Source organism: Nocardiopsis sp. NPDC006139, assembly GCF_040614155.1.
GTDB classification, from domain to species: domain Bacteria; phylum Actinomycetota; class Actinomycetes; order Streptosporangiales; family Streptosporangiaceae; genus Nocardiopsis; species Nocardiopsis changdeensis.
Map to the genome: position 1 here is coordinate 1 of NZ_JBEXTT010000022.1, position 105,594 is coordinate 105,594.

Annotated in this window: 130 protein-coding genes and 1 tRNA gene (1 of these 131 only partly in view); 41 read left to right on the top strand and 90 right to left on the bottom strand. The window is 73.3% G+C overall.

Features of this window, described 5'->3' with window-relative positions:
* The first annotated feature begins 123 nt into the window (after positions 1 to 123).
* From ABZ249_RS25050 to ABZ249_RS25070, 5 genes are all read left to right on the top strand, one after another.
* Positions 124 to 2,022, top strand: coding sequence for an alpha/beta fold hydrolase (locus ABZ249_RS25050; protein WP_355267393.1), 1,899 nt, complete (start codon positions 124 to 126; stop codon positions 2,020 to 2,022).
* The gene (locus ABZ249_RS25055; RefSeq protein ID WP_355267396.1) at positions 2,019 to 2,609 is read left to right on the top strand and encodes a hypothetical protein; all 591 of its coding nucleotides are present in this window, start codon (positions 2,019 to 2,021) and stop codon (positions 2,607 to 2,609) included. Before ABZ249_RS25050 ends, ABZ249_RS25055 begins: the two co-directional genes overlap by 4 nt.
* Positions 2,606 to 3,418 carry a class I SAM-dependent methyltransferase gene (locus ABZ249_RS25060; RefSeq protein ID WP_355267399.1) on the top strand — a complete coding sequence of 271 codons (813 nt, stop codon included), beginning with the start codon at positions 2,606 to 2,608 and terminating at the stop codon, positions 3,416 to 3,418. Before ABZ249_RS25055 ends, ABZ249_RS25060 begins: the two co-directional genes overlap by 4 nt.
* Complete coding sequence (locus ABZ249_RS25065; protein WP_355267402.1) at positions 3,415 to 5,217, top strand: ABC transporter ATP-binding protein; 1,803 nt, start codon at positions 3,415 to 3,417, stop codon at positions 5,215 to 5,217. The genes ABZ249_RS25060 and ABZ249_RS25065 overlap by 4 nt, the downstream gene beginning before the upstream one ends.
* Before the next feature lie 98 nt (positions 5,218 to 5,315).
* Positions 5,316 to 6,785 carry an NAD(P)/FAD-dependent oxidoreductase gene (locus ABZ249_RS25070; protein WP_355267405.1) on the top strand — a complete coding sequence of 490 codons (1,470 nt, stop codon included), beginning with the start codon at positions 5,316 to 5,318 and terminating at the stop codon, positions 6,783 to 6,785.
* A 75-nt stretch (positions 6,786 to 6,860) separates the two neighbouring features.
* Here the strand turns inward: ABZ249_RS25070 and ABZ249_RS25075 are convergent, their stop codons facing one another.
* Complete coding sequence (locus ABZ249_RS25075) at positions 6,861 to 7,868, bottom strand: phospholipase D family protein (protein ID WP_220564613.1); 1,008 nt, start codon at positions 7,866 to 7,868, stop codon at positions 6,861 to 6,863.
* 191 nt (positions 7,869 to 8,059) lie between these two features.
* Here ABZ249_RS25075 and ABZ249_RS25080 point away from each other — a divergent pair, with 191 nt between their 5' ends.
* Positions 8,060 to 9,898, top strand: a complete 1,839-nt coding sequence (locus ABZ249_RS25080) for a hypothetical protein (RefSeq protein ID WP_355267408.1) — start codon at positions 8,060 to 8,062, stop codon at positions 9,896 to 9,898.
* Here ABZ249_RS25080 and ABZ249_RS25085 read toward each other — a convergent pair.
* A complete protein-coding gene (locus ABZ249_RS25085; RefSeq protein WP_355267411.1) occupies positions 9,870 to 10,124 on the bottom strand; it encodes a hypothetical protein in 255 nt (84 codons plus the stop codon). The genes ABZ249_RS25080 and ABZ249_RS25085 overlap by 29 nt on opposite strands.
* A 251-nt stretch (positions 10,125 to 10,375) precedes the next feature.
* Complete coding sequence (locus ABZ249_RS25090; protein WP_355267414.1) at positions 10,376 to 11,056, bottom strand: TetR/AcrR family transcriptional regulator C-terminal domain-containing protein; 681 nt, start codon at positions 11,054 to 11,056, stop codon at positions 10,376 to 10,378.
* Between the two features lie 63 nt (positions 11,057 to 11,119).
* Here ABZ249_RS25090 and ABZ249_RS25095 point away from each other — a divergent pair, with 63 nt between their 5' ends.
* The gene (locus ABZ249_RS25095; protein WP_355267417.1) at positions 11,120 to 12,001 is read left to right on the top strand and encodes a type II CAAX endopeptidase family protein; all 882 of its coding nucleotides are present in this window, start codon (positions 11,120 to 11,122) and stop codon (positions 11,999 to 12,001) included.
* A gap of 209 nt (positions 12,002 to 12,210) precedes the next feature.
* Here the strand turns inward: ABZ249_RS25095 and ABZ249_RS25100 are convergent.
* The 3 genes from ABZ249_RS25100 to cysS form a co-directional block, all read right to left on the bottom strand.
* Positions 12,211 to 12,283: transfer RNA gene (locus tag ABZ249_RS25100), tRNA-Thr, on the bottom strand.
* 118 nt (positions 12,284 to 12,401) lie between these two features.
* Positions 12,402 to 13,382, bottom strand: coding sequence for a 23S rRNA (guanosine(2251)-2'-O)-methyltransferase RlmB (gene rlmB, locus ABZ249_RS25105; protein ID WP_220564608.1), 981 nt, complete (start codon positions 13,380 to 13,382; stop codon positions 12,402 to 12,404).
* Positions 13,383 to 13,600: 218 nt separating this feature from the next.
* Positions 13,601 to 15,001 (bottom strand): cysteine--tRNA ligase, encoded by a 1,401-nt coding sequence (cysS, locus tag ABZ249_RS25110; protein ID WP_220564607.1) that lies wholly within the window; start codon positions 14,999 to 15,001, stop codon positions 13,601 to 13,603.
* Between the two features lie 327 nt (positions 15,002 to 15,328).
* On the opposite strand from cysS, the gene ABZ249_RS25115 reads away from it, so the two are divergent.
* Positions 15,329 to 17,209: a DUF2637 domain-containing protein gene (locus tag ABZ249_RS25115; RefSeq protein ID WP_355267421.1), complete on the top strand. Its 1,881-nt coding sequence runs from the start codon at positions 15,329 to 15,331 to the stop codon at positions 17,207 to 17,209.
* A 220-nt stretch (positions 17,210 to 17,429) separates the two neighbouring features.
* On the opposite strand, the gene ispF is transcribed toward ABZ249_RS25115, so the two are convergent.
* The 3 genes from ispF to phoU all read right to left on the bottom strand — a co-directional run bounded on the left by ispF (position 17,430) and on the right by phoU (position 19,423).
* Positions 17,430 to 17,909: a 2-C-methyl-D-erythritol 2,4-cyclodiphosphate synthase gene (ispF, locus tag ABZ249_RS25120; protein WP_220564605.1), complete on the bottom strand. Its 480-nt coding sequence runs from the start codon at positions 17,907 to 17,909 to the stop codon at positions 17,430 to 17,432.
* A gap of 26 nt (positions 17,910 to 17,935) precedes the next feature.
* Positions 17,936 to 18,418: a CarD family transcriptional regulator gene (locus tag ABZ249_RS25125; RefSeq protein ID WP_026129182.1), complete on the bottom strand. Its 483-nt coding sequence runs from the start codon at positions 18,416 to 18,418 to the stop codon at positions 17,936 to 17,938.
* Positions 18,419 to 18,760: 342 nt separating this feature from the next.
* Complete coding sequence (gene phoU, locus ABZ249_RS25130) at positions 18,761 to 19,423, bottom strand: phosphate signaling complex protein PhoU (RefSeq protein WP_220564604.1); 663 nt, start codon at positions 19,421 to 19,423, stop codon at positions 18,761 to 18,763.
* 124 nt (positions 19,424 to 19,547) lie between these two features.
* Here phoU and ABZ249_RS25135 point away from each other — a divergent pair, with 124 nt between their 5' ends.
* From ABZ249_RS25135 to ABZ249_RS25145, 3 genes are all read left to right on the top strand, one after another.
* Entirely contained in the window at positions 19,548 to 20,741 is a 1,194-nt protein-coding gene (locus tag ABZ249_RS25135) for an ATP-binding protein (RefSeq protein WP_255647007.1), read from the top strand.
* The gene (locus ABZ249_RS25140; protein WP_220564603.1) at positions 20,738 to 21,442 is read left to right on the top strand and encodes a response regulator transcription factor; all 705 of its coding nucleotides are present in this window, start codon (positions 20,738 to 20,740) and stop codon (positions 21,440 to 21,442) included. The genes ABZ249_RS25135 and ABZ249_RS25140 overlap by 4 nt, the downstream gene beginning before the upstream one ends.
* A gap of 296 nt (positions 21,443 to 21,738) precedes the next feature.
* Positions 21,739 to 22,554: a class I SAM-dependent methyltransferase gene (locus tag ABZ249_RS25145; protein ID WP_220564602.1), complete on the top strand. Its 816-nt coding sequence runs from the start codon at positions 21,739 to 21,741 to the stop codon at positions 22,552 to 22,554.
* 15 nt (positions 22,555 to 22,569) lie between these two features.
* On the opposite strand, the gene dtd is transcribed toward ABZ249_RS25145, so the two are convergent.
* Together dtd and ABZ249_RS25155 are read right to left on the bottom strand one after the other, a co-directional pair.
* Positions 22,570 to 22,995, bottom strand: a complete 426-nt coding sequence (gene dtd / locus ABZ249_RS25150; protein ID WP_355267428.1) for a D-aminoacyl-tRNA deacylase — start codon at positions 22,993 to 22,995, stop codon at positions 22,570 to 22,572.
* Between the two features lie 22 nt (positions 22,996 to 23,017).
* On the bottom strand, positions 23,018 to 24,868 hold the full coding sequence (locus ABZ249_RS25155; protein WP_355267430.1) for a DUF2207 domain-containing protein: 1,851 nt from the start codon (positions 24,866 to 24,868) through the stop codon (positions 23,018 to 23,020).
* Between the two features lie 159 nt (positions 24,869 to 25,027).
* On the opposite strand from ABZ249_RS25155, the gene ABZ249_RS25160 reads away from it, so the two are divergent.
* From ABZ249_RS25160 to ABZ249_RS25170, 3 genes are all read left to right on the top strand, one after another.
* Positions 25,028 to 25,897, top strand: a complete 870-nt coding sequence (locus ABZ249_RS25160; RefSeq protein WP_355267789.1) for a neutral zinc metallopeptidase — start codon at positions 25,028 to 25,030, stop codon at positions 25,895 to 25,897.
* A 55-nt stretch (positions 25,898 to 25,952) separates the two neighbouring features.
* On the top strand, positions 25,953 to 26,936 hold the full coding sequence (locus ABZ249_RS25165; protein WP_355267433.1) for a neutral zinc metallopeptidase: 984 nt from the start codon (positions 25,953 to 25,955) through the stop codon (positions 26,934 to 26,936).
* Positions 26,937 to 27,044: 108 nt separating this feature from the next.
* Complete coding sequence (locus ABZ249_RS25170; protein ID WP_355267436.1) at positions 27,045 to 29,468, top strand: hypothetical protein; 2,424 nt, start codon at positions 27,045 to 27,047, stop codon at positions 29,466 to 29,468.
* Here the strand turns inward: ABZ249_RS25170 and ABZ249_RS25175 are convergent.
* The 3 genes from ABZ249_RS25175 to ABZ249_RS25185 form a co-directional block, all read right to left on the bottom strand.
* A complete protein-coding gene (locus ABZ249_RS25175) occupies positions 29,453 to 29,743 on the bottom strand; it encodes a DUF2516 family protein (RefSeq protein WP_220565485.1) in 291 nt (96 codons plus the stop codon). The two genes, ABZ249_RS25170 and ABZ249_RS25175, sit on opposite strands and share 16 nt — an antisense overlap.
* Before the next feature lie 151 nt (positions 29,744 to 29,894).
* Positions 29,895 to 30,839 (bottom strand): M56 family metallopeptidase, encoded by a 945-nt coding sequence (locus ABZ249_RS25180; protein ID WP_355267439.1) that lies wholly within the window; start codon positions 30,837 to 30,839, stop codon positions 29,895 to 29,897.
* A 5-nt stretch (positions 30,840 to 30,844) separates the two neighbouring features.
* The gene (locus tag ABZ249_RS25185) at positions 30,845 to 31,207 is read right to left on the bottom strand and encodes a BlaI/MecI/CopY family transcriptional regulator (RefSeq protein ID WP_220564598.1); all 363 of its coding nucleotides are present in this window, start codon (positions 31,205 to 31,207) and stop codon (positions 30,845 to 30,847) included.
* A gap of 242 nt (positions 31,208 to 31,449) precedes the next feature.
* Between ABZ249_RS25185 and ABZ249_RS25190 the strand changes: the two genes are divergently transcribed.
* Together ABZ249_RS25190 and ABZ249_RS25195 are read left to right on the top strand one after the other, a co-directional pair.
* Complete coding sequence (locus tag ABZ249_RS25190; protein ID WP_355267443.1) at positions 31,450 to 31,644, top strand: hypothetical protein; 195 nt, start codon at positions 31,450 to 31,452, stop codon at positions 31,642 to 31,644.
* A complete protein-coding gene (locus ABZ249_RS25195; protein WP_355267446.1) occupies positions 31,637 to 32,695 on the top strand; it encodes a DUF2637 domain-containing protein in 1,059 nt (352 codons plus the stop codon). Before ABZ249_RS25190 ends, ABZ249_RS25195 begins: the two co-directional genes overlap by 8 nt.
* 106 nt (positions 32,696 to 32,801) lie before the next feature.
* On the opposite strand, the gene ABZ249_RS25200 is transcribed toward ABZ249_RS25195, so the two are convergent.
* Together ABZ249_RS25200 and ABZ249_RS25205 are read right to left on the bottom strand one after the other, a co-directional pair.
* Positions 32,802 to 32,990 (bottom strand): DUF397 domain-containing protein, encoded by a 189-nt coding sequence (locus ABZ249_RS25200; protein WP_355267449.1) that lies wholly within the window; start codon positions 32,988 to 32,990, stop codon positions 32,802 to 32,804.
* A 1-nt stretch (position 32,991) separates the two neighbouring features.
* Positions 32,992 to 33,831, bottom strand: a complete 840-nt coding sequence (locus tag ABZ249_RS25205) for a helix-turn-helix transcriptional regulator (RefSeq protein WP_355267452.1) — start codon at positions 33,829 to 33,831, stop codon at positions 32,992 to 32,994.
* A gap of 184 nt (positions 33,832 to 34,015) precedes the next feature.
* Between ABZ249_RS25205 and ABZ249_RS25210 the strand changes: the two genes are divergently transcribed.
* From ABZ249_RS25210 to ABZ249_RS25255, 10 genes are all read left to right on the top strand, one after another.
* Positions 34,016 to 34,201, top strand: coding sequence for a hypothetical protein (locus tag ABZ249_RS25210; RefSeq protein WP_355267455.1), 186 nt, complete (start codon positions 34,016 to 34,018; stop codon positions 34,199 to 34,201).
* Positions 34,198 to 34,416 carry a hypothetical protein gene (locus ABZ249_RS25215; protein ID WP_355267458.1) on the top strand — a complete coding sequence of 73 codons (219 nt, stop codon included), beginning with the start codon at positions 34,198 to 34,200 and terminating at the stop codon, positions 34,414 to 34,416. The genes ABZ249_RS25210 and ABZ249_RS25215 overlap by 4 nt, the downstream gene beginning before the upstream one ends.
* Positions 34,413 to 34,637, top strand: coding sequence for a hypothetical protein (locus ABZ249_RS25220; RefSeq protein ID WP_355267460.1), 225 nt, complete (start codon positions 34,413 to 34,415; stop codon positions 34,635 to 34,637). Before ABZ249_RS25215 ends, ABZ249_RS25220 begins: the two co-directional genes overlap by 4 nt.
* A complete protein-coding gene (locus ABZ249_RS25225) occupies positions 34,630 to 34,818 on the top strand; it encodes a hypothetical protein (protein WP_355267463.1) in 189 nt (62 codons plus the stop codon). The genes ABZ249_RS25220 and ABZ249_RS25225 overlap by 8 nt, the downstream gene beginning before the upstream one ends.
* 183 nt (positions 34,819 to 35,001) lie before the next feature.
* Positions 35,002 to 35,208, top strand: a complete 207-nt coding sequence (locus ABZ249_RS25230; protein ID WP_355267466.1) for a hypothetical protein — start codon at positions 35,002 to 35,004, stop codon at positions 35,206 to 35,208.
* On the top strand, positions 35,208 to 36,368 hold the full coding sequence (locus ABZ249_RS25235; RefSeq protein WP_355267469.1) for an rRNA adenine N-6-methyltransferase family protein: 1,161 nt from the start codon (positions 35,208 to 35,210) through the stop codon (positions 36,366 to 36,368). Before ABZ249_RS25230 ends, ABZ249_RS25235 begins: the two co-directional genes overlap by 1 nt.
* Positions 36,369 to 36,536: 168 nt before the next feature.
* Positions 36,537 to 36,755 (top strand): hypothetical protein, encoded by a 219-nt coding sequence (locus ABZ249_RS25240; RefSeq protein ID WP_355267472.1) that lies wholly within the window; start codon positions 36,537 to 36,539, stop codon positions 36,753 to 36,755.
* A gap of 18 nt (positions 36,756 to 36,773) precedes the next feature.
* Positions 36,774 to 36,905 carry a hypothetical protein gene (locus ABZ249_RS25245; protein WP_355267475.1) on the top strand — a complete coding sequence of 44 codons (132 nt, stop codon included), beginning with the start codon at positions 36,774 to 36,776 and terminating at the stop codon, positions 36,903 to 36,905.
* 84 nt (positions 36,906 to 36,989) lie between these two features.
* Positions 36,990 to 37,679: a hypothetical protein gene (locus ABZ249_RS25250; RefSeq protein WP_355267477.1), complete on the top strand. Its 690-nt coding sequence runs from the start codon at positions 36,990 to 36,992 to the stop codon at positions 37,677 to 37,679.
* An 88-nt stretch (positions 37,680 to 37,767) separates the two neighbouring features.
* Positions 37,768 to 38,301, top strand: a complete 534-nt coding sequence (locus ABZ249_RS25255) for a hypothetical protein (RefSeq protein WP_355267480.1) — start codon at positions 37,768 to 37,770, stop codon at positions 38,299 to 38,301.
* A gap of 354 nt (positions 38,302 to 38,655) precedes the next feature.
* Here the strand turns inward: ABZ249_RS25255 and ABZ249_RS25260 are convergent, their stop codons facing one another.
* The 29 genes from ABZ249_RS25260 to ABZ249_RS25400 all read right to left on the bottom strand — a co-directional run bounded on the left by ABZ249_RS25260 (position 38,656) and on the right by ABZ249_RS25400 (position 62,742).
* Positions 38,656 to 41,271, bottom strand: coding sequence for a glycerophosphodiester phosphodiesterase family protein (locus ABZ249_RS25260; RefSeq protein ID WP_355267483.1), 2,616 nt, complete (start codon positions 41,269 to 41,271; stop codon positions 38,656 to 38,658).
* Positions 41,264 to 41,662 (bottom strand): hypothetical protein, encoded by a 399-nt coding sequence (locus ABZ249_RS25265; protein ID WP_355267486.1) that lies wholly within the window; start codon positions 41,660 to 41,662, stop codon positions 41,264 to 41,266. Before ABZ249_RS25265 ends, ABZ249_RS25260 begins: the two co-directional genes overlap by 8 nt.
* The gene (locus ABZ249_RS25270) at positions 41,662 to 42,540 is read right to left on the bottom strand and encodes a peptidoglycan-binding domain-containing protein (protein ID WP_355267489.1); all 879 of its coding nucleotides are present in this window, start codon (positions 42,538 to 42,540) and stop codon (positions 41,662 to 41,664) included. Before ABZ249_RS25270 ends, ABZ249_RS25265 begins: the two co-directional genes overlap by 1 nt.
* A 64-nt stretch (positions 42,541 to 42,604) precedes the next feature.
* Positions 42,605 to 42,784, bottom strand: a complete 180-nt coding sequence (locus ABZ249_RS25275; protein WP_355267492.1) for a hypothetical protein — start codon at positions 42,782 to 42,784, stop codon at positions 42,605 to 42,607.
* A 521-nt stretch (positions 42,785 to 43,305) separates the two neighbouring features.
* On the bottom strand, positions 43,306 to 43,644 hold the full coding sequence (locus tag ABZ249_RS25280) for a hypothetical protein (protein ID WP_355267495.1): 339 nt from the start codon (positions 43,642 to 43,644) through the stop codon (positions 43,306 to 43,308).
* Between the two features lie 2 nt (positions 43,645 to 43,646).
* Complete coding sequence (locus ABZ249_RS25285; protein WP_355267498.1) at positions 43,647 to 43,781, bottom strand: hypothetical protein; 135 nt, start codon at positions 43,779 to 43,781, stop codon at positions 43,647 to 43,649.
* A 12-nt stretch (positions 43,782 to 43,793) separates the two neighbouring features.
* The gene (locus ABZ249_RS25290; protein ID WP_355267501.1) at positions 43,794 to 46,049 is read right to left on the bottom strand and encodes a hypothetical protein; all 2,256 of its coding nucleotides are present in this window, start codon (positions 46,047 to 46,049) and stop codon (positions 43,794 to 43,796) included.
* Positions 46,036 to 47,694: a hypothetical protein gene (locus ABZ249_RS25295; RefSeq protein WP_355267504.1), complete on the bottom strand. Its 1,659-nt coding sequence runs from the start codon at positions 47,692 to 47,694 to the stop codon at positions 46,036 to 46,038. The genes ABZ249_RS25290 and ABZ249_RS25295 overlap by 14 nt, the downstream gene beginning before the upstream one ends.
* Positions 47,695 to 47,709: 15 nt before the next feature.
* Positions 47,710 to 48,063: a hypothetical protein gene (locus tag ABZ249_RS25300; protein ID WP_355267507.1), complete on the bottom strand. Its 354-nt coding sequence runs from the start codon at positions 48,061 to 48,063 to the stop codon at positions 47,710 to 47,712.
* Positions 48,064 to 48,078: 15 nt separating this feature from the next.
* Positions 48,079 to 50,745 (bottom strand): hypothetical protein, encoded by a 2,667-nt coding sequence (locus ABZ249_RS25305; protein WP_355267510.1) that lies wholly within the window; start codon positions 50,743 to 50,745, stop codon positions 48,079 to 48,081.
* Between the two features lie 23 nt (positions 50,746 to 50,768).
* Positions 50,769 to 51,107, bottom strand: coding sequence for a hypothetical protein (locus tag ABZ249_RS25310; RefSeq protein WP_355267513.1), 339 nt, complete (start codon positions 51,105 to 51,107; stop codon positions 50,769 to 50,771).
* Between the two features lie 50 nt (positions 51,108 to 51,157).
* Positions 51,158 to 51,589 (bottom strand): hypothetical protein, encoded by a 432-nt coding sequence (locus ABZ249_RS25315; RefSeq protein WP_355267516.1) that lies wholly within the window; start codon positions 51,587 to 51,589, stop codon positions 51,158 to 51,160.
* Between the two features lie 93 nt (positions 51,590 to 51,682).
* Positions 51,683 to 52,240, bottom strand: a complete 558-nt coding sequence (locus ABZ249_RS25320; protein WP_355267519.1) for a hypothetical protein — start codon at positions 52,238 to 52,240, stop codon at positions 51,683 to 51,685.
* A 76-nt stretch (positions 52,241 to 52,316) separates the two neighbouring features.
* Positions 52,317 to 52,727, bottom strand: coding sequence for a hypothetical protein (locus ABZ249_RS25325; RefSeq protein ID WP_355267522.1), 411 nt, complete (start codon positions 52,725 to 52,727; stop codon positions 52,317 to 52,319).
* On the bottom strand, positions 52,720 to 53,022 hold the full coding sequence (locus tag ABZ249_RS25330) for a hypothetical protein (RefSeq protein ID WP_355267525.1): 303 nt from the start codon (positions 53,020 to 53,022) through the stop codon (positions 52,720 to 52,722). Before ABZ249_RS25330 ends, ABZ249_RS25325 begins: the two co-directional genes overlap by 8 nt.
* A 17-nt stretch (positions 53,023 to 53,039) precedes the next feature.
* The gene (locus ABZ249_RS25335) at positions 53,040 to 53,243 is read right to left on the bottom strand and encodes a hypothetical protein (protein ID WP_355267528.1); all 204 of its coding nucleotides are present in this window, start codon (positions 53,241 to 53,243) and stop codon (positions 53,040 to 53,042) included.
* Positions 53,240 to 53,650 carry a hypothetical protein gene (locus ABZ249_RS25340; RefSeq protein WP_355267531.1) on the bottom strand — a complete coding sequence of 137 codons (411 nt, stop codon included), beginning with the start codon at positions 53,648 to 53,650 and terminating at the stop codon, positions 53,240 to 53,242. The genes ABZ249_RS25335 and ABZ249_RS25340 overlap by 4 nt, the downstream gene beginning before the upstream one ends.
* A 4-nt stretch (positions 53,651 to 53,654) precedes the next feature.
* The gene (locus ABZ249_RS25345; protein WP_355267534.1) at positions 53,655 to 54,056 is read right to left on the bottom strand and encodes a Gp19/Gp15/Gp42 family protein; all 402 of its coding nucleotides are present in this window, start codon (positions 54,054 to 54,056) and stop codon (positions 53,655 to 53,657) included.
* Positions 54,057 to 54,065: 9 nt separating this feature from the next.
* Positions 54,066 to 54,500, bottom strand: a complete 435-nt coding sequence (locus tag ABZ249_RS25350; protein ID WP_355267537.1) for a hypothetical protein — start codon at positions 54,498 to 54,500, stop codon at positions 54,066 to 54,068.
* A gap of 9 nt (positions 54,501 to 54,509) precedes the next feature.
* Positions 54,510 to 55,532, bottom strand: a complete 1,023-nt coding sequence (locus ABZ249_RS25355; RefSeq protein WP_355267539.1) for a major capsid protein — start codon at positions 55,530 to 55,532, stop codon at positions 54,510 to 54,512.
* 2 nt (positions 55,533 to 55,534) lie between these two features.
* Positions 55,535 to 55,939 carry a head decoration protein gene (locus ABZ249_RS25360; protein ID WP_355267542.1) on the bottom strand — a complete coding sequence of 135 codons (405 nt, stop codon included), beginning with the start codon at positions 55,937 to 55,939 and terminating at the stop codon, positions 55,535 to 55,537.
* Between the two features lie 16 nt (positions 55,940 to 55,955).
* Complete coding sequence (locus ABZ249_RS25365) at positions 55,956 to 56,612, bottom strand: DUF4355 domain-containing protein (protein ID WP_355267545.1); 657 nt, start codon at positions 56,610 to 56,612, stop codon at positions 55,956 to 55,958.
* An 88-nt stretch (positions 56,613 to 56,700) separates the two neighbouring features.
* Positions 56,701 to 57,423, bottom strand: a complete 723-nt coding sequence (locus ABZ249_RS25370; protein WP_355267548.1) for a hypothetical protein — start codon at positions 57,421 to 57,423, stop codon at positions 56,701 to 56,703.
* Positions 57,420 to 58,787 carry a phage portal protein gene (locus ABZ249_RS25375; RefSeq protein ID WP_355267551.1) on the bottom strand — a complete coding sequence of 456 codons (1,368 nt, stop codon included), beginning with the start codon at positions 58,785 to 58,787 and terminating at the stop codon, positions 57,420 to 57,422. Before ABZ249_RS25375 ends, ABZ249_RS25370 begins: the two co-directional genes overlap by 4 nt.
* Positions 58,738 to 60,486: a hypothetical protein gene (locus tag ABZ249_RS25380; protein ID WP_355267554.1), complete on the bottom strand. Its 1,749-nt coding sequence runs from the start codon at positions 60,484 to 60,486 to the stop codon at positions 58,738 to 58,740. The genes ABZ249_RS25375 and ABZ249_RS25380 overlap by 50 nt, the downstream gene beginning before the upstream one ends.
* The gene (locus ABZ249_RS25385) at positions 60,437 to 60,952 is read right to left on the bottom strand and encodes a hypothetical protein (RefSeq protein ID WP_355267557.1); all 516 of its coding nucleotides are present in this window, start codon (positions 60,950 to 60,952) and stop codon (positions 60,437 to 60,439) included. Before ABZ249_RS25385 ends, ABZ249_RS25380 begins: the two co-directional genes overlap by 50 nt.
* Before the next feature lie 31 nt (positions 60,953 to 60,983).
* Positions 60,984 to 61,364 (bottom strand): hypothetical protein, encoded by a 381-nt coding sequence (locus tag ABZ249_RS25390; RefSeq protein ID WP_355267560.1) that lies wholly within the window; start codon positions 61,362 to 61,364, stop codon positions 60,984 to 60,986.
* Entirely contained in the window at positions 61,361 to 61,864 is a 504-nt protein-coding gene (locus tag ABZ249_RS25395) for a hypothetical protein (RefSeq protein ID WP_355267563.1), read from the bottom strand. The genes ABZ249_RS25390 and ABZ249_RS25395 overlap by 4 nt, the downstream gene beginning before the upstream one ends.
* Positions 61,865 to 62,547: 683 nt before the next feature.
* On the bottom strand, positions 62,548 to 62,742 hold the full coding sequence (locus ABZ249_RS25400; RefSeq protein ID WP_355267566.1) for a hypothetical protein: 195 nt from the start codon (positions 62,740 to 62,742) through the stop codon (positions 62,548 to 62,550).
* Between the two features lie 261 nt (positions 62,743 to 63,003).
* Here ABZ249_RS25400 and ABZ249_RS25405 point away from each other — a divergent pair, with 261 nt between their 5' ends.
* Positions 63,004 to 63,180, top strand: a complete 177-nt coding sequence (locus ABZ249_RS25405) for a hypothetical protein (RefSeq protein WP_355267569.1) — start codon at positions 63,004 to 63,006, stop codon at positions 63,178 to 63,180.
* A 183-nt stretch (positions 63,181 to 63,363) separates the two neighbouring features.
* Here the strand turns inward: ABZ249_RS25405 and ABZ249_RS25410 are convergent, their stop codons facing one another.
* The 12 genes from ABZ249_RS25410 to ABZ249_RS25465 form a co-directional block, all read right to left on the bottom strand.
* A complete protein-coding gene (locus tag ABZ249_RS25410; protein ID WP_355267572.1) occupies positions 63,364 to 63,843 on the bottom strand; it encodes a hypothetical protein in 480 nt (159 codons plus the stop codon).
* 29 nt (positions 63,844 to 63,872) lie between these two features.
* A complete protein-coding gene (locus ABZ249_RS25415; RefSeq protein WP_355267575.1) occupies positions 63,873 to 64,091 on the bottom strand; it encodes a hypothetical protein in 219 nt (72 codons plus the stop codon).
* The gene (locus ABZ249_RS25420; protein ID WP_355267578.1) at positions 64,061 to 64,354 is read right to left on the bottom strand and encodes a hypothetical protein; all 294 of its coding nucleotides are present in this window, start codon (positions 64,352 to 64,354) and stop codon (positions 64,061 to 64,063) included. The genes ABZ249_RS25415 and ABZ249_RS25420 overlap by 31 nt, the downstream gene beginning before the upstream one ends.
* Before the next feature lie 135 nt (positions 64,355 to 64,489).
* Positions 64,490 to 64,687 carry a hypothetical protein gene (locus ABZ249_RS25425; RefSeq protein ID WP_355267580.1) on the bottom strand — a complete coding sequence of 66 codons (198 nt, stop codon included), beginning with the start codon at positions 64,685 to 64,687 and terminating at the stop codon, positions 64,490 to 64,492.
* Positions 64,684 to 65,346 carry a hypothetical protein gene (locus tag ABZ249_RS25430; RefSeq protein WP_355267583.1) on the bottom strand — a complete coding sequence of 221 codons (663 nt, stop codon included), beginning with the start codon at positions 65,344 to 65,346 and terminating at the stop codon, positions 64,684 to 64,686. Before ABZ249_RS25430 ends, ABZ249_RS25425 begins: the two co-directional genes overlap by 4 nt.
* A gap of 154 nt (positions 65,347 to 65,500) precedes the next feature.
* A complete protein-coding gene (locus ABZ249_RS25435; RefSeq protein ID WP_355267586.1) occupies positions 65,501 to 66,130 on the bottom strand; it encodes a DUF6248 family natural product biosynthesis protein in 630 nt (209 codons plus the stop codon).
* Complete coding sequence (locus tag ABZ249_RS25440) at positions 66,127 to 66,951, bottom strand: phosphoadenosine phosphosulfate reductase family protein (protein ID WP_355267589.1); 825 nt, start codon at positions 66,949 to 66,951, stop codon at positions 66,127 to 66,129. The genes ABZ249_RS25435 and ABZ249_RS25440 overlap by 4 nt, the downstream gene beginning before the upstream one ends.
* A complete protein-coding gene (locus ABZ249_RS25445) occupies positions 66,948 to 67,394 on the bottom strand; it encodes a hypothetical protein (protein WP_355267592.1) in 447 nt (148 codons plus the stop codon). Before ABZ249_RS25445 ends, ABZ249_RS25440 begins: the two co-directional genes overlap by 4 nt.
* Positions 67,387 to 68,346 (bottom strand): hypothetical protein, encoded by a 960-nt coding sequence (locus tag ABZ249_RS25450; RefSeq protein WP_355267594.1) that lies wholly within the window; start codon positions 68,344 to 68,346, stop codon positions 67,387 to 67,389. The genes ABZ249_RS25445 and ABZ249_RS25450 overlap by 8 nt, the downstream gene beginning before the upstream one ends.
* 8 nt (positions 68,347 to 68,354) lie before the next feature.
* Positions 68,355 to 68,573 (bottom strand): hypothetical protein, encoded by a 219-nt coding sequence (locus ABZ249_RS25455; RefSeq protein ID WP_355267597.1) that lies wholly within the window; start codon positions 68,571 to 68,573, stop codon positions 68,355 to 68,357.
* Positions 68,563 to 68,844 (bottom strand): hypothetical protein, encoded by a 282-nt coding sequence (locus tag ABZ249_RS25460; protein ID WP_355267600.1) that lies wholly within the window; start codon positions 68,842 to 68,844, stop codon positions 68,563 to 68,565. Before ABZ249_RS25460 ends, ABZ249_RS25455 begins: the two co-directional genes overlap by 11 nt.
* Positions 68,841 to 70,130 (bottom strand): helix-turn-helix domain-containing protein, encoded by a 1,290-nt coding sequence (locus ABZ249_RS25465; RefSeq protein WP_355267603.1) that lies wholly within the window; start codon positions 70,128 to 70,130, stop codon positions 68,841 to 68,843. Before ABZ249_RS25465 ends, ABZ249_RS25460 begins: the two co-directional genes overlap by 4 nt.
* A gap of 105 nt (positions 70,131 to 70,235) precedes the next feature.
* Between ABZ249_RS25465 and ABZ249_RS25470 the strand changes: the two genes are divergently transcribed.
* Positions 70,236 to 70,424, top strand: coding sequence for a type II toxin-antitoxin system Phd/YefM family antitoxin (locus ABZ249_RS25470; protein WP_355267606.1), 189 nt, complete (start codon positions 70,236 to 70,238; stop codon positions 70,422 to 70,424).
* Positions 70,425 to 70,484: 60 nt separating this feature from the next.
* Here the strand turns inward: ABZ249_RS25470 and ABZ249_RS25475 are convergent, their stop codons facing one another.
* The 13 genes from ABZ249_RS25475 to ABZ249_RS25535 form a co-directional block, all read right to left on the bottom strand.
* Positions 70,485 to 70,811 carry a hypothetical protein gene (locus tag ABZ249_RS25475; protein ID WP_355267609.1) on the bottom strand — a complete coding sequence of 109 codons (327 nt, stop codon included), beginning with the start codon at positions 70,809 to 70,811 and terminating at the stop codon, positions 70,485 to 70,487.
* Positions 70,811 to 71,098, bottom strand: a complete 288-nt coding sequence (locus tag ABZ249_RS25480) for a hypothetical protein (RefSeq protein WP_355267612.1) — start codon at positions 71,096 to 71,098, stop codon at positions 70,811 to 70,813. The genes ABZ249_RS25475 and ABZ249_RS25480 overlap by 1 nt, the downstream gene beginning before the upstream one ends.
* On the bottom strand, positions 71,095 to 71,514 hold the full coding sequence (locus ABZ249_RS25485) for a hypothetical protein (protein WP_355267615.1): 420 nt from the start codon (positions 71,512 to 71,514) through the stop codon (positions 71,095 to 71,097). Before ABZ249_RS25485 ends, ABZ249_RS25480 begins: the two co-directional genes overlap by 4 nt.
* A complete protein-coding gene (locus tag ABZ249_RS25490) occupies positions 71,511 to 71,927 on the bottom strand; it encodes a hypothetical protein (protein WP_355267618.1) in 417 nt (138 codons plus the stop codon). Before ABZ249_RS25490 ends, ABZ249_RS25485 begins: the two co-directional genes overlap by 4 nt.
* Before the next feature lie 2 nt (positions 71,928 to 71,929).
* Positions 71,930 to 72,310 carry a hypothetical protein gene (locus ABZ249_RS25495; protein WP_355267621.1) on the bottom strand — a complete coding sequence of 127 codons (381 nt, stop codon included), beginning with the start codon at positions 72,308 to 72,310 and terminating at the stop codon, positions 71,930 to 71,932.
* Positions 72,307 to 73,107 (bottom strand): phage antirepressor KilAC domain-containing protein, encoded by an 801-nt coding sequence (locus tag ABZ249_RS25500; RefSeq protein ID WP_355267624.1) that lies wholly within the window; start codon positions 73,105 to 73,107, stop codon positions 72,307 to 72,309. Before ABZ249_RS25500 ends, ABZ249_RS25495 begins: the two co-directional genes overlap by 4 nt.
* Before the next feature lie 67 nt (positions 73,108 to 73,174).
* A complete protein-coding gene (locus tag ABZ249_RS25505) occupies positions 73,175 to 73,561 on the bottom strand; it encodes a hypothetical protein (protein ID WP_355267627.1) in 387 nt (128 codons plus the stop codon).
* The gene (locus tag ABZ249_RS25510) at positions 73,558 to 74,457 is read right to left on the bottom strand and encodes a hypothetical protein (protein WP_355267630.1); all 900 of its coding nucleotides are present in this window, start codon (positions 74,455 to 74,457) and stop codon (positions 73,558 to 73,560) included. The genes ABZ249_RS25505 and ABZ249_RS25510 overlap by 4 nt, the downstream gene beginning before the upstream one ends.
* Entirely contained in the window at positions 74,450 to 74,713 is a 264-nt protein-coding gene (locus ABZ249_RS25515) for a hypothetical protein (protein WP_355267633.1), read from the bottom strand. Before ABZ249_RS25515 ends, ABZ249_RS25510 begins: the two co-directional genes overlap by 8 nt.
* On the bottom strand, positions 74,706 to 75,008 hold the full coding sequence (locus ABZ249_RS25520; RefSeq protein WP_355267636.1) for a hypothetical protein: 303 nt from the start codon (positions 75,006 to 75,008) through the stop codon (positions 74,706 to 74,708). The genes ABZ249_RS25515 and ABZ249_RS25520 overlap by 8 nt, the downstream gene beginning before the upstream one ends.
* Entirely contained in the window at positions 75,005 to 75,406 is a 402-nt protein-coding gene (locus tag ABZ249_RS25525) for a hypothetical protein (protein WP_355267639.1), read from the bottom strand. The genes ABZ249_RS25520 and ABZ249_RS25525 overlap by 4 nt, the downstream gene beginning before the upstream one ends.
* Positions 75,407 to 75,483: 77 nt before the next feature.
* Complete coding sequence (locus ABZ249_RS25530) at positions 75,484 to 75,747, bottom strand: hypothetical protein (RefSeq protein WP_355267642.1); 264 nt, start codon at positions 75,745 to 75,747, stop codon at positions 75,484 to 75,486.
* Entirely contained in the window at positions 75,747 to 75,977 is a 231-nt protein-coding gene (locus tag ABZ249_RS25535) for a hypothetical protein (protein WP_355267645.1), read from the bottom strand. The genes ABZ249_RS25530 and ABZ249_RS25535 overlap by 1 nt, the downstream gene beginning before the upstream one ends.
* A 217-nt stretch (positions 75,978 to 76,194) precedes the next feature.
* Here ABZ249_RS25535 and ABZ249_RS25540 point away from each other — a divergent pair, with 217 nt between their 5' ends.
* Together ABZ249_RS25540 and ABZ249_RS25545 are read left to right on the top strand one after the other, a co-directional pair.
* Entirely contained in the window at positions 76,195 to 76,689 is a 495-nt protein-coding gene (locus ABZ249_RS25540) for a helix-turn-helix transcriptional regulator (RefSeq protein WP_355267648.1), read from the top strand.
* 183 nt (positions 76,690 to 76,872) lie between these two features.
* On the top strand, positions 76,873 to 77,256 hold the full coding sequence (locus ABZ249_RS25545; protein WP_355267651.1) for a hypothetical protein: 384 nt from the start codon (positions 76,873 to 76,875) through the stop codon (positions 77,254 to 77,256).
* A gap of 80 nt (positions 77,257 to 77,336) precedes the next feature.
* Here the strand turns inward: ABZ249_RS25545 and ABZ249_RS25550 are convergent, their stop codons facing one another.
* Positions 77,337 to 78,317, bottom strand: a complete 981-nt coding sequence (locus tag ABZ249_RS25550; protein ID WP_355267654.1) for a tyrosine-type recombinase/integrase — start codon at positions 78,315 to 78,317, stop codon at positions 77,337 to 77,339.
* Positions 78,318 to 78,679: 362 nt separating this feature from the next.
* Between ABZ249_RS25550 and ABZ249_RS25555 the strand changes: the two genes are divergently transcribed.
* Both ABZ249_RS25555 and ABZ249_RS25560 read left to right on the top strand, forming a co-directional pair.
* Entirely contained in the window at positions 78,680 to 79,210 is a 531-nt protein-coding gene (locus ABZ249_RS25555) for an O-acetyl-ADP-ribose deacetylase (RefSeq protein WP_355267657.1), read from the top strand.
* Positions 79,211 to 79,292: 82 nt separating this feature from the next.
* Entirely contained in the window at positions 79,293 to 79,715 is a 423-nt protein-coding gene (locus ABZ249_RS25560; RefSeq protein WP_355267660.1) for a VOC family protein, read from the top strand.
* Positions 79,716 to 79,725: 10 nt separating this feature from the next.
* Here the strand turns inward: ABZ249_RS25560 and ABZ249_RS25565 are convergent, their stop codons facing one another.
* Positions 79,726 to 81,024: a deoxyribodipyrimidine photo-lyase gene (locus tag ABZ249_RS25565; protein ID WP_355267663.1), complete on the bottom strand. Its 1,299-nt coding sequence runs from the start codon at positions 81,022 to 81,024 to the stop codon at positions 79,726 to 79,728.
* 98 nt (positions 81,025 to 81,122) lie between these two features.
* On the opposite strand from ABZ249_RS25565, the gene ABZ249_RS25570 reads away from it, so the two are divergent.
* The 5 genes from ABZ249_RS25570 to ABZ249_RS25590 all read left to right on the top strand — a co-directional run bounded on the left by ABZ249_RS25570 (position 81,123) and on the right by ABZ249_RS25590 (position 85,885).
* Positions 81,123 to 82,106 (top strand): DUF523 and DUF1722 domain-containing protein, encoded by a 984-nt coding sequence (locus ABZ249_RS25570; protein WP_355267666.1) that lies wholly within the window; start codon positions 81,123 to 81,125, stop codon positions 82,104 to 82,106.
* Between the two features lie 149 nt (positions 82,107 to 82,255).
* Positions 82,256 to 83,086 (top strand): esterase, encoded by an 831-nt coding sequence (locus ABZ249_RS25575; RefSeq protein ID WP_355267669.1) that lies wholly within the window; start codon positions 82,256 to 82,258, stop codon positions 83,084 to 83,086.
* Between the two features lie 107 nt (positions 83,087 to 83,193).
* Positions 83,194 to 84,501, top strand: coding sequence for a D-inositol-3-phosphate glycosyltransferase (mshA, locus tag ABZ249_RS25580; RefSeq protein ID WP_355267671.1), 1,308 nt, complete (start codon positions 83,194 to 83,196; stop codon positions 84,499 to 84,501).
* A 33-nt stretch (positions 84,502 to 84,534) separates the two neighbouring features.
* Positions 84,535 to 85,047 carry a YbjN domain-containing protein gene (locus ABZ249_RS25585; RefSeq protein ID WP_355267674.1) on the top strand — a complete coding sequence of 171 codons (513 nt, stop codon included), beginning with the start codon at positions 84,535 to 84,537 and terminating at the stop codon, positions 85,045 to 85,047.
* Between the two features lie 91 nt (positions 85,048 to 85,138).
* On the top strand, positions 85,139 to 85,885 hold the full coding sequence (locus tag ABZ249_RS25590) for a phosphoglyceromutase (RefSeq protein WP_220564590.1): 747 nt from the start codon (positions 85,139 to 85,141) through the stop codon (positions 85,883 to 85,885).
* Positions 85,886 to 85,957: 72 nt separating this feature from the next.
* Here ABZ249_RS25590 and ABZ249_RS25595 read toward each other — a convergent pair whose 3' ends face one another.
* Both ABZ249_RS25595 and ABZ249_RS25600 read right to left on the bottom strand, forming a co-directional pair.
* Complete coding sequence (locus ABZ249_RS25595) at positions 85,958 to 86,320, bottom strand: DsrE family protein (RefSeq protein WP_220564589.1); 363 nt, start codon at positions 86,318 to 86,320, stop codon at positions 85,958 to 85,960.
* A 21-nt stretch (positions 86,321 to 86,341) separates the two neighbouring features.
* Positions 86,342 to 87,109 carry a GIDE domain-containing protein gene (locus ABZ249_RS25600; protein ID WP_355267678.1) on the bottom strand — a complete coding sequence of 256 codons (768 nt, stop codon included), beginning with the start codon at positions 87,107 to 87,109 and terminating at the stop codon, positions 86,342 to 86,344.
* A 188-nt stretch (positions 87,110 to 87,297) separates the two neighbouring features.
* Here ABZ249_RS25600 and ABZ249_RS25605 point away from each other — a divergent pair, with 188 nt between their 5' ends.
* From ABZ249_RS25605 to ABZ249_RS25615, 3 genes are all read left to right on the top strand, one after another.
* A complete protein-coding gene (locus ABZ249_RS25605) occupies positions 87,298 to 87,849 on the top strand; it encodes an FABP family protein (protein ID WP_355267681.1) in 552 nt (183 codons plus the stop codon).
* 333 nt (positions 87,850 to 88,182) lie between these two features.
* The gene (locus ABZ249_RS25610) at positions 88,183 to 89,211 is read left to right on the top strand and encodes a folate-binding protein (protein ID WP_355267684.1); all 1,029 of its coding nucleotides are present in this window, start codon (positions 88,183 to 88,185) and stop codon (positions 89,209 to 89,211) included.
* A 239-nt stretch (positions 89,212 to 89,450) separates the two neighbouring features.
* Positions 89,451 to 89,852 (top strand): DUF2568 domain-containing protein, encoded by a 402-nt coding sequence (locus ABZ249_RS25615; protein WP_355267687.1) that lies wholly within the window; start codon positions 89,451 to 89,453, stop codon positions 89,850 to 89,852.
* On the opposite strand, the gene ABZ249_RS25620 is transcribed toward ABZ249_RS25615, so the two are convergent.
* The 13 genes from ABZ249_RS25620 to ABZ249_RS25680 all read right to left on the bottom strand — a co-directional run bounded on the left by ABZ249_RS25620 (position 89,839) and on the right by ABZ249_RS25680 (position 102,446).
* Positions 89,839 to 90,549, bottom strand: coding sequence for a DUF4352 domain-containing protein (locus ABZ249_RS25620; protein WP_355267690.1), 711 nt, complete (start codon positions 90,547 to 90,549; stop codon positions 89,839 to 89,841). The genes ABZ249_RS25615 and ABZ249_RS25620 overlap by 14 nt on opposite strands.
* A gap of 57 nt (positions 90,550 to 90,606) precedes the next feature.
* A complete protein-coding gene (locus ABZ249_RS25625) occupies positions 90,607 to 91,527 on the bottom strand; it encodes an NADP-dependent oxidoreductase (RefSeq protein ID WP_355267693.1) in 921 nt (306 codons plus the stop codon).
* Between the two features lie 109 nt (positions 91,528 to 91,636).
* Complete coding sequence (locus tag ABZ249_RS25630) at positions 91,637 to 92,347, bottom strand: glutamine amidotransferase (protein WP_355267696.1); 711 nt, start codon at positions 92,345 to 92,347, stop codon at positions 91,637 to 91,639.
* 9 nt (positions 92,348 to 92,356) lie between these two features.
* Complete coding sequence (locus tag ABZ249_RS25635) at positions 92,357 to 93,613, bottom strand: MurT ligase domain-containing protein (protein ID WP_355267699.1); 1,257 nt, start codon at positions 93,611 to 93,613, stop codon at positions 92,357 to 92,359.
* An 83-nt stretch (positions 93,614 to 93,696) separates the two neighbouring features.
* Positions 93,697 to 95,724 carry a hypothetical protein gene (locus tag ABZ249_RS25640; RefSeq protein ID WP_355267792.1) on the bottom strand — a complete coding sequence of 676 codons (2,028 nt, stop codon included), beginning with the start codon at positions 95,722 to 95,724 and terminating at the stop codon, positions 93,697 to 93,699.
* Positions 95,725 to 96,153: 429 nt separating this feature from the next.
* Positions 96,154 to 97,731 (bottom strand): alpha/beta hydrolase, encoded by a 1,578-nt coding sequence (locus tag ABZ249_RS25645; protein WP_355267701.1) that lies wholly within the window; start codon positions 97,729 to 97,731, stop codon positions 96,154 to 96,156.
* Positions 97,732 to 97,932: 201 nt separating this feature from the next.
* The gene (locus tag ABZ249_RS25650; protein WP_220564580.1) at positions 97,933 to 98,238 is read right to left on the bottom strand and encodes a DUF1416 domain-containing protein; all 306 of its coding nucleotides are present in this window, start codon (positions 98,236 to 98,238) and stop codon (positions 97,933 to 97,935) included.
* Positions 98,235 to 99,080, bottom strand: coding sequence for a sulfurtransferase (locus tag ABZ249_RS25655; protein ID WP_355267704.1), 846 nt, complete (start codon positions 99,078 to 99,080; stop codon positions 98,235 to 98,237). The genes ABZ249_RS25650 and ABZ249_RS25655 overlap by 4 nt, the downstream gene beginning before the upstream one ends.
* 83 nt (positions 99,081 to 99,163) lie before the next feature.
* A complete protein-coding gene (locus ABZ249_RS25660; RefSeq protein ID WP_355267707.1) occupies positions 99,164 to 99,586 on the bottom strand; it encodes a DUF4395 domain-containing protein in 423 nt (140 codons plus the stop codon).
* Between the two features lie 74 nt (positions 99,587 to 99,660).
* Entirely contained in the window at positions 99,661 to 99,747 is an 87-nt protein-coding gene (locus ABZ249_RS25665; protein WP_355267795.1) for a putative leader peptide, read from the bottom strand.
* A 177-nt stretch (positions 99,748 to 99,924) separates the two neighbouring features.
* Positions 99,925 to 100,257, bottom strand: coding sequence for a thioredoxin family protein (locus tag ABZ249_RS25670; protein ID WP_355267798.1), 333 nt, complete (start codon positions 100,255 to 100,257; stop codon positions 99,925 to 99,927).
* Positions 100,258 to 100,430: 173 nt separating this feature from the next.
* Entirely contained in the window at positions 100,431 to 101,129 is a 699-nt protein-coding gene (locus ABZ249_RS25675) for a DUF2993 domain-containing protein (RefSeq protein ID WP_355267710.1), read from the bottom strand.
* A gap of 198 nt (positions 101,130 to 101,327) precedes the next feature.
* The gene (locus tag ABZ249_RS25680; protein ID WP_355267713.1) at positions 101,328 to 102,446 is read right to left on the bottom strand and encodes a hypothetical protein; all 1,119 of its coding nucleotides are present in this window, start codon (positions 102,444 to 102,446) and stop codon (positions 101,328 to 101,330) included.
* A gap of 272 nt (positions 102,447 to 102,718) precedes the next feature.
* Between ABZ249_RS25680 and ABZ249_RS25685 the strand changes: the two genes are divergently transcribed.
* Positions 102,719 to 103,519, top strand: a complete 801-nt coding sequence (locus ABZ249_RS25685) for an HAD-IB family hydrolase (RefSeq protein ID WP_220564575.1) — start codon at positions 102,719 to 102,721, stop codon at positions 103,517 to 103,519.
* Positions 103,520 to 104,061: 542 nt separating this feature from the next.
* Here the strand turns inward: ABZ249_RS25685 and ABZ249_RS25690 are convergent.
* From ABZ249_RS25690 to ABZ249_RS25700, 3 genes are all read right to left on the bottom strand, one after another.
* Positions 104,062 to 105,021 carry an NAD-dependent epimerase/dehydratase family protein gene (locus tag ABZ249_RS25690; RefSeq protein ID WP_355267717.1) on the bottom strand — a complete coding sequence of 320 codons (960 nt, stop codon included), beginning with the start codon at positions 105,019 to 105,021 and terminating at the stop codon, positions 104,062 to 104,064.
* Positions 105,022 to 105,239: 218 nt separating this feature from the next.
* Entirely contained in the window at positions 105,240 to 105,338 is a 99-nt protein-coding gene (locus ABZ249_RS25695) for an AURKAIP1/COX24 domain-containing protein (RefSeq protein WP_017621272.1), read from the bottom strand.
* A 205-nt stretch (positions 105,339 to 105,543) separates the two neighbouring features.
* Positions 105,544 to 105,594 carry the end of a histidine phosphatase family protein gene (locus ABZ249_RS25700; protein ID WP_220564573.1) on the bottom strand. 585 nt of this gene lie beyond the right edge of the window, so the window shows 51 of its 636 coding nt (coding positions 586-636); its start codon lies beyond the right edge, outside the window; the stop codon is at positions 105,544 to 105,546.

Below are 105,594 nucleotides of genomic sequence, written 5' to 3' on the forward strand. Positions count from 1 at the left end.
GGCGCTCAGCCCGCCCCCGGTGAGGATCTCCCGGACGCCGTCGTCGCCGATCTTGTGGAGCTTGTCCACGGCCCGGATGACCATGATCGGGTCCACCGCCCCTCCCCCACAGGAAGGTCCCCCATGCCCGCCTCCGGCAGAACCCGGCGAGTCCGCAGGCTCGCGGGCCGCGCCCTGTCCGCCCTCCTGGGCCCCGTCCCCCTCACCCGCGACCAGGCCCTCGGGGCCTCCGAGCGGATCTCCGCCCTCACCTCCCTGGTCTCCAGCGCGGAGTACCTGTTCGACCGGCACCGCCACGGCCCCTCCCGGCTGAACGAGTGGGCCATCTCCCGCGACGGGTACGCCGGCTACGGCCGCCCCCTGCGGGCCGTGCTGGACCTCGCCTCCGACCGGCGCACCGCCACGGCCCTGCACGCCGCCCGCGTCGCGGTCGGCTCGGCGCTGCTGCTCCCCGGCCGCGGCCGCTGGCGCGGGGCGGGCGCCCTCTTCCTCGGGGTGAGCGGGACGCTGCTCTACCCCTCCCTGCGCTACGGCACCGACGGGTCGGACCAGGCGGCGATCGTGGTGCAGACCGCGACCGGCCTGGCCCGGCTCTCCTCCTCGCCCGCGGTCAAGGACGCGCTGATGTGGTACGTGGCCGGGCAGTGCGCCCTCTCGTACCTGTTCTCCGGCTGGGTCAAGCTCCTGGGCCGGGAATGGCGGACGGGCGACGCCCTGTCGGGGGTGATGCGCACGCGCACCTACGGCCACGAGGGCGTCTGGAGGCTGACCCGGAGGTTCCCGCGGGCCTCCCGCCTGGTGGCGCACGGCGTCCTGGCCCTGGAGTGCCTCTTCCCGGTGCTCTACGCCAGGGGCGGCGCGCTGGTCCGGCCGGTGCTCGGGTCCGTCCTCCTCTTCCACGTGGCCAACGGGGTCGTCATGGGCCTGGGGCGGTTCCTGCCCGCCTTCGCCGCCATGTACCCGATGGTGATGTACACCAGCGCCCCGCGCTCCCTGCCCGCCACGGCCGACCGCGACGACCGCCTGCCCGCGGTGGCGGGGCTGCTGGCGCTGGGCACCGCGGCCGCGTCCGCCGCGGTCGCCGCCCACCGCCGCGCCACCGTCCTGGACCACCCGACACCGGGAGGCCGGGTCACCACCCGGCACGGCAACACCATCGCCTACCACGGGACCGCCTCCGCGGACCGGACGGACCCGGTCGTGGTCTTCGTGCACGGCCTCGGCGCGATCCCCCTGCACTTCAGCTGGTACACCCGGGCCCTCAACGAGCAGGGCCGGCAGTGGCTCGTCCCCGGCAGGGCGGGCTACGGCGCCAGCCGCCGGGGGGCGACCGGGCCCTACACCCTCGACGAGTCCGTCGACGACCTGGTGGACCTCGTCGCCGGGGCGGTGCCCGAAGGGCGCCGGGTGGTCCTGGCCGGGCACTCCCTGGGCGGCGAGATCGCACGCCGGGCCGCGGCCGTCCTCGGGGAGCGCGTGCACGGCGTCGTGTACCTCGACAGCTCGCACCCCGACCAGCTGCACCGGTCGAACCAGCAGGCGGAGAACTCCGCCAAGGTCGGCGGGGCGCTGCGCACGGTGGCGGTCAGCCTGCGGCTGGGGATGGGCGTGCTCATGTCCACCCCCTCCTGGGTGCGCAGCCTGCCCGACCAGGTACGGGCCCGGGCGCTGACCGAGACCGTCGACTCCCGGGTGTGGAACGCCGCGCTCCGGGAGTGGGAGGCGGTGGAGCGGGACTTCGGCGACTTCTCCGGCCCGCTGGAGCCCCTGGACGCGCACGCCCTGGTGCTGTCCGCCCAGCACACCGTGGAGCGCGACCCCGACCACCTGGAGCTGCACCGCGAACTCGCCGCCGCGCACTCCGCCGACCGGACCGTCCGCTGCGCCGTCATCCCCGGCAGCGACCACGACGACCTGCTGACCGACCCCTACCACGCGGCCCGGGCGGCCGGGCTCCTGCTGGAGTTCCTGGCCGAGAGCACCGGGACCGCCCCCGCACCGACCACGACGGAGGAGCGATGACCCCCCGCACCACTGCACGCCGCCCCCTCCTGGGGGGCACCGGAGGCCTCGTCCGCCTGGCCGCCGCGGCCCTGCTGGTGGGCACCATGTGCGCCCAGCACCCGCACCCCTCGTTCAACCGCGTGCGGCGCATGGACCCGCTGTCCACGCTCTTCCCCAACTGGTGCTTCTTCGCCCCGACCCCGGCCCGGCACGACTTCCAGTTCTACTACCGAACGCTCTCCGAGGCCGACGAGACGTCGGAGTGGGTCCCGCTGGAGGTCATCGTCGGCCGCCGCCTGCGGCAGTTCGCCTGGTACCCCGAGCGGCGCTCGGAGAAGGCCGTCTTCGACCTGGGGACCGAGGTGCTGCGCCACCTCGACAAGGGGTTCGGCCCGGCCGGGACCCTGCCCTCCTACCGGATCCTGTGCTCCCACCTGGGCGACGTGATCGCCGCCTCCGGGGGCGCCCCCGTCAAGGGCTTCCAGTTCTCCCTGACCCGCAACGCCGGATACGACGACTCCGAGGAGCCCGAGGTCCTCTTCGTCTCGCCCTACACGCCCCTGCGCCGGACCCCGGCGCGCGGGGTGGAAGGAGTCCCCGCATGACCGCCGACACCGGATGGGCGACCGGCACCGAGGAGTCCGGCGCCGTCGCGGACTGCGGCTACGGGCGCGCGTTCGCCCGCTTCTACGACCGGCTCTTCCCCCAGGACGGCTCCGACCGGGTCACCGCCGCGGCACTGGCCGGCCTGCACCCGGGGGGCGCCACCCTGGAACTGGGCGTGGGGACGGGCCGGATCGCGGTGCCGCTCTCCGCGCTCGTCGGCGAGGTGACCGGCGTGGACTCCTCGCCGGAGATGCTCGACCGGCTCCGGAAGGCGGTCGCCTCCACCGGGGCGCGGGTCCGGCCCGTCCACGGGGACATCCGCGTCTACGAGGACGGCGCCGGGTACGGGCTGGTCTACTGCGTCTGCGGGACGCTGTCCCAGATCCTCACCCCCGAGGAGCAGCGGGCGGCCGTGCTCCGCGCGGCCCGGCGGCTCGCCCCCGGCGGCACGCTGGTCGTGGAGACGCACAACCCCGGGTTCGTGGCCGCCCTGCACGAGGGCCGCCTGCGGGCCTCGTTCTACATCCCCTACCCCGAGCCCGGAACCGGGGTGCAGACCTACTCCACCCTCATCCCGGAACGGACGCTGTGGCACACCACGCACCTGTGGCACGAGGGCGGGAACGTGCACCCGGGCACGGAGATCACCCGGCTCACCACCCCCGAGGAGGTGGACCGCTACGCGGAGCAGGCCGGGCTGGTCCCGGTCTCCCGGTGGGGCGACTGGTCGGGCGGGGCGTTCGACGAGGCGTCCAGCCCCGTCCACATCAGCCGCTACACGGCGGCCGGGAACGGGGGCGGCCGGTGACGGCGCCGCGCGGTGAGGGGATCATCGCGGGGCTGGCCCGGGGGCAGCGGCGCCTGCTCGGGGCGGGGATCGCCGTGGGCGCCGCGGGAGTGGTCACCACGCTGGCCCAGCCCGCGCTCCTGGCCGGGCTGATCCAGGCCGCCGGGCAGGGCCGGCCGCTCACCGGACCCATCGTCCTGCTGGTGGCCCTGTTCCTGGCGGACGCGGTGCTGTCGTCGTCCCAGGGCGTGCTCATCGGCCGGGCGGGGGAGAACATCGTCCGCGACACGCGGGTCCTGCTGTCCGGCAGGGTCCTGCGCGCCGACCTCGCCCACCTCGACGGGCAGAGGATGGGCGACGTGCACACCAGGCTGGTCGGGGACACCTCCCTGATGAAGGTGTCCCTGACCCAGAGCCTCGCGCAGATCATCCTCAACGGGATGGTCGTGCTCGGGTGCGTGGCCATGATGGCCTGGACCGACCCGGGCCTGATGCTCTTCACCCTGGCCTGCCTGGGCGTCGCGGCGTTCGGCGGCGTCGGGCTGGCGCGGGCGCTGCGCCGCGCGGCCCTGGCCAACCGGGAGGACACCGGCGCGTTCGGCGCCGACCTCCAGCGCGTGCTCACCGCCCTGCCCACGGTCAAGGGGGCGGGCGCCGAGGACGCCGAGCAGGAGCGGCTGGCCGGCCTGGCCGACCGGGCCCGCGCCTCCGGCAACCGCGTCACCGTGCTCAACGCCCTGTTCACCCCGGTCCTGAACGTCGGGCTCCAGGCGTCGCTGGCGGCCGTGCTGGGCATCGGCATGGTGCGCGTCGCCACGGGGACGGTGGACCCGGCGGCCTTCACCGCGTTCACCATGTACCTCTTCTACCTCGTGTCGCCTCTGGTCGTGGTGTTCATCTCGATCGGCACCCATCTCCAGGGCCGGGCCGCCCTGGAACGGGTGGACGAGCTGAGCCGGCTCCCGCAGGAGGACGCCGGCGTCGGGGCGGTCGCGGCGCCGGCCCCGCCGGACCCGGCCGGCGGCGACCGCCCCGCCGTGGAGCTGCGCGACGTCGTCTTCGCCTACGGGGACCGCCCCGTGCTCGACGGCGTCTCCTTCACCGTCCCGGCCCGCGGCCTCACCGCCCTGGTGGGCCCCTCGGGCGCGGGGAAGACGACGGTGTTCCAGCTCATCGAGCGGTTCTACCGGCCGAGCGGCGGGAGCGTGCTGCTGGACGGCCGCGACATCGCGCACCTGCCCACGTCCCACGTCCGAGACCGGGTCGGCTACGTCCAGCAGGACAGTGTGGCGATGACGGGGACGCTGCGGGAGAACATCGCGTACGGGGCGCCGGACGCCACCGACGACGACGTCCGCGAGGCCGTCGAACTGGCGGGGCTGGCCGAGGTGGTCGCGTCCCTGCCCGACGGGCTGGACACGCTCATCGGCGACCAGGGGAACGGCCTGTCGGGCGGCCAGCGCCAGCGGCTGTGCGTGGCCCGCGCCCTGGTACGGCGGCCCGAGGTCGTCCTGCTCGACGAGGCCACCGCCCACCTGGACGCGGAGGCCGAGGGGGCGCTCCGCGACAGCCTGCGGCGCATCGCGCGCCGGTGCGCCGTGGTCGCCATCGCCCACCGCATCTCGACCGTGGCCGAGGCCGACCGCATCGTCGTCCTGGAGGAGGGCAGGGTCAGGGCCGTCGGCCGCCACGCGGACCTGCTCCGCGAGGACGGCCTGTACCGCCGCCTGGCCACCGCGGCCCTGGTGCACGACCCCTCCGGGGAGGCACCGGGTACACCAGAACCCACCGGTTCCCACAGTTCAGGAGTCTCGGTATGAACCCGCATCCCGCCGCCCCGACCCGGGCCGCGACCGGCCCCGCGCCCCTGCCCCGGGGCAACGGGTGGCAGTGACATGACCGTCCGGGAGGACCGCACGTGAGCGAGTTCGACGCCGCCGTGGTCGGCAGCGGGCCCAACGGCCTGGCCGCGGCGGTCACCCTGGCCCGCGCCGGACTGCGCGTCGTGGTGTACGAGGCCGCCGAACAGCTCGGCGGCGGGCTGCGCGGCGCGGACCTGTTCGGCACCGGCGTGGTCCACGACGTCTGCTCCGCGGTGCACCCCATGGCCGCCGCCTCGCCGTTCTTCCGGGGCTTCGGCCTCGCCGAGCGGGGAGTGCGCCTGCTGCGGCCCGAGGTCAGCTACGCCCACCCCCTGGGCGGGGACCGGGCCGCCCTGGCCTGGCACGACCTCGACGCGACCTGCGCCGGGCTGGGCCCGGACGGGCCGCGCTGGCGCGCGCTGATGGAGCCCCTGCTCGCCCGCGGCCGGGACATGGTGGAGCTGCTGCTCTCCGACATGCGCCTGCCCGGCGGCCTGCGGGCGGCCCCGGCCACCGCGGTGCGCACGCTCCTCATGGGGACCCGGGCGGGCTACGCGCTCTTCCGGGGGGAGGAGGCGCCCGCGCTGCTGGCCGGGACCGCCGCCCACGTCCTGGGGCCGCTGCCCTCGCTGCCCGGGGCCGCCGTCGGCCTGCTGCTGGCCCAGCTCGCCCACGGGCCCGGGTGGCCGCTGCCCGAGGGCGGCGGCCGGAGCATCGTCACGGCGCTGGCCGACGACATCCGGGCGCACGGCGGGACCCTGGTCACCGGAGAGGAGGTCACCGACCTGCGCCGGCTCGGCGGTGTGCGGGCCGTCCTGCTGGACACGGCGCCGACCGCCCTGCCGCGGCTGGCGCCGGGGCGGCTGCCCCCGGGCTACCTGCGCGCTCTGAGCCGCTACCGGTACGGGCCCGCCGCGGGCAAGGCCGACTTCCTGGTGTCGGAGCCGATCCCCTGGGCGGCCCCCGGCGTCGGGCGGGCGGGGACCGTGCACCTGGGGGGGACCGCCGCGCGGATCCTCCGCCAGGAGACGGCGAACGCTCGCGGGATGCGGGGGGAGGAGCCGTTCGTGCTCGTGGTCGACCCCGCCGTCGCGGACCCCGGGCGCGCGGTCGGGGGCCTGCGGCCCGTCTGGGCGTACGCCCACCTGCCCCCGGGCTCCGAAGAGGACCCCCTGCCCGTGGTCAGGGCGGCGATCGAACGGTACGCGCCGGGGTTCACCGACACCGTCGTGGCCGAGCGCGGCATGTCGGGGGCCGACTACGCCCGCTACAACCCCAACTACGTGGGCGGGGACATCGGCACCGGCCTGATCTCGCTGCGGCAGAGCCTGCTGCGGCCGGTCCCCCGGTGGGACCCGTACCGGACGCCGCTACGGGGCGTCTACCTCTGCTCGGCCGCCACTCCGCCGGGGCCGGGCGTGCACGGCATGAGCGGGTTCCTGGCGGCCCGCTCGGCGCTGCGCCGGGAGTTCGGCCTGCGGGTCCCGTCGCTCGCCCCGGAGGGGGCGCGGGGGTCGGCGCGCTGAGCGCGGGCCGCCCCCGGCGGCCGCGTGCCGCGCCCCGGGGGCCGGGGGGCGGGGGCGGGTGCGGGCCGCGGGGCGTCAGACCCAGCCGCGCTCCCGGGCCTCCAGCGCGGCCCGGGCCCGGTTGTTGGCCTGGAGCAGGGTGAGGAGGTCGGAGATGTGCCGCCGGTAGGTGCGCAGCGACATGCCCGCGCGCCGTGCCCCGGTCTCGTCCTTGCTGACCGTGCACATCAGCTCCAGGACCCGCAGCTGGGCCTCGGTCGGTGCGGCGGTCTCGGAGCCCTCTCCCAGGAGTTCGCCCAGGTCGCGGGCGTCGTCCCACAGCCGGTCGAAGTAGCGGACGAGGCTCTCCACCAGGCTCGCCTCCTCGACCCGGAAGGCGCCCCGGCCCGAATCCCGGGGGTCCAGGGGGACCAGGGCCGTCCGCCGGTCGTAGACCAGCATCAGATCCGAGAGCCGGTCGGCCACCCGCACCTGCGCCCCGGCCGCCCGCAGCACCCGCAGGTGCTCCAGCGTCGCCGCGTCCCCGGCCGCGTCGGCGCGGACGAGGTTGCGCAGGACCACGCCCCGGCGCAGGCACCGCAGGTCGAGCGGGCGGGCGTGCCGGATGTTCTCCGGGGACAGGACGTCGTAGGGCTCGCTGGCCAGGATCTCGGTGCGGGCCGTGAACGCGAGCTGGTCGATGTGCGTGCGCACCAGGGGCAGGGTCTCCAGCCTGACCAGCGCTCCCCCCGCTCCGGCGGCGGGCGCCCGCCCCCGCGGCGGATACGGGCCGTCCTGCTGCAACGACCGCATGATGGGGCCGATGTCCGCGATCTCCCGGATGGTCGAGTGGACGCGCTCCAGCCGGTCCTCCGACAGCCGGGCGACCGCCGCGGCGGGGTCGGCGGCCCACACGCCGTCCCCGTCCCCGTGCAGCAGGCCCAGCCCCCGCAGCCTGGCCACCGCGGCGTCCACCTCCGCCCCGCCCCGCGGGACGGCCGGGCGCGCGGTCGCCTCGGGCGAACCGGGGTTGCGGAGGAAATGGCGGTAGACGTCCTCTTCGACACCGTTCAGCCCGAGCACGGACATGGTGCGAGTCTCCATGACGCTCTCCGAGTCCGGTCCCGGCCACGCACCGGAACCACGGGGAAAAGCTAACCGAGGCCCGCTCGGTCGCGGTCTCATGAACGTCTCATCCTCTCTCACGGGGAACAGGGGGGTTCCCGGCGCCGCGGGCCCCTGCTTCAATGGGCCCCTCACCGCGCCCCCTCCCCCGGAAGGCAACGCGAGATCCCATGCACGCCCCACCGGCCGCCGCTCCCCCACGGCAGACCACACCGGAGGATCTGCTGGGCGCCCTGGAGCGCCATCCCCTGGTGAACCTCGTCGGCCCCCTGGGCTGCGGGAAGTCGTCGCTGGCGGCGCGCCTCGCGCCCCTGCCCGTCGTGGACCTGGAGTCGCCCGGCGCCGCCGACGCCCTGCGGAGCGCGCTTGCCGAGGACACCGCGCGCCCCCTGGTCGCGGACGGCGCCGACGGGCCCGCCGGCCTGGCGGCGCTGGACGCGCTGCGGGACCGGGCACCGGGCGGCCGCCCGGTGCTGGTCGTGTCGCGGCGCTCCCTCCTGTCCCGCCCGGGATGGGCGCTGTCCGGGGCCCGGGTGGTCCCGTTCCGCACGCTGCGCGACGAGGAGGTCCGCGGCATCGCCGAGCGCGCCCAGGTGCACGACCCGCGCGCTCTGGGGGTCGTCACCGACCTCGCCGCGGGCAACCCGTTCATCGCCGAGGCCGCCTGCCGCGCGCTGCACGGGGGCGCGGCCGCGGAGCCGGGCGCGGTGGCGGTCCGGGTCGCGCCCGAGATCCTGGACCGGCTGGACCGCGAGGCGCCCGGCCGCGCCTGGGCCGACGCCCTCCAGGACCTGGCCAGCGTGTGGGGCGGCGACCAGGAGACGATCGGCGTCGACGGCGAGGCGTTCGCCGCCCTCGCCGGGCTGAGCGTGGTCTACGGCACCGAGGCGGGCCTGGTCCTGTCCGAGCCCTTCCGCCGGGTGCTGGCGCTGGCCCGCCGGACCCGGCAGCCCTCGGGCCACCGCGAGACCCGCGGCCGCGCGGCCGCCCACCGCCGCAGGATGCTGCTGGAGGAGCCCCCCGGACCGCGGCGCGGCCGGATCCTGGAGGGCATCATCGCCCTCTCCGACGAGGAGGCGGTGCAGGCGACCCTCTTCCCCGGCAGCCCCGAGGACGGGCTCGTCCGGCCCGCCTCGGCGGACGACGCGGACACGGTCGGCGAGCTCATGAATCGGTGGGCCGGGCACAGCGGGCTGGACCCGCGGCGCACGGACCGGCTCGTGGAGGGGTGGATGCGCACCGATCCCGACGGTTTCCTGCTCGTCCACGACGCGCGGGGGGAGCCCGTGGGCGTCAGCGGCCTGCTGCGCGTGGAGGACCGGACGATCGACTCCGTGGAGCCGCTCCTGCAACAGCACACCGACACCCTGCTCACCCGGTACGCGGGCGCCGGCCACAGCCTGCTCCTGGGTGCCGCCTTCTGCCCGGACCGGGGGCTGCACGCCCAGCTGCTGCGGTCCATCCTGCACCGGGTGATGGCGCTCGGCCTGTACCTGACGGTCTCCACGGTGAACCCCGGCTACCAGCGGCTCCTGCACGCGCTGAGGTTCCGGCACCACGGCGGCACCGTCGACGACGTCTACCGCTGCGGCCGAGGCCCGGAGGTCCACGGCCAGGACTTCGGCTCGGACGCGTTCCTGGAGTGGGCCGAACGCCTGGCGGCGCCCGCCGCGGACGCGGGCGGCGCGGGCGCGCTGGGGCGCGAGGTCCGCCACGCGCTGACCCACATCGACTCGCCCGGGCGGCTCCGCGGCACCCCGCTGCTGGCCCTCAGCGGCGCCGCCTCCCCGGCCGACCTGCGGGCGCGGCTGCGCGAGGAGGTGCGCGCCCTGGCCGCGAGCGGTTCGGCGGAGGAGGCCGAGGCCGGCCGGATCCTGGAGCACTACTACCTGGACGGGGTGCGCGGCCACGAACGGCTCGCGATCCGCCTCCACCTGAGCCGGGCCACGTACTTCCGCAGGCTGCGCTACGGCCTCGAACTCATCGGTCTGCGGCTGGTCCGGGAGTGACGGCGGGCGCGCCGGGGCCCCCGGGCGCGCGGGAGCGGTCCGGGCCGCGCCGCAGGCGCCGGGCGACCCGCGCCGCCAGGGCGTCGTCCTCGCCCAGCTCCGCCAGCAGAGCCCGCCACACGGAGGAGTGCGTGAGCGCCGGGCGGTCGGCCGCCTCCCCCAGTTCCAGTACGAGCCGCCGCATGAGCCGGTAGTCGTCCCGGTCCAGGTCCACGCTGATGCGCACGCGGTCCGGGCGCTCCCCGCCGCCGCTCACCCGGTCCGCCCGGGGCGCACGCCGCAGGGCCGCGCCGGCCCCGCCGCGGAGAGTGTGTCCATGGCCGACGACCCTACCCGCGGCCCCGCGCCGCCGGAAGGGTTCCGCCCGGCAGCATCCTGCCACCGCGGTCCCACCGCTCCGGGACGTGCGGCGGCGGTCCGGCGCGACGTGTCCCGGCGGAGGGCCTCCCCGCACTCCGCCGTGCGGGTCCGGCACGCCTAGGACGGGGACGGGCCGCGGCGTGCCCTGATCCCCTCCAGCAGCAGGTCGATCCCCTGGTCGAAGTAGGCGTTCTCCACGGCGAGGGCGTCCGAGCCCGACACCGCGGCGGCGCGCGCCTCCTCGTGCACCTCCGGGGCGCTCGACCGGGTCGCGCGCATCGCGACGGTGGTCGTGGCGGCGCCGAGGATCTGGTTGGCGACCGCCCGGATCGCGACCGCCTGCGCCTCCTCGTCCTCCCCGCTCCTCTCCAGGGCCGCGATGACGCGGCGCGACAGGGCGACCGCGTTCGGGCCGATCAGCGGCCGGGAGCCGGCGAACTCCGCCGCCCAGGTGTGCGCGGTCAGCGCCGAGTAGAACCGGCGGGCGGTCTCCTTGACGGCGGTGTCCCACGGCTCGTCCGGACCCGGCAGCGCCGCGGCGGCCGCGGCCAGGATCTCGTCCACGGCCAGGTCCACCAGGTCCTCGCGGCGCTCGACGTACCAGTACAGGCTCGTCGCGTGCACGCCGAGTTCGGCGGCGACCTTGCGCATGGTCAGCGCCGGGGCGCCCTCGCGGTCCAGCAGGGCGATGGTCGCGGCGACGATGCGCTCGCGGCTGAGCACGGGCTGGGATCTCCGGCGGCGCTCGGGACGGTGGAAGACGCTGTCGAACTGCTGTTCGGGTGCGGTGTCGGTCATGACCTACAGCCTAGCGGGAATCATACGTTGTATGTCGTTCTCAAACAGTGTAGGTTTCCGGCCATGGACACCCACTCCCCTGTCACGCAGACCCGCCCCCGCTCCCCCGCGCCCTCCGCCGACACGGCCCCCGTCGACGCGGCGCGCACGACGGCCGTCGACCCCCGCGGCCTCAGCGCGTTCCTCGTGATCGCCTTCGCCTTCTCCTGGACCGCCTGGTGGGCGGGCGGCCTCCTGCTCCAGGGCGGCGACCCGATGCCGGCGGTGATCGCGGGCGGCTTCGGGCCGATGGTGGCGGCGGTGGTCGTCACGGCCGCCACCCAGGGCCGCGCCGGGGTCGGCGCCCTCTTCCGGCGCTACTCGATCGGGCGCCGCGGCGCGCTCCTGCCCTACGCGATCGCGCTCCTGGCCCTGCTGGCCATCGCGGGCGCCGCCGCGATCCCGGTCCTCCTGGGGAACACCGCCCTGGACCAAGACCTGCTGCGCGCGGCGCTGGTCATGGTGCCCGCGCAGTTCGTGCTCATCGCGCTGGCCGGCGGCGGCAACGAGGAGCTGGGCTGGCGCGGGTTCGCCCTGCCCCGGCTCCAGGGCGTCCTGTCCCCGACGGCCGCCAACGTGATGCTCGGAGCGATCTGGGCCGTGTGGCACGCGCCGCTGTTCGCGATGGCCGGCACCCTCCAGGCGGACATGTACTTCCCCGCCTACGCGCTGCTCTGCGTCGGCCTCACCGTCATCCTGGGCAACGTCTTCAACTCCGCCCGCGGCGGGGTGCTGGCCCCGGTGCTCGCCCACGCCGCGATCAACGTCGTCTCCGGCCTCAAGGCGGTCGTGGCGGGCTCCCCCGCCGGGGCGGTCGAGGTGGCGCTGGTCGGGCTCGTCGCGGTGGCCCTCGTGGTCGTCACCCGCGGCCGCCTGGGCCTGCCCCGGTCCGGCCGCGCCGGCTAGCGCCCGGCCCTGACCGCACGGGCCCGTGGCCGCGAGCGAACGCTCGCGACCGCGGGCCCCGCCGTACCCGGATGCGGCACGGCCCGAGCCGGGAGAAGCGAACGCGAAGCGTCGGACGAAGGCATGGCGCGGGGCGTCGGCCGGGCCGCGCGGGGGCAGTGCACACTGACATGTCCGCCCCGGAAACGTCCCCGGGCGGGAAAGGTGAGAGCCGGCGAGGGGACTTGAACCCCTAACCTGCCGCTTACAAGGCGGCTGCTCTGCCAATTGAGCTACGCCGGCGGGGCGTCGGGCTCCGCGAGGGGAGCCGCGTCCACCCGAATGGTACCGGGTGAGGCGCGTTTCGGCCTACTCGGAAAAGCCCGCCCCGGGTCCGTGGCGGACCCGGGGGCGGCGGGGGTCAGGAGTCCCGCTGCTCGGCGCGCAGGCGGGCGACCTCGTAGAGGGACACCCCGGCGGCGACGGAGGCGTTGAGCGACTCGGCGTTGCGGATCGGGATGCTCGCGATCACGTCGCAGGATTCGCGCACCAGGCGGGACAGGCCCTTGCCCTCGGAGCCCACCACCACGACCAGCGGACCGGTGGCCAGGTCCAGGCCCGGGATGGCGGCGTCACCGTCGGCGTCGAGGCCGACGACGAACACGCCCGCCTTCTTGAAGGCCTCCAGGGCGCGGGTGAGGTTGGTGGCCTGCGCGATCGGGAGCCGGGCCAGGGTGCCCGCCGAGGTCTTCCACACGGTGGTGGTGACGCCGGCGGAGCGGCGCTCGGGGATGAGCAGGCCGTCGGCGCCGAAGGCGGCCGCGGAGCGGGCGATGGCGCCGAGGTTGTGCGGGTCGGTCACGCCGTCGAGGGCGACGATGAGCGCCGGCTCGTCCCCGTCCAGCGCGCGCTCCAGGAGGTCCTCCGGCAGCAGGTAGCGGTAGGGCCGCGCCTGCAGGGCCATGCCCTGGTGGACGGCGCCCGGCTGGCCGTTGCTGTCGCAGCGCCGGTCGAGCTCGGCGCGGGTGACCTCCAGCACCTCCACGCCCTGCTCGCCGGCGAGGCGGGCGGCCTCGTTGACGCGGTCGTCGGCGTCGAGGCTGTTGGAGAGGAAGAGGCGGCTGGCGGGCATGCCCGCGCGCAGCGCCTCCAGCACGGGGTTGCGGCCCACGAGCAGGTCGGAGTCGATCCGGCGGCGCTCGGGCTCGGCCGAACGGGACGACCGCGGAGCGCCCCCGGAGGCCTCCACCTCCTTGGCCCGGCGGATCGCCTTGGAGCGCTGCTTGCCGTCGTACCAGTGCCGCTGCTCGGCGGGCAGGGTGCCCTTCTTGCCCTCCAGGGACCGGCGGCCCTTGCCGCCGCTGCCCTTGGTGGGGCCCTTCTTGCTCTTCTTCGCCGGCATGGTCGCCGTCCCTCCGCTACGTATCGCGAGCATGCCGGAAGCGTTCTCCGGCCGTTGGGGTGCCGCGTCGCCGATGGCGGCGGCAAACCCCCAGGGTACCGCCGAGCCGGTACCGAACGTGTTGTCCACAGGCCCCGGCGCCCCCGTGGCGGCGGACGGCGGGGCGGCCTACCGTGGAAACCGGGGGGCCGCCCCACCCCTGACCATGTGCGCTGCCCTCAGCCCCGCCGCAGGTCCCAGCGCGGACCCTGCGGGGTGTCCTCCACCACCACGCCCGCGTCGGCGAGCCCGTCGCGGATGGCGTCGGCGGCCGCGTAGTCCTTGCGGCCGCGGGCGGCCTGGCGCTGCTGGAGGGCGACGGCCACGAGCGCGTCGACGACCTCGCGCAGCCCCTGGTCGCCGGAGGACCACTGCCCGCTCAGCGGGTCCAGGCCCAGCACGTCGAGCATGGCGCGCAGCTCTCCGGCGAGTTCGGCGGCCCTCTCCTTGGCGCCCCCGGCCAGGGCGGTGTTGCCCTCGCGGACGTGCCCGTGCACGACGGCGAGCCCCTGGGAGACGCCCAGGTCGTCGTCGAGCGCGGCGGCGAACTCGGCGGGCACCCGCTCGGCCGGGACGACCTCGCCCAGCACCTCGACGGCGCGGGTGAGGAAGCCCTCGACGCGCTGGTAGGCGACCGCGGCCTCCTGGAGCGCCTCGTCGGAGTAGTCGATGGTGGAGCGGTAGTGCGCCTGGCCGAGGTAGTAGCGCAGCTCGACGGCGCGCACCTTCTCCAGCATCTGCGGGATGCGCATCGAGTTGCCCAGCGACTTGGCCATCTTCTCGCCGCCGATCTTCAGCAGACCGTTGTGCAGCCAGTACTGGGCGAAGGCGTCCCCGGCGGCGCGGGACTGGGCCATCTCGTTCTCGTGGTGCGGGAAGACCAGGTCCAGGCCTCCGCCGTGGATGTCGAAGGCGGGCCCGAGGTACTTGGTGGCCATCGCCGAGCACTCCAGGTGCCAGCCCGGGCGGCCGCGCCCCCACGGGGTGGGCCAGGTGGGCTCGCCCGGCTTGGCGCCCTTCCACAGGGCGAAGTCGCGGGGGTCGCGCTTGTCCCGGTCGGGGTCGGAGTCGGCGGCGGGCTGCACCTGCTCCAGCCGCTGGTTGGACAGGTCCCCGTAGGGCGGGAAGGAGCGCACGTCGAAGTAGACGTCGCCGGAGCCGTCGTCGGCGGCGTAGGCGTGCCCCGCGTCGATGAGCCGCTGCATGAGCTCGACCATCTCCGGCACGTGGCCGGTGGCGCGCGGCTCGACGGTGGGCGGCAGGCAGCCCAGCACGTCGTAGGCGTGGGTGAAGGCGCGCTGGTTGCGCTCGGTGACCTGCCACCAGGGCACGCCCTCGTCGGCGGCGACCCTGATGATCTTGTCGTCGATGTCGGTGACGTTGCGGCAGAAGGTGACCTCGTAGCCCTTGTAGGTCAGCCAGCGGCGCAGGATGTCGAAGTTCACCCCGGACCGGATGTGTCCGATATGGGGCGGCGCCTGCACCGTGGCACCACACAGGTACAGGGAGGCGTGTCCCTCGCGCAGGGGGACGAAGTCGCGGACCTGTCGGGCACTGGTGTCATAGAAGCGCAGACTCACGTTGTCAAGCGTATCGTCTTTCCCCTCACACCGGCGTCACAAACCGCCTCCCCCGGTCGGGCTGATACGGGGGCGCGAGTGGGGCCCGGTACCCGTGTTTTCCTCATCGGACATCCCGAAGTGCTCATATATGGAGAACCGTATTCGGGCACCTGCCGTGTGAGATAGCCCGGGACAAAGCGTCGTGACCACGGAACGGCAGGTCACGAGATGCTGCATATTCCGACATAACACCACGGAACACCGTCGGCGCATGCAGTCCCGAAGCCACCGGAATCGGACGGAATCTCGTGTTAACGGCATCTCCTCGACTACGCTGCGAAGGCGATGGCCCCTTACAACGATTCCCCCGGCGCAGGAACACGCAACGGCAGCCCCACGGGTCGCGGCACGGGAGTCGGCGCTCTCGCCGGCGGAGCCCTGTTCGTCGGGCTGATCGGTCTGTGCGCCCTTCTGATCTCCTATAACGGTGTCTTCCGGCTCGCCGAGTACGGTCACCCGCGCGGCGGTCTGCTCGTCCACGTGTTCCCGGTGACGTACACGCTGCTGCTGCTCATGGCGTGCTGGACCAGCTACCTGCTGCGCGACGCGCCGCCGCGCCGCCGCGCCTGGGTGGACCTGGTGCTGATCCCGCTGCTGGTGCTCTTCGCCGGTGTGGTCATGGTGCTCAACAACCTGGGGCTGATCGAGTCGATCCCGCAGCGGGTCGCCAACGTGATCGTGGCGGTGGCCCCGCTGGTGGCGCTGCTGGTGGCCCTGCTGCTGTGGATGGCGGCCCGCGCCCACCTGCGGCGCAGGCGCCGCACCGGCGGACGCCGCCCCGAACCGGCGGACGACCGCACGACGGTGCTGCGCGCCCGCGCGGTGGTGCACGACGGGGAGCCGCGGTCCGCCGAGGAGGACGGCCGCTCGCTGGAGGAGCGCCTGATGGGCCTGGGACTGGGCCCCTCGGCGACCCCTGCCGCGGAGCCGGACGGGCCCGAAACGGTGCGGCTCGTCCCCGGGCCCGCCGCCGAGGAAGAGGAAGAAGAGGAAGCGACCCCGGAACCCGTCTCGGGGAAGGCCGACCCGGAGCCCGTCGCCGAGGAGGACCCGGAGCCGGAGGCCTCGGTGCCGACCCTGCCGCTGCCGCGCCGCGGCGGCCGCGGGGGCAACCCCATCAAGGAGGCCGCGGAGAACCCGCCGCTGGCCCCGCTCGCTCCGGTACCGGCCCCCGAGCCCGTACCGGCTCCGAACCCGGAGCCCATGCCCGCCCCGGTTCCGGAGCCCGTGCCCGCGAGCGCCCCGGACGAGGGCTTCGAGCACGACCCGCTTCCCGGCGACCCGGTCACCGACGAGGCCGAGGCGCCCGAGCACGCACCGGCTCTGGAGCCCGCCGCAGCCGAGTCACCCGGGCATGGCGATGCCCCCGAGGTCCCCGAGTCGCCCGAGCAGGACGTTCCGGAGCCGCTGGAGGAGGAGACCCCCGAGACCCCGGAGGAGGACTTCGCGGAGACGCCCGCCTTCGGCGTCAGCTGGGAGCCGCCGGAGGACGACGAGGACACCTGGACCCGCGCCGACTACGTGCCGCCGGTCTGGACGCCCCCGGAGGACGACGCCCCGGAGGTTCCGGAGGAGGTGCCCGCGCCCGCGCTGGACCACGACACCGGCCCCGCCGTGCGCGCCGCCTTCCGCATTCCGGACGACCCGATGGCCGCCTCCCGCTCCGCCCTGTCGGACGACCTCGCCGACGACCGCCCGCTCTGGTCCCCGCCCGCCGCCGACCCGCGCCCGGAGGACGCCTCCGACGACCTGTGGCCCTCCGCGCCCCGGACCGGTGAGCGCTCCGAGGACCGCGAGCCGGACGAGCCCGCCGACACCGACGAGGACGGGACCCTGTGGCCCGCCGCCTCCCGCGCCCACCGCCCGGCGGCCCAACCCGTGACCGACGAGCCCGCCGAGGACCGTGCCCCGGCCTCCCCGCCCGCCCCCGAGCCCGGGCGGGCCCGGAGGAGCGGGTTCGGCGCGCCCGCCGTGCCGCCCGGGGCGGCCCGCCCCCGGGAGGACGCCGACGACGACGCCGAGCGCACGACCGAGCCCCTGCGCCGCCGCCCGGCGCTGGAGAAGCGGCCCATGGTCCTCAAGCCCCCGCGGCCGCCGATGCCCGACTTCGCCTCCGGCCCGCCCTCCCGGCGGGTGCGCAGCGAACCCCTGCGCCCCGACGAGTGACCGGCCTCGGCGCCCGCGGCCGGGCGGCGGCCGGCGCCGTGAGCGCCGCGCTCCGCCCGGGCTCCGGCACCGCGGGCCGGGCGGCCGGAGCGGCCTGACCGGCGGCCGCCACGCGCCTCCCCGGGCCCGGTGCGCCCCTCGGGAGCCGCCCGGCGGCGGTCCCGTAAACGGCGAACGCCCCGCGGCCGGGGCCGCGGGGCGTCGATGTGTCCGGCAGGTGTCAGTCCACGGGGACGCACAGGGCGGTGGCGATGGCCGCGATGCCCTCGCCGCGCCCGGTGAGGCCCAGACCGTCGGTGGTGGTGGCCGACACCGTCACCGGTGCCCCGACGATCTCCGTGAGCGTTTTCTCGGCCTCCGCGCGCCGGGGCGCGAACTTGGGCCGGTTGCTGATGATCTGCACCGCGATGTTGCCGACCTCGAACCCCGCCGCGCGCACGCGGGCGACCGTCTCGGTGAGCAGAGCGGCGCCCGAGGCGCCCCTCCACCGCGGCTCGGCGGTGCCGAAGTTGGACCCCAGGTCGCCCAGGCCGCACGCCGAGAACAATGCGTCGCACGCGGCGTGCGCGGCGACATCGCCATCGGAATGACCGCTGACGCCTTCCTCTCCCGGCCATTCCAAACCGGCCAGAAAAAGGGTCCGTCCAGGAGAAAACGGATGGACGTCGGTGCCGACGCCCACCCGAGGAATTTTCGTCATGAATTATGCGATTCCGCGACCGTGCTTCAGTTCGTGAGAACCTCGTCGAGGAGGGCTTCCGCCTTGTCCTCGTTGGTCTTTTCCGCGAGGGCCAGCTCGCTGACGAGAATCTGGCGCGCCTTGGCGAGCATCCGCTTCTCACCGGCGGAGAGACCGCGCTCCTTGTCGCGCCGCCACAGGTCGCGCACGACCTCGGCGACCTTGTTGACGTCGCCGGAGGCGAGCTTCTCCAGGTTGGCCTTGTAGCGCCTCGACCAGTTGGTGGGCTCTTCGGTGTGCGGTGCCCGGAGCACCTCGAAGACCTTGTCCAGGCCCTCCTGCCCCACCACGTCGCGAACGCCGACGTCCTCGGCGTTCGCGGCCGGCACACGCACCGTCAGATCGCCCTTGTCGACCCTCAGAACGAGGTAGGTTCTGTCCTCGCCCTTAATGGTGCGAGTCTCGATCGCTTCAATACGAGCAGCCCCATGATGGGGGTAGACAACAGTGTCGCCGACCTTGAAAGCCATGTGACAGGTACCCCTTCCGCTACCACAAGGATACCATGAATCTGTGACTTAACGTACCTATTAGGTTTGCGAACACGCAGGTCAAGCACCACTTTTTAGGGCTTGACAAAGTCTACCCGACCGGTCAAGAGAGGCCGATCCGCGCAGGTCCGGGAGGGCCCGCGGCCCTTTAGCGGAAGGGATCGGCGCCGCTCGCGCGGGGGTCGGCGGACACGGTCGCGAACACCGCCGGAGCGCCCCGGAAGAGATTCGTATCACCATCCCGGGGGCCGTGCGCGCCCTCCGGGGCCGGCCCCGGGACCGCCCTCCTGCGGACGGCTCCCGCGGGCGGCGCGCACCCGGTCAGCTCTCCGGCTCGTAGTCCTCCCGCCGCTCCCCCGTCACCATGTAGACGAGGTTGTCCGCGACGTGCACCGCGTGGTCACCGAAACGCTCGTAGAACCGCCCCACCAGGGTGACGTCCATGGTGGCCTCCACCCCGTACTCCCAGCCGGGGGTGAGGATGCGCTGGAGGAGCTTGCGGCGCAGCCGGTCCATCCGGTCGTCGTCCTCGTCCAGCTCCAGCGCGGTGTCGGGGTCGCGGTGCCGGATGACCTCCCCGGCCTTGGTCACCAGCATCTCCGCCTGGTGGCCCATCTCCAGGACGATGGAGCGGACCGGCTCGGGGATCGCCGAGTCGGGGTGCCGGCGGCGGGCGATCTTGGCCAGGTGGACGGCGTGGTCGCCCATCCGCTCCAGGTCTCCGCGCATGTACAGCGAGGTGATGATCGTCCTCAGGTCCGACGCGACCGGCTGCTGCCGGGCCATCAGACTGAACGCGGTCTCCTCGACCTCCTGGTCGAGTCGGTTGATCCTCTCGTCACCGGAGATGACCTCCTGGGCCGCGTCCAGGTCACTGTCCAGCAGTGCCGTGGTGGCCCGGGCGATGGCGTGCCTGGCCAGGCGGGTCATCTCGATGAGGCGCTCGCTCAGGCTGTCGAGGTCCTCGTGGTACGTATCGCGCATGGTGTCAATGCTCCCAGTGGTTTTCTGAAGAGTCGGCCAAGAGTCGGTGAACGCTGGAAGAACCTAGGCCATGACACAGGCCCTGACCGGGTAAAGGTCCAGTCCGCACGTTTACGATCGAAACGTGCAAGGGGAACTTCTCGCCGCTCTGACCGGCATCATCGGACTCGTCGCGGGCGTCGTCGTGGGCGTTCTGGCGGGCTCGTTCTTCCGTGCCGGGGCCACCGAGCGACCGGCGCCCGTCCCGCAGCGGAACGACGGCACCACACTGCCGCCGGGCATCGCCGAGGTCCTCTCCGCCCTCCCTTCCTCCGCCGTGGTCCTGGACTCCGCCGACCGGGTCCTGCGCGCCTCCTCGGCCGCCAGGGCCTTCGGCATCGTCCGGGGCGAGGAGCTGGTCATCGACGAGCTCCTCTCGCTCGCCCGCCGGGTGCGGCGCGACGGCGTCATCCGGGAGACCGAGATCGAGGTGGCCGTGCGCAAGTTCGGCCCCGACGCGACGTCCTTCGCCGTGCGGGTGGCGCCGCTGGGCGGCACCGGGCTGGTGCTGGTGCTGGCCGAGGACCAGACCGAGCACCGGAGGGTGGAGGCGGTGCGCCGCGATTTCGTGGCGAACATCTCCCACGAACTCAAAACGCCGGTCGGTGCGTTGTCGCTCTTGGCCGAAACCGTACAGGACGCGAGCGACGACCCCGAGGCCGTGCGCCGGTTCACCGACCGCATGCAGACGGAGGCGTCGCGGCTGACCGCGCTCATCCAGGACCTCATCACGCTCTCGCGCATCCAGGGCGCCGAGCCGATGGCCGAGCCCACCCGGGTGGACCTGGGCGGCGTGGTGGAGGAGGCCCTGGACGCGGTGCGCATGCCCGCCGACGCCAAGGGCATCGAGCTGGTGGGCAGCGGGGCCGAGGGCATCACCGTCCTGGGCGACGAGGGGCTGCTGGGCACGGCGCTGCGCAACCTGATCGCGAACGCCGTCTCCTACAGCCCCAAGAACACCCGGGTCGCCGTCTCGGTCGCGCTGACGCGTTCCACCGTGGACATCAGCGTCGCCGACCAGGGGATCGGCATCCCCCAGCAGGACCTCGAAAGGATCTTCGAGCGGTTCTACCGTGTGGACGCCGCTCGGAGCCGGGCCACCGGAGGTACCGGACTGGGCCTGGCGATCGTCAAGCACATCATGACCCACCATCGTGGAGAAGTGACCGTGTGGAGCAAGGAGGGGTCCGGGTCGACGTTCACTCTGCGTCTGCCCAGACCCGACGACCGGGGGCTGGACGCCGCCCGGAACACCGACCGTCAGGAGGCGGCACAGTGACTCGTGTACTCGTGGTCGAGGACGAGGAGTCCTACAGCGACGCCCTGTCCTACATGTTGCGCAAGGAGGGCTTCGAGGTCGCCGTGGCGCCCACCGGGACCGTGGCCCTGGAGACCTTCGACCGCACCGGCGCCGACCTGGTCCTGCTGGACCTGATGCTGCCGGGCCTGTCGGGCACCGAGGTGTGCCGGAGCCTGCGGCAGAAGTCCAGCGTCCCGGTGATCATGCTGACCGCCAAGGACTCCGAGATCGACAAGGTCGTCGGTCTGGAGCTGGGCGCCGACGACTACGTGACCAAGCCCTTCTCCTCCCGTGAGCTGGTGGCCCGCATCCGCGCGGTGCTGCGCCGCCGCGGCGGGGAGGTCATCGACGAGCCCGGGCTGCCCACGGCGCTGGAGGCGGGGCCGGTCCGGATGGACGTGGACCGCCACGTGGTGACCGTGCGCGGCGACAACGTGCAGCTGCCCCTCAAGGAGTTCGAGCTCCTGGAGGTGCTGCTGCGCAACGCGGGCCGGGTGCTGACCCGGATGCAGCTCATCGACCGCGTGTGGGGCGCCGACTACGTCGGCGACACCAAGACCCTCGACGTGCACGTCAAGCGGCTGCGCGCCAAGATCGAGGACGACCCCGGCAGCCCCAAGTACATCGTCACCGTGCGCGGGCTGGGCTACAAGTTCGAGCCGGTCACCGCCGACGTCTGATCCCCGTTCCTCTCTCCGGGGGGCCTGTGCCCCTCTCCGGACCGACCGTCCCCCTCCCGGGGACCACCGCCCCCTCGCGTCCCGGTTCCGGGCCTCCCGCCCGGTGGCCGGGACGTGCCCGTTCCCGGGGCCGGGCGGGTGTCGGCCGCGCGGGCGCCGCCGAGGGCGGGAGCACGGGATAAGCCGCGGATAACCGCCGGAAAGGCGGTTCGCCCAGGATCCGAGCACGGGGGGCGTCCGGATCGAGGGCGCCTCCCGGGCCAGCACCGGACCCGCGCAGAAAGGCGTCCCGCCCCATGACCTTCATCGGTATGACCGCCGCCGTGCACAGCCTGGACCTGCCCGGCACCGAGGTGATCCCCATCTACGAGGGCTTCCACGGCTACATCTACGGGAGCCTGGCCGAGGCCAACACCGCCGACCTGGACCTGGTGCGGGCGCGGCTGGGGTCGGGTCCGCTGCGCGTCCTGGACCTGTGCTGCGGGATGGGCCGGTTCGCCCGGGCCCTGGCCGCCGAGGGGCACACCGTCACGGCCGTGGACCTGTCGGCGGACATGATCGCCCAGGCCGAGGAGATGTGGCGGCCGCTGGCCGCCGACGCCCCCGGCGAGGTCGTCTTCGAGGCGGCGGACGCCACCGCGCTGGAACCCGGCGAGCCCTTCGACGCGGTCCTCATCGGCGGGCTGTCCGTCAACACCTTCGACGCCTCCGGCCGCCGGGCGCTGCTGGAGGCGGCGCGCTCGTACCTGCGCCCGGGCGGGACGCTGCTGTTCGACCACTTCCCGGCCCCGGAGAAGGCCGGCGACCCGGCCTACCACACGTTCCCGTTCCCGGGGGAGGACGGCAGCGCCTTCACCGTGCTGTCGGTGTTCCAGACCCCGGAGGAGGGGACCCAGATCACCAACATGTACTCCGAGATCATCGACGCCGAGGGGGCGACCCGCCGGTTCCTGTCCAGCGAGACGGTCACCTACACCGACGCGGAGGAGCTGCGCGCGGAGCTGGAGCGGTCCGGCCTGCGCGTCGTCGAGGAGCTGGACACGACCCCGCCGGCGGAGTCCGGGTCCTCGGTGGCGCCCCGGTCGGTGCTGGTGCGCTGCGAGGCCGTGTGACGGGGCCCGCGGGGGTCAGACCTCCAGGAGGACGGTGAAGGGGCCCTCGTTGGTCAGGCCGACCGACATCCGGGCCCCGAACACCCCGGTGGCGACCGTGGCGCCCAGTTCGCGCAGCTCCTTGACCACCACGTCCACCAGGGGCTCGGCCACCGGGCCGGGCGCCGCCGCCTGCCAGGTGGGGCGGCGGCCCTTGCGGGCGTCGCCGTAGAGGGTGAACTGGCTGACGACCAGCAGCGGCGCGTCGATGTCGGAGCACGACCGCTCGTCCTCCAGGATGCGCAGCGTCCACAGTTTGCGGGCGAGTTTGGCGGCCTCGGCCTCCGTGTCGGTGTGGGTCACCCCCACCAGGGCCATCAGGCCGGGCGAGGTGATCTCCCCGACCACCTCGCCGTCCACCGTCACCGACGCGTGCGACACCCGCTGCACGACCGAGCGCATGGGCCGCTCCCCCTCTTCTCTCCTACCGGCGTTCGGAACGCTGGAGCTGGTTGAGCACCCGCATCCTGCGGGTGTTGGTGATGATGCCGGTCAGGGACACCACGAACGCGCTGATGGAGTCCGAGAAGTCCTCGATCCGCCATTCGCGCGGTCCGGTGTACCAGGCCAGGCCGTCGCCGGTCAGCTCCTCCGGGGTGAGGTCGCTCAGCGCCGCCTCGGCCAGGATGTGCGACCAGCGGTCGACGTCGTCGAAGATGACGGCGTAGGGCAGGTAGCGCGAGTAGAGCTCGACGCGCTGGCCGGAAGGGGCCGTCTGGGCGCGCGGGCTGAGCAGGTACCTCCGGAAGCCCATGGTGTGGGCGTACACCGAGCTGCCCAGCCTGGTCTTGGCGGGCATGTACTGGGCCCCGGCCGTGATGGCGGCGCCGGCGATGACCACCGCCAGGCCGGTGAAGGCGGCGGTGGTGAACACCGCCAGCACCACGGTGAGGACCACGCCGATCGCGGTGACCGCCATCCCGGCGGTGCTCCACAGGGTGCGCACCCGGCTGGGCGAGCGGACGAACCACTTGAGCCGCACCATGTCGCGGTACAGCTCCTCGCGGACCCGGTCGATGCGCGCCGGGAAGTCGGCGGAGGCGCGGGGCGAGCCGAGCTGGGACAGCTTCACCGTGGGGCGGTCGCCGAACAGGGCGTCCAGCAGCAGCCACTCCGAGGCCAGCAGGGTCTCGCCGGGCGGGCCGTCCAGGCGGACGAGCCGCCAGTCCACGGAGGTGAAGTGCTCGTGCGGCTGCTCCTCCAGGCGGATGTAGCCGCGCACGGCCAGGTCCAGGACGGTGGCGGTGAGGTCGGCGATGTCCACCCGCTCGTCGATCAGCGTGCCGATCTGGCCGGGGTGGACGTCGTCGGGCGGGGCGAACCGCACCCGGCCGTCCTCCTCCGTGAGGGGGGCGTGGTCGCCCGCCGCGGCCTCCCTGCGCAGGGCGCGCTCGTCGCGGCCGCGGACCCGGACGAGCACGGCCAGGCCGCCGACCAGGACGACCAGCAGCACCCCGAACACGCTCGCGGTGGCGGGTGTGACCTTGAAGGCCGAGGCCAGCGACCAGCGGCGGGTGAGGATGGGCTCGCCCTCGGCGGTGCCGGGCGGGTAGTTGACGACGATGTCCAGGCGGTCGGCGGGCTCCATGTCGGCCTGGAGGAAGTGCGCGACCGCGGACTCGGGCCCCATGTCGGAGGCGGTGCAGTACATGGCGCTGCGCGGCTCTCCGGCCAGGCAGGACAGCGCCTCGGGCGGCAGCGGGGCGGTGACGGTGACGTCGGTGGCGTCGACGGTGTGGCTGTAGGCGCCGATGGCGCGCCATTCCATCTGCACGCCCTGGGACACCCTGCTGACGGTCCCGCCGACCCGGTAGGTGAGGACGACCTCGTCCAGGCCGCGGGTGGGGATCTCCACCACGAGCGCGCCGTCGCGGTGCTCCACCACGGCGTCGAGCGCCCGCCCGTCGGGGCCGGCGACCTTGACCCCGTTGACCTCGAAGCGGCGGTCGTGCTCGGTGTCGTAGAGCATCGTCTCGGTGAGGCCGCGCACGAACACGTCGGGGGCCCCGCCCTCGAAGGCGATGGTCTCCTCGGCGTGCAGGACGCCCAGCGCGTCCAGTTCGAGCTCCACGGTGTTGGTGATCAGGGGGTCGTCGGCGCTCCGGGGCCCGGTGACGCTCGCACCGGCGGCCGGTACTGTGGTGGCCGGTGTCGCCACCGTCGCGGCGCGGGCCGCGTCCACCGCACCCGCGGCGGGCGCCGCCGGCAACGAGGAGAACACGAACAGGGCCGCCGCAGCCGCGACGGCCTGGCGCCAGGAGCCGACCCACCACATGATGCGAGAGCCTATCCGGTCCCCCCGGCCCGCGACGTCCCCGGGCGGTCCGCGCACGGACCCCGCGCACCGGCGGGGGAGGAGAGCGGGAGGGTCCGGCCGGTGAGGGGCGGACCCCCGGTCGGGGACTGGTCGGAGCGGCCCGGGTTCTTCCAGCGGATGGGGATCGGGGTGTCGCTCACCCTGGGCACCGGGCTGGCGGCGGTCGCCCTGACCGGGTTCCTGGCCATCTCCGCGATGCTGCCGGGCGCGGACACCGCCTGGTCGCACCCGGCGGCCCTGGGGGACGTGACGGCCGAGGCCGACGACGCGGGCCCGTCCACGGGGGCGTCGACGCTCACCGACAACCCGCTCTACCTGGCCGGGGAGCTGGGCGAGGTCACCTGCGAGACCCCCGCGCTGGACGAGGAGGACCCGGAGTCGGTGGAGGGCTTCGTGCACGCCCTGGCGGACTGCCTGGACCGGGCCTGGGGCTCCTACTTCGCGGACGCCGGGATGGAGTTCACCGCGCCCAACCGGGTGTACTGGTACACCGAGGGGCACAGCCCCTGCGGGGCGTTCCCGTCGGGGAACACGGCGGCGTTCTACTGCCAGGCCAACCGGGGCCTCTACCTGGGGGTGGAGGACATCGTGGAGGCGTCGGCGGGCAGCGACCGCCCGGAGGCGTACACGTTCGTCATCAGCCACGAGTACGGGCACCACGTGCAGGGGCAGTCGCGGATCCTTGCGGAGTTCCACTCGGCCCGGGCGGGGGTGCCGCGGGCCGAGGCCGACGAGCTGACCCGCCGCAACGAGCTCCAGGCCAACTGCCTGGGCGGGGTGTTCTTCGGGGCGGCCGAGGACCACCTGGGATTCGGTCCGCGGGGCCGGGAGAATATCCTCGACGACGTCGTCCGGCGCTCGGACCGGGGCCTGGGGCACACGCACGGCAGCGGGGAGAACGGCCGGCTGTGGACCGCGCACGGTATGGACCGGGTGGACCCGGGGGCGTGCAACACGTGGGACGCCCCCGAGGAGCTGGTGCGGTGACGGTGGCGGAGCGCGGACCGGTCCGGTCGGCGCGGTGAGGACGGGACGGTCGGCGGTGCCGGATTCGGGTGAGGCGGCCGCGGCGGAGCGGGCGCGGCGCACCGACCGCCGTGTGTTCACGATGGTCACCGGTCTGCTGGTGGCCCTGCTGGCGCTCACCCTGCTGTCGTGGACGACCGTCGAGGAGACCGGCGGCGGGGGCGCGGCGGACGCGTCCGGTGCCCCGTCCGTCTCCGACGGCGGGAGCGGGTGGCAGCCCTCGGGGGGCGGCCGCTCGGGGCCGCTGCCGGGCGCGGCGGAGGTGCCGGACCGGCCCGCGGGGCACGCGGCGCTGGTGGCCAACCCGCTGTACGGCACGGGGCGGCTGAGCCCGCGCCCGTGTCCGGCCCCGGAGCTGGACGTGGACGAGCCCGAGTCGATGGAGGCGTTCCTGCACTCCGTCGCGGACTGCCTGGACGACGCCTGGGAGACCCAGTTCGCGCGGGCGGGCATCCCGTTCACGCCGCCGCGCCGGGTGTTCTGGGACGAGCCGGGGGTGAGCCCCTGCCGCAGCTACCCGTCGCAGGCGGGGGCGTTCTACTGCCGGGCGAGCGCGAGCATCTACATCGGGGTCGCCGACGTGGTGGACAAGTGGAACGGGGCGCGCAACGGCGTCGTGTACGCCTCGCTGCTGGCCCACGAGTACGGGCACCACGTCCAGGGCGAGTCGGGGCTGCTGGAGTACTACCACGAGCAGCGGGACCTGGAACGGGGCCACGCGGCGCGCAACGGCTGGACGCGGCGCGGCGAGCTGCAGGCGAACTGCCTGGCCGGGGCGTTCCTGGGCTCGGTACGGGTGGGCTACCCGCTGACCGACGACGACCTGGACACCCTGCTCACGGACGCGGAGGCCACCGCCGACCGGGAGGGCGGCCCGGAGAGCGAGCGCACGCACGGCTCGGCGGAGAACAGCGTGCACTGGATGCTCACCGGCTGGGAGGAGCAGACCCCGGGCGCCTGCAACACCTGGGCCGTGGACGACCTCTCCCTGGTCGACTGACGCCGGCCGGGGCGGCCGCGCACCGCCGGAGGGCGGCGGCGGACCTGGTCGTCCACAGGACGGGCGGAGGCGCTGTCACGCGGCCACGGAGCGTGGCAGGATGCTGGCATGACGGATCACGTCGAGCCCCTCCGATCCCTCGACCCCCTCCCCGCCGCCCCTCCCGTCCCCCCGCCTCCCGGCTCCCCCGCCGCTGCGGAGCCGCCGCCCGCGACCGATCCCGGCGCGGACCCCGGCGGCGGACCCGCCTCCGGGCCCGTCCGCGGGCGGGTGGAGCTGCGCGTGCACGGGGTCAGCGGCGGCCAGGCCGAGGAACTGCTGGACGTCGAGCCCGCCATGCGGGTGGGCGGCGACCGGCTCGCCGGGTTCTTCCGCTGGCGCCGGGGCGCGGACACCGAGACCGTGCCCGGGGTGCGGCGGGAGATCTTCGCCTGGGGCAACCTCACCTCGGGCAGCTCCTCCCGCGCCTTCTGGCTGCTGCTGTTGCCGTTCATGCTGGTCAACGTGGCGTACTGGATGCGCCCGGGGCGGGCGACCCGCAACCTGCGCGGGGTGGCGCGGGTCGCCGACAACGTGTACGGGGCCGGGATGCGGCTGCTGGCGCTGTCCCTGACCGTGCTCATCACGGTGGCCGCCGCCGGGATCGGCGTGGACCTGCTCGGGTGGCAGTGCGCCGCCGGGCTGGGCGAGGAGTGCGCGCGGGCGCGGCCGTGGCTGTCCTTCTGGGCGTCGCCCGACTCGGTGCTGTCGGCGACCGGTCCGGCCTTGGCGGTGGGCTCGCTGGTCCCGCTGGCGGTGGTGGCGGTGCTGTGGCGGCTGTCGCGGCGCACCGCGGCCGACTACGAGGTGGTCTCCGCCCCGGCGCCGCCCGTGTACGATCCCGGGGCCCCGCTGAGCCACCCCGACCTGTGGCGCAACAGCGAGATCATGGCGCGGCTGCGGTCGGCGCACATCGCGGTGTCGCTGGGCGTGCTGGCGCTGCTGGTGTCGGTGCCCGCTCTGCTGTACGACGCGGTCGGCGGCCAGGCCCGCGCCTGGGGCGCGGTGCTGGTCGGGGCGCTGGGGGCGGTCGCGCTGGTGAGCGCGGCCAGTGTGCTCGTCCCCGGGGTGGACCCGCGGTGGAACGCACGGGCCGACCGCCTGTGCAGGCTGCTGCGCGACGCCACCCTGGTGCTGCTCGCCGCGACCGCGGTGTACGTGCTGTGGCCGCGCCCGGGGTGGTCCGCCCAGGGGCGGCTGCCCGGGCATGCGGCGGTGCTCAACGCCCTGTTCACCGTCCAGGTGGCCCTGGTGCTGCTGACCCTGGCGGCCGCGGTGGTGCTGTACGCCTCCGCCCGGGCGCACCGGGGGGCGGCGATGCGCGGGATGGCCGGGCCGGCCACGGCGGCGCTGGGCGCGCTGACCGGCGGGGCGTTCTCGGCCGCGGTGGTGTACCAGGGCGCGCAGTGGCTGAGCGGCTGCCGGGCGCTGTCCACCCCCGGGGCGGACTGCCTGCCGATGGAGACGCCCACCGTGTACTCCTGGCTTCAGCTGGCGATCGCGCTGGAGGCGGTGCTGGCGGTGGCCGCGGCGGCGGTGCTCGCGGTGCGGCTGCGGCGGGACACCCGCGCGCACGTGGCCTCGGTCACCGAGGACTACGAGCGCAGCGTGCGCGACCGGCGGACCTGGGACATCGCCCGGGCGCGGGCCCTGGGGCGGATGACCGAGGCGGTGCCCGGGGTGCTGGTGGCGCTGCTGCTCCCGGCTGTGGCGCTGGGCGCCCTGGTGCTGTACTCGATCCTGTCCGGGCACCTGACCCCCGGCGGCCCCGAGCCCGCCGCGGCGGCCGTGGCCGGGCGGGTGCGGGTGGTCGCCCAGGGGGCGGTGTCGGTGCTCATCGGCGCCGGGTCGCTGCTGGGCGGGGCGGCGCTGGTCGCCCTGGTGTGGATCGGCCGCAGCGCCTACCGGGACAGGCCGACCCGGCAGGCGGTGGGCGCCGTGTGGGACGTGGGCACGTTCTGGCCGCGGGTGGCGCACCCGCTGGCCCCGCCGTCCTACGCCGAGCGGGCGGTGCCGCAGCTGGTGGCGCGGGTGGCGCGGATGGCCCGCGAGGGCACCGCGGTGGTGCTGTCGGGCCACTCGCAGGGGTCGGTGCTGGCGGCGGCCACGGTGTGGCAGCTGCCGGACGACTGCCTGGGCCGGGTCGCGCTGATCACGCACGGCTCGCCGCTGGACCGGCTGTACGCGCGGTACTTCCCCGCGTTCTTCGGGCCGGAGCCGTTCGCGGACCTGAACGGCCGGGTGGCGGGGTGGCGCAACCTGTGGCGGACCACCGACGCCATCGCGGGACCGGTGCGGATGCGCTCGGGGACGGGGACCGCGGTGGTGGAGCCGGAGCGGCCGCTGCCCGACCCCCGCTCCTACGACGCGCTGCCGGGAGAGGCCCGGCGCCCGGAGATCCTGGGCCACTCCTGCTACACGGACGACCCGGCCTACTCCCAGGCGCTGCGCCGGATGCTCACGGAGCTGGAGAAGGCCTACCAGGGGCCGTAGGGGCCCTCGTTGCGGCCGCCGCCCACGCCCTTGACGGCGGGGCGCACGTCGAGCAGGAAGATGAGGGTGGCGACCAGGCACAGCAGGATGAAGAGCGAGACGTTGAAGAACACCGCCAGCGCGGAGAGGCCGGTGGCGACTCCGGTGAGGGTGACCCAGAGCTTCTTGGTCTGCTTGTCCATGATCTCGAAAGCCGCGGCCGGTGTCCGGAGTGCCTCGATCAGGGCGTACAGGCTGGCCACGAAGGTGACCAGGTAGATGACGTACCAGATCATTGCCACAACACACTCCCGACGACGCTCGTGAGGAACGGCGGGTCCGCCCGTCCTCCACGGTAAACGGCCCGGAGGCGCGAATCGTGCCCGGAGGCGGCCCCGCCCGGGGAAGGTCACACCGGCGCCGGGGAGGCGCCGTCCGCAGGGCCGCTCAGATGGTGATGTGCCACAGGCAGGTGACCGAGGCCAGCAGGAAGGCCGAGGCGCCCATGATGACGGCGCCCGCGTGGTAGGAGAGCTCGTCGTCGGGCCGCAGCAGGCGGTTGACCCGGCGCACCACCCCGGGCTCGGCCTCCTTGACCGCGGCCATGGCCCCGGCGGGCACCGGGGCGGGCCCGGCGGCGCCGAAGCGCAGCAGCGCCATGGCCAGCTCGCGGGACGAGCTGGTGCGGCGGGCCTGGTCGTCGGCGCACATCTCGATGAGCAGGGCGACGGTCTCGTAGTAGGTGCGCACCAGCCGCACCCGCGGGAAGGCGCGCTTGAGGGAGGAGAACGGCAGCAGCACCAGGTCGTGGCGCTCGCGGAGGTGGGCGTGCTCGTGGGCCAGGACGGCCGCCAGCTCGCGGTTGTCGAGTACGGCGAGGGCGCCCTCGCTGATCACGACCTGGGAGCGGAGCACGCCCGGAAGACAATACGCGGCGGCGGCCGGGTGCTCGATGACCCGTGCGCCGGGGACGTCCGGGTGGTCGCGGGCCACGAGTTCGAGCAGGTCGTGGTGGCGTCGGCGAACCCGCACCACGTGCACGAAGGAGGAGACCAGGCCGTAGAAGAGCACCAGGGTGAGGACGGCGGCGAGCACGACGGCCAGCAGGTGCAGCACGCCCTGGACGCCCTGGGCGAGTTCGGCGAGGACCAGGCGCCCGGTGACGATGTCGGTGGCCAGGGCGAGCAGGCCGCCCGCGGCGCCGAGCCGGTACGAGGAGAGTCCGAAGGCCAGGAGCGCCCCGATGGTGGACACGCCCCAGGCGAGGCCGAGTGCCTGCCAGGTGATCACGGCCGTGTAGGGCCCGCGCGAGGGCCACTTCGCCCGGTGCAGGAGCGCCATGGCGACGAGGCAGCCGACCGCGACGAGTGAGAGGAGGGCGGCACTGACCATACGGACTAGTTCCTTGGCTGATCGATTTCCGCGAGTGCGCGCCGGAGCGCGTCCGCCTCCTTGCCGTCCATCGACTGGACGAAGGCGGCCAGGGCCGCGTCACGATCACCGGTCTGCCCGAGAGCGTCGAACATCAGCTCGGACACGTAGGCCTCCCGGCTGGCTGCCGGGCGGTACCGCCACGCGCGACCTTCGCGTGCCCGGGAGACGACCTTCTTCTTGGCCAGTCGGTCGAGCACGGTCATGACGGTCGTGTGAGCGAGATCCCGTTCGGCGAGCTCTCGACCGACCTCACGAACCGTCATTGGTTCATCTCGTGCCCACAGTACATCCATCACTGCACGTTCAAGTTCGCCGAGCCGATTCATGCCCTCGAGTCTACTTGCGGTCGTACTACGCACTGTAGAGGGTCCCACTTGCACTGTGCGACCTGCGAAAACACCACCTTCCGGCGATGCTCTGTGCGCCCGATAGTACCCCCAAGAGCGCCCCCGGAAAATCCCCCTGCGAGGTACTGTCCCCACAACGCAAAGCGCCCCCGGGCGGTGCAGCCACACCGCGCCGAGGGCTTGGCCCCTACCTGGTCGTACCAAGGACCTCAGGAGGAACCGTGAACACCGTACCGCGCCCCGGCGGCGCCCCCACCGCCCAGCTCCTCGCCGACGTCTTCGACGTCCTGGCCGACCACGGCTACGACCGCGCCCCCGGCCGGGCGCTCGCCTCCGCGCTGCCCTGCCTCGACGCGCTGCTCGCCGACCTCGTCGCCACCTACGAGGGCCGCGCCCTGGAGGTGCCCGGTGCGTAGCCGCGTCCCCCTCCCCGCCCTCGCCGGCCTCGGCATCGCGGCCGGGCTCATCGCCGTCTCCTACGGCCACATCTACGACGTCGCCCGGGACTCCGGCGCGGACCCCTGGGAGGCCGCCATCATCGCGGCCACCGTGGACGGCCTCATCGTGATGGCGCTGTCCACCATCGCCCTCGCCGGACGCCACGGAGTGAAGCCCCCGAAGATCGCGAAGGCCGCCTTGGTCGTCGGGGTGGTGGCCACCGGCGCGGCCAACCTCGTCCACGGGGTGTCCTACGGGTGGACCGGTGTGGCCGTGGCCATCTGGGTGCCGCTCGTCGCCGAGGTCGCTTACCTCCTGGCGATGGCCGCGCTGCGGATCGTCCGGCAGGCGAAGGACACCCGTCCGGTCATCTGCGGTCACCGCGTCCCGGTGTCCGCGGTCATGGTGCGGGTGGCCGCTGACCGTGCGGCGGCCGTGGCCGCTGCGGAGCAGGAGGCGGCGGTCATGACCGCGCGGCCGGTCATCTGTGGCCGGGTCATGTCCGTGGCCGCCCTGTCCGCCACGCTGCCGGTGTCCGCCCCCGATGCCCGGCCGGTCATCTGCGGGGCGGACATCCCCGTGACCGCGCTCGCGGACACGCTTCCTGTCCGCCCGGTGCTGCCGGTGATCTGCGGACACGTGGTGCCGGTGTCCGCCGTGACCGCGCCCCTGGCCGACGACCGGCCGGTCATCTGCGGTGGCCGCCTGGTGTCCGCGGCTGAGGTGCTGGCGCGTCCCCCTGTGTCCGCGCCGACGGAACGCCCGGCCATCCCAGCGGCGCGCCCGGCCAAGAGCGGTCGGCCGACCGGTCACCGGCCGGTGACCGCTGCCGTGGCCGAGGCGAGGGAGACGGCGGTCATGGAGTGGCTAACCGACCCGTCCGCCCCGGACACGCGGATGACCGCGGCCACCGGGGCAGAGGTGGCCGCCCTGCTCGCCGAGCGGAACCTCGGCACGGTGTCCGTCCGGACCGGCCGCCGGATCCTGGCCGCGGTCCGGGAGTCGCTGGGCGAGCTGGCCGCCGTGTAGCGGAGGCCCTTGGTCCTTCCCCGCCATCACCCAGCCGGGGTACAGTGTCCTCGGGAATTGAACGCAGGAGGCCCCGACCACCACGGTCGGGGCCTCTCTGTTTGCCCTACTCGCCCTGTCGCACCGAGGCGACCAGCCCAGCCCACTCCGCAAGAGCGAACATCAGATGCCCGGCCTCACGGTTCTGGGTGTCCCGGACGGCGGACCCGTCGGGCAGATCGGCGACCTCGACGCAGTTCTGGGGCTGCGAGTAGGTGCTCTTGCGGAACAGCTCAGCGGGAATTGAACGGTCCATGTCAGGTGGTCATTTCTTGTAGTCGGGTCAGGGTCTCCTCCGGCAGGAGTGCCGTGAGGCGTAGGTGGTCGAACAGCCGCCGGTACCTGGCAACCTCCGCTGGGTCCTCCAGGTACAGCCCGTCCGTGTCGGTCTCCAGGTACACCACATCGGGGTCGACCGTGCTCGGGAACCCCATGATCACGAAGGGCCCACCCGTACCGGAATGCAGCCGGTCCGCGGGGACCATCTGGATGGTGACGTGGGGATGGTCTGCCACTTCAACGAGATGGGCGATCTGGGCGCGCAGAACGTCAGGGTGGTGGCGCAGCCGGTTGAGCGCGCTCTCGTCGAAGACGAACCACATGTCCTCGGGTGGGCTCCCGAAGATGATCCGCTGGCGCTCAATGCGAGCATCCACGACACGGTCGACGATCTTCGGGTCGCGGACCATGGCGGCCTGGGTGATGAGCCGAGCGTAGGCGGGAGCCTGGAGCAGACCGGGAATGACGGCCAGCTCCCAGTTCCAGATCCCGGACGCCTCGGCCTCGAAGCCGACGAAGGTCGGAGCGAGCACGTCTCTGTACCGCTCCCACCATCCCCGTTCGCGCGACTGCCGGCACAGGTCCAGGACCGCCTCACGGACCGCGGGGTCCTCAACGCCATAGGTGTCAAGCAGGGTACGGATCTCCGCCACCTGGGGTCTTTGCCTGTGGCCGCTCTCGATGTTCCCGAGCTTGCCGCGCGACCACTCGGTGGCCCGCACGACGTCGTCGAGGGTCATGTTCGCTTCGTGGCGTAGGCGTCGTAGCTCATCGGAGAGCCGACGTCTGCGCACGGTGGGTGAGTATCGCTCGCTCATCTGCTGCTCCTGGGTGCCGGTGCCCCCTGATCGTATGACCGGGGCGGGGAAATCGGACAAACGTGGATTCCATGGACTGGAATCCCTAGGTCTCTTGAAAACGTGGAATACATGTTTCAGTATGGGCCCTAGTTCGATTCCCCGCTGGGCTTCCCACCCGGCACTCCTTACCGGAGGTGCGCCCATGGCGCGAACCCGATACCTGAACTGCTCCGAACTCGTAGCCGCCCGCTGGCTGGCCTCCGAGGCCCTCCGCTGGCGCCGGCCCCGTCGCGCCGCCCGGGTCCGCTGGTACTCCCACCCCGGCCGGGACATGGCCCCGCTCGCCTCGGCCGTCCAGGTCCTCCTCGCCGTGCGAGGTGCCGCATGACCGCCGTCTGCGACATCGCCGAGCTGCCCACCGAGACCGCGCTTCGGTCCTGGGCTGACGAACATGGCGTCCCGGTCCGCTACCTGGGTCCCACCCTGGAGGCGCGCGCGGTGTACGCCGCCACGGTCGGCACCACCACCCGGGTCGCCGTCAGCAAGCACCGCGACCCGTACCCGTTGCCGCTGATCTGGCACAGCCCCCTGGAGGAGCTGTGACCTCCGACCCGCGGGTTCGGATGCTCGACGACCTGATCGCAGGACGGTGGATCCTCACCCTGGAGCCCACCGCTGACGGCGATCAGGAGGTCGTCGCGTACCGGCCGATCGGCTGGACCGGCCCGAACCCGCACGAGCGCCTCGCCGCGCCCGACCACGACGCCATGCGGGCCCTGCTGGAGTCCCGCCACACCGACACGGAGGACCCGCCGCATGGGTAGGAAGCGCGAATTCGTCAACCCGGCCGACGACCCGATCCCGGACGGCCTCACCAAAGAGGAGAAGGACGCCGTCCGCCGCCAGGGCGAGGGCCTCGCCGCCCGACGCGAAGCGGGCGCCCTCCTGATCGGCGACCCGGGTCAGCGCCGCCGCGGCGCGGACTCCGGATACGACTTCGGCTGACAGACCTCGCGCGCACCGCTCCGTCCGCGGGCGCGCGGACCGACCGGCCGCCCGGGCACCCAGGCGCACAAGGCGCCAGAGGGGATGTGCCAGGCGGCCCCGCCCGCAAGGGCAGGCGGGGGCAGGGCCAAATGACCTGCCCCCGCCACTGACCACCTCCACACCAGCGCACAGGAGCACACCATGGCCGCGACCCTGACCAGCACCACCCGCCCCCGACCCGTCCCGATCCTGGTCCCCTTGCCCGCGCCGACCGGGGCGCAGAAGGACTGCTCCATGTGCCAGGGGAAGGGCGGCAAGTGGGTCACCAACGACGGCAAGTCCAAGGGCAAGGACATCGCCCGCTGGGTGGCCTGCACCGGCTGCAAGGGCACTGGGAAGGTCGGCTGATGAGCGGGCAGACCGAAGGCATGACCCTCGACTACGGACTCCTCGCCCGCGCGCTCGGCACCGAACTCGCCGACCAGGGCACCCCCGAACGCCTCGCTGAACTGTTCGCCCGGGTGCCGCGGCACCGGTTCCTCCCCCACCAGTTCCGGACCATCGACGACACCCGCTACGACTGGGCGGACGACCCCGACCTGTGGCTGCGCACCGCCTACTCCGACCGGGCCCTGACCACCCAGGTGGACGACGGCGCCGACGGGGGGATGGGCATCCCCACCTCTTCCAGCAGCGCACCGTCGGTCATGGCCCAGATGCTGGACGCCGCCGACCTGCGCCCCGGGCAGCAGGTCCTGGAGGTCGGCACCGGCACCGGGTACAACGCGGCCCTGCTGACGGAGCTGCTGGGCCCGGACAACGTCACCTCGATCGAGGTCGACGAGGGCCTGGCCGACACCGCCCGCGCCGACCTGGCCGCGGCCGGGTACCTGCCCACCATCCTGGCCGGGGACGGCGAGTCCCCTCCGGCGCTGGCCGCGGTGTACGACCGGCTCATCGCGACGTTCACCGTGGCCGTGGTGCCGTGGCGGTGGCTGGACGTGGTCCGGTCGGGCGGGCGGATCGTCACCCCGTGGGCGCCGTCCCCGGGGGCGCCGGTCGGCCTGCTCGCCGTCCTGGACGTCGACGGCGGCGGTCGGGCAGCTGGGAAGTTCGCGGGGGCGCTGTCGTTCATGTGGTCCCGGTCCCAGCGGTGGCCGAGCGCGCCGATGCCGGGCCCGGACGCCCAACCGGACCAGGTGGAGCAGGTGTCCGGTGACCCGCGCGAGGCGTGGCTCGACGGGGACATGGCGGTCCTGCTGTCCCTGCTGCGGCCCGACTGGGCGCACGGCATGGGCATGGAGCCCGGCGCCGAGGAACCGCACGTCCGGGTCGTCTCGACGTCCTGCTCGTCGTGGATGCGGCTGCACGCGGACGGCCGGGTCGAGTCCGCCGGCAACCGCCCGCTGTGGGGTGAGTTCGCCGACGCGCTCACCTGGTGGCGCGCCCAGGAGTCCCCGCCGGTCACCGAGTTCGGGCTGACCGTCGACCGCGGGCGCTCCGTCCAGACGGTGTGGCTGCACTCTCCGGACACGGCGGTGTGGACCTCGCACCGCCACCCGGCCTAGGACTCCGCGCGCCCTGCCCCGTCCGCGGGCGCGCGGTTGAGCCCCGCCTCTTCCCTGGGGAGGGACAGGAGGCGGGTCGGGGCCACCGGTTTTGGGAGATCCCGGTGGCCCCGTTTTCCGGACACGATCAATCACGCACGGGCACCGTGCAGATACGGGGGGATATCCATGCAGGACAACGAACACCGCCTGCCTCCGGACGGGCCGGGGGAATACCGGTTCTGGCTGCGGGTCCACATGCCGCCGGACGGGTGGACCGCGTTCCGCGCCGAGCACACCATGGGCGTCAGCGAGCCGACCCGCGACCGGCTCGCCACCGTCCTGCACGTGGAGCTTGAGGGCCTCGGCGAGAACACCGCCTGGTGGGATCGCGTGGACGTCACCTGAGGCGGGTACGCATTCGACATGGACGATGACCCCCTGACACCGGATGATCGCACCTGGCTCGCCGACCTGCTCGCCGAGACCGGCCCGGAGGCCACACACGAGATCGCCGAGCTACTCGGGATCGACCTCGGCGGCAACGGCGAGGACTGACCCGAACCGAACCCCGCCGCGCGCCAGCGGCGGGGTTTCCCCTGGGGCTTGCATGTATCGATCGATACATGTACTGTTCGATACATGGACAGGGAGCAAGAAGCCCTCGAAGCAGAGCTCGAAAACTACGCCCGCGTGATCGCCGGACGTGACAGCCTCATCGTCAGAGCCCGATGCGCCGGCATCACCAAGCACCGCATCCACAAGGTCACCGGAATCAGCCGGTCCACCATCGACCGCGTACTCGACAAGGAGTTCCCCATGTACACCTGTGACATCTGCGGATTCAAGAGCCGTCGCCCGCTCATCGAGGGTCCGCTCGGCACCTGCTACCGGTGCCCTGCCCGCACCCGCCACATCGCCGCGACGGACGGCCCCCTCCCGGGGCACGCCCTGTGCGAGGCCATTGCCGTGTACGACGGGCAGGGCCGCGACGACGCCCCGGCCTGCCCCGTGTGCGTCCACGCCCAGGAGACCGGCGTGGACCCGCTCCGGCACCGGGACATGGTGCTGCTCGGGTACGTCATCACGGTGGCCCCCGAGCTGTGGGAGGCCGGAGGGCACGAGCACCTGTTGTGGGAGACCGAGCGCGGCCGCCGCCTGGTCCGCGACGGCTACCTCATCGACCGAGGGGAGACGTTCGAGGCCACCGACAGCGGCCGGGCCCTGTGTGAGGCATACGAGGAGGCGTGGCGGGGCGACCGGCAGGCCAACGCGAACCACTCGATCGCGATCGCGATGGGTCTCCGCGCCGTCGAGCCCGCACGAGGCTGACCCCTGGCCCCCTGGCCCCCTGCTCCCCGCGCATGCGGGGATGCCGCCCACCCCGGGCGGGACCCGAACCCCCTGAACGGAGCACCCTGTGCAGTACGTCGCCCTCATGTCCGCTGTCCGCCTCGCCGGGAACCCCGAGAACCACATCGTCGCCGTCCACACCTGGGAGGACGACGACCTCGGGACTCAGCTCACCCCCGACATCGACACCCACATCCCCCACGCCGACGAGACCACCGGAGTCGCCAAGGGCGCCGCAGAGCAGGCGCTCGCCGCCCAGGGATGGAGGGTCACCGGGGAGTGGGCCCTCTCCGGTGACGGCTGGTACGCCGACGTCACCGACGCCCGCCGGGTCACCCCCGACCACATCCGGGCCCTGTACGACGCCCAGGCCGACCGGGAGCCCTCCGCCATCGGCCTGTCGGACCTCCGGTACATGGTCCTGGCGGACTCCGGCGACGGGGAGGTGTCCCCCGTCGTCGCGGACACCGCCCGAGAGCAGGGGTGGCCGGTCCTGTACTCCGCTGAGGCCCTGATCGGGTGGCTCGACGGGACCGAGCTGACCGACGCCGACGCTGAGGCGATCGCGGCGGAGATCAACACGAATCTCCTGAACCGCTGACACAGCCGACTCCGTTGGGTTATGGTGGAGCCAATCCCCTCGGGGAGCGCCCGCGCAGGCGGGTATGGACCAACTAACAGGTAGATCACTACCTGTGAAGGTCACCGGCCCCACGCACGTGGGGATGGGCCACTACGCCGTTTCACGGTGAAGACCCAAGCAGTACGCCCCCGCGCACGCGGGGATGGACCGCGAATGTTCTGGAAGGCGGGGGAAACCCTCCACCCAGAAGGCCCCTTTGCTCCGCGCACGCGGAGATGAGAACCCCGCCCCCGGGCGGGGTTTCTGCTTTCCCTGGACACGCGAACGGCGCCCCCGCCCCACCGTGATGGTGGAGCGGGGGCGCGGTGGTGGTCACACCAGGTGGATGTTGGAGAAGCGGGCCCGCACCGACCGGACCGCCAGCCCCAGCACCAGACCCCGGAACGACGAGTCCGTGGCCGCGACCGAGGCCGGGGTGGACGCGACGTCGACCCGCCGGAACGTGAGCTGCGTCGGCGTCACCGCCAACTCGACCGTGACCTTGGTCGGGGTGGTGGGTGAGACGGTGAGCGCCGGGGACGTGGCGGCGCCGAGCTGGGTGGCGCCGCCGATGGTGGACTCCCACAGGTCCAGGGCGCCGGACGGGCGGACGAGCAGGTTGTAGGAGCGGATGTTCTGGGTGACGTCGTCGTACCCGGCGTCGTTCTCGCTGAGCAGGATCTGTGCGGAGCGGGTGGTGTTGGTGGACTCCAGGATCTCGATGTCCGCCCGCAGGGTGAACGTGCTGGGCAGCGTCTTGAACGCGCCGACGGTCACGCTGGTGTAGTTCAGCGGGGACCCGGTCGACATGTCCGGCGGCGCCAGCTCCAGGCCCCCGCCGGAGAACGATCCGGTGACGGGGTTCTGCGGCAGGGTGAGGTGGCCGTGCGGCCACGGGCCTGCGGCGTAGGAGTCTCGGGTTGCCCCCGGGCCCGGGCCGAGGTACCAGGGCTGGTCGGTGATGATGCCGTCCACCGACCGGGCCTGCATGGCGGCGAGCTCGGTGCGGCGGTTGATGGTGTAGACGAGCAGCCGGTGGCCGGCCGCCCGGGCCGCCGCCATGTTCCCCGCGGGGGCGTCCTGCCGCATCCCGTAGAACCGGAACCCGCTGGCGTACAGGGTGGCCGGGCTGGTGGCCCCGGCGGTCTCGATGTACCCGGCGGGCAGCCCGGCAGCGATCGCCCGGAGCCCGGGCCGCTGGGAGAACGACTGGACCATCACGGAGTCCTGCATGCCCCACCGCTGCACGCACGCGACGATGGCGTCGCCGAGCGCGTCCAAGCGCGCGTTGGACTCGCCGCTGGGGTACTTGGCCTCGATGAACCACACGACGGGAGCGCCCTTGAAGCGGGCGAAGACGTCGTCGAGAGTGAGCATGTCGACGTCCGGCCAGCCAGTGAACCCGAGCTGGGACGACTTCACCGGGTGCCGCTTGGTGGACTGCGCCGACATCTGCGCCACCGGCAGCGACAGGTTGTGGGTGCGCAGCAGGGTCGCGTCGTGGTTGATGATCAGCGACCCGTCCGCGCCCAGGCACGCGTCCAGCTCGATCACCTGGCACCCGGAGGAGATCGCGGTGGAGAACGCCTCGGCGGTGTTCTCCGGGGCGACGGCCATAGCGCCGCGGTGCGCTACCAGCAGCGGCCAGGTGAGGTCGGCCATGCGCAGCCCGACCGGGCCGGGCGGCCCCTCGGGTCCCTGCGGTCCGGTGGCTCCGGCGGGCCCCTGGGGTCCGGTCTCACCCGCGGGGCCGGCCACACCCTGCGGGCCTTGGGGGCCGACCTCTCCCTGGGGTCCGGTCGCGCCGTCCGCACCGGCCACTCCCTGCGGGCCCTCCGGTCCGGCCGGTCCTTGGGGTCCGGTGTCTCCGGTCGGGCCGACGGGTCCCTGCGGGCCCTGCTCACCGGCCGGGCCTGCCGGCCCCTGCGGGCCTTGGATGGTGCCGACGTTGTCCCACGCGGTGCCGGTCCACACCCACAGGTCCCCGGCGATCAGGTACGCGTCGCCGGGCTGGCCGGTGGCGGGCAGGTCCGCGGGGTCGGGCAGCGATCCGAGGATGGACACCCCGGTCCCCGGCTCACCCTGCGGGCCTTCCGGCCCGGCCGGGCCCTGGGGTCCGGTCGCTCCGGTCGCACCGTCGGCACCCGCGGGGCCGACCGGCCCCTGGGCGCCGTCGGCCCCCGGTTCGCCGGGGTCGCCCTTGGGTCCCTGCACACCGGCCGGGCCTTGGGGTCCCTGCGGTCCGACCTCGCCCTGGGCGCCAGCAGGACCGGCGGGGCCTTGCGGACCCACCGGACCTTGGGGGCCGGCGGGGCCTTCGGGTCCGGGTGGGCCCTGCTCGCCGAGGCCTTCGGGGAGCTGGGCGGTGGGGACCAGGCCGTCGGTGCCGAGGGCGGCCACCCCTCCGGGCAGGCCGACGGTGTCGGCGGGGACGGCGCCGACGTCGGTGGCGACCAGCTCGACGGCGCCGACCATGCCGTTGACGGAGTCGACCGCCCCGGTGCCGCCCCCGGACACGGTGACGTGCCCCGTCATGCCGTTCACGCTGTAGACGTAGGTGTCGCCCAGCGGCGGCGGGACCGGCGGCGGCGTGTAGGTGGCCAGGTCGATCGGGCCGCCGTCGTGCGGGACGACCAGGGTGTGGGTGTAGGCGCGGGTGTCCTCTCCGTCGTAGACGCTCACCTCGACCTGGTAGTGCCACCCGGCGGGCTGGACGTCCGGGTCGGTGGTGGCGGGCACCCGGGCGGAGATGGCTCCCCACCGGTCCATGGTCAGGACGAGCGGGGAGCCCATGATGATGGTGCCGTGGGCCGGGGAGACGAGCCGGTCCACGGACGGGGTGAGGGTGACGGTCCCCCACGCGCCGGGGTCGCCGTCCAGCAGCGCCCACTGGCCGGTGATCTCGATGAGGTCCAGGTCGTCGGGGAGCTGCCAGGGGCTCTCAGGCATCGGCGCCTCTGCGGGTGTGCGGGGCCAGGTAGGCGGCGACGAACGCGACCACGGTGACCGCGGCGGCGGCCTGCTCGGCGGTGACCTCCAGGCCGAACAGGCCGGTGATGAAGATGATCAGGGTCGCGGCCGCGGCACTGACGCCAGCGGCGGCGACCTTCTTCTCGGGGACGAGGGTCGCGTCGCGCGGCCCGGGTGCTTCGTGCATGGCGTCCTCCTGCTCGTGGGCTTCGCGCCCGTCGAGGCTGTTGTGGGTGATGACCCAGCCGACCGTCCCGTCGTCACGCTTGATCGGGCGGGTGGTGGGTCCGCAGACGCAGGTGGCTTCCTCGGTCTGCCAGTCGTGCTCGATGAGGTCGTTGTTTGGGACGACGTGGGCGACGTTCGTCATCAGGTGATGGGGGCGGTCCACAGGACCGGCCAGGTCTGGGCGCCGACCAGGCCGTCCGGGCGCAGGTTCTTCTCGCGCTGGAACAGCTCGACGGTCCCGGCGGTGTTGGTGCCGTACCGGCCGTCCACGGTGATCGCCCATCCGCGGTCGCGCAGGCGACGCTGGAGCTTCTCGATGTGCGGCCGGTCGGACGCCCAGTGGTAGCCGGAGTGGTTGCGGGGGTCCCGGTGCGGCGGCCCGAACCAGTGGCCGGCCGGGAGCGGGAACGCGTAGGGCGGCTTCTCCCCGGGCTTCGTCGGGCGGGGCTTCGGGGTCTCGCCGCCGGACTCCCCGGACCCGCCCCCGCTGGCGCCGGGGGTGAGCTTCCCGGCGCGGAGCAGCCGATACAGCGGCTCCCCCGGGCAGCTCGTCGAGTACCCGTCCCGGTGCCCCTTGATCTCCGATCCGTGCCCGCGCTCGCGGATGAGGGCGGCGGCCTCACGCCCGGCCGCGACCTGGTCGGTCGTGGGCGTCGTGTGGCCGCTACTGCCCACCAGGAGGAGCACCGCCTGGTGGCCGCTGTTCAGGCCGGGCCCGTTGGCGGCGGGGAGCTTGCCGATGCCCCGCCACTCGTGGACCAGGTACCGGCCACGGCTGTCCTTGTGCCCGCAGGCGCAGACGTTGTAGCCGCCCCAGGTCCACCCCTGGGCGAGGTGGCCGGCGACGAACCCGTTCATGCGGCGAATGCACTCGTCGTGGTCGTCGACGATCTTGGGCGACAGGAAGCCGCCGGTGTAGTGGAACTTCACCCCGCGGGTGCGGCCGACGTTGGAGAACGCGGAGTCACTGATGCGGCGGTCCGCCCAGTCCTCCCGGGGTACGAGTACGGCGTTGGCCATGGGTGGGTGCCTCCTGGACATGACGAAGGCCCGGCGGTCGGCCGGGCCTGGGGGTGGGGTGGGGTTACGGCTGGGCACCGACCCACGGGCCGGTGAGCACCGTGGTCTCGGTGACGGACTGGGTGCCCCCGGGGACCTGGGTGACGGTGGTCGTGGTCGTCGTCGTGCGGCGGCGGACCTGCTGGCCCGCGGCCATGAGCGCCGCCTCGGCCTCATCGGCGACCAGCCCCAGGTCGATCGGCACCGGGTGGCTGTTCTGCGCGGAGATGGTGAGGCGCCCCGGGTCCTCTGGGTTCGCCTCAGGGGGCTGGGGCGGTGGGTGGTGACGGAGTGACGGTGACGGTGTCCCCGGGCGGCCCGGGCGGGCCCTGTGGTCCTGCTGGCCCCTGAGGTCCGGCAGGGCCCTCCGGCCCGGCCGGGCCTTGGGGTCCGGGGGCCCCGGAGGGCCCGGCCGGTCCTGGTGCTCCGTCCTGTCCGGGGTCTCCATCAGAGCCGGACGGGCCGGTAGGTCCGGGCTCGCCACGCAGGCCGGGCGGCCCGGAGGGACCGGGGATGGGGACGGGGGTTCCGGTGGGCGGCGGGACGGGGGTTCCACCGAGGAGTTCGACCTGGCGGGCGAGTTCCTCGCGGTGCCGGTCTGCGCGTTCGAGGTCCACCGTAATCCGGGCCACCGACCCGATCAGGATCGTGACGGTGGCCGCGATGATGAGCAGGACGACGACATGCACGGTTCCGCGGATGCGGGGCTTCTGCATCGTCACGGTCTCACCCACCCCGGAGTACGAAGGCCAGGACCACGGCGACGACGATCGGCGACAGGAACGAGGAGATCGCCGTCCACCCCGCCTTGCGGACCTGGTCCCTGAGGTCCACCACCTGGGAGCGCACCTGGCCGAGCTGCTCGGACATGGCGTTGTACCGCTGGTCAGCCGCCGCCCGTTCCGCTTCGCGTTGGCGCTCATCCGCCAGGCGGTGCGCTTCGTACACTTCGCGCAGCACGAACGCGTCCAAACGGGTGTTGAGCTGAGCGATGTCCGCGGACAGCTCCCGGTGCCCCGCCTCGAACGTGCGTTGCAGCTCCCACATGGTGGGCTCGTCGGGCACGGTCACCCCTCCTCGATGCCGCCCGGCGGCGGAGCGGGCACCACGATGGTGTTGCCGTCGGGGGGTTCCCACCGCGGGGGCTCGGCGGCGGGCGGCGGTTCGGGTTCGGGGACGATCTCCGACACGGGGTCGGTCATGGTCGTCACCTCCTATCCGGACAGGGGCGGGTAGACGGCCGGGTCCAGGACGGGCTCCATGGTGAGGCTGGCGTCCTCCGGCTGGGCGGGGCGGGTGAGCGGGCGCACGTCCAGGGTCATCCGCACCTGGGGGCCGGTGCCGCGGACGGTGTAGCCGAGCACGCGGTAGATGCCGTCGATGCGGGTGCCGGTGCGGTCGATGATGTGGACGACGTCGCCGATCTGGATGCGCGGGTCGGGGAGGATGTCCACGAGGCCGGTGAGGGGCACGGGCCACGCGGTCCAGGCGACCAGCGCCAGGCCGATCTGGTCGGCCCACACGGCGTTCTGCACCCACGCGCTGGCGCCGATCTCCAGGGACTGGATGCCGTACTTGGCGATGGAGTCGAGGTTGCGGCGGCCGACGGGCTGCTGGCGGGGCTGGGTGATCTCGGCGTGCGCGAGCCGCAGCGACGGGGTGTTGAGCGCGGTGGTGAGCGCCGAGTAGGCCGGGTTGGATCCGCGGTTGGTGAACCGGATCACCGGCCACCCGGTGGACCAGTCCAGTTCGATCTCGACGGGTGCCCTGGCGCCGGTGCTGGTGATCCATTTGACGAGGGACCCCTGGGAGCTGCCCGACGGGATGGCGGTCCCGGCGAAGATCATCGGGGGCCGAAGGTTCCACGGGCGGCCGGGGAAGTCGAACCGCAGCTCGACGGTGGCCCCGGGGTTGAGGGTGATCACCGAGCTGTAGTTGTACAGCTCGGACTGCTGGGCGCTGGGCTGAAGGTACCCGGACCACCCGACTTCGATCTCGTTGGCGACGCTGCCGATCTCCTCCCCGACGGTGATGTCGGCGATCTCACGGGCCGCGGTGACGGTGAGGTCGGGTGCCGGAGGCGGGAAGTTCGGGTTGATGTAGTCGTACCTGCGCACCCGCAGGAGCCCGTCCTCGTCGAACCACATGTAGCCCAGGTTGTCGGCGACGATCTGTTTCAGCGTGTCCCAGACGCTGCCGGTGACCTCCGGCAGGACCCGCAGCGCGTAGTAGGACAGGCCGAAGGACGCGCCACCCGAAGCGATCAGGTCCACCTGGGCGCCGCGTTCCCATGGCTGGACGACCGGCACGGTCCCGGACACCACGGACACGTTGAGGCATTCCATGGGGCCGGTGGCGTCAGCGCGGATGGTCTCCAGCAGCGACCAGGACGGGGTCGCGTCCCCGTAGGTGGTGGACGCGTACAGGTTGCCGTTGGGCTGGTAGAGCCAGCCGCGGACCGTGACCGGCGCCGAGGTGGTCGTGAGGCCGACGAGGAACGCGATCTTGAACCGGCCGGCCTGGTTGACGGTGGCCGGGAGTGTCCACGTCATGGCACCGCCGTCGACCTCGGCGCGCATCTGCCGAGTGGCGGGGTTGTACGACATGGTGATGGTGGTGAACACCCGGGTTCCGGAGTCGCCGGTGGCGGGCCGGTCGGCGAACACGAGCTGGGTCTGGGTGGTGGGGTTGTCGCCGGTGTGTTCCCGGTAGAACCACCACTCCACCAGGAGCTGGTTGGCCTGGGACAGGACGCGTTTCTGCGGGGCCCACGTCGCCGACCACGGGGCGTAGGGGTTGGTGCTGGACCCGGCGGGGCCCGCGGTCCACGGGGACCGGGCCGGGTAGTAGCCGACGCTGCCGGACTGGTCGATCCGCATCCCCAGGTTCGCCTCGCGCGACCCGTTGAGGCTGGCGAAGAAGATCGACCCGTCGCGTGGCGGCGGGCTGGTGTAGATCCCGGCCGAGCGGAGCAGGTGGTCCACCACCCACTGCACCTGGATCCGGGCCCCATCGCCGGTGCCGGACACGGTGGCCGGCGGCAGCCACGCCCGGCCGCGCAACCGCTCGGCACCGTCCAGGGCGGTCAGCGGGGCGGTGCCATCGGCGCTGGTGGCGTCGATGCGGGTGACGCGGCCGCGCAGGGCCTGCATGCGCCCCTGGGCGAGCCCCCACTCCACCACGCAGGACTGGCCCGGGCGGGCGATGTCGGCGGTGGCGCGGGGCGCCCACGGGCTGTACCGGGCGGCCGCGGTCTGCTGGCCGTCTCCGGCCAGGGTGATCTGCGCGCGGGCGGCCGAGGACCCGGTGGGGGTGGCGACCTGCTCCGGGAGGGACGTGTCGGAGCCGCGGTCGATGGACCAGGCGGTGACCTCGTCGCTGACGTCGCGGCCGCCGAGGCGGACCTGCACATCGTAGACGCGCTCCCCCGCCTGGAGGGCGTCGACCAGCTCGGAGCTACCGGGCCGCATACGCTCTCACCTCCCGCAATGTGAGGGCCGTGGTGTACCAGGGCAGTTCCGGGGTGTCGGTGAAACGCTCCACCGCGTAGGCGGGGGTGCCGTTGCCGAGCGGGACGGGGCCCACGTCCTGGGGTGCGTAGGTGAGGCGGCCCAGGCCGACGAGCCGGAGCCCGCTCGGGGCGGAGGACAGCAGCAGGTGCGGGGTGACGGTGGCCGCCCCCGCCGGTGCGTCCGCCTCGCAGGCGCCGGTGCCCACCAGCCCGGCCGCGGAGGAGATGACGGCGCCGCTCCAGTCGTGGAAGGTCAACCACAGGCGCCCGGACAGGTGGGCGCCGGGGCCGCCGGGGATGTCCGTGACGGTGAAATATACGGGCCAGCCGGGCATGACCGGCCACCCCCGGTCCCCGTAGTAGGGGTGCAGCCAGGTGATGTCCGTGCCGGACGCCCCGCCGGTGAGGACCGCGTACCGGACCCCAGCGGCGGTGCCGGTGGCCAGGGACCCGGGGCCGGTGAGCCGGTAGAGGTCCTCCAGCGCAGCGGCCCCAGCCCCGATCAGCGGGCGGCCGCGGGACTGCTCCGGGGTGAGGAGGTTGGTGGCGGCGGCGTCCGGGTCCACCACGGCGATGGTCGGGTCGGCGCGGGCCGGGGACAGTGCCATCTCCTGGAGCGCCCGGGCGTCCACCGGCAGGAGACGGTCCCAGGTGAGGGTGGTGGTGCGCGGGGTCCACTGGGCCCGGGATGCGGTCACCCTCCCGTGCAGGGAGGTGTGCGTCTCCACGCCCAGCTCGGGGGTGCGCTGCCAGTCGGCGCGCTCCGCCATCCGGTGGAGGAGGCCGAGCGGGCCGAGCCACATGTCCCGGACCGGGGTGCCGGTGGCGACGCTGGCGCCGGCCAGCCCGTCGGCCTCACCCCGCAGGACGATGCCGCCCTGGGCGCCGCCCTGCTGAGCGGCCCACCCGTCCGCTTCACCGCGCAGGACCAGGTGCCCCTCAGCGGGGGTGAGCCCGGAGGCGTACCCGTCCGCTTCGCCGCGCAGAGTGATGGTGCCGATGGCAGCTCCGACTTCTTCTTGTGGCGTGACCGCAGGGCCGATCCACTCGCCCTGGGCGACCGCGATCTCGTCTACCCACGCGGGCGAGTCGTGCCCGCCCTCGAAGCCGAGGAAGTCGAACGCGGCCATTGCGCCGGTCTCGGCGTGCTGGTGGTCTGGGGCCCCGGTGCTGTGCAGGCTCGTCCACCACACCCGGTACGTGGTCGTGGTTCCAACCCTCGCGACCTCAATGCGGATGGGCTGGCCCACCAGGTCCGCGGCGAGAGAGGAGACGTCGGTGGTGCCCAGCTCGTAGATCCCGAAAGCGGCGTCGATGTGGACGAGGGTGTCCAGGGCATACACCGAGAGCGTGGAGCTCGCCGAGATGTTGGCGTAGACGCGCACCGACCAGGATGGCTGGGTCGCGAACGCGGCCCACAGGGTGCCCTTCGTGCCGGCCCCGTTCCCGAGCAGCGCGGAGGAGGACCCGGCGGCCGCCCACCCGGTGGAGTAGGCGACCGGCGCGGTGACGTCGTCGAGGGCGTTGCCGTAGGCGGCGCTGTTGGCGACGGTGATCGGAGTGGCGTTTGGCCCATCAAGGGTGTTCTGCCAGATCACAGCCATGGAGCCCCCCCCTTTCTACGCGGTGGGGTTGGCCGCGATCACCCGTAGTGGGCTGACGGTGTAGGTGCCATCCGCGGGGTACTCCACCTGGGTGGCCAGCTCGATGCCGCCGACCCACGCTCCGCCGGAGGTCCACAGGCCGACCCACCGCACCCACTGGCCACCGGGGACCACGAATTCCGGGTCGGTGGTCGCCGTCACGGTGCCGTTGGATGCGGTCCCCCAGGTGACCGGCTGGCGGGCGTAGCCCGTGCCCACCAGTTCGTTGGAGCCGGTGCCGTCGGGTGCGGCAGTGTGCAGGCTGCACATGGTCGCGGCCCCGGCCCCCGCCGTGGCGGCGGGGTTGAGGGCGAGGTTGGTGAACGCCATCGCGGCGCCTCCCATCTATCGTCGTTCGAGTTGGCGGTTACCGCGGTGAACCGCACGGGCGATCTCCTGGCTGTCGACCTTGAGGACGGTGTCGCCTCGCATCTCGCGAATCGCCTCCAGCAGCCGCATGAGCAGCTCAGCCTGGACGCGGGATCCGACCTGGGCGGCGGGCTCGTCGCTGGCGGTCCAGGGGCTGGACGACACCTCGATGACGGCGCCTCCGGCCATGTCTCCGGCGGCCTGGGCGACGATGCGGCGGCCGCGCTCCAGCCCGTCGGCGACCATCTTCGCGATGGTCTCGCCAGCGACGTCCGGCGGGTTGTCGCGCAGCGGCCCGTACTTCGCGGGGCTGAACGGGAGCGCGCCGCGGACCTGGCCAGCCACGGCCGACATGGTGTTGCGCAGGTCGTACAGCTTGCTGACGATGCCGTTCTGAAGGCCGATGATGACGTTCCTGCCAGCCTGGTAGAGCAGGGACCCGAATCCGGAAACCGCTGCGACGAGCAGGGTGCGCATGCCCCTGGCCGCGGTGCCCAGAGCCCGGATCCGCTCTACTGCTCCGGACACCAATCGCCTGAAGGCGGCAATCACGGCGTCGCGGGCGGCCGCTGCGGCTGCGGTGATCGCGATCCGGATGGACGTCCAGATCGACCGCACCCTGTCCAGCAGGTTGGTGAAGGCGGCGCGGGTGTTGCGGGCGAACTCCGCGATCCGCTCCGTGGACTCCCGCAGGGCGTCCCGCAGCGACTGCGAGGTCTCCCCCGCCCAGCGCACCCATGTGGACAGCAGGCCCAGAACCCATCCGGCCAGGCGGACGATCCAGGTTCCGAGGGTGCCGATCCACCCGATGATGACGATCAGCTGCGGGGTGATGTCCGTGATCGTGGTCGACCAGGCATCGAAGTTCGCGACGAGGAGATCGATGATCGGCGGCAGCAGCTCCAGACCGGGGATGAGCGCCTCAACCAGCGGCGGAATCAGCGGCGCGATCGCCTCGACCAGGTCCCCGAAGCTGCGGGACAGCTCGGGGAGCATGGGGCCGATCGTGTCCGCCAGCTCCGTAGCGAGGATCTCCAGCCCGGGCGCCAGGGCGACGAGTGCTTCGGCTAGGGCCCCGGCGAGCACCCCGGCCAGCTCGCCTAGGACGGGCAGCAGCGGGGACACCGCGGTGAGCACCTCAGACAGGGCCTCACCCATGGACTCCAGGGCACCGCTGTCGACGAGGGCGTCAACGGCCTCACCCAGTCCGTCCAGGACGGCCATCAACCCGGGCTCCAGGGCGGTCAGAGCGGGGGTGAGCCCCTCGATCGCCCTGGTGAGGATCGGCCCGAAGGCCTCAGCCAGGCGGCCGATCGGCGGGGCCAGTTGGCCGATCGCCCCGGCCAGGGCAGTGAGCACCGGGGCCAGGGCGGTACCGACGGAGGACAGGCCCTCGAACAGGCCCTCCAAGGCCTCGGACCCCTCAGCGCTGGCGAAGAAGTCGTCGAGCGCGCCGGTGAGCTGTTCCAGGGTGGTGAGGACCCCGCCGTCACCGGCCGCGGAGAAGATCGAGCCGAGGATGCCGCCGACATTGGAGGCGATGTCCCCGAGTTGCTCGAAAACGCCGAGGGCGCCCTCGATCCACTCAGTGGCCCGCCCGGACTCGGCGGCCGCGGTCGCCCAGTTCGCGAACTCGGTCGCGGACTCGCGCAGCCCGCCCGCGAACCGTTCGACGAAGGGGAGACCGACCAGGGTGAGTTCGCGCAGCCCGGCGATGAGCGCGGGCATGGTGCCGCGGGAGTTCTCCAGGCTGCGGGCGGTGGAGTCGAAGACCTCGGACAGGGCCTGGGCGTTGCGGCGGTGGGAGAGGAAGTCGAGCAGTCCGGCGGCGGACTCGCCGAGCTCCATGGACACCTGGTGGAGCCCCTGGCCCAGCAACGGCAGCAGGTAGGTGCCCAGCTCGGACACACCGTCAACCAGGGGGGCGAAGAACCCCTCTTGGACCTGTTCTCGGAGGAGCGCGAGCTGCGGGGACAGGGTCGCGACCTGCCGCACGAACGCGGCGGCCGACGGGGCCAGCCCTTCCAGGGCCTCCTCCATGGCCTCCAGGTCACCGGCCAGGGCAGCGGACAGGGCGTCGCCCATCCCCTGGAACGCGATGAGCAGCGGCGCCAGCGCGGCGGCCCCGGTGGCCGCGATGGCGGGCAGGGTGGTGAGGATGCCCACCGCCGGGGCAAGGGCGGTGCCGAGCTGTACCAGGGGCACGACTGCGGCGGCCGCCCCCGCGGCGAGGGCGGACAGGCCACCGGTGATGGCGCCGATCCCGGCGGACCCAGCGGTCAGCCGTCCCAGGCCGGTGGCGAGTCCCTCAATAGCGGCGCGGGCCCGGGCCAGGGAGGCCCGGTTGATGTCGACGTCGACCTCGGCAGTGCGGTCCCGGGTCAGGGCGGCGAGCTGGCTGGACGCGGTCCCGGAGTCGATGTCGACGCCGACCCGGATGTCGCCGAGCTGACGTTCGACGTCGGCTTTGACCCGGGCGGCGTCCCGCGCGACCCGCTTGGTGTCGATCCTCGTGGGGATGTTGACGGTGAGGGTGCGCTCCAGCGTCTCCAGCGCCTGCCCCAGCTCACGCCTAAATTTCGACGTGTCGGGTGCGACGCGGATGTTGACACGGCCGACTGTGGGCCCACCGGGTCCAGGCACGGGGGCGACACCCCCTCACCTGGTCAGGCGGGGTCGTCCTCGTGGGCGCCCGCCATCTTGTTGATCTGCGCGACCGTGAGCACCCGCGCGGCCTTCTTCTGGCCGGGGCGCTCGTGCGGGTCGAACTTGTACTTCTTGCCGACGTGGGCGCTGGTCTGTTCGCGGGTGAAGTCGATCAGCTCGGCGATGAGCAGGCTGAGGTTCACCGAGGACTGCCAGCGCCGCCAGTCCGAGATCTCGCTGTTGGTCTTCTCGGCAGCGGTCGACGCGGCGAACGCCGAGTCGGTGGGCAGGTGCTCCACCAGGGTGAGGACCAGGGTGGGCCGAGGGCCGCGGCCCTGGCACACCTCGGTCAGGTCCACCTGGTAGTAGCGGAGCAGGTCCGCGTAGATCGCCCCTCCGTGGTCGCGGATCAGCTCCCGGAGGGGAAGAGCCCCCCCAGGTCCTGGTCCTGCACGTAGCCCATGATGATCTCGAAGCGGGCCATGAGCGGCAGCGCACCGATCTGCTCGGCGGCCTTCGGGGTGGGGGCAGCCGCGACCAGCAGCTTGTGGAGCGGCCCCATCAGCTTGATGACGGCCTTCATGTCCATGATCTGGTCGGTCGCCTTGGTCTTCTTGGCCGGCGACTTGGACTTGCCGCCCTTGGGGCCCCGCGGCCCCTTGTCCGCCGGGGCGGCGCCCATGAAGTCGGACAGGGCCTCCACGACCTCCAGGAGGACCTCGTCGCCCTCCGGGCCGAGCTGCATGATCGGCTTCAGCTCGTACACGGTGCCGTCGGGCATGGTCACCGTGGTGGTCGCGTTCTTCGAGTCCTGGTAGTGGGACAGGTCGATGTCGGACATGAGGTGCGGACCTTCCGTCGTCGGGTGGGTGGGTGCGGACCTAGTGGTGTGGGCCCGGCGCGCGGGGGTCCGCGTCCCGCGCGCCGGGGGCTCTCACGGGGTGGTGTTCGCCGTGCGCTTGCGGCCGATCTCGAAGAGGTTGTCGAAGTCGCTGTGGCCGAGCACCGCGGCGCCGAGCGGGAACCCGGACAGGTTCTCCGGGTCCAGCTCGACGTTGCCCTCGCCGAGGATCGACACGAGCGGCAGCCAGAAGTCCGCGAAGGCGTTGCCGTCGTCCACCCGGATGTACAGGCGCCCCTGGGTCGGCACGGCAGTGGACTTCGGGACGCCGAAGTAGTCAGCGTCGATCGTGTTGCCCTGCCCGAAGTACAGCTGGTAGGTGAGTTCGTCCCACTGCAGCGGCGTGAACTGGAGCCGGTAGTTGATCGGCGCGACCGACTCGCGGGCGGCGGAGTTCTGCCACGTCGCGTGGGTGGTGCGCTCGCCGCCCTCGCGGGTGATGGTCAGCGGGGATTCGCGGGTGGTGTGGCCGACCTCCGGCAGGGTGGCGCCGGGGGCGCGTGGGTCGGTGGGCTTGGTCGCGGTGCCGGTCGGGTCGAAGTAGAAGTGGCCCTCGCCGGGGATGACCAGGCTGTCGTTGTTGATCGGCATGGGTGGTGCGCCTCCTCAGGGGCACAGGTGGATAGGGACGGTGCGGACCTGCGCGCCCTGAGGACGCCGGTAGGGGTCAGCTCGCGACGGGGCGGGCGCTGAGGGTGTACGTCGCCGAGTACCGGTACACGCCGTGGTCACCGGTGTCGTCGGAGATGTCCACCGGCGCCTGCGACTCGTCGAAGAAGCTGAGGTAGCCGACCCCGGGGACGATGACCTGCGGGGTGCGGGAGGCCCGGTACAGGGCGTCGCGGGCCCACTGGGCGTCGGCCTCGGCGGTGGTGTCGTCGGGCGCCCAGGTCTGGACGTTCGCGACGATCAGGTCCAGGGCCTCGGGGTGGACCGAGGACCCGCCGGCGCGGCAGGCCATCAGATACCGGGCGGGCAGGGTGTTGGGGATGCGCGACCCGAGGACCAGCCCGGTGGGCGGCGTCGAGGCGCGCAGGATGCCGAGCAGGAGCGCGTTCGCGCGCGGAAGCCTAGCCACCGCGCGCTCCCATGGCGGCGTGCAGCGCGTACACGCCCTGGGTGGCGCCGTGCTCCGCGCCCGGGGAGCGGCCCATCTCGATGGCGAGGGCGTTGCCGTCCGGGCCGGGGTCGACCAGGGCGACGAACGCATCCGCCCGGCGGCCGCGGGTGACCTCGGTGTAGGAATCGCCCTCCTCGCGGCGGGCAGCGAGCACCTGGGAGGCGATGGCCTCCAGGCGTTCGGCGTGCGCGATCGTGCCGGGGTGGGCCTCGTGGGCGGCGGCCCGTTCAGCGTTGCGGTAGACGGTGGCCACGGTGCTCCCCTTTCTTCTCAGTCCACGCGGCGGGGCGTGGGCAGTGCGTCGTCGGGGTCCGGGTAGGCCTGCTCGAAGAGCCCACCGGACCCGCCGGAGAACCCGAACGGCGGCCCCAGCTCCGGCTCGTCCTGCTGCTCTGCCTCCTGGCGGAGGTCGGCGGCCGACGCGAACTCGACGGCCAGGACCTCGGTGCCGAGCAGGTGCAGGGCGAACCTCACGGGGCCTCCTCGATGGGCCCGGCGGGCACCCCGCCCACGAGCCGGACCCGGGCCTGGCCTGGGGTGGGCGGGTCCTTGCGTTCGCGCAGGATCGCGTCGAAGTGCGCGGTCCTGGGGGACTGCCGGTACCAGCGGGGGCGGCCGATGACGTCCCACCAGGTGCCGCCGTCCGACACCCACCGGACCCGCGCCCAGGCGCCCAGCGGGGCGGTGCGTCCGATGGCCCGGTACGTGGTGAGCAGGTCCTGGCCGACGGCGGACAGCTCGTCGGAGGTGACCGGCTGGACGGTGAGCGACACCCGCACGGGCTCCTCGGCCGGGCCGACGATCACGTTGCCGAGGTCGTCGGTGGTGGTGGTCTCCGGGTAGATGTCCAGGACCTGCTCGCCACGGTCGATCAGGGCCACGGGGTCACCACCCGTCCCAGGTGCGGGTGATGCCGCGGCGAGGGCGGCGGATCTTCGGGGCGACGGTGAAGGCTCCCCGGCCGACGCCGAGGTCGGCCCACTCCGAATCCATGATGAAGAGGTGGCCGGAGGCCACGGCCGCGTTGAGGCTGTAGCTGTAGTTGCCTTCGGCCTCCTGCCTGTAGCCTTCGGGGTTCCTCAGGACGCGGAGGACGGCGTTGGCCTCGACCATGATGACGGCGGCCCGGAAGTCGGGGTCCGCCGCCGCCCGCTGCGTGAGGTTGCGGATGCGGCGGCGGATCTTCGTCTCGGCGTCGTCGAGCAGGGTCTGGGCGAGTCGCTCCTCCTCGTCGGTGAGGTCCCGGTCGAACCGGTCCCGCACGTCGTCCACGGTGGCGATCGCCATGCTGACCCCCTAGTCCTCGACGGCCTCGGCGTCCATGGCGATGAGGTCGGCCCGGGACTTGCCCTCCAGCTCGGCCTCGGAGACGTCCACGGTCGCGAGGATGTAGGCGCGCCAGGCGTCGGTGGAGGCGTTCTCCGCCGGCCGCTGGGGCACCTCCTCCCCGTGACCCTCGGAGTCGTCGCCCTGGGCGTCGTCCTCGACGGTCTCCTCCGGGTCGGTGTCCTCCTCGCGCGGGGCGCCGTCGCCCTCCTGCTCCGGGTCAGTGCCCGGGTCGCGGGTGGGGGCGGGGCCCGCCGGGCGCCGCACAGGCATCTCGGCGGCCTCCACTGCGTCGCCCCACGCCTTCGGGTTGGTGACCTGGTCGGCGATGGCCGGGGACGGCATGTCGCCGGGCTCCAGGCGGAGACCGGCGACATGCACGTACCTGCTGATACGGCGGTTCATCAGCGCCTCCTACGCGACGTCCGCGACGAACGTCGCGTCGGGGTTGGCCATGATGGGGATGCCGATCGCCGCGGCGTGCGTCCACAGCCCGATCGGGTCGCGGGTCTTGAAGTTGCCGACGACGATGCCGGGCTGCTCGGCGGGCTGGAGCGCGTAGTCGGGCTCCTCCGACTCCAGGGTCTGGCCGAGCAGGGTCGCCCCCAGCCTGGACTCGCCCATGGGGTCGACGGCCTCCGGCAGCATCAGGAACCGGTCGTCGGGGATAGCCCGGCGGGTGACCCCGGACGGGTCGACGAACTGGGCGTCGTACCGTTCCACCGGGGGCAGGCCCAGGCTGGCCAGGATCGCGTTGATCTGGTCCAGGGTGACCAGCGCCGCGGAGGTGCCGGACACCTGGCCGCGGAGCTGCTCGTTGGCCATCATCAGGCTGGCCACCCGGCGCGAGGTGACGATGGCGCCGGGCTCGGTTCCGTTGGCGTCCACGTAGGCCTGCGTCCACGCCTGGAGGTCGTCCAGGATCGGCGCGGCCGGGTTGGTCCATGCGGTGGCCGCGGTCACCTCGTGGGACGGGTCCCGGCCGAAGTCGATGGTGGCTTCGACGTCGTCCTCGGCGATGGTGACGACGCCGTTGACGAGGGCGTCGGCGCGGGCCAGCTCCAGGCGGGCGATGATCTTCGCGACGAGGCGGCGGGCGTCGTCGTACACCTGGTCGGTGATGGCGTCGGGCATGTTGCGCTGGCGGAGCTGCTGGTACTCCGTCATGCGGAGCTTCTCGCCCAGGGGCGGCAGATCGCCGGTGACGGACTGGATTCCGGGCCGCTTGCCGATGCGGGTCTCCGCGTCGTAGGCCCGGTACGCGGCCGCCTGGGTCAGCTCCGAGGCGCCCCGGGTGAACCGGAACTGGAGGTCGGGGATGGACCGGTAGGGGAGCCAGCGGGCCAGGGACGGCCGGTTGACCTCCCGGTCCGCGACGGACTCCCGGGCGAACCCGGTCAGCTCCGCCGGGGTCGCGTATTCGGTGGTGAGTTCCACGGTCAGACCTCCCAGAAGACGATCGTGGTGGCGTTGTTCGCCGCGGTGGTGGGCGGCGTGAACGCGACGGGCAGGTTGGCGACCTTGACGCGGCCGTGGTCGAGCAGGGCGCCGACGACGGTGGTGGTGGCGCCGTCGCGCGGGGTCGCGGTGCACGCGGTCAGCAGGAACCCGGCGAGGACTTCGGTGCCGTCGGTGGCGGCGGCGTCGTAGGGGCCGTACAGGCCGCTGGCCATGATGCGGCCGAGCGGCAGCCCGGAGGGCAGGTACCCGTCCGGGTAGTGGGTGGCCTCGGTGAACGCGGTCAGGTCGAGCGTGGCGCTGCGGCCGGAGGACGTGCCGTGCGAGGACCCCAGCCAGGTGGCGTCGTCATCGGCGTAGCCCTCGACCTTAAGGCTGAGATCCATGGGACTCTCTCCTTGGTCAGGTGGTCTTGGTGTGGCGGTCGCGGTACCGCTGGCGGCCCGCGGCCATGGAGGTGGCCCCCTCTCCGGAGGACCCGCGGCCCTGGGAGGGGTCGGGGCGGCGGCCGCCGGGGGGCTGGCCGTCGCCGTTGTTGGTCCCGCCGCCGGCGCCTCCGGCGGGGTTGGTGAGGGCGGCCAGCTTCGCCGCGGCGGCGTCGACCTCTGCGTCGGTCTCGCCGTGCAGGAAGGCGGCGGCCTCTTCGCTCAGCCCGTGCTTGGCGGCTGCGCGGGTGATGCGCAGCGCCTGCTCGGTGCGGGCGTTCTTCCCGAGGAGTTCCTCGTACTGGCCCTGGAGCTTCTCCAGGTCGGTCTTCTCGGCCTCGCGGAGCTTGTCGAGCTCGGCGGCCTTGGCCTTCACGTCTTCGTAGTCGGCGTACTGCTCGCGTTCGCGGGCGAGCCGCTGCTGGACGATCCGGTCGACGTCGGCCTGGTTGAAGGTGCGGTCGCCCGCACCGGCCCCGTTCTGGCCGCCGTCTCCACCTCCCTGGCCGCCCTCGCCAGCGCCTCCCTCGCCTTCGCCGCTCCCGCCCAGGACCGGCCACACGGGGCGGCCGGAGGGCAGGACGCCGATGGCGCGGAGTCCGGTGGTGGGGTGTGTGGGCAGGTCAGCGTGCATAATGTCCTTCTTCCGTGAGCCCGTCGGCATTCCGCCCTTGTACGCGGGCGTGGCGTTGACCCGCACCGGGTTTCCTGGTGCGGGTGGTCTATGCGGCCTGTCCGGCCTGCTCCCGGCTCTCGATGTAGCGGCGCCAGGTGATCAGGTCGCCGCCGTGTTCCTGCCAGGCGGCTTCCATCTCCAGGTACTCGTCGCGGCCGGGCCAGTCGTCCCTGCTGTAGACGGGGACGGCGATGCAGTCGCAGTTGTCGTGGTAGGGCTCGCCGGTGCCGTCGCGCAGGAGCGCAGTGTTCTCGTCCTTGTAGACGGGCCCCCTCGACACGAGCAGGAGGCAGAACGCGCAGTTCTCCAGCCCCAGCGTCGCCCTGGCGTACCCGAGCGCCCGCCGGTCGTGCCGGGCGGCGTCCACGATGGCGTCGCGGCCGGCCGCCTGCCCGTGCCGGTCGGCGATGGCCACCGCAGACTCGACGATGACAGTGGGGACCGGGGCGTCGTCGTCCAGGTCGTCCAGGCGCCCCCACACGGCCTCCTCCTCCAGGGCGGTGTCGAGCGCCTCCGGCGGGTAGTTCCGGAGCGGAACCGGGGTCTGGCCGGTGGCACCGAACCGGGCCCGCTCGGACAGGTAGAACTCCTGGGCGGCGGCGTGGTGGTCCAGTCGGGCCCGGTACACCGCCGGGTAGGCGGCGCCCACCCACGCCGCGCGTTCGGCCGCTGTGGGGCGGGGGCGGAGCAGCCGGGCGAGCGGCCGCAGCGCGGCCAGCAGCCCCAGGGACGCGCGGGCGCGCGCCGCCTGGTACTCCTGCGGGGTCACACCGCCTCGCCGCCCTCAGCGCCCGCAGGCACCGGCTGGCGTCGGGCGCCCATGTTCTGGAGGATCGCCTCGTAGCGGGCGGCCGGGTCCAAGGAGGACATGCCGCGCAGGCGGCGGCGGCGCTCCGCGGAGTACCCCAGGTCCTCCCACGCGGCCTCCAGCGGCAGGATGCCGGAGGCGTGCAGCTTGGTGACGGCGTCGGCCCGGGCCGCAAAGGTGGGCGTGGCCGGGTCGCGCCACACCGTTTCCAGGCGCATCGCGGCAGCCGGGTCGCGTCCGGCCACGAGCATGGCCAGCCGCATCGTCTCCTCCCACCCGTCGCCGAACGACCTCTGCTTCCGCTCGGCCTTCTTCACCAGGCGGGACTCCGTCGAGCGGATGGCGTCCGCGGAGGCGGGGTTGTCGCCGGTGAACCCCCAGTAGTGCGCGGGCAGGCCGGTGAGGCCGGCGGCGAGCTGGGCGTAGGTCTTCAGCACCTCCGCGAAGGACCTCAGGTCCGCCGCGGCGAGCTGGCCGACGGACGCCTTGTCGTTCTTCAGGGTGAGGTAGCGGCCGATGTAGGCCTCCCACGCCGGGACGGGGTTGCCGTCCTCGTCGGTGAAGTCCTCCTCTGAGGCGCCGAGCACGTACCGCTGCGGGAGCGCCACCAGCTCCTGGGCGCCCTGGAGGTTGGTGATGGACCGGCACGCGGCGTCGGACAGGCCCATGATGTCGCGCATCTCGGTGATGCCGTCCCGGTCGGTGAGCCGGGCCCGGTTCACCAGGGTCGCGACCAGTGTCCGGCCGAGGTCGTGCTCGTCGACGTCGTGCCGCAGCCACCCGCGGCCCCGCTCGGACCGGCCGTAGTAGACGTTGCGGTCGGGCAGGTAGAGGGTGGCCTGCTGTGGGATGCCGACCTCGTTGTCGTCCCACAGCCGGACGGCGGTTTCCACGCCGCGTCCGGTCGGCGCCCAGTCCGCGGCCATGTACCGGGACGACTCCACGGTGATGGTCGGCGGAGCCCCGTCGTCCTCGGGAAACCCGAGGCAGGTGAAGGCCCGCCCCTGCATGAGGGCGTCGAGGTGGCCGAGGCCGGACTCGGCGTCGAGGCCGTTGGCCTGCCACCAGCCCCACAGGGTTTCGTCGACCTCGTCGGACCCGCCGACCCGGAAACCCTCGACGTCGAGGCGTTCCTCCAGGCTGTCGACGTACATGCCGGGCCAGTTGATGATGGTCGCGAGGTCCTCCATCTCCGGCGGCAGGGACAGGCCCAGCGCCTGGAGGCGGTTCGCGCCGTCGTAGTAGGCCTCCAGCACCTTGAACTTGCGGAGACGTCTATCGACGACGCCTGCGAGCCGTCGGAGAACGTCGAGTTCGTCCGCCACCGAGGACCACCACCTTCCGGTCGACCGGGGCCTTGCGGCGCTTGGATTCGGGCAGGGCCAGGTATTCGGTGCGGGCCAGGCGGGCGATGGTCGCGGTGACGGCGCCGTCGACCTTCGCCGAGGAGTGCCGGGACGACTTGCCGATGCCCATGCCGTAGTTGTTGGGCCACTGGCGGGCGTTGACGATGTGCCGGTGGAGCTGCGGGTGTCCGTCGTGGGTGACGTCGCCCTGGACGATCGCGTCGTGGAACGACATGGCGGCCTCGGTGAACCGCTTCAACACGGCCGGGTTCGCCTTGCCGTTCTGGGTGGATCGCATGTCGAACCGGACGGGGCTCTTGGGGTGGGCCCGCAGGCACAGCCGGTCGCCGTACTCCTCGCCCCACAGGTCCACATACGACAGCAACGGCCCGGGCTCGGCGTAGAACGCCACCACGTCGAGCCGCTCGAAGGCCTGCGCCACCATCGCGTTCAACTCGCGCCGGGGGACCTCCCAGTCCTTGGCCTCGTCGGGGTCCGTGGGCGGGTCCCAGATGCGCCAGGTGAACAGGTGCCCGTCGCTGATCCTGCACAGGATGATGGCGGTGGCGTCCCCGGACTTGGACAGGTCCGCGGCCATGGCGACCTGCTCGCCGTCGGCCAGGCGCTCGTCGGGCTTCGCGCACGCGGACCACTGGGCGCCCTTGATCCACGCGTCCTTGGCCTCCGTGGGCCTGTTCAGGTACTTCCGCTCCGAGTCGTCCGGGCTGCTGGTCCCGGTCCAGATGCGGTTCATGACGAAGGTGCGGTCGATCCACCAGCAGTCGTCATAGACGAAGTCGAGCGCCCGCCGGAGCGAGGCCGGGTCGGCCATGTCGGTGTCGGGCGGGGCAATCCGGGCGTCGTAGAGGATCTTGCTCTCGGCCCGGGACCGGCCTTCTTCCTGGACGAGCCACGCCTCGTAGGTGGCCTCCGCCACCGACCCCTTCTCGGGCTTCCAGGCGTTGCAGGTCTCCAGCATCCTGCTGCCGGACTTGGCCAGGTTGTCGGCGAGGGTGGCGTGGAACTCCGGGCCACCGTTGCCGGGCAGCCAGTGCTCGGTCTCGTCGCCGACGATGAACGATGCCTCGCCGCCCTCAGCGGCCGACGACGAGCTGGTCATCACGGCGAGCTTGCCCTCGGGCTGCCTGTAGTACTGGGTCTTGCCGGGGTCCAGGCCGAAGTCAGCGACGATCCGCGACCCCTTCGGGGCCAGCGCCCTCACCATGCGCATGGTGTTCTCGGTCTGGCTCTCGGCGGTCGCGGCGATCTGGACCAGCGGCATCTGCACCGGCTTGCCGATCACACCGCCCGGGACGTCCGGGTTGAAGTCGAGCAGGCGGACCGGGGCGGTGAACTCCGCCAAGGCCAAGAGGGCGGCGAAGGGGCTCTTGCCGGAGCCCTTGGCCAAGCGCCGGACGCCGTGGGCGTACAGCCAGCGGCCGTTCTCGTCGAGGGCGTACCACCAGAGGATGAACCGCACCTGGCTGTCGACGAACTGCCAGCGCCTCCCGGCGTTGGGCCCGTTCGGGTGCTTCAGGTACTTCGTAGCCCACCGGATGACCTCGAAGCCGAGGGTGTACTTGGGCACCCCCTCGGGGAGGGTGATGAGCCGGTCGGCGGGGTTGTCCCTACGGAGGATCCTCCGCTTCCGGCGGCGCGTACCGTGCGCTCCACTCATCGATCGCCACCACCGCCGCTTCCTCGTCGGAGTCCACCTCAGTGGCGCGGGTCAGCTCGGCGCGGGCGCGGCGGCGGTCCCCCTCGGTCACGAGCAGGTTCCCCATCGCTTTCAGGTACGCGGCCAGGGAGGCGCCCTTGAGGGGGATCTTGTCCTTGACGACGTCGCCCTCGTCGGTGATGCCGACGACCTGGTCGGACAGGTCACGGCTGATGGACTCCGCGATCAGGTAGGCGGTGGCCCAGTCGGACGGCTCGTACCAGACCCGCTGCCCGGACTCGGCGAGCGAGTTGTACCAGCGCAGCGCGATGGGGTGCCAGTCGTCATCGGCCGGCGGGGCGGGGACGGGCTCGGTGGTGCCGGAGGGGGCGGGGGTGATGTCGGGGACGGGGACGCCAACGTCGTCGGTCTTGTTGCGGCGGCGGCGCTGGCTGGCGCGCTTGGGGACGGGGCCGCGTTCACCCACAGGGGATCACCTCCCCTCGGGTGTGTGCCGGTCAGGTAGCGGGGTTGTCGACCTCGTAGGCCAGGGCGGCGAGGTCGGTGAAGGCCCGGGCCATCAGCTCCCGCTTGCGCTCGACGCGGGCACGGATCGGCGCCTCCCACTCCCGGGCCATCTCCGCGAAGCTGGTGCTGAGCGGCCCCGTCCAGGGCAGCGGGACGAACTCCTCCGGCGGGAACCCGAACGCGGCGAGCGCCGGGGCCTCCCGCTCGATCCTGGCTCGCTCGGCTTCCTGCCGGTCCTCCCAGGCCTGCCGCATCACCCGCTCGTAGAACTGGATGTCACGGTCCTGGCCCGCGGCCTTGGTGAGGCGGCTGAACTCCTCGTAGCCGTCAATGGGTTCGAGGGACCGGAGGTAGGTCTGGAGGTAGGTCACGCGGTCAGCTCCTCGATGAGGGGGGTGAGGTCGGCGAGCTCCAGCGGCGCGGACCGCCAGCGCTCTCCCAGGGCGATGTACCGGCCCGTGCCGTACACCTCGACGGCGGTCCCGTCCGGGCGGCGGATGCGGCGGCCGCGCGGCATCTCCCCGCGGCCCCACACGTGCAGGCCGGTCCCGGACGGCGAGGTCTCGACGAAGGTGGCCGGCGCCCGGTCGACGATTCGCTGTGCCCACGGCTCCAGGGTGCCGTCCGGTCGGACGCAGTGGTCGAGGTCGATGCAGACGATGCCGTCGCCCTGGCGGAGGACGTAGCCGAGGCCGACACCGTGGGGTGAGCGGACGGCGTCCTCGTGGCGTGCCCAGGTGCCGGGGGCAGTCGGGGAAGCGCGGCGGCCGCTCTTCGCCATGAGCGGGACCTTGTTGGCGTCGCGGCGCACCCACCGGCGGCGGGCGCGCAGCTCGGCGGGGACCGCGCGGCGGGCGCGGGACGCGGCCATGCGGCACCGGGTCGAGCAGTACTTCGCGTGCGCGCGCGCCAGCAGCGGGAGGGGCTCTCCGCACGGCGGGTGTTGGCACGCTGGTCTCATAGCGTCAACACTACCAGGGGTGGTGTTACGTTTCTAGGGTTCTGACCTGCAAGGTTTCCAGATCATGCCATCCGCGCGACGGTCACGGAGAGTCGCATTGCCTGGTGGGGCTGAACTTGGAAACCCGTACAGGGTGGTCCCGGCTATGACAAGGCGGTCGACTGAGAACCCGGGGGGAGGGGGTACCCCCCTGGGGCCCGTCACGCTCTGCGACTCCGCGTCGGCGGTTCGATCAGCCCAGGATGCTGGGGCTTCGGTCTCCCGCGCTTCGGTCGCTTCTTCCATCGCGCTCGACCGCCCTCGGAGGAGGACTTGGCCCGGTGGTGAGGGCGGCATATGGACCGGAGATTCTCCGGGGAGTCGTTGAGCCCAGGATCGATGTGATCAACGTCCGTCGCAGCTCGTCCGCACCGTTCGCCAGCGCCGTCCACCACTGTGCATCGGTGGCCGTCGCGTTCGAGGACCTGGGATCGCAGGAGGGGCCAGTTCGAGGGGAGGGTCATTCGTCGGCGGGAGTTCTGCCATCCGGGCACGGGTTCACCTCCAGGCCTGGGGTGCGCACGGGGATCGTGCCGAGGTCAGCGGCGAAGGGGTCATCTGTTCCGGCGGTCGCCCGGCCAGAACCCGTTCATGTCGTAGTGCCACTGGGCGCAGATGCGCTTGGCGCGGGCGGACCCGACGTGCTTGTCGAGGGCGCGCTCGCACCGGGTGAAGTCCCCGGGCGTGCCCCAGCGGATGCGGGCGGCGCCTTCGCCGCGGGTCCAATAGATCTTCAGCTCGTTGGCCACGGCTCCTCCTGACGCCGTTCGCGGGCGGGGGTTGACGTGGTGGCCGATGGTGGCCAGCGAGCCCCTGGGGGCTCTTGGTGGCTTACTGTGGCGGCGTCCCCACCCGCGCGCACCCGGAGGTGCCTGGTGTCGTATCCCCCTGCTCCTGGGCCTCAGGGACCGTATGGTCCTCACCACCAGCCGTGGCAGCAGCAGCCCCCGCCGCAGGCGTTCTATCCGCCGCCCCAGCAGCTCCCGCCCGCAGCTCCTCCGCCTCCGCCGATGCCCCGGTACTCCAAGAGCGTCGAGAAGCGGCGCGGTCTGGGCGGGCTGGCTAACAGCACCCACCTGCTGCTCACCCTGCTGACGTGCGGGATGTGGCTGTTCATCTGGGTGCCGTGGTGGATTTTCAGGATGATCGTGCCGCGGAAGCGGGTCTACAAGACGTACTACCGGTAGGTGTCCTGCTCTCGGCTCGACACGCTCCTAACCCCCCAGTCGGAGGCGGAGCCGAGAGCAGGACGTAGGGGTGTCCGCCACGGGAGAGGCCGGCCTTGTGGGTCGGGTGTGGCGGACACGTGGGGTGCCCGGCGGTCGGGGACGCACCTCGGGGGTCGCTGAGGTGGAGCCGCCGGGCAGGTTTCAGGGGGCGTCGCTGCCGGTCTTCGCGAGGGTCTCCTCGAACGGCTTGCGGATCTCACTGGGGAGCCGCTTGTACCCGTCCAGGCGGATCACGCGGAGGCCTGCGGGGACGACGAGCCCGTGGATGTTGGAGATGTCGGCGGCCAGGACGAGGACATCGGAGAGGCCGCGGGGCTGACGTGCCCCCCATGCGAGCGCTTCCTCGGCGGTGGCCGCCAGTAGGACGGCCGTCGGGGTGTCGCCCTTGGTGGGTCGTTCGACGGACAGCCGGATGACGGGGTCATCGGGGAGTTCGACCTGGAAGGGGAACGCGAGGATCGGGGGGACGTAGTCGCCCTCGGCCTTGTTCTCGATGGAGACCTCGGCGATATCCTCGGCCTGCTGGGTGGTGAGGCCGTCCAGGACCAGCACGTAGTGCTGCATGGAGGCCTCACCGAGAGTCTCGGTGCCGACGTACAGGGTGCGCAGGCGGGGCGCCATGGTGTTCCTCCGGGGGGTCACGGGCAGGTCTAGGAGGTGGGGTTCTCGATCTCGTCGGCGAGTTCACGGAGCGCCTGGGCGGTCTCGGCCCCGCTCGCCGAGGGGTCGGTGACCACGAACTGGCCGACCTCGTTGGGTTCGTTGTCCGCGACCTGGAGCAGGACGCGGACGGGCACGGTTGCGGGCATGGTGGCCTCCAGGGGGTTGGCGGGCTGTTCTAGATGCGGGAGCGCCCGCACGTGGTCCATGTGAGCAGGGCTGCGAGGTCGGCGTCAGCGGGTGGAAGGGTGCGGGCTGCGAAGTCCACGGCGGCCGACGCGGTGCTCTTGGTGGTCCACAGGACGTCGCTGCCGTACACGCCCCAGCCGTCGCCGTGGCGCGCGACGCGCACTGTCTCGCCGCTGGAGGTCTTCCACTCGATGCCCGTCGCGAGTTCCACGATCGCGTGGAGGCGCTTCGCGGCGCGCATGGAGTCCTGGGCCTGCTGGGCGAGCTGAGCGTTGGTGGCCAAGGTGCCTCCGAGCATGGGAAAGGGCCCCGCACCGGGTGGTGTCGGGGCCCTCGAAAGCAAGGTTCGGACACAGCTCCGCTACTGCACTGAATCCGTCAGCACGAAATGTACCCACCCGTAAGGGGTTTGGCAACTTCAACCCTGACGGTGTTTCGGGTGGACGCGGCGGGCGGCCTCGCACCGGAACACCTCGGACAGCCAGAACTTCGCCGGCCTGCCACTGCCGGGGATGGGCTTGAGGTAGCCGCGGCGCTTCCAGGTGTCGATGGTGTCGCGGTCGACGCCGACCTGGGCGGCGGCTTCGGTGGCGGTGACCTTAACGTCGTAGATCACGCGGTCTCCAGGAACTCGGTGGCAGACCAGGTGTGGCGGCGGGGCCGGGACGGGTGGTGGCACCCGCACGTGTCGTCCGAGCAGCGGCAGAAGCCGTTGCCGCACACGACCACGCCGCGGTCCATGAGCGCCCGGAGGGACTTGGCGTTGCAGTGCGGGCACCGGTCGGCGAGCTGCCTCACTTCCTCGGTGTCGCCCAGGGCGTGCTTCACAGCACGGTGCATCCGGCGGGCCTCGGACAGGACGTGGTCGAGGAGGTCGCGCTCGGCTCCGACGCGGGTGAGCAGGGACACGAGCTGGCCGATGCGGCGCGGGTTGGTGGTGGATCGGCGGGTGCGGGGGGCGATGCGGTCGCAGACGGCGTCGAGCAGGTCGGCCAGGTCGATCTCCACCATGCGCAGCGTGTCGAGTACCACCAGGTCGGCGGGGGCCGGGGACGCGCCGATGGGGACGATGCCGTTGGCCAGCTGCTCCAGGGTGTCGACGCGCTCGGCGGCGTGGCGGGCGCCGGCGGCGGCGATCTGCTCCAGGGAGGGGCCCCAGCCGCCCCAGCGGCGGACGCGGCCGACTCCGCGGAGGTCGGTGAGGTGTTCGAGGTCGGCGCGGAGCGCGGTGAGGGTTTCGCACGCGCGCTGGGTGTGGTCGTGGCCGAACGTCATGGTGTCCCCCTGTTGGTGGTGCGGTGGTGAAGTGGTGAGGGGCGGAGGGGGTACGCGGTGAGCGCGTACCCCTGGGCGGGTCAGTCGGGCGACTCTCCGCCGTGGGGGCGGAGAGTGGGGGGCACGCTGCGGGTGCGCGCCCCCGGCGGGCGGGTCAGAAGAGGGCGACCTGGACCGGCTCGCCGGGTGCGGCCGCCGCCGGAGCAGGGTCGGCGGCCTGGACGGTGCGGGCGGGCGCGGACGTGTGGCAGTCGCACGGGCACGCCCAGCGGCACACCCGGTCGGCGAGCCACACCGGCACCGGGACACCGGCGTCGAGGATGCAGGCCCCGGAGCGGGTGGTCAGGTAGGTCTCGCAGGTCTCCACCACCCGGGCGACGCACTGGTGGTGGGCGCCCGCTCCGCAGTGGCCGGTGGGTCCCCACTGGCAGGCGCACACCGCAGCGTCAGGGCTGGGGGCGGCATCGGGGGTGGGGGTGGTGCGGCATGCGCAGGCGCACGGTCGGGGCGGGGTCCACACCAGGTGCGGGAGGTCCTCCCAGTACAGGGACGAGCCGTGGGAGTCGAGAATCCAGGTCTCTGCCAGGCGCGGCCACGAGGTGCCCGTGCAGGACCGGTGGCAGCCCACCCGGCACTCGCTGCACTGCGGGGTGGCCAGGTGCAGGCACCCGGCCTGTCCCATGAGGCGGGGCTGCATGAGGCGGCGGCCGTGCTGGGGCCGGTGGGCGTGCTCCCTGATCCACGCGGCTGTCTCGGCGGTCATCGGCGGGGGTGGGGTGCTCACCGTCCACCCCCCACGGTCGGCCGGGCGCGGCGCTGGGCTTCGGCGAGCACGTCCGCCATGGACAAGTCCGCCTTGAACTGGTGGCCCATGCGCTCCTCCAGGGCCACGTACTCGGCGGCCAGGTCGGGGCGCAGACGGGCGGCGCACACCAGGTCCTCGGCCGTGGCCAGTACGCAGAAGGAGCAGCTCAGCCGCTGCATGCCCTGGTCGTAGGCCTCGTGGTAGCGGACACCGGAGGCGTGGATGCGCGCCCACACCTGGTCGGCGGTCCAGTGCAGGATCGGGTGCCAGGTGGTGACTTCCCGGACTCCGGACGTCGCCGAGTTCTCCATGAGCGGGGTGAGCTTGGCGCGGCCCCGGGACTCCTGGGCGCGGAGCCCGAGCGCGTACAGCACGCGGGCCTGGCGCCCCTTGGGCAGGTTGAGTTCGGCGACCAGTTCGGTGATGAGGCGGCGGCCGGGCCCGCGCTTCTGGTCGCTGGTGCAGTAGCGGGCCTTCGCGGACGGCCACATGCCCCGCTCTTCGATCTGCTGGAGGAGGTCACCCTTCTCGCGCTTGCGCTCCTCGTACCGGACCCCGTAGTGCTCGGCCTGCTCGCGGGCCAGCTCTGAGGTTCCGGGCCACTCGACGCGGCCGAGGGGGTTGTGCAGGACGGTGATGCGGTCCGTGACGTCGGCGGCGGTGGCCAGTTCGGCGACGTAGTCGAGCATCGCCTGGGAGTCCTTGCCGCCGGAGGAGTTGATCAGGATGACGTCATAGGCGGTGAGGTCCGGGGTGACGTCGGCGTCGGGGTGGGAGAACAGGGCGGTCTGGGTGCTCACTGTCCACCTCCCGTGGTCGGCTGGGCGTCGTCGGCCAGGCGGGCCTCGGCGCGGTGCGGGGCCGTGGTGGCGGCGAGGCGCTCCTCGGCGGCCTTGCACCAGCCCTTCCAGGCGTCCCGGTCCTCGGTCAGGCGGACGATGCCCTCGCCGTAGGCCTCAGCGCGGCGTCGGGCGGAGTGCCAGGCCACCCACCGGCGGTCGGCCAGCGCCTGGGCGTCAGCGAGCTGGTCCTCCAGGGCGGCGATGCGGCGGCGCTGGCGCACCGTCTCCTCGTGCAGCTCAGCGACGTTCGCGCACGCCTCGTCGTAGCGGGCGGCCATCCGAGGGGCCGCGACCCGCTCGCGGTGGATCAGGGCGGACAGGGCGTCGAGCTGGTCCAGCTCCTCCAGGGTCATGCACAGGAACGCGGCGCGCTCGGCGCGGGTGCGGGGGCGGTCAGCCATCGGTGGCCTCCTGGGCGAGCGCCTTGCTGGTGGCCTTCTTCGTGGCGCACGGCCAGCGGCTACCGCACTCCATGCACTCGTCGTCGTAGTCGCCTTCGGGGCCGGGATGATGCAGGGAGGTAGCGCGCTTCAGCGCCTCCTCCAGCTCGGTGGCCCGGGCCTCGGCGGCGCGGGCGCGCTGCTCGGCCTCCTCGCGCAGCGTGTTCGGCGTCTTCCCCTTCGCGCGCTGGACACGCACCAGGTACTTCTCCGGGTCGCCAGCGGCGCGCAGCTCCAGCTCGACGTAGTTCTGGGCGCCGTTGAGCATCGCGACCATGGAGGCGACCATGACCTTCATCAGCTCCTCAGGCGGCCGGAGCCGGATCTCGGTACCCTCGCCGGGGATTCCGCCGATGCCGGTGAGCAGGGTGTCGTCGGGGTCGACGTCGGCGGCCTGGAGGATGGCGACTTCGGCCTCCAGCTCGCGGATGCGTGCATCCCGGGTGGCGATCTCCGCTGTCGCGGCGTCCCGCACGGCCTCGGTGGCGGCGGCTATGGCGTCCTCCAGCCCGGCCGGGGGCACCTGCTCGCCGTCCTCGGTGTCGAGCAGGGCGCCGGCGAGCGCCTCGGCGTGTTCCTCGTCGAGAGCCAGGGCGATGGGCCGACCGGTGTCGGCGGCGACGCACATCACCCAGGTGACGCCGTTCTCGTCGCGGGTGGTGGCGTTGTCCCACCAAGCAGCAACCGGGGACGATTCGGTGCGCTCGGCGTAGGCCTGGACGGCCAAGGCCACGGCGGCGACCACCAGTGCGGTGTCGTGGCCCCACAGCGGGGTTTCACCGTGCTCGGTGAGCCGGTCCTGGAGGTAACCGACCGCGGGGGCAGCAACGTCCTCCAGCAGGGCGTCGCCTAGAGCGGCCATAGCGGTCTGGGCGTCGGCCTGGGTCGGCCGGGCGGGGGTGTCGGTGCTCATGCTGCTCCTCAGCGGGTTCCGGTGCGGACCCACTCGGCGATCTGCTCGCCGGTGGGCTCCAGCCAGTAGGTGGTGCCGTGCGGGCACTCGTAGCCCTCGGGCGGGTAGGGGCCGATCACGATGGGCGGGGCGGTGCTGACGGTGACGTCCAGGCCGTGGGCGGCGGCGCGGCGGCGAAGGAACTCACGGCACTGGCCGTGGTCGGTGGGACCGGGTTCAACGCTCATCGGTGGGCTCCTCGGTCTGGCCGGCGAGTGCGGCGCGGGCGGCGGCGGCGTGCTGTCGGACGGCGTCCGGTTCGGCCGGGCGGCCGCTGCTGGGCGTCCAGGCCGGGGCAGGCCGGGCCGCGGTGGGCCTCCACCCCTGGGCGACGAGGCCCTGGAGGAGGACGGCGGCGTCGACCTCCGGGTCGGGCCGGTCGGCGGACGGGGTACGGTCGCGTTCGGCCAAGTGCCGGGCGATGGTCTCGAGCGCGGCGGCGCGCGCGGTGTCGGTCATGCGGCACGCTCCGTGGCGTGGTCGGGGTGGCACCGGGGGCACGGGCCGAGGTCCTCGAAGTCGCTCCCGTCCGGGGTCGGCCGGGTCAGGTGTCGGGTGGTGTGCAGGCAGTTCCGGGCACCGCAGTGCGGCGGCAGCTCGGGCTCGCCGGTGGTGCCCATGGCGGCGCCGATGGCGTCGGCCAGGTCCTCCGGGGACGGGTCCGGGGTTCCGGCGGGCGCCTCGGGGGCGGGGATGTCCTCGCAGCGGTGGCAGCGGGTGAGGCGGCCGGTGGCGTCGGCGGTGAGGGCGACGGAGGGGTGGACCGCGCACATGGTGGGGTTCCACCCGGCAGTGAAGGGCTCGGGCTCGGTGTCGGCCGCCGGGCGGGGGCGGGATGCGGGCTTGGAGGGGGCGGCCAAGCCGCCGGGGGTGCGGGTGCGGGCGACCCACACGGGCAGGGCCTCGCGCAGGTAGTCGGGGCGGCAGCGGGTCGACAGGACCGCGTACAGGGACATGGAGGTGTCGTGGTCGGCGCGCAGCCACTCGACCAGCTCGGTGCCGCTGATCGCGTCGTCGCCCAGGGCGTGGACGGCGTCCAGTGCGGCGGGCAGGTGCTCCAGCACGAGACGGCGGTGCTGCCACGGCTCCAGGCCCAGGCCGGTCTCCTCGGCGATGCCGGAGATGACCGAGCGGGCGAACAGGGTGCCGGTGTCGGCGGCCGGTCGCGGCCGGTCGGGGATGCCCCACTCGCCGTCGGTGTCGCTCTCGCTCGCGCGCGCCTGCGCGCCCTCCTCCTCCCTCCCCTGTTCTTCAACACTGGTGTTCTTGTGGCTGGTCTTCTTAGGTGTGCGATCAGCTTCCGTAGGCTCAGCCACCGTAGGTTCAGCCAACGTAGGGGAATCGCATGTAGGTTCTGACCTGGGGTTTTGGCGCTGGAACAGGTCCATGCCCTGTTCGCCGATCTCCTGGGCGAGTTCGGCGACGCGCGCGTCGATGCTGTCCGGGTCGTCGGTGATCACCCACCGGGCCCCGCCGAGGCGGCCGAGCTCGTCGCGCACCCGGTAGCGGCGGAGGTAGCCGCACGCCTCCAGCTCCTTGAGGCCGGAGCGGACGGCGGCGATGCCGTCGGGGGAGTCCTTCGCGAGCTTCTCGGCGGTGATGCCCCAGCCTTCGCGGTGGGAGCCGATGGCGGTGAGCAGGCCGCGGGCCCGGTAGGACAGGCGTCGGTCCCGGGCGGCGAGGTTGCTGATGATGGTGAAGCGGTCGCCGCCGAACGCGCCTCGCACGATGTCTGCGTAGCTCACGGCGTCCTCCACTTCTTGAAGTCGGTGCTGGTGGGGCGATCGCCCCATGCTCGAACTGTACAACGCGTCTTGTTGTACAAGCAAGCTGGAATGTACCCTGTCTCTATGAGCGACGAGACGAAGACCATGGGCATCTCCGAGGCCCGCGCGAACCTGACCGAGGTCGTCAATCAGGTCCGCCTCCTCGGCGAGCCGGTGCTGCTGATGCGACGGGACAAGCCCCAGGCCGCCGTGGTCCCCGTGGAGTGGCTGGAGTGGGCGAAGAAGTGGTCAGCACAGCAGGGGGAGAGCTGATGGTGCCCGCCGTGACCGGGGATCCCCCAGCAGCCACGGCGGGCAGGCTCACAGCACCTCTCACAGCCCGGCGTCCCGGACGGCCGGGTCGAACAGCGTGCCCGCCGACTTCCGGGCGTTCGTCAGCTTGTCCAGGAACGCCTGGATGACCTCCTGGTCCTCCGTCCCGCCGACGACCTCCAGGCGGCTGATCCGCACCTCGACGTCCCGGGCGATGAAGTCGTAGTCGTCGTCGGTCTCGACGGTCTCGGACCGTTTGTGGTGGGACAGCTCGATCACCGCCAACCAGGTCCCCGACGGGCGGGAGAACATCTCGTCCGCGGGCCCCTGCAACGCCTCGCCGACCTTCTTCGACGGCTTGCCGCCCTTGATCTTCACGGTCGTCATCAGGAACTCCTCGGTGTGGTGGGGATCCAGCGGACGAACACCAGGTGCTCGCGCTTCTTCGTCGTGCGCGGTTCGGCCTCGTACCGGCCGTCAGGGCGCTTGCGCCAGGCGGGGCGCTGGCCGGTGCGGATCATCGACGCGGCCGCCGACGCGCCGTCCCGGGAGGCGTAGGAGCCCACCTGCTTCCACAGGCCGGGCCGGGAGCGGATCTTCGCGGCCAGTTCGGCGTGGGTGAGCCGCGGCCGGTGGTCGGGGGGCAGGGTTTCCAGGAACCCGTCGCTGCTCATGCCGCGGCCCCCATCCCGAGCGGGGCCCCGTACCCGGCAGCCCGGGCCAGCAGCACCGCCGTGGACAGGTGCATGCGCACCATCCCCGCGGACACCTCCTCCGGCAGCACCAGGCGGCCGCGCATCGCCCGCGCGAGCGCGCCGACGTCCACGTGCGCCCACCAGGACGCGACCCGGGCAGGCCCGTGGTCGGCGCGGGGGGTGACGAGGATCCCGAGGTGGGCCCGGTAGGTGGTGGCGGCGGTGCGGGTCTCCTCCAGCCAGTCGGCCACCAGGGCGTCGCCGGCGTGCTCGGCGTCGCGGTCCGCGACCTGCCAGTGGACGGGCCCGGTGCCGGTGATCCGGGCGAGGGTGTCGACGGCGTCGGGGAACCCGTGCTCCTGGAGGTAGGTGGTCACGGCGCGTTCGGCGGTCATCGGGGTCCCTTCAGGGCGGTGCGGGCCGCGGCCAGGGCGTCCAGGGCGGCGTCGATCTGGTGGAGCGCGGCGAGGTGGCGGACGTCGGCCTCGGAGGAGCGGGCGTCGTCGAGCCGGTCGTCAGCCCACGCGGACATGGCGCGGACGGCCCCCAGGGCATGGCCGGTCGCGTCCCAGACGTGGCGTCGGGCGCCGGCCAGGCCGGGGGTGCGCACCGGCAGCGGCGCCGGTCCAAGGTCAGGGGCGGCGGCCAGGGCTCGGGCGGTGTCGTCGAGCTGGTCGATGAACTCGGACACGTCCGCGCCAACGAACACCTGGAGTTCGCCGACGGGGGTGGCCCGGGACGGCGCGGGCACCGGCGGTGCAGCGGGGCGGCGCAGGCGGACCAGCGCGGAGCGCAAGGCACGGAACATGGTCAACCCCCCAGACGGGCGAGAGCTGCACGCAGAGCAGAGCCACGCAGGCCCTGGGCGCGGAAGTAGTCGGCGGCGGCCTCATGGCGGCGGCGCTTGGCCGCGGCGCGGGCGGCCAGCACGGCGGCTGACGGCGGGGCCATGGCTGGCGGGGCGTCCGGTGCGCGCCGGAGGTGGAGGTCGGGCCGGTGCTCCAGAGCGGCCAGGCGCACCCGGGGACCTGCATCCGGGCCGAGGCCGAGCATGTCCAGCAGTGCCCGGCGGTCGGCGACGGAGTCCTCGGTGTGCAGCGCGACCGTGGCTCGGCCGAGGGCGAGTTCCCACACGGGGGTGGGCGCGAGCGGCCGGTAGTCGATGGGGTACTTGCGGATCTTGGTGCTCATGCGGCGGCCCCACCCGCGGGGAGCTGGAGCTGGCGCACCCCGCCCAGACGGCGGTGGAGTTCGTGCAGGCCCTTCAGGGTGATGCGGACCTGAGGGGTGCTGACTGTGCGCTCTCCGGTGTCCGGGTGCTCGAACGACTGCGGCATCTCGGTCAGGCGCTTCGCGTCGACCTGGGTCTGGTAGGCACGCCACCGGCCGTCCGACTTCTGTCGGTACACCCACCGCTCGGCGTGCATGTGGTCGAACAGGCGGCCGCGGCCGATGGTGATCGCGGGGTCGCGGGAGAGGATCTTCGCGGCGTCGGAGACGGACAGGTCGCCTTCGCTGGAGGCCAGGTAGTCCCAGGACTCGGCCTTGGGCTGGACGATGGCAAGCTCGGCCTGGGCGAGTTCGCGGGCTTCCTCCGCTTCGGCAGCGGCCCGGAGCGCCTGGGCGTAGGTCCGCGGGATGTCCGGAACGGTCGGGACGATCTCGTACCGGCCGGTCCGGCGGAGCGTCGGAAGCACCTCGTGGGTGACCCACCGCTTGAAGGCGCGGGCCTGAGGGATCTTGCTGCCGATGATCGCGGAGTAGAGGCCGGGCTCGGTGATGACGGTCATCACCTGGTCGCCACCAGGGGTACGCACTGAACGCGTACCCTTCTCGTCGTCGTCGAGGCGTCGGGTCATGTCCGACGCCATCCGATAACCGAGGATCGCGGCGACGTCGGAGGCAACGAACAGGGGCAGGCCGTCGTCGTCTTGGATGGATCGGAGCCCGGCGCCGGTGTCCGGGAAGCTCCAGAGCTTCAGGTCCACGATGGGTCCTTCCGTGGGGTGGGCGCCGCCCCGGTGAGCGAGGCGGGGCGGCGCCCTGGGTGGGTGGTCAGAACGGCGGCGGGGCCGGAAGGTCGGCCGGCGAGCCGGTGAGGTCGGCCGGGATCTGGAAGCGGTACACGGTCTCGCCGATGAACACCCGGGCTCCGCCTGGCAGGGTGGCGCGGGCCTGGACGGTGGCCAGGTGCGTGCCGGTGACCTCGGCGGGAACTCCGAGGGCGGTCGCCCAGGCGCGGACGGCGGCGATCCGGTCGGTGGCCTGCCGGTCGGTGGCGGACTCGGGGGGCCGGTCGTACCGGCCGACGAGGTGTTCCTCGGACCAGGTGCCTCCGTCGGGGTGGATGGTCCACACCAGGGCGGGCAGGCCCGGGTGGGCGGCGAGGAGGTCGGCGAGGGCGTGGGCGATCTGGGCCGGGGTCGGGGGTTCGCTGCTCATCCGTCCGTCCCCGGGGTGATGAAGGAGGGACGGTCGTCAGCGGCCAGGCCCAGAGCGTTCACGCGGGCGAGGAGGTCGTTGACCTGGTCCTGCATTGCGGCCAGGCGCCCGTCGAGGGAATGTTCCCGGCACGGCTCGGACTCGACCGGCATCCCGCAGATGCCGCCGGAGCCCGTGCTGGAGGCGGCGGAGCACACCATGCCGCCGGGGGCGGCGGCGTCGGACCAGACCTGCGGGCCGACGGTGTACTCGACGGGTCGGAGACGGTCGGTGAGGGCGCGCAGCTCCTTCTCCGCGGCGTCGACTCGGGTGACGATCCGGCCGTCCACGGCGAACATCTCGTCGGTGCGCTTCTCCAGGCGTCCGGTGTCGCGTTCGAGCTGGGCGACCCGGTCCAGGACGGGGTCGTGTCCGTGCTTGTACCGGTCGAGGTCGGCCCGGTCGATGGACCAGGCCGTGTAGGCCTTCTCCCACAGGGCGTCGGCGTCCTCGGCCAGCAGGTCCACGACGTCGCCGGGGGTCTCGCCGGTGATCTCGGAGAGCAGGAGGACCTGGTGGGTCGGGGTGCCGTCCGGGTTCGGCCGCGGGGCGTCGGTGCGGACGTACCCGGACGGGTCGACAGGGCCGGTCCCGTTGCGGGTGCCGCCGTCGAGGTACAGGTACCCGGTGCGGGGCCCGGTCTGAACGACACCGGTGACCGTGCGGACCCGGTCGTCGCCGTAGCGCTGGCGGACCTGGTCGCCCTTGGAGAACGGCGCCAGCGGGGTCCCCCAGGTGAGCCCGGCGGACGGGGCGGAGTGGTCGCCGGTGTGGCCCTGACCGTCGGGGTGTTCGCAGTACACGTCGACCCCTGGCGTGTCCGGGTCGGTGGTGAAGTCTCGGCACGGCTCAGACATGGGTCTTCTCCTGGATGGCGGCGGTCGTGAGGCAGTAGGCACACCCGGCCTGGCGGCAGTGGACACCGCCGAGGTCGCAGCAGCACGCGGAGCACCGGCACTTCGGCGGCAGCGGAACGACCAAGTCCGCCTCGGTGACGGTGCGGCCGCGGTAGTTCGCGACCTGGCACAGCTCGTCGATGGGCTCGCCGGCGGACAGGTGTGCCCGGTACGCGCGCTGGGTGCCGCACCTGAGCGGCAGGCGGGGCCTAGACACCGTGGGCCCCTTCCTGGGTGCGGCGGTGCGCGCCGCGGGCGGCGGCGATGATCTCGTCGGTACCGCCGGTGATCCGGGCGATGACCGCTTCGGCCTCGGAGAGCTGGGCCTCCGCGTCGGAGAGCTGGCCCTCCAGCGCGCGGATGGTCCGGTCCTGGCGGCGGACGACTCGGCGGAGATGGCGAGTGACGGCGCCGGTGATGTACCAGGTGATAAACGCGACCCCGGCCAAGGCGACGAGGGTGAGCACGGGCAGGGTGACCTCGGCGAGGTCCTGGATCTCGGAGAGGGTCACGACGCCACCGCCACGGCGGGCTGGTCGGCGTCCACCACGGTGACGACCGTGACGGCCACACCCTGGTAGGAGCCGCGGACGTACAGGTGCTCGGCGTCTCCGATGCGGCGCGCTTCGACGGGGCCGGCGCCGAGGACCCGCTGCCAGGCGGCGAGCGCGCGGCGGCGGCTCGTGCTGTCCTGGTCGCCGACGATCTGTCCCTCCAGGCCCTCGCCCGCGTAGGCGCCCAGGCGCCACAGGGCGGCCGGGGCGTCCTCGCGGGTGAGTGCGGCCAGGGTTTCGGCGGTGGTGGTCTGGGAGGGCTGGCCGGTGTCGGCGATGAGCGGGGCGAGCGCGGCCACGGTGGCGCGGGCGGCCTCGTAGGCGTCGCGTAGGGCGGACTTGGTAGGCTGGGGCATGAGAGGTTGACCTTTCTCTTCGAGCCCTCGCGGTGTCTTGGCGGATGCGCGGGGGCTTCGTCGTGTCCAGGGGCGGGTCAGGCGGCGCGCTTGGCTGCGGAGTTCGCGCGGCGGGCGGCGTGGGACGCGCGGGCCATGCGCTGGTAGTGCGCCCGGCGGGCGGCCTCGGCGATCTTGGCGCGCTGCACGGGGTCGGTGATCTCCGGCGGGACCTGGTCGAGGAACTTCTGGTCGCGGGCGGCGCGGGCGGGCGCGGTGCGCTCGGACCAGTTCGCCGTCTTGGCCCAGGAGACGTTCGCGGCGAGGGATGCGGCGGAGCGCCGCTGCTCGGGTGTGGACATCAGGACGCGGCCTCCTCGGCATCGGCATTGGTCTCGGTGATCTCGAACAGCTCCTCGAACCGGGCGCCGAGGAGGAGCATGGCGCGGCCGATGACGCTGGTGGAGGGCGCCACCTCCCCGCGGGCGACACGCAGCGCGGTGGAGTGCGAGACGCCGAGCGCCTCCCCTTGCGCGGTGGAGGTGCGCAGGCCGGCGGCGCGCATGCGCCTCTGCCATTCCGTGCGGCGCACCGCAACCCCTATGGCCGAATCCGGCCTCAGTGTGCTGTGCATGCACCGCACACTACCCCGTGCGGCGCATGCGCGCAACGAGGGTTTACCTGCGGTTTGGGGGGTGTGTGCATGGGGCGCACAGGCGATAGCTAGGGGTAATACGGCCCTACCCTTTTGGTATCAATAGGAAAGGCGGCCCTAACACCCTTGGACCGAGGGGGATATTGTGCGGTGCATGCACACCACTTCCCCGCTGGGATGGGACCCTGCCCTCCTCGCCCGGGCCCTGCGCGAGCTACGAGCCCTGGACCACACCTTCACCGAACTTGCCGGACTTGCACAGATCAGCCGCTCCCAGGTGAGCCGCTGGTCCGGGGGCGGGCACCGGCCCAACTACGACGCCGTCCGCGACCTGGCCGCGGAACTGCTGCGCCAGCACCCCACGGACCAGTACCGGGCCATCATCAAGCGGCTGTGCATAGGCGCCGGGTACCCGGGGATCGCCGCAGACCTCGGCATCGAGATGGACGACGGCCAGGAGGAGATGGTCAGCCCGTACTCCGGCCAGGCATGGCGGCTGGTCGAAACCCTCCAGCAGCGGTCACGGGACGCCGGCCTCTCCCCCGAGGAGGAGCGGGCGATGATCGAGCGGGCCATGGAGCAGGCGGAGATGGCGTTCGACGCCGACCTGATGCGCCGGGAGCGCAAACGGGTAGAGGACCAAACCTGACCTAGGGCCCCGGAAATGGCCGGGTGAGGACACCCATGCGGTAAACCGGTTACGGAATGTCTTTCGAACACACACGCAGTGAAATGGGCTGGTCAGAGACCTGGATTCAAACATCCTTACGCCCTACGATGATCATCCCCGCCCCCAAGCGGGACCCCCAGCAGCACATGGGAGGGGATGCTCATGCTGCACAACCGCCCCCCGGCGCAACGGCGCGCCGTCCGCCCTCGACACCCGCACCTGTTCGTCACCGTCAACACCATGCCCACCCGCCTCGCCTACATGCACCGCGAGCTGCACACGGGCGACCACCTCATCGTCGTCCGGCACGGCGCGGAGTACGGCGAGGTCGTCCACCGGTACGCCACCGACCTGAAGCTCCCGCACTGGATCCGGTGCCGCCTCAGCCTGGCCGCAGGCATCGACCTGCTCCGCTACGAGGGGCACCGGCCGGACGACTGGTGGGATCCCGGGTGGGAGGTCGGCCCGGTCGACGCCGAGCTGCTGGAGGACCTCGGCGAGGGCCGTCTCATCCAGCGCTTCCCGCACGCCTGGCTGCTGAACTAGGCGCTCGCCCGCCTCAGGGCATACACCGCAGCGCCTCCTACCGTCACGGGAGTCGGTAGGGGGCGCTGGCGCGTTCGGGGTCAGAACCGGTCGCCGGGGGAGAACTGGACGTGGGCCGCATGAGCGCGCTCCTGGGCGGCGTACCCGGCGTACAGGTCGATCATCCTTCGGTTCTTCCAACCCGCGATGCTCATCAGCTCGGCGTCTCCGCCGCCGTTCTTCTTCCACAGGTGCGCGAACGTGCGCCGGAACCGGTGCGGGTGGACCGCGGTGTCCAGCCCGGCCTGCTCCGCGCGGCGGCTGAGGAGCTTCTGGATGCCCTTGGGTCCGAGCGGCCCTTGGATTCCCAGGAGGAACGCCCCGGAGGGCGCCTGGGGGCGCAGGGCGCGCGCCCGTAGGTACCTGTCCACCTCCCGGGCCGCGGCCTTGCCGAACGGGACCATGATGACCCGGCCGCCCTTCAGCCGCACCCGGAGCAGCTTCTGTGCCAGGAACACGTCGTTGATCCCCGGGTTGTCCAGCTCCCGGTGCTCCGGGGCGGGGTCGTAGCGCAGCCCGGCCAGGCCGGACACGCGGATGCCGGTGTCCACCAGGAGGCGGATGACGAGCCGGTCGCGGCGGTCGAAGAAGTCCCGCGACTTCTCGGGGCAGGTGTCCAGCAGGGCCCGGATGTGGTCGTCCTCGAGCTGGGGTCGGGGGATGTCCGGCGCGGTCGGCTGGGGGACCTTCTCCATGGGGTTCTTCTTGCCGAGTTCGCCCTCCTCCTGCAACCACAGGAACAGGGCGCCGAGGTTGCGCCAGTGGAACGCGGCGTTCCCGGAGGAGGTGCGTTCCCGGGTGTCGACGAGGAACGCCTCGATGTGCTGGCGGCGGATCTTCTTCGGGGCGGTGGGCAGGTCGTTGTCCTCCAGGTAGCATCCGAGCCTGGCCATGCTGAAGAAGTAGTTGCGCTTGGTCTTGTCGCTGCGGCCGGCGGCGTCCAGGGAGTAGCCCCAGGAGTCGCGCAGGCGCCACAGGACGCAGTCGGGTGAGGGGTCGGGGTAGCGGGCGCCTCGCGGCATGCGGACCTCCAGAGGAAGGAATCGGAGTGCTGAAATAGCACCCCCACTTAGCTCTGTGCGCCGGTCCCGTTTTCGGGCACGGCGGAGTTTCCGCAGGTCAGCGTCTCATTTTGGTCACAAAAAAAGACAGGCTATGGTCGTACTACGCACTGTCGTACCCCCACGTTAAATCGTGATGTCCCGCAGGGCAAGGGTTCTCCGTCCCCGGAACGAGGAGGACGACGTCCCTATTCCGCCCTTCGGCGCCGACGTGACCTGAGGGATCTGTGAGGCGATTCGCCTCCGGGCCGCCCCGCGGCCGCCGCGGGGTGCGATACTGCCGTCCCGCACAGGACCGTCCCGGAACCGGGGGAACGAGGGCCATGGGCACCCAGGAGCGCAGTCGGATCACCGTCGTCAAGGGCGACATCACCGAGCAGCGGGTGGACGCGATCGTCAACGCCGCCAACAGTTCCCTGCTGGGCGGCGGCGGGGTGGACGGGGCCGTCCACCGCAAGGGCGGCAAGGCGATCCTGGAGGAGTGCCGGGCGCTGCGGGCCTCCCGGTACGGCGGCGGCCTGCCCGTCGGGCGGGCGGTGGCGACCACCGCCGGGCTGCTGCCCGCCCGCTGGGTGATCCACACCGTCGGCCCGGTGTACAGCGCCACCGAGGACCGCTCCGCCCTGCTGGCCTCGTGCTACACCGAATCCCTGCGGGTGGCCGCCGGGCTGGGCGCCGAATCGGTGGCCTTCCCGGCGATCTCCACCGGGGTGTACCGGTGGCCGATGGAGGACGCCGCCCGGATCACCGCCGAGGCGCTGCACACCGCTCCGGTGCGGGTGCCGCTGATCCGGGTCGTACTGTTCGACGACGCGGCGCTCGCGGCCTTCCGGGACGCCTTCGACCCCTCCTGAGCGCGGCCCGGCGCGCGGCGGCCCGATCGTCGCCGCCGCGCGGTAGGAAGGTGGCGGGGACCCGCACCGGAGGAGGGCGAACATGGCACACGACTGGCAGCTCACCGTTGACTGCGCCGAACCGCACCGGATGGCCGCCTTCTGGTCGGCGGCGCTGGGCTACGAGGTGGAGGACCACCAGGACCTCATCGAGCGGCTGGCCGCCGACGGGGTCATCGAACTGGACGAGCACACCACCCTGGTCGGCGGCCGGCGGGCGTGGGTCACCGCGGCCGCCGTGCGCGACCGGCCCAGCGGCCGCCGCCTGCTGTTCCAGCAGGTGCCCGAGCCCAAGACCGTCAAGAACCGCTGGCACATCGACGTCAACGCGGGCCCCGAGCGGCTCGATGCCGAGGTCGAGCGCCTGGTGGGGCTGGGCGCAACGGTGGTGCGCACGGTCCGGGAGCCGGGGACGCACCACGTGGTGATGCTGGACGTCGAGGGAAACGAGTTCTGCGTCCAGTGACCCCCGGGGCTCAGGACCCCGGGGAGGCGATGGGCGGCGGGTAGTCGGCGCCCGGGCGCGGCGAGTCCCACGGGGTGTGCGCGGCGCGGCCGGGCAGGCCGGCCAGCTCGGGCACGTACCGGCGCACGTACACGCCCTCCGGGTCGAACCGCCGCGCCTGGCGCAGGGGGTTGAACGCCCTGTTCGGCCGGGTGTCGTTGCCGGTGCCGGCCACCCACTGCCAGTTGCCGTGGTTGTTCGCGACGTCCCCGTCCAGCAGGTGGTCGGCGAAGTGCCCGGCCCCGGCCCGCCAGTGGATCCCCAGGGTGCGGGTGAGGAACGCTGCGGTGATCATGCGGGTGCGGTTGTGCATGAACCCCTCGCTCAGCAGCTGGCGCATCCCCGCGTCCACGATGGGCACCCCGGTGCGGCCCTCCTTCCACGCCTCGAGCGCCGCGGGGTCGTCGCGCCACCGGGTGCCGCGGGGCCGGTAGTCGCGCACGGCGATGTCGGGGAAGGCCGCGGTGACCTGGTGGTGGAAGTCGCGCCAGGCGAGCTGGCGGACGAACTCGGCGCCGCCCGGCTCGTCCCGGGCGAGCGTCGCCGCCTCCAGCGCCGAGAGGCAGCCCATGCGCAGGTCGGCGGACAGGTGCGAGGTCGCCCCGGCGGGCAGGTCGTCGTGCCGTTGCGCGTAGTGCGCCAGGCCGCCGTCGAGCCAGGCGCGCAGCCGCCGCCGGGCGGCCTCCTCCCCCAGGGTGATCGGCCGTTCGGCGGCCTCTCCGCGCCCCTCGTCCAGGCGGGCGGGGATCTCCCCGGGGTCCACCCCGCCGGGGACCGGCACGGCCCCCGGGGCCGGGAGGACCGCCCGCCACGGGTGGGCCTCCCAGGCGCGCAGGTAGGGCGTGAACACCTTGTAGTGGTCGCCTCCGGCCGGGGTGACGTCCCCGGGCGGCACCACGGTCAGGCCCGGGTGGGAGACCACGTGCAGCCCGGCGGCGCGCAGCCGCTCCTCGCGTTGGGCGGCGGCCCGGGAGACACCCTCGGTGAGGTGGACGGTCCGGGCCCCCGCCTCCGCCGCCAGGGCCGCGACCTCCGCGGCGGTGTCGCCGCGCCGCACGACCAGGTCGCCGCCGCGGGCGCGCAGGTCCCCGCGCAGCCCGCGGAGGATGCCGGGCAGGGCACGGACCCGGTTGCGGGCCGAGCGGCCCAGGAGCACGGGGTCGAGCACGAACACCGGGAGCACGCGCCGGCCGTCGCGCAGGGCGGCGGTCAGGGCGGGGTGGTCGTGCAGGCGCAGGTCCTGCGTGAACAGGACGACGGCGTGTTCCATGACACACCATCCTCTCACTCTCCGCGAACGAATGACACAGTGAGTGCACAGGTCGGCGACCGGTGACGGTCCGCCGCGGAAACGGGCAGGGGAAGTACATGGACACTGTCACTCCCGAAGCGGAGAAGGCCGGGGTCAGGCCCCGGATCGGGGCGTCGAGCTGCCTGCTGGGCGTTCCCGTCCGGTACAACGGCGGCCACTCGCGGTACCGCTTCCTCACCGATGAACTCGACCGTTACGTGGAGTGGACCGAGGTGTGCCCGGAGGCCGAGATCGGCCTGGGCACCCCGCGGCCCACCCTGCACCTCCAGCGCCGCGACGGCGGGGACCGGGTGATCTCCAGCGGAGACGGCTCGGACCGCACCGACGAGCTGGCGGGCATCGCCGACGCGCGGCTGGAGGAGCTGCGCGGCCTGGACGGGTACGTCCTCAAGAACAAGTCGCCCAGCTGCGGGCTGCTGGGCCTTCCGGTGTTCAACGAGGAGAAGCAGCGGGTGGACGGCAAGGGGCGGGGAGCCTTCGCGGCCCGGCTCACCGAGCTGCTGCCCGACCTGCCGGTGGAGGAGCAGGGGCGGCTCTCGGACCCGGCGCTGCGCGAGGCGTTCGTGGAGAGGGTCTTCGCGCACGCACGGCTGCGCACGCTGTGGGAGTCCGGCTGGCGGCCCCGCGACCTGGTGGCCTTCCAGACGCGGCACAAGCTCCAGCTGATGGCCCACTCCCCCGAGGGGTACCGGGAGACGGGGCGGATCGTGGCCGGGGCCGGGAGCGCCGACCCGGAGGCGACGCGGCGCGACTACACGGAGGCGTTCAACCGGGCGCTCTCGGTGCGGGTGAGCCGCGGCAGGCACGCCAACGCGCTCCAGCACGCGTTCGGGATGATCAGCGACGGCCTGGACGACGCGCGCAGGCACGACCTGCTCGCTGCGATCGAGGACTACCGGGAGGAACGGGCCCCGCTCAGCCTGCCGGTGGCGCTGCTGCGCCACCACGGCGAGGCGGACGGGCCGGAGTGGCTGCGCGTGCAGACCTACCTGCGCCCCTACCCGGAGGACCTGCGGCTGCGGCACGCGCTGACGGTGTGACACCACCGTGGCCGAGGGCGCCGCGGAGGGTGCCTCCGTGGGCGGGCTCCGCATTTCCCACACGGAGTACACACGGGTGATTACCATGGGTGACACCCCTGGTTCTTCAGCGGGATGCCCCTGACCCCCGAGCCCCTCCGAGGCCACCGGTGTTCTCCACGTTCTCCCAGCGCGCCTTCGTACTCGTCTCCTCCGGCCTGGTCGCCGCGGCCGCCGCCGCGCTCGCCGCCCTGCCGCCCGAAGGACTCGTGGAACGGGTCGGCGCCCATCTGGGCCCCGACCCCGCCCTGGCGGGCAGCGCCCTGCTGCCGCCGCGGGAGAGCGGCCTGCCCGCCCCGCTCCCCCGGCCCGGCCAGGTCTCCGCCTGCGTCCAGTCCGCACCGGCGGAGGTCGTCACGATCCCCGACGAGACCGCGCCCGCGGGCGAACGGGAGCTGTGGATACGCAGACCGGTCGGCCCCGACAGCGCCGACCTGCCCGTGCTCTACCTGCTGCACGGGGCGGGCACCGACCACCGCGGTGCGGTGGACGGCGACGCCCGGGCCGCGCTGGACCGCGAGATGTGCCGCACCGGGGTGGAGTTCGTGGTCGCCGTGCCCGAGCGCACCGACGGGGCGCCCACCGTCCTCACCCGTGCCGCGGTACGCGCGGTCGAGGGCGCGCACGAGCGCCCGCGCACCCTGCGCGCGGTCGGCGGCGCCGACGACGCGGCGCCGGCCGCGGCCGCCTCCCGCCAGGTCTCCCAGGCGGTGCTGTGGAACCCCGCCGGCGGCGAGGTCGCCGAGCCCGTGGCCACCCGCCTCCTGCTGGTCGGCGGGGGCACCGGCCCCCTGGCCGACGCCCTGGCCGAGCGGGGTATGACGGTCGCCACCCACACCCCGGACGCGGATCACTCCGGGCACCGCTCCGCCGACCCGTGGGGGTCCGCACTGCCCGGAACCGTCGACTTCCTCGTGTCGGGCTGGACCACTACACCCTAGGAGCCGGGCCGTCAACACCCGCCCCCTCGGACCGTCCGCTCAGGAACACTGTGTACCTTCGTCGCTGTTGATGACAAAGGTGTGAACACGACCTGAGAGGACCGGCGGTGTCAGGAATCGTTCCCGTGGGAGGATCTGCGGCGCTTCCGTCCCGGGTGGCGACGGTCAGCCTGCACACCTCTCCGCTGGACCAGCCGGGTACCGGCGACGCCGGCGGCCTCAACGTCTACGTGGTCGAGGTGGCGCGGCGGCTGGCCGAGCGCGGCGTCGCCGTCGACGTGTTCACCCGCGCGACCTCCCCCGAGCTGCCCCCGGTGGTCGAGCTGGCCCCCGGGGTGTCCGTGCGCCACCTGGCCGCCGGACCCTACGGCCACCTCGACAAGAACACCCTCGCCGAGTACCTGTGCCCGTTCATCTTCGGGATGCTGCGCACGGAGGCCGACGACGAGCCCGGCCGCTACGACCTCGTGCACGGCCACTACTGGCTGTCCGGGAAGGCCGGCGTGGCCGCGGCCCGCCGCTGGAACGTGCCGCTGGTGCAGTCCATGCACACCATGGCGCGCGTCAAGAACGCCGCCCTGGCCGAGGGCGACCTGCCCGAGCCGGAGGCGCGGGTGCACGGCGAGGACCAGCTGGTGCACCAGGCCGACCGGCTCATCGCCAACACCTACGACGAGGCCCGCCAGCTCAAGGACCACTACGGGGCCCGGGACCCCCAGATCAGCGTGATCCCCCCGGGCGTGGACCTGGACGTGTTCACCCCGGGACCGCGCCGCGCCGCCCTGGAGCGGATCGGGCTGGCCCCGGACACCGAGCTGCTGCTGTTCGTGGGCCGGGTGCAGCGCCTCAAGGCACCGGACGTGCTCGTCCGCGCCGCCGCCCACCTGATCGAACGCGACCCGTCGCTGCGCTCGCGCCTGGTCGTGGGCGTGGTCGGCGGGCTGTCCGGCGGCGGCATGCGCGAACCCCGGATGCTGGCCGACCTGGCGCGGTCCCTGGGCGTCGCCGACGTGATCCGCATGGAGCCGCCGCAGTCGCGCGAGCGCCTGGCCGACTACTACCGGGCCGCCACGGCGACGGTCGTGCCCTCGCACTCGGAGTCGTTCGGGCTGGTGGCGGTGGAGTCGCAGGCCTGCGGCACCCCCGTGGTGGCCGCCCGGGTGGGCGGACTGACCACGGCCGTCGGCGACCGGTCGGGGATCCTGGTGGACGGGCACGACCCGGCCGACTACGCGGCGGTGCTGCACCGGTTGATCACCGAGCCCGCCCGGCGTGACAGGCTGGCGGAGGCGGCCCCGGCGCACGCCGCCACCCTGGGCTGGGACCGGACGGTGGACGACCTGCTCGACGTGTACCGCGCGAGCATCACCCCGTACACGGCGCCCGCGGGGCTGTCGCTGGCCGCCGCGCGCTGACGCGCGGCGCGGTAACGGGAGGAACGGGACGACGTGGGAGAACGAACGGCGCGCACGGCGGCGATCGAGGCGATCGCCCTCGCGGTGGCGGAGGCCGGCCTGGAGGTGGAGCGCCCCCGCGAGGGGTCGTTCCTGGTGACCCTGCCGGGCAAGGCCAGGCTCAAGACCCTGGTGTGGCTGGAGGCCGGACCGCACAGCCTCACCCTCACCTCGTTCTTCTGCCGTCAGCCGGACGAGAACCACGCCGGGTTCTACCTGTGGCTCATGCGCAAGAACTCCGACATGTACGGGATGGCGTTCGCGGCCGACGAGGTCGGCGACGTGTACATCCGCGGGCGACTGCCGCTGGAGGGGGTCACCCCCGACGAGGTGGACCGGCTGCTGGGCTGTGTGCTCACCTACTCCGACGAGAACTTCAACGGCGCGCTGGAGCGGGGGTTCGCGTCCGCGATCCGCAAGGAGTGGCGCTGGCGCGCGGAGCGCGGCCACGACATGCGCAACCTGCGCGCGTTCGCCCACCTCGCCCCCGAGGACCACGCGGGCTGAGCGGCGCGGCACCCGCCGGATTCCGGGGCCTTGGGGCGAGCGCCTCCCCCGGGCCGGGGCGCGTTCACCGCCAGGCACTAGGCTTTGCCGCATGGGAACTCTGGTACTGCTCCGACACGGTGAGAGTGTCTGGAACGCGAAGGGCCTGTTCACCGGTTGGGTGGACGTGGACCTGTCGGCCGCCGGCGAGGCCGAGGCGCGCCGCGGCGGCGAGCTGCTCAAGGAGGCCGGCCTGACGCCGGACGTCCTGCACACCTCGCTGCTCAAGCGGGCCATCCGCACGGCGAACCTCGCACTGGAGACCGCCGACCTGCACTGGCTCCCGGTGCGGCGCAGCTGGCGGCTCAACGAGCGCCACTACGGCGCCCTCCAGGGCAAGGACAAGGCGCAGACGCGCGAGGAGTACGGCGACGAGCAGTTCATGATCTGGCGCCGCTCGTACGACACCCCGCCGCCGCCGATCGCCGACGACGACCCGTACTCGCAGGCCGGGGACGCCCGGTACGCGGACCTGCCGCCGGAGCTGCTGCCGCGCACCGAGTGCCTCAAGGACGTGCTCGACCGGGCGCTGCCGTACTGGTACGACCAGATCGTGCCGGACCTGGCCGCCGGCGGGACCGTGCTGGTGACGGCGCACGGCAACTCGCTGCGCGCGCTGGTCAAGCACCTGGACGGGATCGACGACGCCACGATCGCCGGGCTCAACATCCCGACGGGCATCCCGCTGGTGTACGACCTGGACGACGAGTTCAAGCCGAAGGTCCCCGGCGGCACCTACCTCGACCCGGAGGCCGCGAAGGCCGCCATCGAGGCGGTCGCCAACCAGGGCAAGAAGTAGCACCCACCGTTTCCCGTGCCCGCGCCCCCCCGGGGGGCGCGGGCACCGTCGTGTCCGGGCCCCGCGGCGGGCTCAGTAGACCAGGGGCCTGGCGCCGTCGGCGGTGATCTCCTCCACGAAGGCGGCGGCCCCGGCGATGCGGGCCCCCTCCAGGAGGTCGTCCTCGGTGAGGCCGCGCCGGGCCGCGCACTGGGTGCACACGGTCACGCTCCCGGCCGCCAGGACGCCCGCCAGCAGGTCGGCGAGCGGGGCGGCGTGCGGGAGGGAGAACTCCTCGGCCCGGCCCGGGACGGCGAACCAGGAGGCCTCGCCGGTGAGCCAGAGGGAGACGGGCACGCCGGAGGCCACGGCGGTGGCGGCGACGGTGAAGCCCTGGTTGCAGCGTTCGGGGTCGTCGGCACCGGCCGTGACCTTGATCACTAGGGAAGGGGGCATGGCCGCCAGCCTATCGGGCGCTCACAGCCCCAGCAGGACCAGGAGCACCCCGGACAGGGCCGTCACCGCGAAGGCGACCGTGACCAGCAGCGCCTCGCGGCGGCGCGGGGAGGCGTGCCGGGGCCCCTCGACCACGCCGTGTTCGACGGTGAGGGCGCCGTCGCTCGGCGCCGTCAGGACGATGCGGCCGTCCCGGGCCCGCAGTTCACCGGTGACGCGCACGCGCGCGCCGGGCCGGATGACCCACTCGCGGTACTCGAACTCGATGGTCTCGCCGCGGAACACCCCGGAGATGCGCCCGCGCACCCGGGGCAGCAGGTCGTCGGCGGGCGAGGCGACCCCGGGCTGGGGGCGGCCCACGACGCGCTTCAGGCACAGCTCGGCGTCCCGGGGGCGGGGGGCGTCGCGGGGGTCGACGAAGATCCGCTCGCCGTCCAGCGGCCGCCCCTCGGCGACCAGGCCGAACAGGTCCTCGGAGCCGTAGTCGGCGATGGAGTCGCAGGTGCGCTCCTGCACCGCGCCCTCCTGCTGGAGGGGCAGGTAGTGGCGGAGGACCTCGTGGCCGTGCCAGACGCACTCCACGCCGGCCAGCCCGGAGGCGACCGCCCCGGCGGGCCCGGGGGCGGCGATCCCGGTGAGCGTGACGCGCTGCCCGTTCCGGGCGGCCAGGGCCGCCGGCTCCAGCCTGGCCAGCCCCAGCTGGCGACGCCAGCGGCGCAGGGCCAGGGCCGCGAGCGGAAGCAGGACCAGCGCGGCCACGAACAGCACAGAACCGATCACCAGTAACACAGGCCGCCCCTTTGACGCGCTTCGGAGGTAGGGACGCGGGCGGGTCGTCACGCGCCCCGTGGACACGCCGCGTCGTCCACCATCTTTACCAGTTCTCCGAGAAAGCGGGGCCAATTGGGCATGTCCAGTCGGCTACCCCGGAATGGCGGTGGCGGCCCCACTGCCGGGGGCCGCTACGCTCTGGTGTCATGCACGATGATGTACACCCCGATCTGGCGAAACTGTCCTTCCTGCTCGGCCGCTGGGAGGGCGTCGGCGTCGCCGGATACGCCGACGAGGAGGAGTTCCAGTTCGGCCAGGAGATCGTGTTCGAGCACCGGCCGGACCTGCCCTACCTGGAGTACCGCAGCTCGGCCTGGCGGATGAACGCGGACGGGACCCTGGGCGACCTGGTCACCGAGGAGTCCGGCTACTGGCGGGCGCTGTCGGAGGAGGACACGGCGAACCGCGAGGAGGGCGCCCCGGTGATCCACCTGGAGGTGCTCATCACGCACAACGAGGGCTTCCTCGAGTCGTACGCGGGCAACGTCTTCGCGAACCGGGTGGAGATGGCCACGGACGCGGTGCTGCACACCTCCACCGGCCTGGACGTGACGGCCTCGCACCGGCTCTACGGCCTGTTCGGCGACAACCGGGAGACCCTGGGCTACGCCTGGGACCTGGCGGCACGCGGCCACTCGCTGCGCTCGTACATGTCGGCCCAGCTCAAGCAGGTCGGCAAGGGCGCGGAGGAGCGCTAGCGGAACACGGGGCCGGGGCCCGGAAAAAAGAGAAACGGACCCCGGGCCACTTCCCGCCGGTGTGGGCGGGGCCGGTCGGACCATCTCCGGCGGCCCGGGATCCGGGTGTCCGTTGGGATTCGCTGCGAACGAACGTCGCGCGAACGCGAGCTCGTCCTAGCGGACGGCCACCTCGCCAGTCCTAAAAGACTTCATCTTCTGGACCACCTCCTTTCCTGCGTGACACCGAAGGTACGTCCTGTGGGACCCTCGGGGCAAATGTTTTTTCTGTCGGAGAAACCGCAGGTCAGAGACTTGTTTTCGGTCGCCCCGGCGGATGGATAGTCTCGGGGTATGACTTCGCCGCTGCTGAGCACACCGGGCGCCGTGGGCGCCGACTCCCCCGACTCCGGGGTCGCCGCGCACTACGGCGACCCGGCCCACGAGGGCCGCGCCATCGAGCGGTCGAGCGCGTGGGTGGACCGGAGCAACCGGGGCGTGGTGACGGTGACCGGCCCCGACCGGCTCACCTGGCTGAACGACCTCACCAGCCAGCTCACCCGCGGGCTGGCCCCCGGGACCGGCACCGAGGCGCTGGTCCTGGACACGCAGGGGCACCTGCGCCACCATCTGTCTCTGGTGGACGACGGCACCACGACGTGGATCCACACCGAGCCCGGCGAGGGCGCGGCCCTGGCGAAGTTCCTGGACTCGATGCGGTTCATGCTGCGGGTCGAGGTGGCGGACCTGGGCGGGGAGCGCGCCGTGCTGACCCTGGTGGGCCCGGAGGCGGCGCGGGCGCTGGAGTCCGTCGACCTGGACGGCGTCCCGGTGCGCGTCTCGCCGGACGGGACCGACCTGTTCCTGCCCGCCGACCGGCTGACGGCGGTCGCCGAGGCGCTGACGGCCGCCGGGACCCGGCCCGCCGGGATGTGGGCCTATGAGGCGTACCGGATCGAGCACCACCGGGTGCGCCCGGGGCTGGACACCGACGAGCGCACCATCCCGCACGAGGTGGACTGGGTGGGCGACGCGCGGCCGGTGGCCCTGGACAAGGGCTGCTACCCGGGCCAGGAGACGGTGGCCCGCGTGCACAACCTGGGCAGGCCGCCGCGGCGGCTGGTCATGCTGCACCTGGACGGCACCGCCGAGCGGCTGCCGGCGGTGGGCTCCCCCATCGAGCTGGACGGCCGGACCGTCGGTCGGGTGGGCACCTCGGCCCGCCACCACGAGCTGGGGCCCATCGCCCTGGGGGTCGTCAAGCGGTCCGCGCCGACCGACGCCGACCTGCTGGTGGAGGGGATCGCCGCGGGCCAGGAGGTCGTGGTGGACCCGGACACCGGCGCCAACGCCAAGATCGACCTGCGCCGCCGCCCCCGCTAGGGCGTGTTCGGTGGATGCTTTCGAGCGTTTCGGCGCTTGCGCCGAATGCCGGGAGCGGCCGCGAGGCGATCTCTCGCAAGACGACCAGCGCAGGTCAGCCCGGGTTCGGCTGTCCAAGCGCAGGCGGCGCAGCGAGAGGAAGCCTCGCGGCCGCGACCCGGAATGATCCGCCGAACACGCCCTAGGCGCCGGACCGACTCTTCCCCTGAGTACCTTCTTCCCCCCGAGAGGTAGGGACGGTGTCCCTGAGGCCGTGGATGCTGGTGGTGCGGCTGCTGCTGGAGCTGACCGCCCTGGTGGCGCTGGGCTGCGCGATGTGGGCCCTGCTGCCGGACCTGCGCTGGGTCGCGCCGTTCGCCGTGCCGCTGCTGGCGGCCGCCGCCTGGGGGGTGTTCGCCGTCCCCGGCGACCCGTCCAGGTCGGGCCGCGCACCGGTCGCGGTGCCGCGGCCGGTGCGGCTGCTGGTGGAGTGGGCGGTGCTGTTCGGCGCCGCCGCCGCGCTGGCGGCCGCCGGGGCCGTGACCGCGGCGCTGGCGCTCACCGGGGTGCTGGTGGTGTACCACCTGTGCGCCTACGACCGGGTCCTGTGGCTGCTGGCCCTACGGGAGCCCGCCGCCCGCAACGGGCTCAGCCCGGGGTGATGGGGGCGACCCCGCCGAGCATCACCTCGGAGAACTCCGTGCCGACGGGCGCCGTGAGAACGACGTAGCTGGTGACGGTGGTACCGGGGTTGATCTCGTCCCACAGGTAGTCCCAGGCCACCGTGAACTCCGCCTCGGCGTCGTTGACGAACTCCTTGCCGTCCGTGGTCAGGGCGGTGGTCCCCGCGGTGTCGAAGACCGCCGGACCGCTTCCCTCGTTCGTGACGTGGAGCCGGTAGATGTGGTACTCCATCCCGGACGGTGCGGTGGCGTGGGTGCCCATACCGTCCGTGATGCTCGTGTCCGTGTAGCAGGTGTCCACCACGACGTGGAACGGGCCGAAGGCGGTGGACGCCCCGGTGTAGGCCGACGGCGGGACGCTCTCCGTGTGCGGGCCCGCGCTGTCCTGTCCGTCCTCGGCCCCCTGCGGCCCGGAGCCCTCCGTTCCGGGCTCCGGCGGGCCGGGTTCGGCGGACTCCGGGTCCGGCGGCCCGTCGGGCTCCTCCTCGGCGGCGGGCGGTCCGGGATCCCGCGGAGCGGGTTCCTCCCCCACGGTCACCCGCACGGTCGGGAGCGTTGAGGCGGTGAGGGCGGCCACGGTCGCGGTGCAGCCCGCTCCGGCGATGAGCACCGCGACGGGGATCGCGGCGACGCGGAGTACGCCGCCCGATCCCCGTCGCCGGTCATTGGCATCCATACCAATGTGACGCTCAACACATTTTGTTCATTCCGGCCGCTTCCGGCCGTCAAGGTCTCAGACGGTCAGCACGATCTTGCCGCGGGTCCGCCCCTCCTTGCTCAGCCGCCACGCGCGGGCGGCCTCCGCCAGGGGCAGCTCGTGCTCGACGTGCACGGTCAGGACACCGGCGTCGGCCATGCCGGCCAGCTCGACCAGGTCCTCGGAGGAGGGCCGCACCCACAGGTAGTGGCCGCCGAACCGCTGCACCTCCGCGTCGGCGATGGAGACCACCCGCCGGGCGCCGCCGGTCAGGGGCAGGCTCTGCTCGGCCACGCCCCCTCCGACGAGGTCCAGCACCGCGTCCACCCCGGCGGGGGCCAGCGCGCGGACGCGCCGCACCAGGCCCTCCCCGTAGGTCACCGGCTCCGCCCCCAGCGAGCGCAGGAAGTCGTGGTTGCGCTCGCTCGCGGTGCCCAGGACGCGGGCGCCCAGCGCCCGGGCGATCTGCACCCCGAGGGAGCCCACACCGCCCGCGGCCGCATGGACCAGCACCGTGTCGCCCTCGCGGACCTCCGCCCGGCGCAGCGCCTGGAGGGCGGTGAGGCCCGCCAGGGGCGCCCCGGCCGCCTGTGCCCAGGACATCGACGCCGGCTTGGGGGCGAGCAGGCGCACGCTCGCCGAGACCCGTTCGGCGTAGGCGCCGTTCTGCGCCCAGTCCTTGCGGATGTAGCCGAAGACCTCGTCGCCCACCCGGTACTCGGGCACGTCGAAGCCGACCGCCTCGACCACCCCGGCCACGTCCCACCCCGGGACCATGGGGAACCCGGCCTCCATGACCGGGTCCAGCCCGCCCGCGGCGAGCTTCCAGTCGACGGGGTTGACCCCCGCCGCCCGCACACCGATCAGGACCTCGGCCGGGGCCACCTTGGGCTCGGGCAGTTCCACCTCCCGCAGGGAGTCCTCCGTGCCGTACTGCTGCAACGCCATCGCCTTCATGGAGGCGACCCTAGCCGCCCGCGGCCGCGAACCCGCCCGGGCGCGCCGCCCGGATATGGGGACGGCCCGGCGGGTCCCCCGCCGGGCCGTCGGTGCCGCGGGGCGTCCGTCAGGACAGCGCGGCGGCGAGGCGCTCCTCGTGCAGGCGCTCGCCCCAGGCCGGGGGCAGCGGCGCCAGCTGGCCGACGCGCCAGCGCAGCAGCAGGTCGGCCAGCTGCGGGTTGCGCGGCAGCGCGGGGCCGTGCAGGTAGGTGCCCAGCACCTGGCCCTGGTAGGCGCCCTCGGTGCGGTCGTCGTTGCCGATACCGCGGACCGTGGTGGACAGCGGCCGGGCCGACGGCCCGATCGCGGTGCGGCCCTGGTGGTTCTCGAAGCCGGTGATGCGGCCCACCCCCAGGGACGGGTCCACGTCCGCGACGATCTCGCCGACGGCGCGCGTCTGGCCGCGGCCGCTGCGGATGTCGAGGATGCCGATGCCCGGCAGCGGGTTGGCCTCGTCGTCGCCGTAGCTCTCGCCGATGATCTGGTACCCGGCGCAGACCGCGAAGACGCAGGCGCCGCGGGCGGCGGCGCGGGCCAGGCCGCCGTCGGCGCGCAGGCGCTCGGCCGCCAGGATCTGCGGGCGGTCCTCACCGCCGCCGAGCAGGTAGATGTCGCCCTGCTCGGGCACCCGGTCGCTGGAGTGGACGTGCACGATCTCGGTGGGGATGCCGCGCAGCTCGGCCCGCCGCTGCAGGATGAGGACGTTGCCGCGGTCGCCGTAGGTGCTCAGCAGGTCGGGGTAGATCCACACGATCCGCAGTGCGCTGGTGTTCGTCATGGGTGTCTCCTACTGGACGCGGCCGTAGGCCGTGCGGATCTGCTGGAACGCCGTGTAGTTGGCGATGAGGTCGACCTTGGTCAGGCCGGGCTGCTCGGCCCTCAGCTTGGCCAGCACCTCGTCCACCCGGTCGGCGACCTCGAACCGCACGCCGTCGGTCTCCAGGCGCAGGGCCAGGTCGGTGCGGCGCTCGCCCATGACGAACACGCGGCGGTCGCGCAGGACGGTGTAGTCGACGTCCCACAGCCAGGAGGTGTCCTTGCCGTCGGGGATCTGCGCGTTGACGGAGAGGATCACCGGGGTGGTGGGCGGGTCCAGGACGGCGAAGGACTCCAGCCAGCCCGCCGGGTTCTTGGCCAGCAGCAGGCGGACCTCCACGCCCATGGTGACCACGGAGGTGTAGCGGCCCGCGACCGAGGTGATCTCGCGCAGGCGCTCCACGGTGCGCTCGGGGTGCAGGCCGTACCCGGCCGCGGTGGCGGCGGCGATGGCGGCGTTGGAGCGGTTGGCGTCGCCGGGCAGGTTGAGGCGCAGCTTGATGCGCCGGCCCTCCGGGGTGATGAGCACGTCGGAGTCGTTGTCCGCGCCCCAGGTGGCCTGCGGGCGGGAGAGCCCGCACTCGGGGCAGGCCCAGTGCGGGTCCTGGTCACGCCGGAGGTGGCCGCCGCACTCGGGGCAGCACCAGGAGTCCTCCTTCCAGCGCTGCCCGGCGGAGACCCAGGTGGCGTGCGGGGCGCCCATCCCGGCCCAGGCGACGAGCGGGTCGTCGGCGTTGGCGATGACGTGGGTGTTGCTCTTGCCCAGGGCGGTGCGCCAGCGCTTGGCGAGGAGGTTGATCTCCGAGGCGCGGTCCATCTGGTCGCGGCTGAGGTTCATCAGGACCACGAACGCGGGCTGGGTGGCGACCAGGACCTGCGGCAGGTACTTCTCGTCCACCTCCAGGACGCCGTTGACGGCGGACCGGTTGTCGGACAGCGCGGTGATGTGCCCGGTCGGCATGTTGGCGCCGTGCTCGTTGGTGGCGACCTCGCCGAGCTCGCGCAGCGCGTGGGAGATGAGCCGGGTGGTGGTGGTCTTGCCGTTGGTGGCGCTGACCAGGGCGAGCCTGCGCCCCTTGGCGAGCTTGGCGAGCAGGTCGGGTTCGACCTTGAGCGCGATCTTGCCGCCGATCACGGAGCCGTCGCCGCGCCCCGTGGCACGGGACAGGCCGGCCGCACTCCTCCCCAGTACCGATGCCAGTTGGGCGCGCAAGGGAAGCTCGCTCATGTACTCTCCACGATCGCTTGATCACCTGCGCCGATGCGTTGCGGCGGCGGGCGATGTGTCGGGCCAAGCCTATTGTCCACCGGCTATCGGACCCGCCAGTCCAGCCGCTCCGGCGGTGGCCCGAGATTGGGCGGCACACGGCCCGGTGCGCCGTCGTTCCCCACGGGTGCCGGTGCGGTCCCGGCGGGTGTGTCGGGGACGGCGGAGGCGGGGAGGATGCGGGGCCGGACCGGTTCCGGCCGGTCGTGCTCCCCCGCTCCCGTACCGGGCGCGCCGTCGCTTTCGTGGCCACTGGTCCGGGAGTCGTCCATTGTGGCCAGTGTTGCCGTGGACAGGGTGAGAATACCCGGATTGGTGTCGGTGAGGACAGGACCGTCGGGGCCCAGGACCACGGCGGCGGTGGCCGGCAGGGCGAGCAGCGCCTCGGCGTCGGGGGTGAGCGCGCGGGTGTGGCGGGCGGCGTCGCCCTCCGCGTCCAGTGGGGCGGCGGCCCACTCCTGGGAGGAGGTGGCCTCCCCCCACACCGTGGCCGATCTCACATGGCGGACCAGGTCCAGCGGGGCGACGGCGGCGGCCGCGCTGCGGATGACCGCGCCGGACTCGGTGTGCGGGGAGGCGAAGTAGCGGTCGTCGGCGACCACCTCGGCGTCCGGGTCCTCCTCGGGGGTGATGGCGGTGTCCCCCACCTCCTCGGCGACCGCCTCGGTGAGCCGGTGCAGGGTCAGGCCGCCGCCACCGGCCGCGGCGACCGCGGTGGCCGCGGCGGCGGCCGCCGCCGCAGTCTCCTGGCGCATCACCACGGGCAGCCGGCCCGAGGAGGAGAACCGGTCCAGGGCGGCGGGCACGGCGTCGCGGAACATGAGGACGACCTCCACTCCGCCGGTCCCGGCCGCGGACAGCACCTGGTCGAGCTCGCCCTCCGGCAGGGTCTCGGCCCCGCACACCACCACGGTGCGCCCGCGCGGGCCGCGCGGCCGCCGGGGGGCGTCCGGCCCGCCGGGCACCTCCAGCAGCTCGCTGAGCGCCGCCACCGCGTAGGTGCCGTACACCCGGGCGGCGACCCCGCCCGAGGCCCGGTCGGTGGAGATGATCTTGACCTGGGCGTACCCGCCCTCCTCGGCCCGGGTGCCGACCGCCTCGAACGGGGAGAGGCGGCGCTCCAGCTCCCAGGCGCGCTCCCAGGGGTCGTCCGCGCAGCGTTCGCGGACCCGGGCGCGCTGGTCGGGGGTGAGCAGGGCGAGCGCCGCGTCGTCCTCGGCGGCGTCGTCCTCGGGGGTGATGAGAGCGCGCAGCCCGCCGATCAGCTCGGCGATCCCGGCGCGGGGGCCGAGCACCTCCATGAGCCGCAGCAGCAGGGTCTCGTCGGCGTCGGGGTCGTCGGCGCCCCCGGAGGCGGCGGCGACGGCGGAGAGGATGCGGGCGCGCTGTCCGGCGTCCAGGTCGGTGCCCAGGGTCATGCCGGGCAGGTCGGCGGGGAGCACCCAGCGGCGCGGGGCCACGGCGCAGCGCCGGGCCAGCCGGACCAGGTCGCGGGTGACGGAGCGGCCGGTGAGGTCGACCACGGTCAGGTCGCCGCCCTCGCGCAGCCTGGAGACGCCGATGGTGGTGAGCAGCGCCGACCAGCCGGCGTCGGCCCCGCCGACCACGAGGACGGCGTCGGTGTCGGGCGGGGCGGTGACCCCGTGCCAGAGCGGCTGGGCCTCGAACGCCCGGCAGGCCGCCTGCCAGGCGGCGTGCGCGCGGGCGTGCCCGTCCAGGCGGTCGTGCAGCTCGCGCTCGCGGGCCGCGCGCTCGGCCGCCTGCCGTTCCCGGACCAGCTCCAGCCGCCGGGCGGCGACCTGCCGGTTCTGCACCAGGGCGATGCCGAGCGGGACGGTGATGGCGGCGCAGGCCAGCACTCCGGCGACGGCGAGGGTGGCGGGCAGCACCCGCATGGGCCACAGCACCAGGCACAGCAGGGCGAACGCGCCGAGCCCGGCCAGGGCGAGGTACAGGGGGCGGTCGGTGCGGTCCTCGGCCTCGCGCCGGGCCTCCTCCGCCTCCGCGGCGGGGTCGGCGGCCCCCTCGGGCGCCGGCCGGCGCGGCGGCGGCCCGGGCGGGGGCAGCGGCACCGCGTACCGCCAGCCGAGATAGGTGCGCGCGGCCGCGCCGTCCGGCCGAGGGGTGGGGGGCACCGTCCGAACACCTCCTGGGCGGCCGCCCGCGGGGCGGCCGGGGTCGGGATCCACTCGGGAATCGCGCGGGCGGGGCCTCGCGCTTCTGGACGATGGTGTCACCGCCGGGCGGCCTTGTCACCGCCCGACCCGCGGCCTGTGGACGGCGACGGCGCACGTCCGGCCCCCGGCCGCCGGGCGGCCGGGGCGTGTTCGGCGGGTCATTCCGGGTCGCGGCCGCGGGGCCGCCTCTCGCCGCGCCGCCTGCGCCTGGACGGCCGGTCCCGGGCCGACCCGCGCCGGTCGTCCTGGGAGAGGTCGCCCCGCGGCCGCTCCCGGCGTTCGGCGCGAGCGCCGAAACGCCCGGAAGCGGCCGGGGGCCGGACCCTAGAACGCGGGGCAGCTGAGGCCGGGCTCGGGGGCCCGGCCGGTCAGCAGGTAGGCGTCGATCGGGTCGTCCACGCAGGGCAGGCCGTAGCCGTACACCGTGTGGCCCGAGCCCTCGTAGGTGACCAGGGTCGCGGTCTCCAGCTGGCCGGCCAGCTCCCGGGCCCAGCCGTACGGGGTGGCCGGGTCGCCGACGGTGCCGACCACCACGAGCGGCGGCGCGTCGGCGGCGGCGAACCCGGTCGGGGCGGTCTCGGTGTCGGTCCAGTAGGCGCAGGGCAGCTGGCCCCACACCAGGTCCGGGCCGAAGAACGGGGTCTCGGCGGCGATCGCCTCGGCCGCCTCCCGGTACGCCTCGGGGTCGGTCGGGTCCACCCGGTCGGCGCAGTTGACGGCGGTGAGCGCGGCCTCGGTGTCCGCGTACGGGTCGCCCTCCGGCTCCTCCCCGGCCGCGGCCACATCCTCCTCTTCCTCGCCGACCCCGTAGGTGGTGTCGTAGAGGGCGTCCAGCAGCTCGCCGGACTCGGCGGAGCCCTCGGCCAGCGCGGTCAGGGTGCGGGCCAGCTCCGGCCAGGAGGTCTCGTCGTACAGCGCCAGGCCCACCATTCCCAGCAGGGTGGGGCCGTCCACGGGCATGTCGCGGGCGGTGGCCGGCTCGGCGTCGAGCCGGTCCAGGATCCGCGTCATCTCCGCGTCGGCGGCCTCGGGTCCGCTGAACGGGCAGGTCCCGGCGGCGGAGCAGTCGGCGACGAACAGCTCCCAGGTCTCCTGGAAGGCGGCCGCCTGGTCCTCGGCGACCTCCAGGTTGGGCCGCTCGGTCTCCACGGCTCCGTCCAGGACGAGCGCGCGGGTGGTCGCGGGGAACATCTCCGCGTACAGGGCGCCGATGTAGGTGCCGTAGGAGTAGCCCACGTAGCTCAGGGCGTCGTCGCCCAGCGCCTCGCGGATCAGGTCGAGGTCGCGGACCACGTTGACGGTCCCGATCTCGGCCAGGAACCCGGCCCCCACGGTCTCGGTGCAGGCGTCGGCGTAGGACCGGGCCGACGACGTCAGGCGTTCCAGTTCGGCGTCGGTGACGGCGGTGGGGTCCTGCACCCGCAGCTGGGCCTCGGCGAACCTGTCCCAGTTCCCGCAGGCGAACCCCCCGCTGTCGCCCACCCCGCGCGGGTCGAAGGCGACCAGGTCGAAGGCCGAGCGGATGCCGTCGGAGAACTGCGGGTAGGCCAGCATCTCCACCCCGGACTCGCCGGGCCCGCCCGGGTTGAGCACGAGCGATCCGATCCGCTCGTCGGGGCCGCCGGAGGCGGGCACCCGGGCCAGCGCGATGTCGATCGTCTCGCCGTCGGGGTCGTCGTGGTCGAGCGGCACCGACAGGGTGCCGCACTCCAGGGCGGCGGTCCACTCGGGGTCGCCGTCCTCGGGGGCCTCCTCCCGCCCGCCCCCGTCGTGGCAGGGCTCCCACTCGATCGCGGACGCGCCGCCCGGGTCCTGCGGCGCCTGCTGCGGGAGGAACGCCGAACACCCCGTGACCAGGAGGACCACCGCTCCCGCGAGCCCCCACACCCCCGTGTAACGCACCTGTCGGCTCCCCTTCTCCGCACGGCCCCGTCGCCGCGTCCCTGTTCTGCTACAGGAGGTGGGACGAAACGCCCGCCTCGGCGGTTTCGCGGTCGTCCACTGACGGAACGTGCCGTATGCCACAAGGAGAACACGACGGGGCGCCGGGGAGAACGAACCGTTCTCCCCGGCGCCCCGTGTCGTCGTGCGCCCGTCCGGCGGTCAGGCCTGGACCTGGAGGTCCACGACCTTTCCGACCTCGGCCGTCACCGGGTACTCGCCGGTGAAGCCCTTGGAGGCCAGGACGCGGACCTTCCAGTCGCCGTCGGCGGCGAAGAACCGGAAGGTCCCCTCGTCACCGGTGGCGACCTCCCCGACGAAGTCGTCGGAGGCGTTGAGCAGGCGCGCGTACGCCCCGCGCAGCGGCTGCCCGTCACGGGTCACCGTGCCCTGGATGACCGCCTGGTTCCCGGCGTCGACGTCGGCGAGGGCGACCCCGCCGACCGGCGCTCCGCAGCTGTCGCTCACTTGGCCTCCGCCTCTCCCAGCTCGATCGGCACGCCCACCAGGGAGCCGTACTCGGTCCACGAGCCGTCGTAGTTCTTGACGTTCTCCAGGCCGACGATCTCGTGCAGGGCGAACCACGTGTGCGAGGAGCGCTCGCCGATCCGGCAGTAGGCGATGATGTCCTTCTCCAGGTCGACACCGGCCTCCGTGTAGAGCTCGCGGAGCTCCTCGGCGGTCTTGAAGGTGCCGTCCTCGTTGGCCGTCTTGGCCCACGGGATGTTGCGCGCGGTCGGGATGTGGCCCGGGCGCTGCGACGTCTCCTGCGGCAGGTGCGCGGGGGCGAGCAGCTTGCCGACGAACTCGTCGGGCGAGCGCACGTCCACGAGGTCCTTGGTGCCGATGGCCTCGACGACCTCGTCGCGGAACGCGCGGATGGACAGGTCCTGGTCCTGGGCCCGGTACTCGGTGGCGGCCCGATCGGGGACCTCCTCGACGAGCTCGCGGGAGTCCAGCTCCCACTTCTTGCGGCCGCCGTCGAGCAGGCGGACGCTCTGGTGGCCGTAGAGCTTGAAGTACCAGTAGGCGTAGGCCGCGAACCAGTTGTTGTTGCCGCCGTAGAGGACGACGAGGTCGTCGTTGCCGATGCCCTTGGCGGACAGCAGCTTCTCGAACCCGGTCTTGTCCACGAAGTCGCGGCGGACCGGGTCCTGGAGGTCCGTCCTCCAGTCGATCTTGACGGCTCCGGGGATGTGTCCCTTGTCGTAGGCGGACGTGTCCTCGTCGACCTCCACGAGAACGACGTTGTCGTCGTCCAGGTGAGCCTCCACCCAGTCGGCGTCCACAAGGACGTCGGAGCGGCTCATGGGGAACCTCCTGATCGATTCTTCTGCTGCGTGCGGTGTCGCGTGTGTGTGCCCGCCGGAGCGCGGGGTCCGGGGACGGGGGTTCAGGCCGGCTTCCCCGCGGCCGCGAGGCGGCGGCCGAGGAGGAACACCTCGCATCCGGCGCAGAGGCCGAAGGCGGCGTTAAGGAAGGCGGCGGTCAGGGCGAGGGCGGTCGCGGCCGCGCCGAGCCACTCGGGGCCCACCAGGTATCCGGTGAGTCCGAGGGCGGCGAAGGCGAGCCCCACCCCTTGCGCGAACCGGGGCGGCCGGGCGTCCTCCGTCTCGGAGGGCGGCCCGATCCGGGGCCGTACGACGGCGGAGAACAACAGGGCGTAGGGCGAGTAGCGGACACCCGCCAGGACGCCGACCGCGAACACCGCGGCCTGGAGTCCGAGGATCCAGGGCTGGGCGAAGGCGAGGGCGGCGGCCAGGACGAGGGTGGTCAGAGCAGCGGCGAAGCGCTGTCCGCGAGGATCGACCTGCATGACTGGTGGTCCCTGCGTGCACGGGAAGGGGGGTCGGTCGCGCGAGGGGGCGAGGGGGCCGCGGCCCGAACGCCCTAGGGACAAGGACAGAGCGCGGCGGCGACGCGGCAGAAGTCCACCGCCCGTCGCTTCGTGAGATACGCGCTCGTCAAGGAAGTCACGTCCTTGACGCTACAGGCCCCTTAACGTGTTTGTCACGGGTGGCCTGGATCACAGAACGGTGCATTCGGGCCGGTCGGGACGGGTGTGCCCCGCGTCCGGGGGGCCGCTCCTCCGCCGGGGCCCGGCGTATTCCCTGGTCAACCGGTCGGGAATAGGACGGGGTCCGGTCGGCGGGGTCAGGAGACCGCGGCGCCGATGGCGGCGATCACATCGGCCTTGCGGGGCTGCCCGCTGGCGCGGCGCACCACGGTGCCCCGCGCGTCCAGGACCAGGACCGTGGGGGTGCGCATGATGTTCAGGCGGCGCACCAGGTCCAGGTGGGCCTCGGCGTCGATCTCGACGTGCGCGACGCCCTCGACCATCCCGGAGACCTCCTCCAGGACGCGGCGGGTGGCGCGGCAGGGCTGGCAGAAGGCGCTGGAGAACTGGACGAGCGTGGCCCGCTCCCCCAGCCCGGCGCCGATGTCCCGGGCATCCAGGGCTGTGGCGCCCCCGGTCTCGGCCGCCATGGCCCCCTCCTCTCCTTCTCCTCCTGCGCCGGTTCCCCCGCCGCCCGTCGCCGCGGCAGGGGCGGGCGGCCGCCCCCGTCCGCGGAAGCGCCCCTGTCCCCGCCGCCACAGCAGCCCCAGCACGGTGGCCGCGGCCAGGGTGGCGGCGAGGACGGTCGCGCCGACGGGGTCCATCAGGCGGCCTCGGCCCCCATCAGGGGGACGTTCTCGGCGGTGCCGTCGACCCGCAGGCCGCCGGAGACGGCCTCGGCGTCGGTGACGGTCATGCCGTAGGGCATCTGCGGCACCGGGAACGACACGGTCATCATGCTGGAGACCAGGCCGCTGACGTCGGTGGGCGCGTTGTCCACCTGGATGTCGGTGGGGGTGGCCGAGACGACCCCGTCCTGGACGGAGATCTCCAGGGCGGCCGACACCGGAACGCTGATGCCCAGGTCGGTCACGGCCAGCTCGCCGCTGGCGTAGGGCTCGCCGCCCTCGGTGGAGACCGTGATGCCCTCGGGCAGGAAGGGGTTGAGGATCGAGTAGGGCAGGACCGCGGAGCCGTCGATCCGGCCGGCCGTCACCTGCGGGTCCGACATGAGGTCCGACAGCGGGGCGTCGACGTCCAGGGCGTGGACCTCGATCTGCTCCACCGGGTACTCGCCGAACGTGGCGGAGGGCGCGGAGATGACGATCTCCTCGTAGGTGCCGCCGAAGGCCTGCGGCAGGAAGGCCCAGCCCCCGATCTCGACCGTGGGCTCCTGCTCCATCTCGAACTGCTGCCGCACCTGGCCGGCGATCATGTTCTGCGCCAGGGAGCGTCCCCCGATGTCGGCGCCCACGACGAGGGCCGCCAGGAGGATGAGGAGGACGACAAGAAACTTACGCATCTGGAATCCCAGCACACTTTCTTTCGCTCCGGCGCGGCTCTCGGCCCGTGGACTCGGCCGGTCATCGTCACACGCCACCGGTGTCCGGGGGACACCGTTCATGGGGAACCTGTAGGGAAGGGTACTTCACCGTCCATAGGACGCCCCGGAGCGTACAACGGTTCTCACCCGGGGCGGGTTCCTCCGAGATCCCCGAGGTCAGCGGGGCATCAGCAGGCCGGCCAGGCCGTCGCTGGCGGCCGCGCCGGAGAGAGCGAGTTCGATCACGTTCGTGGCGACCACGTGGGCGCCCGCGCGGCGGCCGAACTCGACCACGTGCGGCTGCTGCTCGTGCTCCTCCTTGGCCAGGTCGTCGCGGTAGATCGCGTAGACGATGCGCTGGAGCGGCGCGCTGGGCACCGTGTGGCAGGCGAACAGCAGGGTGTCGGGCTCGCGCGCGGCGACCTCCTCGACGACGGCGTCGGCGATCCGGTCGAAGCCGGCGCCCTGCCCCTCGGCGAGGGTGTAGATGGTGATGACGCCGCGCAGCTTGGCGGGCGGCGCCTGGCGCACCGGCGGGCCGTCGTAGTAGTCGTCGTACGGGTCGGCGTTGCGGCGCTTGCGGCGCACGGGCTCCTCCAGGAGTTCGTCTTCGGGGTCCCCGGCGTCGTCACCGTAGTCGTCGTAGTAGTCGTCGTCCTCGTCGTAGGCGTCGCGCCGCGGGCGCGCCGCCAGCGCGGCGGCCCCCCAGAGCGCGGCGACCGCGCCGAGCATGAGCAGCGGTCCCCCGAAGCCCAGGCCCAGCCGGCCCACCAGGATCGACAGGAGCGCCGCCAGCGCGACCAGGCCGAGGATCCGCAGGTGGTGGGCGCGGTCGGCGGGGCGGCGGGCGACCGCGACGAGGGCCGAGATGAGGAAGGCCGCGACGACGACCTGGGTGATGTTGATGAGCGAGCGCGGGATGAGGTCGTAGTGGTCGCCCAGGGGCGGGAAGGTGTCGCCGAACCGGCCGCTGATGCGGTCCATGCTCAGGACCACGAGGGGGACGATGGTGAAGGCGCTCAGGAACAGGCGCGAGGCGAACCGCCCCTGCGCGGAGCGGACGCCGTACTCCAGGGCGCCCCAGGCCATGTAGAGCGGGCCCAGCAGGCTGATGCCGATGTGGAGCAGGCGGAAGGTCGCGTTGTTGAAGTCGAACAGCGCGCCGACCACGGCGGCGCTCAGTCCCACGGTCAGCCCGAGGGACGCGACGAGCCACGCGATGACGGTCACTCCGGGGCGCCGCTGGGCGTAGGCGGCGAGCGCGGCGGTGGCACTCCAACCCACCAGCGCGCTCATGAATGCGAGTCCTACGATCACCATCCCGACAATGATGATGCACGTGAGCGGGTGGGTGTGCACTCCCTACTGGTACGTGAGGACCTTTTCGGGGAAGATCCCGCAGAATGACGGGCAAACCCGCTTTCCCTACTGTGACCTTCATCACGCGAATTACCGCCGTGTCCCAGAGGCTCCGTCCTGCTCACCGGGGGTCGTAGGCTCGCATCCACAGGGGGAGCAGGCCGTCGAGGACGGTGCCGCCGACTCCCCACCCGAGCCAGGAGAGAACCGTGTCACACGACGTCGTGTCCCCGACTCCGGCGGGGGCCGCCTTCTTCGATGTGGACAACACCCTGATGCGGGGGGCGTCGATCTACCACTTCGCGCGCGGCCTGGCCGCTCGCGACCTGTTCACCACCCGCGACCTCCTGCGTTTCGCGTGGGGCCAGACCGTCTTCCGGGTGACCGGGAGCGAGCAGCCGGACCACATCAACGCCGCCCGGGAGGCGGCGCTGGCGTTCGTCGCCGGACACGACGTCGACGACCTCGTGGGCCTGTGCGAGGAGATCTACGACGAGACCATGGCCGACCGCATCTGGGAGGGCACCCGGGCCCTGGTGCAGCGGCACCTGAGCGCCGGCCAGCCGGTGTGGCTGGTCACGGCGACCCCGGTGGAGCTGGCCCAGATCATCCGCCGCAGGCTCGGGCTGACCGGGGCGCTGGGCACGGAGGCGGAGAGCGTGGACGGGGTGTACACCGGGCGGCTCAACGGCGACCTGCTGCACGGCCCGGCCAAGGCGGTGGCGGTACGGGAGCTGGCCGTCAAGCACGGCTGGGACCTGGCGGACTGCTCGGCCTACAGCGACTCCTCCAACGACCTCCCGCTGCTGTCGCTCGTGGGCGACCCGAACGCCGTCAACCCGGACGGGGACCTGCGCCGGTACGCGCGCACCCACGGGTGGCCGGTGCACGACTTCCGCACGCACCGCCGGGCGCTGAAGGTGGCCGTCCCCGCGGCGGCCGTGGGCGCGGCGGTGGGCGCCGTGGCCATCCGCGCCGCCCGCCAGCGCAGAGCCCTCCCGGGGGCCTGAGGGGCCTCCTGGGGAGCCGGCGCGGCCCGTGCGGCCGGAAGGCCGGGGCCGGGGAAACCGGGGGCCGTGGGGCCCATGGGACGCGCGGGGACGGCGGGCCGCGGGCCGGGGGCCCGTGGAAGATCCGGGGAAGGCTCGGGGACCTCCGGGCGGCGGACCGGGGAAACCTCGGTGACCGCCACCGGACCGGCACCCCCGCGCACGACCGGAACCCGGACACGGGGCACCGACCGGTGCCGGGTCCCGCCGGGGCGGACATGACGACGGCGCGATGCGGTGGGACGGGCACGCGGCGGCACGGTGCGCCGAACCGGACGAGCGGCAGCGCGGTACGGCGGGACGGGCACGCGGCCACATGCGGCAGAGCGGGAGCACGGTGGGGGCGCCGACCGGTACAGGCCTCCGGGGCGGGCACGCGACGCGCGGGGTGGCAGGGCGTGCACACGGCGGCACAGTGCGGTGAGGTAGGACGCCGATCGGTGCGGGGGCATGCCGGACGGGCATGCGGCGGCGGGGCGGGAGGACGGGGCGGGGAGTCCGGGTCAGCGGCCCAGGGTGGTCTTGGCCAGGGCGAGCACGTGGACCGGCCGCAGGCGGGCGCTCCGCGGGCGGCCGCCGTCGCGGCGGCGGGGGGACCGGCGGGGGCCGCGGGCGTCGGCGTAGGACTCGAAGGCCTCCGCCGAGCTGTGCGCCGGGATCCACTCCAGGACCCGCTCCAGCTCACCGGTGTTCAGGGAGGCGGCCAGGCCCGCGGTCACGGCGCGCGCGGCGCTGGCGGTGGCGTAGTCGATGCGGCCGCGGCGGGCCACGCCGCGCAGCACGCGCAGCCCGGAGGCCGGGACCGGGAACCGGTGCCCGCCGATGCGGCGCAGGCAGTGGGAGAGCGGGACGCTGTCCTTGCCCGCCACGTCGAAGAACCCGGTGCCGTCACTGAGCGCCATGCGCACCAGGGCCTCGACGCCGTCGTCCTCGTGCAGGAAGCGCACCCGCGGGTCGCTGCCCATCACCGTGGGCACGACCCGGGAGTCGAGGTAGCGGGTGAGCGGGGTGTCCACGCCCGGCCCGATGAGGTTGGCGAACCGCAGGACCGCCACCTCCAGGTCGGGGCGGCGGCGCTGCAGGCCGCGGGTGTGCCGCTCGACCTCGGCCGCGTCGTCGGCGTCCAGGGTGGCGCTGGAGCGGACCACCAGGCGGCGGACCGTCGTGGAGCGCTGCGCGGCGGTCAGCACGCGCATCGTCCCCAGGACGTTCTCCTCGCGGTGGGCGCTGTGCGCGTTGTCCAGCCCCAGATGCAGGACGAGATCGGCACCGGAGTCGGTGACGATCTGTCCCAGGCTTTCGTCGTGCAGGTCGACATGGGTGTAGTCGAAGCCCGTCGTGGCGGCGGGCGGCGCCGAATCGGCGCCGATCACCCGGCGTACACCGGGCTCCGCACCCAGGGCCTGCGCGACCCTGGCGGCCAGGGGGCTGGACACCCCGGTGACGAGTACGACACGAGCCATGGCGACACGTTCCTTGGAAGGAGACGATGAGTGACGGTGCGCGGACCGTTCACCGCGGGGGTGAAGCGGTGGCCGCGACCCGTGAGACACAACGATGTCCCGACCGGAAAATTCCGTCACGTTGGTCGAGGCATCGCCGAAATAGGGAATTTCTCCGCGTCCGGGACATGCCGGAGCACGCCCACGCCCGCGGAGAGACGACGATCGCCGCGACGGTACTACTTCTTGTTGCGACGCGCGATACGCGTGCGCTTGAGCAGCTTGCGGTGCTTCTTCTTCGCCATGCGCTTGCGACGCTTCTTGATGACGGAACCCATCAGGGATCACCCTCTCGCTGACGATGGATACAGAGCATGCCGCACCGCCGTGGCGGATCCGGCAAGGGGTTCGGGTGCGCGGGGCCCCGGGATCGCGCGCAGTGCGCGGACCGCGGGGTCGGGGCCCGTCCTGGGACGGCCGCCGACGGACGTGCGCCCACCGCACCCGAAGGCCCAGCTTACCGCTCCGGGTGCGCGCTCCGGGTCAGGCCCCGGGGACGGAGGGGCCCTCGACGTACAGGGACGCCGCGGGCTC

What these genes read in the sequence shown, in the direction of transcription:
- dtd (WP_355267428.1), bottom strand. Translation starts at nt 22,995, where the DNA reads ATGCGCTCGGTCGTGCAGCGGGTGTCGCACGCGTCGGTGACGGTGGAC.
- ABZ249_RS25525 (WP_355267639.1), bottom strand. Translation starts at nt 75,406, where the DNA reads ATGCCCCAGCCTACCAAGTCCGCCCTACGCGACGCCTACGAGGCCGCC.
- ABZ249_RS25450 (WP_355267594.1), bottom strand. Translation starts at nt 68,346, where the DNA reads ATGAGCACCGACACCCCCGCCCGGCCGACCCAGGCCGACGCCCAGACC.
- ABZ249_RS25560 (WP_355267660.1), top strand. Translation starts at nt 79,293, where the DNA reads ATGGCACACGACTGGCAGCTCACCGTTGACTGCGCCGAACCGCACCGG.
- ABZ249_RS25295 (WP_355267504.1), bottom strand. Translation starts at nt 47,694, where the DNA reads ATGGCTGTGATCTGGCAGAACACCCTTGATGGGCCAAACGCCACTCCG.
- ABZ249_RS25260 (WP_355267483.1), bottom strand. Translation starts at nt 41,271, where the DNA reads ATGCCTGAGAGCCCCTGGCAGCTCCCCGACGACCTGGACCTCATCGAG.
- ABZ249_RS25265 (WP_355267486.1), bottom strand. Translation starts at nt 41,662, where the DNA reads ATGACGAACGTCGCCCACGTCGTCCCAAACAACGACCTCATCGAGCAC.
- ABZ249_RS25350 (WP_355267537.1), bottom strand. Translation starts at nt 54,500, where the DNA reads ATGAACCGCCGTATCAGCAGGTACGTGCATGTCGCCGGTCTCCGCCTG.
- ABZ249_RS25530 (WP_355267642.1), bottom strand. Translation starts at nt 75,747, where the DNA reads ATGTCCACACCCGAGCAGCGGCGCTCCGCCGCATCCCTCGCCGCGAAC.
- ABZ249_RS25670 (WP_355267798.1), bottom strand. Translation starts at nt 100,257, where the DNA reads ATGGCGGCCGAGACCGGGGGCGCCACAGCCCTGGATGCCCGGGACATC.
- ABZ249_RS25470 (WP_355267606.1), top strand. Translation starts at nt 70,236, where the DNA reads ATGAGCGACGAGACGAAGACCATGGGCATCTCCGAGGCCCGCGCGAAC.
- rlmB (WP_220564608.1), bottom strand. Translation starts at nt 13,382, where the DNA reads ATGCCGGCGAAGAAGAGCAAGAAGGGCCCCACCAAGGGCAGCGGCGGC.
- ABZ249_RS25270 (WP_355267489.1), bottom strand. Translation starts at nt 42,540, where the DNA reads ATGGCCAACGCCGTACTCGTACCCCGGGAGGACTGGGCGGACCGCCGC.
- ABZ249_RS25430 (WP_355267583.1), bottom strand. Translation starts at nt 65,346, where the DNA reads ATGACGTTCGGCCACGACCACACCCAGCGCGCGTGCGAAACCCTCACC.
- ABZ249_RS25445 (WP_355267592.1), bottom strand. Translation starts at nt 67,394, where the DNA reads ATGGCTGACCGCCCCCGCACCCGCGCCGAGCGCGCCGCGTTCCTGTGC.
- ABZ249_RS25460 (WP_355267600.1), bottom strand. Translation starts at nt 68,844, where the DNA reads ATGACCGACACCGCGCGCGCCGCCGCGCTCGAGACCATCGCCCGGCAC.
- ABZ249_RS25320 (WP_355267519.1), bottom strand. Translation starts at nt 52,240, where the DNA reads ATGCCGATCAACAACGACAGCCTGGTCATCCCCGGCGAGGGCCACTTC.
- ABZ249_RS25495 (WP_355267621.1), bottom strand. Translation starts at nt 72,310, where the DNA reads ATGAGCACCAAGATCCGCAAGTACCCCATCGACTACCGGCCGCTCGCG.
- ABZ249_RS25155 (WP_355267430.1), bottom strand. Translation starts at nt 24,868, where the DNA reads ATGTGGTGGGTCGGCTCCTGGCGCCAGGCCGTCGCGGCTGCGGCGGCC.
- ABZ249_RS25405 (WP_355267569.1), top strand. Translation starts at nt 63,004, where the DNA reads ATGCCCCGGTACTCCAAGAGCGTCGAGAAGCGGCGCGGTCTGGGCGGG.
- ABZ249_RS25245 (WP_355267475.1), top strand. Translation starts at nt 36,774, where the DNA reads ATGGACGATGACCCCCTGACACCGGATGATCGCACCTGGCTCGCCGAC.
- ABZ249_RS25695 (WP_017621272.1), bottom strand. Translation starts at nt 105,338, where the DNA reads ATGGGTTCCGTCATCAAGAAGCGTCGCAAGCGCATGGCGAAGAAGAAG.
- ABZ249_RS25250 (WP_355267477.1), top strand. Translation starts at nt 36,990, where the DNA reads ATGGACAGGGAGCAAGAAGCCCTCGAAGCAGAGCTCGAAAACTACGCC.
- ABZ249_RS25210 (WP_355267455.1), top strand. Translation starts at nt 34,016, where the DNA reads ATGGCGCGAACCCGATACCTGAACTGCTCCGAACTCGTAGCCGCCCGC.
- ABZ249_RS25635 (WP_355267699.1), bottom strand. Translation starts at nt 93,613, where the DNA reads ATGAGCGAGCTTCCCTTGCGCGCCCAACTGGCATCGGTACTGGGGAGG.
- ABZ249_RS25240 (WP_355267472.1), top strand. Translation starts at nt 36,537, where the DNA reads ATGCAGGACAACGAACACCGCCTGCCTCCGGACGGGCCGGGGGAATAC.
- ABZ249_RS25215 (WP_355267458.1), top strand. Translation starts at nt 34,198, where the DNA reads ATGACCGCCGTCTGCGACATCGCCGAGCTGCCCACCGAGACCGCGCTT.
- ABZ249_RS25595 (WP_220564589.1), bottom strand. Translation starts at nt 86,320, where the DNA reads ATGCCCCCTTCCCTAGTGATCAAGGTCACGGCCGGTGCCGACGACCCC.
- ABZ249_RS25625 (WP_355267693.1), bottom strand. Translation starts at nt 91,527, where the DNA reads ATGAAGGCGATGGCGTTGCAGCAGTACGGCACGGAGGACTCCCTGCGG.
- ABZ249_RS25200 (WP_355267449.1), bottom strand. Translation starts at nt 32,990, where the DNA reads ATGGACCGTTCAATTCCCGCTGAGCTGTTCCGCAAGAGCACCTACTCG.
- ispF (WP_220564605.1), bottom strand. Translation starts at nt 17,909, where the DNA reads ATGACGAAAATTCCTCGGGTGGGCGTCGGCACCGACGTCCATCCGTTT.
- ABZ249_RS25170 (WP_355267436.1), top strand. Translation starts at nt 27,045, where the DNA reads ATGACGGATCACGTCGAGCCCCTCCGATCCCTCGACCCCCTCCCCGCC.
- ABZ249_RS25475 (WP_355267609.1), bottom strand. Translation starts at nt 70,811, where the DNA reads ATGACGACCGTGAAGATCAAGGGCGGCAAGCCGTCGAAGAAGGTCGGC.
- ABZ249_RS25660 (WP_355267707.1), bottom strand. Translation starts at nt 99,586, where the DNA reads ATGCAGGTCGATCCTCGCGGACAGCGCTTCGCCGCTGCTCTGACCACC.
- ABZ249_RS25480 (WP_355267612.1), bottom strand. Translation starts at nt 71,098, where the DNA reads ATGAGCAGCGACGGGTTCCTGGAAACCCTGCCCCCCGACCACCGGCCG.
- ABZ249_RS25360 (WP_355267542.1), bottom strand. Translation starts at nt 55,939, where the DNA reads ATGGATCTCAGCCTTAAGGTCGAGGGCTACGCCGATGACGACGCCACC.
- ABZ249_RS25570 (WP_355267666.1), top strand. Translation starts at nt 81,123, where the DNA reads ATGGACACTGTCACTCCCGAAGCGGAGAAGGCCGGGGTCAGGCCCCGG.
- ABZ249_RS25365 (WP_355267545.1), bottom strand. Translation starts at nt 56,612, where the DNA reads ATGCACGCTGACCTGCCCACACACCCCACCACCGGACTCCGCGCCATC.
- ABZ249_RS25125 (WP_026129182.1), bottom strand. Translation starts at nt 18,418, where the DNA reads ATGGCTTTCAAGGTCGGCGACACTGTTGTCTACCCCCATCATGGGGCT.
- ABZ249_RS25205 (WP_355267452.1), bottom strand. Translation starts at nt 33,831, where the DNA reads ATGAGCGAGCGATACTCACCCACCGTGCGCAGACGTCGGCTCTCCGAT.
- ABZ249_RS25285 (WP_355267498.1), bottom strand. Translation starts at nt 43,781, where the DNA reads ATGACCGACCCCGTGTCGGAGATCGTCCCCGAACCCGAACCGCCGCCC.
- ABZ249_RS25655 (WP_355267704.1), bottom strand. Translation starts at nt 99,080, where the DNA reads ATGAGCCGCTCCGACGTCCTTGTGGACGCCGACTGGGTGGAGGCTCAC.
- ABZ249_RS25230 (WP_355267466.1), top strand. Translation starts at nt 35,002, where the DNA reads ATGGCCGCGACCCTGACCAGCACCACCCGCCCCCGACCCGTCCCGATC.
- ABZ249_RS25185 (WP_220564598.1), bottom strand. Translation starts at nt 31,207, where the DNA reads ATGAATCGGCTCGGCGAACTTGAACGTGCAGTGATGGATGTACTGTGG.
- ABZ249_RS25510 (WP_355267630.1), bottom strand. Translation starts at nt 74,457, where the DNA reads ATGTCTGAGCCGTGCCGAGACTTCACCACCGACCCGGACACGCCAGGG.
- ABZ249_RS25315 (WP_355267516.1), bottom strand. Translation starts at nt 51,589, where the DNA reads ATGTCCGACATCGACCTGTCCCACTACCAGGACTCGAAGAACGCGACC.
- ABZ249_RS25690 (WP_355267717.1), bottom strand. Translation starts at nt 105,021, where the DNA reads ATGGCTCGTGTCGTACTCGTCACCGGGGTGTCCAGCCCCCTGGCCGCC.
- ABZ249_RS25395 (WP_355267563.1), bottom strand. Translation starts at nt 61,864, where the DNA reads ATGGCCGCGTCCCGCGCCCGCCGCGCGGTCCCCGCCGAGCTGCGCGCC.
- ABZ249_RS25555 (WP_355267657.1), top strand. Translation starts at nt 78,680, where the DNA reads ATGGGCACCCAGGAGCGCAGTCGGATCACCGTCGTCAAGGGCGACATC.
- ABZ249_RS25180 (WP_355267439.1), bottom strand. Translation starts at nt 30,839, where the DNA reads ATGGTCAGTGCCGCCCTCCTCTCACTCGTCGCGGTCGGCTGCCTCGTC.
- ABZ249_RS25485 (WP_355267615.1), bottom strand. Translation starts at nt 71,514, where the DNA reads ATGACCGCCGAACGCGCCGTGACCACCTACCTCCAGGAGCACGGGTTC.
- ABZ249_RS25090 (WP_355267414.1), bottom strand. Translation starts at nt 11,056, where the DNA reads ATGACCGACACCGCACCCGAACAGCAGTTCGACAGCGTCTTCCACCGT.
- ABZ249_RS25415 (WP_355267575.1), bottom strand. Translation starts at nt 64,091, where the DNA reads ATGGACCACGTGCGGGCGCTCCCGCATCTAGAACAGCCCGCCAACCCC.
- ABZ249_RS25300 (WP_355267507.1), bottom strand. Translation starts at nt 48,063, where the DNA reads ATGGCGTTCACCAACCTCGCCCTCAACCCCGCCGCCACGGCGGGGGCC.
- ABZ249_RS25630 (WP_355267696.1), bottom strand. Translation starts at nt 92,347, where the DNA reads ATGACGAACACCAGCGCACTGCGGATCGTGTGGATCTACCCCGACCTG.
- ABZ249_RS25055 (WP_355267396.1), top strand. Translation starts at nt 2,019, where the DNA reads ATGACCCCCCGCACCACTGCACGCCGCCCCCTCCTGGGGGGCACCGGA.
- ABZ249_RS25680 (WP_355267713.1), bottom strand. Translation starts at nt 102,446, where the DNA reads ATGAGCGCGCTGGTGGGTTGGAGTGCCACCGCCGCGCTCGCCGCCTAC.
- ABZ249_RS25075 (WP_220564613.1), bottom strand. Translation starts at nt 7,868, where the DNA reads ATGGAGACTCGCACCATGTCCGTGCTCGGGCTGAACGGTGTCGAAGAG.
- ABZ249_RS25160 (WP_355267789.1), top strand. Translation starts at nt 25,028, where the DNA reads ATGGGGATCGGGGTGTCGCTCACCCTGGGCACCGGGCTGGCGGCGGTC.
- ABZ249_RS25145 (WP_220564602.1), top strand. Translation starts at nt 21,739, where the DNA reads ATGACCTTCATCGGTATGACCGCCGCCGTGCACAGCCTGGACCTGCCC.
- ABZ249_RS25550 (WP_355267654.1), bottom strand. Translation starts at nt 78,317, where the DNA reads ATGCCGCGAGGCGCCCGCTACCCCGACCCCTCACCCGACTGCGTCCTG.
- ABZ249_RS25080 (WP_355267408.1), top strand. Translation starts at nt 8,060, where the DNA reads ATGCACGCCCCACCGGCCGCCGCTCCCCCACGGCAGACCACACCGGAG.
- ABZ249_RS25545 (WP_355267651.1), top strand. Translation starts at nt 76,873, where the DNA reads ATGCTGCACAACCGCCCCCCGGCGCAACGGCGCGCCGTCCGCCCTCGA.
- ABZ249_RS25050 (WP_355267393.1), top strand. Translation starts at nt 124, where the DNA reads ATGCCCGCCTCCGGCAGAACCCGGCGAGTCCGCAGGCTCGCGGGCCGC.
- ABZ249_RS25505 (WP_355267627.1), bottom strand. Translation starts at nt 73,561, where the DNA reads ATGAGCAGCGAACCCCCGACCCCGGCCCAGATCGCCCACGCCCTCGCC.
- ABZ249_RS25225 (WP_355267463.1), top strand. Translation starts at nt 34,630, where the DNA reads ATGGGTAGGAAGCGCGAATTCGTCAACCCGGCCGACGACCCGATCCCG.
- ABZ249_RS25115 (WP_355267421.1), top strand. Translation starts at nt 15,329, where the DNA reads ATGGCCCCTTACAACGATTCCCCCGGCGCAGGAACACGCAACGGCAGC.
- ABZ249_RS25345 (WP_355267534.1), bottom strand. Translation starts at nt 54,056, where the DNA reads ATGGCGATCGCCACCGTGGACGACGTGCGGGACCGGTTCGACCGGGAC.
- ABZ249_RS25410 (WP_355267572.1), bottom strand. Translation starts at nt 63,843, where the DNA reads ATGGCGCCCCGCCTGCGCACCCTGTACGTCGGCACCGAGACTCTCGGT.
- ABZ249_RS25380 (WP_355267554.1), bottom strand. Translation starts at nt 60,486, where the DNA reads ATGAGTGGAGCGCACGGTACGCGCCGCCGGAAGCGGAGGATCCTCCGT.
- ABZ249_RS25590 (WP_220564590.1), top strand. Translation starts at nt 85,139, where the DNA reads ATGGGAACTCTGGTACTGCTCCGACACGGTGAGAGTGTCTGGAACGCG.
- ABZ249_RS25060 (WP_355267399.1), top strand. Translation starts at nt 2,606, where the DNA reads ATGACCGCCGACACCGGATGGGCGACCGGCACCGAGGAGTCCGGCGCC.
- ABZ249_RS25620 (WP_355267690.1), bottom strand. Translation starts at nt 90,549, where the DNA reads ATGGATGCCAATGACCGGCGACGGGGATCGGGCGGCGTACTCCGCGTC.
- ABZ249_RS25490 (WP_355267618.1), bottom strand. Translation starts at nt 71,927, where the DNA reads ATGTTCCGTGCCTTGCGCTCCGCGCTGGTCCGCCTGCGCCGCCCCGCT.
- ABZ249_RS25610 (WP_355267684.1), top strand. Translation starts at nt 88,183, where the DNA reads ATGACTTCGCCGCTGCTGAGCACACCGGGCGCCGTGGGCGCCGACTCC.
- ABZ249_RS25235 (WP_355267469.1), top strand. Translation starts at nt 35,208, where the DNA reads ATGAGCGGGCAGACCGAAGGCATGACCCTCGACTACGGACTCCTCGCC.
- ABZ249_RS25175 (WP_220565485.1), bottom strand. Translation starts at nt 29,743, where the DNA reads ATGATCTGGTACGTCATCTACCTGGTCACCTTCGTGGCCAGCCTGTAC.
- ABZ249_RS25540 (WP_355267648.1), top strand. Translation starts at nt 76,195, where the DNA reads ATGCACACCACTTCCCCGCTGGGATGGGACCCTGCCCTCCTCGCCCGG.
- ABZ249_RS25675 (WP_355267710.1), bottom strand. Translation starts at nt 101,129, where the DNA reads ATGCGTAAGTTTCTTGTCGTCCTCCTCATCCTCCTGGCGGCCCTCGTC.
- ABZ249_RS25565 (WP_355267663.1), bottom strand. Translation starts at nt 81,024, where the DNA reads ATGGAACACGCCGTCGTCCTGTTCACGCAGGACCTGCGCCTGCACGAC.
- ABZ249_RS25095 (WP_355267417.1), top strand. Translation starts at nt 11,120, where the DNA reads ATGGACACCCACTCCCCTGTCACGCAGACCCGCCCCCGCTCCCCCGCG.
- phoU (WP_220564604.1), bottom strand. Translation starts at nt 19,423, where the DNA reads ATGCGCGATACGTACCACGAGGACCTCGACAGCCTGAGCGAGCGCCTC.
- ABZ249_RS25290 (WP_355267501.1), bottom strand. Translation starts at nt 46,049, where the DNA reads ATGCGGCCCGGTAGCTCCGAGCTGGTCGACGCCCTCCAGGCGGGGGAG.
- ABZ249_RS25455 (WP_355267597.1), bottom strand. Translation starts at nt 68,573, where the DNA reads ATGAGCGTTGAACCCGGTCCCACCGACCACGGCCAGTGCCGTGAGTTC.
- ABZ249_RS25605 (WP_355267681.1), top strand. Translation starts at nt 87,298, where the DNA reads ATGCACGATGATGTACACCCCGATCTGGCGAAACTGTCCTTCCTGCTC.